Genomic DNA, 112,488 nt, shown 5'->3' with positions numbered 1-112,488 from the left:
CGATCATGAATTCGGGTGCCGAGCGCGACAGGATGATCGGCGCGCCGCGCAGCGTCAGGTCGACCTCCATGATCATGGCCCGCACGCGGTCGCCGTTGCGCAGGTTTTCCTTGGCGATCATCTCGCTGCGGCGCAGGCGCCCTTCGACGCGGCCGGCTTCCACGATGATGTCGCCCTTGTCCAGGCGCTTGACGGTGCCCACGAAGATCTTGTCGCCGCGCGACATGAAGTCGTTGAGCAGCATCTCGCGCTCCGCGTCGCGGATCTTCTGCAGGATCACCTGCTTGGCGGCCATCGCGCCGATGCGGCCGATCGGCACAGATTCCACCGCTTCTTCGATGTACTCGTCGACCTCGATGTCGGGCATTTCTTCCTTGGCTTCGAACAGGAGGATTTCCTGGTCGGGCAGCTGCAGGCCGGCCTCGTCCGGGACGACGTGCCAGCGGCGGAAGGTTTCGTAGACGCCGCTGTCGCGGTCGACCGAGACACGGATGTCCACGTCACCTGCGTGAAGTTTTTTGGTGGCTTGCGCCAAAGCGGATTCGACCGCGCCGAACACCACGTCGCGTTCGACGTTCTTCTCGCGCGAGATCGCATCCACCAACATCAACATTTCGCGATTCATGCCACCTAGCTCCTCAATCAATCCGGCAAACCGGTATCAGCGGTCCTGGCCTTGCGGCCCTTGAAATCCACAATCGGCGCGAGCCGCGCATCGCGCAGCTCGTCCAATGCGAAGCCGAGCGCCTGCAACGGGGCGGGCTCTCGCTTCTTGCTCACTTTTTGTCCTGGCTTGGGTGCGGGGGCATCGCTCCAGACGATCTGCCATCCACCCGACTCGGCACGCTCCAGCGTGCCGCGAAACTTCTTGCGGGTGGCCGACACCAGCGTCCCCGCAGCGGCACCCATCGGCGCCTTGAGCGTCAGGTCGATCACCTCGCCGACGAAACGCTCGAAATCCTTCTCGTGCCGCAGCGGGCGGTCGATGCCCGGCGACGAAACTTCCAGCCGCTTGTATTCGGCGCCGTCGACCTCCAGCGCAAATTGCAGCTGCCGCGTGACCTTTTCGCAGTCCTCGACCGTCACGAACGGTTCGGGCGCGCCGGCCACAGCTCCCGAATTGGGGCCGTTCCAAGGCAAATCAATCGTGACGCGCAGCAATCCCCCGGCCGATCTTTCGATCTCGACCAGGTCGTAGCCGAGACCGGCCACGGTTTGTTCCACTGTCTGCTGCAATGCCACGTGTTTGAAAAAGCCCCATCAGAAATGCATAGACCAAAAAAAACGGGCGGTTGGTACCCGCCCGTTTGGTCGTGAGCCTCGGATTATATGCTTTTCCTGTGACAAATAAAGGGTTTACCTGCTCTCAGGCCGCCGCGGGACGCCGCGATCGGGCCCAGACCACGGCAAACAGCGCCGAGCCGAGCGCCAGCGCGGCCGCAGCGACCAGCAATGCGATCCCGAACGAGCCGGTGCGCTGGGCCAGCGGTGCGGCAAACAGCGGCCCGAGGATCTGGCCCACGCCGTACGACGCGGTGGCGTAGCCGATCAGCCCGGCCGCCGCATTGCCGCGCAGCCGGCGGGCTTCGCGCACCGCGAACAGGGTGATGGCGGTGAACGGCATGCCGAGCAACAGGCTGCCGATCGCAAAACCGGTGATCGTGGGCCAGACCACCGACAGCACCACGCCCAGCGCCTGCAGTGCGTAGGCGGCGGCCAGCAGCAGTCGGTTGTCCCAATGGCCGGGGGCGCGCGCACCGATCAGCGCGCCCGGAATGATCGCCGCGCCGAACAGCGGCCAGAAAAAGTCCGGCCAGGGCGAGCCCGGCAGCGCCTGCCGCGCGATCACCGGCAAAAAGGTCGCGGTGATGATGTAACCAAAGCCGGCCAGCCCATAGAGCACCACCAGCCAGATCGCATCGTGGCGGGCCGAGCCTGATGCGGCCGCGCCCGGTACTGCCGCAGCCGCCGGTGCGACGGTGCCGGCGGGCGCCGCACCGTCGTCGAACACCCGCCAGATCACCGCAATCAGCACCAGCGCGACGATGCCGAAACCGATCCAGCCCGCGCTCGATCCCCAGCGGCCGACCGCGCCGCCCAGCAGGCCCGTGACCGCAATGCCGATGCCGGGCCCGGTGTAAATGACGCCACCCAGCGCCGGTGAATGGGTTTCGGCGAGCCGCCGCAGGCCCCAGCCCGACGCGAACACGAACACCCAGGCGCTCATCACGCCGGCCGCCGCGCGCAGCATGCCCCAGGCAGTGAAGCCGCTCAGCAGGCCCATGCCGAGCAACAGAGCCGCGGTGGCGATCAGCCCACCGCGCACCATGGTCGGCGCCTTGACCCGGATCGCCGCGCAACTGACCGCGCCGAGGAAATAGCCGAGGTAGTTCAGCGAAGCCAGCAGGCCACCGCCCTGCAGGTCGAGCTTGCCCTCGTGCAGCATGATCGGCAGCATCGGCGTGAAGGCGAAGCGGCCGAGCCCCATCGCCACGGCCAGGGTGACCATGCAGGCGAGCGCTGCGCGCCAGGCACCGCGCCGCCGGGCAGCTTCAGGGGTCGTCATCGTGTTCAATCGGCAAGAGCGGCTGCGACGAGCTTCTGCGTGTAGGGATGCTGCGGCGCGTCGAGCACCTGCTGCACCGGGCCGGCCTCCAGAATGGCGCCGTCTTTCATCACGATCACCTGGTGCGCCATGGCGCGGATCACCTCGACGTCGTGCGTGATCAGCAAGTAGCTCAGCCCGCGCTCGCGCTGGAGGCGCTGCAGCAGGCCCAGCACCTGCTTCTGGATCGTTACGTCGAGCGCGCTGGTCGGCTCGTCGAGCACCAGCAATTGCGGATCGACGATCAGCGCCCGCGCAATCGCCAGGCGCTGGCGTTGGCCGCCGGAAAACTCGTGCGGATAGCGGTCGAGCAGCGCCGGGAACTGCGCCTCGGTCAGGCCCACGTCGTTCAGCGCCGCCAGGCTGCGCACGCGCCGCGCCGCCGTGTCGAGCCCGGGCTCGTGCACCTGCAGGCCTTCACCGACGATCTGCTCGACCGTCAGGCGCGGCGACAGCGACGAGAACGGATCCTGAAAGACAACCTGCATCACGCGCCGCAGCGCGCGGTCGGCGATGCCGGCGCCAGCCCACTGCCGGCCGTCGATGCGCAAGGCGCCCTGGTGTCGCAACAGGCCGAGCGCCGCGAGCGCCAGCGTCGATTTGCCGGAGCCCGATTCGCCGACCACGCCCAGCGTCTGGCCTGGCGCGAGCGCGAAATCCACGCCCTGCACCGCCACGAAAGCGCCCTTGCGGAACCAGCCGCGCAGGCCCGGCTGGGCGACCGGGTAGCTCACGCGCAGCGCTTTGGCCTCCAGCACCGGCGCAGCGCCCTGCTCGCCCGTGGCGGGCACTACATTGCGCTCGGGGCGGCTGTCGATCAGCTTGCGGGTGTAGGCATGCTGCGGTGCCTCGAACACGGCCTGCACCGGTCCGTGCTCCACGATGTGGCCGTTCTCCATCACGGCCACGCGATCGGCGAAGCGCCGAACCAGGTTGAGGTCGTGCGTGATCAGAAGCACCGCCATGCCGTGCTTGCGCTGCAAGTCGTCGAGCAGCGCGAGGATCTGCGCGCGCACCGTCACGTCAAGCGCGGTGGTCGGCTCGTCGGCCAGCAGCAGGCGCGGTTTGCAGGCCAGCGCCATCGCAATCATGGCGCGCTGGCGCTGGCCGCCCGACAACTGGTGCGGAAACGACTGCGCACGCCGCTCGGGCTCGGGAATGCCGGTTTCGGCCAGCAACTGCACGGCGGCCGCCTGCGCCTGGCGCTTCGACAGGCCCTCGTGCAGTTCCAGCACCTCGGCGATCTGGTCGCCGACCGGGTACAGCGCGTTGAGCGCGGTCATCGGCTCCTGGAAGATCATCGCGATCTCCTTGCCGCGGATGCCGCGCAGTTGTCGCTCCGGAATGGCGAGCAGGTCGCGCCCCTCCGCCGGCCCCTCCGCCGGACCCTCCGGGCCGAAAAGGCTGGCAGCGCCGGAGAGCTCGGCGTTTTGCACGAGGCGCAGCAGGCCGAGCGCCGTGACCGTCTTGCCCGAGCCCGACTCACCCACCAGCGCCAGCTTTTCGCCTGCCGCGATCCGGAAGTCGATGCCGTGCACCACCGCCTTGCCGCCGAACGCCACGCGCAGGCCCTTCACATCGAGCAGCGGTGTTGTCGTCACTTGTCCATCTTTCTGGGATCGAGCGCATCGCGCAACGCGTCGCCCATGAAGGTCAGCAGCATCAGCGTCACCACGAGCACGCCGAAGGTGGACAACGAGATCCACCACGCGTCGATGTTGGCCTTGCCCTGGCTCAACAGCTCGCCAAGCGACGGCGTGCCGGGCGGCACGCCGAGGCCCAGGAAGTCGAGCGACGTCAGCGCCAGGATCGCCGCGCTCATGCGGAACGGCAGGAAGGTCACCACCGGCGTCATGCTGTTGGGCAGGATGTGCCGCCACATGATCTGCAGGTTGCCGACACCCAGCGCGCGCGCGGCCCGAACGTAGTCCATCTGCCGGTTGCGCAGGAACTCGGCGCGCACGTAGTCCGACAGGCCCATCCACCCGAACAGGCTCAGCAGGATCAGCAGCAACGACAGGCTGGGCGCAAAGATGGCGCTGAAGATGATCAGCAGGTACAGCTCCGGCATCGCCCCCCAGATCTCGATGAAACGTTGGAACGCGAGGTCTGTCTTGCCGCCGAAGAAGCCCTGGATCGCGCCGGTGATGACGCCCAGCACCACGCCGATGAAGGTCAGCGCCAGCGCGAACAGCACGCTCATGCGAAAGCCGTAGATCAATTGCGCCAGCAGATCGCGCCCGCGGTCGTCGCTGCCGAAAAAGTTCTGGCCGGACGGCGCCGCCGGATTGGGCGACTTCGCGAAGTAGTTGAGCGTCTTCGGGCCGTAGGGGTTCGGCGCGTAGATCGCCCAGTTGGCACCCTGCGTGATGCGCTCGCGGATGAAGGGGTCGAGGTAGTCGGCCGGTGTCTCGAAGTCGCCGCCGAAGGTCTTCTCGGAGTAGTCGCGCAGCACCGGGAAGTAGGTCGTGCCCTCGTAGCGCACCACCAGCGGCTTGTCGGTGGAGAGCACCTCGGCAAAAAGGCTCAGCACCACGAGCACGCTGAAGACCGCAAGGCTCCAGAAGCCGAGCCGGTTGCGCTTGAAGCGCAGCCAGGCGCGACGGCCGGGACTCAGCGAAACGGTCGGCGCGCTGCTAGTCAAACTTCACCCTTGGATCCACCCAGACGTAGCAGAGGTCAGATATCAACTTGGTCACCAGCCCGATCAGCGTGAACAGGTACAGCGTGCCCAGCACCACGGGATAGTCGCGCCGGATCACGCTCTCGTAGCTCAACAGGCCCAGCCCGTCGAGCGAGAACAGTGTTTCGATCAACAGCGACCCGGTGAAGAAGGCACCGATGAAGGCCGCCGGAAAGCCGGTGATGATCGGAATCAGCGCGTTGCGGAACACATGCTTCCACAGCACCTGCCGCTCGGCCAAGCCCTTGGCGCGCGCGGTCAGCACATACTGCTTGCGGATTTCCTCGAGGAACGAGTTCTTGGTCAGCATCGCCGTCACCGCAAAGCTGCCGAGCACCATGGCCGTGATCGGCAAGGCGATGTGCCACAGGTAGTCGACCACCTTGGCACCCCAGCTCAGCGTGTCCCAGTTGGACGAGGTCAGCCCGCGCAACGGAAACCACTGCAGCTGCCCGCCGAAGATCACGAGCAGCGCCACGCCCAGCACGAAGCCGGGGATCGCGTAGCCGACCAGAACGAACAGCGTCGTCAGAAAGTCGAAGCGCGAACCGGCGCGCACCGCTTTCGCGACCCCGAGCGGTACCGCGATCAGGTAGCTGATGAAGAAGGTCCAGAGGCCGAGGCTGACGGAGACCGGCAGCTTGTCCTTGATCAGCGTCCACACATCCCGGCTCTGGAAAAAACTCTTGCCGAGATCGAAACGCGCAAACTGGCCCAGCATCTGCCAGAAGCGCTCGGGCGCCGGTTTGTCGAAGCCGTAGAGCGCCTTGATTTCGGCGACCTGCTTCGCATCCAGGGTGCGGCCGGTCGGGCCGCCCGAAATACGGTTCTCCTTGTTGGTCAGTTGCGAAAGCAACTGCTCCGCCGGCCCGCCGGGCACGAACTGGATGATGGCGAAATTGACCACCAGCACCCCCAGCAAGGTGGGGACGATGAGGAGCAGTCGTCGAAGCAGGTAGGCGAGCATATGTTGCGTGGGTGGCTACTTCGGGTCGATCCACCACATCGTCAGCAGCCACGAGCCTGCCAGCAGGCGTTGTGGCAATGCAGCGGCCGGATGGCGCAGGCGCTGCTTATGGGCGACGAAGTATTGCTTGCCGTAGTACATGGGAACCACATAGTGCTGGTGCAGCAAGTAGCGATCCAGCAGGCGGGCGCCCGCTGCCAGCGTTTTGCGATCGGGGCTGTCGACGATCTCCTCGATGATGTCGTCCACCACCGGGTCGCTGATGCCGCTCAGGTTCTGGCTGCCTTTTTCGGCGGCCGACTTCGACCCGAGGTCGTCGTACAGCTCGTTGCCCGGGCTCGACGAGCCACCCAGGATGTTGATGGCCATGTCGAAGTCGAACTCGTCCTGCTTCTTCTTGATCAAGCTGGCGTCACGCAGACGGTATTGGAGCGCGACGCCAAGCTTGGCCAGGTTTCTGGCATACGGCGCCAGTACGGCCTCGGACGCGCGATCCGCAATGTCAAGGTTGATCACGAAGGCATCACCGGCACCGTTGCGCAGCGCGCCGTCGCGATACGTCCAGCCCGCCTCCCTGAACAAGGCCTGGGCCTGGACGAGGTTGCGCCGCAATCCGTCGGCCGTATCGCCGGTGGCAGCAGGACGCGGCAGCTCACCGCGGACATTGGCCAGATAGAGCGCCTTGTGCTTCAGGCGCTCCATCAGCGCGGTCTCTTCGGCGCTGATCTCGGGCCGTGCCATGAGATCGTCGCTGTTCTGGAAATAGCTCTGGGTGCGTGCCCTGCGGTTGTGGAAGAGATGCTGGTTGAGCCAGTCGAAGTCGAAGGCCAGCGCCAGGGCCCTGCGCACGCGGATGTCGGCAAAGCGGGGCTGTCGCAGGTTCATCACCAGGCCCTGCATGCCGGTGAAGCGCCGGTGCGAGATTTCCTCCTTGACCAGCTCGCCGGAATCGAAGCGGCGGCCCTTGTAGCGCCGGATCCAGGCATTGAGCGACGCTTCTTCCAGCGCGTCGAGCGCACCGGCCTTGAGGGATTCTTCCTCCCCCAGCTTGTCCTTGAAGTACTGGTAGGACACTTCGCCGAAATTGAACATGCCCTTGCGCACCGGAAGATCGACGGCCCAGTAGTCGGGCCGCCGCCGGTAGGAGATCGACTTGCCGAAATCCACCTTGTCCATGACATAGGGGCCGCTCGCGATGGGCGGCTCGGTGGTGAGCTGGTCGAAGGGCTTGCCCTTGCCCCACGCCCGCGAGAACACCGGGAGCTGGCCGATGATCATGTGCAGCTCGGAATTGCGGCGCCGAAAATCGAAGCGGATGGTGCGCTCGCCAACCACCACGGCCTCCTTGATGTCCACCCAGTACGAGCGGAAAGTGGGCGCAGCCTGCTTGCTCATGAGCGTGTCGAACGAGTACTTCACGTCCGCTGCGAGTACCGGCGTACCGTCGGAGAAGCGCGCCTTGGGGTTGAGGCGGAAGGTGACGCTCAGACGGTCGGCCGCGAGGTCGATGTCCTCGGCCAGCAGGCCGTAGTTCGAGAACGGTTCGTCCTCGCTGTGCGTCATCAACGAATCGAAGATCAGTCCGTACTCCGCAAAGACAAAGCCGTTGCTGCTGTACCCCATGCCCACCGCAGGCGTTCCCTTGAGCGTGAACGGGTTGAGCTTGTCGAAGCTCCCGCTGGCCGACAGCGTCAGGCTGCCGCCCTTCGGCGCATCCGGGTTCACGTAGTCGAAATTCCGGAACGAAGCGCCGTACTTCGGCTCGTAGCCCATGCCAAGCCCCGGCGCTGCCCAGGACGGCATCGCCAGCAAAACCAACACCGTGAGCAGCCAACCTCGCATGCGAGAATTCTGCCCAAGATTTCTAAGAGGCAACTTCATGGGCTTTCTCACCGGCAAAAAACTCCTGATCACCGGCGTATTGAGCAATCGCTCGATCGCCTACGGCATTGCCAAGGCATGTCATGCGCAGGGCGCCGAGCTTGCATTCAGCTATGTCGGCGAACGATTCAAGGACCGTATCACCGAATTCGCCGCCGACTTCGACTCGAAGCTGATTTTCGATTGCGATGTGGGCGACGACGCACAGATCGACAAACTCTTTGCCGACATCGCGCAAACCTGGCCGAAGTTCGACGGCTTCGTGCACAGCATCGGTTTCGCCCCGCGCGAGGCCATTGCGGGCGACTTTCTCGATGGGCTCTCGCGCGAAGGCTTCCGCATTGCGCACGACATCAGCGCCTACAGCTTCCCGGCCATGGCCAAGGCGGCCCTGCCCTATCTCAACGACAAGTCGGCCCTGCTGACGCTGACCTACCTCGGCGCCATCCGCGCCCTGCCCAACTACAACACCATGGGCCTGGCCAAGGCCAGCCTCGAAGCCTCGGTGCGCTACCTGGCCGGCTCGCTCGGCCCCAAGGGCATGCGCGTCAACGGCATCAGCGCCGGACCGATCAAGACGCTGGCGGCCAGCGGGATCAAAGGCTTCGGCAAGATCCTTTCGGCCGTGGCGGAGGTCTCGCCGATCCGCCGCAACATCACGATCGAGGAAGTGGGCAATGTCGCCGCCTTCCTTTTGAGCGACCTGGCCAGCGGCGTCACGGCCGAAATCACCTACGTCGACGGCGGCTTCAGCCAGGTGGTCGGCGGGATCGACGAGCCTGCCGAAGCCTGAAACCCGGGCGGGCAGCCATTCGTTTCACCGCATCTTGCTGAAGCGCCGAAGTTTTCTTGCCGCGAGCCTGCTGGCCTCCTGCGTGGCTGCGCCCGCCCGCGCGGCCGCGCCCGGGCTGATGCTGGCCGAGGTGTACCGGCGCGGCATGCCGATCGAAGGCTACTGGGTCAGCGAGAAGTACGACGGCGTGCGCGGCTATTGGGACGGCCGGCAGCTGTGGACGCGTGGCGGCGAGCGCGTGATCGCACCGCCCTGGTTCACCGCGCCGTTGCCGGCCACGCCACTCGATGGCGAACTGTGGGCCGGCCGTGGCCGCTTCAACCTGGCGGTGTCGACCGTGCGCAGCCAGACGCCGAACGACGCGGCCTGGCGCGAGATGCGCTTCATGGTGTTCGACCTGCCCGCCCAAGCCGGCGACTTCGATACCCGGCTGACGGCACTCAAGAAGCTGCTGCCGATCACGCAGGCGCCCTGGGTGCTGCCGGTGGCACAGCAACACGCCACCACGCATGCCGATCTGCAGGCGCTGCTCGACAAGACGATCAAGCTCGGCGGCGAAGGGCTGATGCTGCACCGTGGCGGATCGCTCTACCGCGGCGAGCGCAACGCCGATCTGCTCAAGTTCAAGCCGTTCGACGACGCGGAGGCGCGGGTGGTCGGCCACGTGTCCGGCAAGGGCAGGCATGCGGGGCGGCTCGGCGCGCTGCTGGTCGAGACGCCCGAAGGCCGGCGCTTCAAGCTGGGCAGCGGTTTCACCGACGCACAGCGCGAAGATCCGCCGCCGGTCGGCGCCTGGGTGACCTATCGCTACAACGGCCAAAACCCCGGCGGCGTGCCGAGGTTCGCGCGCTTCATGCGCGTGCGGGAAGAAGGTCGAAGCTAGCAAGCCCCCGCCCCCCGACCCGGTGGCCGGCCTACTTGGGCAGCAGCACCTTGTCGACCACATGGATCACGCCGTTCGACTGGTACACATCGGCAATGGTCACCGTCGCGCTACCGCCCTTCTCGTCGGTGATCATGACCTTGCCGCCCATGGCCTTGGCCGTGAGCGTGCCGCCCGATGCGGTCTTCAACGTGGCCATGCCCTTGCCGTCCATGATCTGCTTCGTCAGCGCGGCCGCATCGAGCTTGCCGGGCACCACGTGGTAGGTCAGGATCGTGGTCAGTGTGCCCTTGTTCTCGGGTTTGAGCAGCGTGTCGACCGTGCCGGCCGGCAGCGCCGCAAACGCGTCGTTGGTCGGTGCGAACACGGTGAACGGGCCCGGGCCCTTGAGCGTGTCGACCAGGCCGGCGGCCTTCACTGCGGCCACCAGCGTGGTGTGATCCTTCGAGTTGACGGCGTTGTCGATGATGTCCTTGGTGGCCAGCATCGGTGCGCCGCCGACCATCACCTGCGCGGTGGCAGCAACCGCGCCAGCGGCCAGGGCCACGGCGAGCGTGATGGAAGCGAGGCGGTGAAATTTGCGGGAAGTAGACATGGAAGGCTCCTGTAGTGGATGAAACCCTGCGAAATGCGCAGTGGTGCCTTCAATACGGGTGCCTTGCTGGCGCAGATTCGTGCGCCGACCGCAATGCTGTGTTTCAGCTCAGGGCTTCAAGCCTTTGGCGAGCCTGGCCTCGATGTCGTCAAGCACCGGCAGCAGATCGGCCACGCTGTCGATCACATAGTGGGCGCCGGCTGCCTTGAGCTTGGCCGTGGCGATCTGCCGCAGTGCTTCCTGCTTCGCGGGATCGAGTGCTGCCCATTGCGCGAGCGGCAGGCCCACGGCGTTGCCGCTGATCGCCAGGCCCACCGTCCAGGTGCCCGCGTTCAGGCCCTCTTCGATGCCCACGCCGGTATCGTCGACCTTGACCACGCTCGAAGGTGGCCAGACGCCGATGTCGGCGAAGGTGCGGTACATCATCAGCGGCGAGGGCCGCCCCGCCACCAGATCGCCCGCACAAACGAGGTTGTCGGGCACGTAGCCGCCAGCCGCGGCGATCGGCGTGACGACCTCCATGATGGGTCGGTTGTAGCCCGTGGTGGAGCCGATCTTCAGGCCCCGCGCGCGCAGCGTGTCCACCATCTCCACGGCGCCCGGAATGAAGTCCGCGAAGTCGGCCACCACCGCCGCGTTCATCGGCGTGAAGACTTCGTAGAGATGGTCGACATCGGCATCGCTGAACGGCTTGCCATGCACGCGCTCCCATTGCGCCGCGATGCGCGGCAGGTTGCCGAGCACCTGGATGTGATCCCACTTGGCCATGCCCATCGGGCCGCGGGCCTCGTCGATGGTGAGGTCGACGCCGAATTTCTCGAACAGGCGCACAAATGCGCCCATCGGCGCGCAGGAGCCGAAGTCGAGGATGGTGCCGGCCCAGTCGAAGACGACGGCGCTGAGGTGTACGGGTTGTTGAGGCATGTCTGTGTGTTTCTGAAAAGGGTTTACCAGCCAGCGAACACGTCTTCGGCGATTCCGAAGGCCGTGCTGGCGCCCGTGCCGCTGGTGACGAGCACGAGCCGGGTTGCCTCGTCGGGCGCGTCGATCAGGCAGTCGGTGCTGGCCGACGAGGGATAGATGCCGACCCAGCGCTCGGTGACGCCGCATTGCTGCAACTTGAGCGTCTTGTGCAGGTGTTCGAGGATCAGTTCGTCGACGCGCTGGTCGGCGAAGGGCTCGGGCGCATCGCCGTAGAGGTGCGAGTCGCCCACCACCAGCGAGCCGTCGGCGCTCTGCACCACGATCAGGTGGATGCCGTTGTCGAGCGACTCGCCCTCCTCCCGGCGCATCTGTTCCAGCAGCGGCACGGCCGCGGGCAGCTTGCTGTAGCCGTGGTAGCGCACCAGGCTCAGGTCGGCCATCACCGAACCCGGCAGCTTGAAGCCCGGCTCCGGCTGCACGCGCAGCATCTGCAGCAGGCACAGCCGCAGCTTGTGCGGGCTCAGGCGCTCGGCGAAAAGGCCGTTCAAATCGGTGTTGGTGCAGACCGCCACGCGTTCGCCATGCAGCACGCCGCGCGAGGTGCGCACCCGTGGCGTCACCACCTCGAGCACCGCCTCGCTGAAGCGGAACACCACACCCATCGCATCCGACAGCCAGCGTGCGAGCAGGGCGATGGCCGTGCGCGATTCGACCCGCATCTCGTGCGGACTGTAGAGCACCGCCTGTGCGCCGTCGAGTTGCAGCACCGGAGCGCGCTGGGCCGCCTCGGCCGTGTCGATCAGTTCGCAGCCCGCGCCCATCTCTGTGGCCATGAACTCCTCCAGGACCTTCAAGGCCTGGGGACGAAAGGCGGTGAGGTACAGGCCGTGGTGCACCGCCGCGATGCCGGCGCGTGGCGCCACCTCGCCCCAGACCTCGCGCGCCCGTCTGGCGCGGCGCCAGGTGTCGCCAGCGCCCTGGCCGGTGACGGTGATGAAGCCGAAGTTACGGATCGAGGCGCCAAGGCAGGCCGCATCGCGCTCGACCACGCACACGCGCAGGCCGCGTTTGGCGGCGGTGTATGCATGCGCCAGGCCGACAATGCCGGCGCCGACAACGATGAGGTCGAAGTTCGTGGGGTTCGTGATGCTCATGGTGTGAAGAAAAGTGGTGGCCCTGCCAGCAGGTACTCGACCCGGAGCACCTCGCTGTCGCCGGTGAGCAAGGTGTTGTCGAGATCGGACAGCGCCAATGTCATCAGGGCACCCTTGCGCTTCGCGTGGGACCGCCAGGCGGGAGCGAACGCACCTTCGGGGGGCCGTGCGGGGCGTTCATCGCCCCGGCGCCCGCCAGCGCTGCGTGTGGCGGTCAACCCATTTGCCGAGCGCCAAGTAGAGCAAGGTGACCACGGCCGAGGTGGCGGCGATCAGCACGGCCATGGCTGCGGCCGGGCCGGTGTCGCCGGCTTCGTCGAGGTTCAGGATCGCGACCGACGCGAGCTTGGTGTCCGGCGAATAGAGAAACACCACGGCCGAAATCGTGGTCATCGCGTTGATGAAGAAGTAGCGCGACACGTCCAGCAGGGTCGGCAGGCAGATCGGCAGCGTGACGCGCCAGAAGGTCGTGTAGAACGGCACCTTGAGCGAGGCCGACACGGCTTCGAATTCCGCGTCGATCGACTTCAGCGCCGTCACCATCGTGAGGTGGCCGGTGGTGTAGAAATGGATGATCGTGCACAGCACCAGCAGCGGCAGCGTCTGGTACATCACGTTCAGCGGGTTCGACGGCGCGTTGAAGAAGAATATGTAGCCCAGGCCCAGCACCAGGCCGGGCACGGCCATCGGCAGCATCGCCATCAGGCGCACCAGCGGCCGCGCCCAATCGAAGCCGCGCGTCTTCTCGAGCAAATAGGCGCCGATGAACACGATCACGGTGCCGATCACAGCGGTGCAAGCCGCGAGTTTCAGGCTGTTGAGCATCGCGTCGCCCAGTTCGGCGTCGACCAGGCCCGACACGTAATGGTTGAAGCTGGGCGCGAGGTTGTAAGGCCAGAGCGTCGCGAACGAGGCGAACACCGCCATGAAGAACATGGCGAGCATCAACGCGACGATGAGCACGCAGTACAAAGTCATCGCTGTGTCGAAAGCTTTGGCCCGCTTCGGCACCAGCGCCACGGCACGGGCTGTGAGCGTCGCAGTCTGCTTGCGCTGCACCAGATAGTCGACGCCGAAGGTCAGCACCGCCGGCGCCAGCAGCAGCAGCGCCACGACCGCCCCGCGCTGGAAGTCCTGCTGGCCGATCACCAGCTTGAACACGTCGGTGGCCAGCACGTTGAAGTTGCCGCCCACCACCTTGGGAATGCCGAAATCGGTGATGACCAGCGTGAAGCACACCATCGCGCCTGAAATCAGGCCGTACTTGGCGCCCGGCAAGGTGATGGTGAAGAACTTGCGCAGGGTGCTGGTGCCGAGGGCATCGGCGGCCTCGTACAACCGCGCATCGGCCAGCGTGAGCGCGGTCACGAGGATCATCAGCACATGCGGAAAGGCCGCGAAGCATTCGGCCAGCACGATGCCCGGCGCGCCGTAGATGCCCGTGAAACCGAGCGCCAGCCAGAAGTCTTTTGCGATGCCCTGGTTGCCGAACCAGTAGATCAGCGAGATCGCCGACAGCAACGAAGGTGCGAGCAGCGGCAGCAGCGTGATGGTGCGAAACAGCGGCTTGAACGGCATGCAGCTGCGCGTGAGCGCATAGGCGAAGGTGAAGGCCAGCGGCACCACGATCACCGTGACCAGCACCGACACCCAGACGCTATGCCAGAGGCTTTGCAGCAGCGCCGGCGAGGCCAGGTAGGCGCCGAAGGCGCCGAGGCCCGAAACAGCATCGCCCTCGGGAGCGTCGAGCGCTTTCGACAGGATCAGCAGCAACGGCGCGATCAGGCCGATGCAGAGCAGCGCGACGGTGCCGAGCAGCATCAGATTGCCGACCCGATCCGTCCAGTGCACCTGCTGGCGCAGCGGCGGCACCAGCACCACAGCCGTCGTGGGCGCCATGTCAGGCAGCGGCAACGGGAAACACCCGCAGCCGGTCGGCCCGCAGCGCAAAGCGCACGCTGGCGCCCTCGCGCACGTCGAACTCGTCCATCTGGTTGAGCGAGTACTGCAACTGCAAGGGCTGGCCCGGAATGCCCTCGACATCGACCTCGGCCAGGCAGTTGCCGCCAAGAAACTCGATGTGGCGCACCGTGCCGGCGCAGCGCATCGGGTCGTCGTCGCGCACGTTGCCGACGACACGGTCTTCGGGCCGCAGGTAGAGCGCGACCTCGCGGCCGGGCCGGAAGTCCGAACCGTGGCCTGGCGTGGTTTGCAGCCGCATGTTGCCGCAGCGGAACCAGTGATCGCCCTCGGCCACGGCCTCGAGCCGGTTGACCTTCCCAACGAAGTCGGCCACGAACGGCGACGCCGGCTCGCGGTAAACCTCCAGCGGCGTGCCGACCTGCTCGATCACGCCATGGTTCATGACCACGATTCGATCGGCCACCGACAGGGCCTCCTCCTGGTCGTGCGTGACCATCACGGTCGTGACGCCGAGCTTGCGTTGCAGGTCGCGGATCTCGTTGCGCAAGTGCACGCGCACGATCGCGTCGAGCGCCGACAGCGGCTCGTCGAGCAGCAACAGCCCGGGCGAGGTCGCGAGCGCACGGGCGAGCGCGATGCGCTGCTGCTGCCCACCCGACATCTGCGCCGGGTACTTGGCGCCGCTTCCGGGCAGGCCGACCAGCGCCAGCAATTCTTCGACGCGCGGCGTGATCTGCGCGCGTGTCTGCTTGCGGTTGACAAGACCGTAGCCCACGTTCTGCGCCACCGTGAGGTTGGGAAACAGCGCATACGACTGGAACATGATTCCGTAGTCGCGCCCGGCCGGCGGCAGCACCGAGATGTCGCGCCCGTCCTGCAGGATGTGCCCGGCCGTCTGCGTCTCCAGCCCGGCGATGATGCGCAACAGGGTCGTCTTGCCGCATCCGGAGGGCCCGAGGAAGCACACGAACTCGCCGCGCCGGATCGACAGGTCGATGTTGTCCAGTGCGGTGAAGCTGCCAAAGCGCTTCTGGATGCCGCGCAGTTCGAGGTAGGCGTCGGTCACGCGAGGCCCCGGCTCACTTCTTGGGTTCGCTCTTGGCGTCGTAGCGTTTCGACCACTCGACCAGCGTGCGTTCGCGACCGGCAGCGGCCTTGTCGAAATCGAGCTTGATCAGGCGCGACTCGTAGTCGGCCGGGATGCTGGCCAGCTTGGGGGCGACGCCGGGCTGCGCGGTGATCGCGAAATTCTTGCCGTACAGGATCATCGCGTCCTTGGACGAGGCCCAGTCGGCCAGCTTTTTCGCCGCGTCCAGCTTCTTGGTGCCCTTGTAGATGGCAAAGCCTTCCAGATCCCAGCCCAGTCCCTCCTTCGGGAACACCAACTCGATGGGTGCGCCCTTGGCTTTGTTGGTATGGCCGCGGTATTCGAACGACACGCCCGCCACGTACTCGCCGGCTGCAGCCATGTTGCAGGGCTTGGAGCCCGAATGGGTGTACTGGCCGATGTTCTCGTGCAGCGCATCCATGTACTTCCAGCCGCCGCCCTTGCCGGCGTCGTCGCCCCACAGCTGCAGCCAGGACACCACGTCCAGGTAGCCAGTGCCAGACGACGCCGGATTCGGCATCACGACCTGGCCCTTGAACTCGGGCTTGGTCAGGTCTTTCCAGGTGGTCGGGATCGCGATGTTCTTCTTCTTCGCCTCGACCGTGTTGAAGCACACCACGGCGCCGAACACGTCCATGCCGAACCAGGCCGGCGGCGACTTCTTGTCGCGGTAGGCCGGCATGATGGCGTCGAGGTTCAAGGGTGCGTAAGCCTCAAGCATGCCGTTGCGCTCGAACAGCGCCAGGCTGGTGGCCGCCACGCCCATGATCACGTCGGCCTGCGGATTGCCTTTCTCGGCCAGCAGCTTGGCGGTGACGACGCCAGTGGAATCGCGCACCCACTTGATTTCGATGTTGGGCTCGACCTTGTTGAAAGCCTCCTGGTACGCCTTGAGCTGGTCGGTTTCCAGCGCGGTGTAGACGATGAGCTGGGTTTTCTGCGCAAGCGCACCGGTAGCGAAAGCCATGCCGAGCAGGCCGGCGATAAGGGATTTGGCGAGATGCATGGGGTGCTCCTTGTCGAAAAAGAAAGGACTGTGCCGGCACGAAACGACATGTTCGTGACACATGCGTCAAGCAAAATCGGGGCCTGATTCGCCAAGTTGTCTATTGTTTTTTGTAAATTGTAGACAATCCAGAATGCGGCGCTTAGTATTCGGCATGGCCTCCAGGATCTCCAGCAACCCTGCCATCGCGCAACTCCAGTCGCATTCGCTCGCCGATCTGGTGCAAGCCGAGATCGAACGCATGATCCTGGACGGCGTGCTCCCCTCCGGTGCCAAACTGACCGAAGCCACGCTGGCCGAGCAGATCGGCGTGTCGCGCGGCCCGGTGCGCGAAGCGTTCCGCATGCTCGAGGAAGCCGGGCTGGTGCGCACCGAAAAGAACCGCGGCGTGTTCGTGCGGCATGTGCCGATCGAGGAAGCCCTCGAGATCTTCGAAGTGCGTGCCGTGATGGATCTCTACGTGGGCCGCAAGCTGGCCCAGGGCCTCCGCACCGCAGAGGTTCGCGAGCTGCGCCAGCTGGCCGACGCGATGGATCAGGCCGTCAAAGCCGACAACGCCAACGACTACCACCGCTTCAACCTCCAGTTTCACGATCGGTTGCTCGAACTCGCCGGCAACGCCAAGCTCACTGCCACCTACCGCAAGCTGGTGAACGAACTCTCGCTGTTCCGGCGCCAGAACCTGACCAGCGAGTCGATGGCCGTCTACTCGCGCGAGCATCGCCAGATCGTCAAGGCGATCGCAGGCGGCGACCCCGATGCGGCTGGCCAGGCGATGTACCAGCATGTGATGAACAGCCGCGAACGCACACTGCGCAACTACGAACTGAAGCAGGTCGCGAGCGCCGGTGTGGCACGGCCCGCGACCGCGGTGGAGGCCTGAGCCATGGCGCTCACCCTTGCCGACATCGAAACGCTGTTTGCGCGCCACGGCGGCGCCCGGTACAGCGGCGAGCCCGTCACTCAGCTCGAGCACGCGTTGCAAACGGCGTACCTGGCCGAACAGGCCGGGGCCGACGACGAACTCGTCACTGCGGCGCTGCTGCACGACCTTGGCCACCTGCTCAACGACCAGGGCGAATCGCCCACCTTGCGCGGTGTCGACGACGTGCACCAATACTTCGCCCTGCCCTTTCTTCGCCACGTATTCAGCGACCGCGTGCTCGACGCGATCAAGTGGCATGTCGATGCCAAGCGCTACCTGTGCGCAACGCGGCCCGACTACTGGCAAGGCCTGTCGGCCGACTCGAAACGCAGCCTTGACTTGCAGGGCGGCGTTTTCGCAGCAGACGCTGCCGATCGTTTCATCGCGCAGCCCAATGCCGCCAAAGCCGTGCAGTTGCGCTTGTGGGACGACCAGGCAAAGTCACCTCATCTCGCGACGCCGCCGCTCTCGCACTACCTGACGCGCGCACAACGCTGCATGCTGACGTCCGCGTGACGCTGACTGGTCCGATCGTCCTGGCGGTACTGATCGCGCTGCGCTTTGGCTGAAGAAGCTCAGCTGGCGCGCACGCAGTCTGCGTAGTAGCGCTTCTTGCCCGTCTCGTCGATCTTGGCCACAAGGCCGTGGATGTCGGTCTCGAAGCCCGGGCAATCGGTGTTGAACTCGCGCGCGAACTTCAGGTAGTCGACGATCTTCTTGTTGAACACCTCGCCCGGGATCAGGAGCGGAATGCCGGGCGGATACGGCGTGATCAGGCTGGTGGTGATGCGGCCTTCGAGCTGGTCGATCTCCACGCGCTCGGTCTTGCGGTGGGCGATGTGCGCGTAGGCGTCGCTGGGCTTCATCGCGGGCGTCAGGTCGCTCAGGTACATCTCGGTGGTCAGGCGCGCCACGTCGTAGCGCGCGTAGAGCCTGTGGATGTGCTGGCACAGGTCGCGCAGGCCGAGCTTTTCGTAGCCGGGATGCTGCTGGCAGAACTCGGGCAGGATGCGCCACATCGGCTGGTTGCGCGCATAGTCGTCCTTGAACTGCTGCAGCGCCGTCAACAGCGTGTTCCAGCGGCCCTTGGTGATGCCGATGGTGAACATGATGAAGAAGCTGTAGAGCCCGGTCTTCTCCACGATCACGCCGTGCTCGGCCAGGAACTTGGTGACCACGCTGGCCGGGATGCCGGTGTCGGCAAACTTGCCCTGCAGGTCGAGGCCCGGCGTGACGATGGTCGACTTGATCGGATCGAGCATGTTGAAGCCGTCGGCCAGCTTGCCGAAGCCATGCCAGTTGCGCGCCGAGCTCTTGGTCTTCTTGTCGCTGCTGCCCTCGCCCTTCATGATCCAGTCGTCGGCCCGCCCGATGCCTTCCTCGACCAGCTTCTCGGGCCCCCAGACCTTGAACCACCATTCGTCCTTGCCGAACTCTTCTTCGACCTTGCGCATGGCGCGCCGGAAGTCGAGCGCTTCGAGGATGCTTTCTTCCACCAGCGCGGTGCCGCCGGGCGGCTCCATCATGGCGGCGGCGACGTCGCAGCTCGCGATGATGGCGTACTGCGGGCTGGTCGACGAGTGCATCAGGTAGGCCTCGTTGAACAGGTCGCGGTCGAGCGCGCGGTTCTGCGAGTCCTGCACCAGCACATGGCTGGCCTGGCTGATGCCGGCCAGCAGCTTGTGGGTCGACTGGGTCGCGAACACCAGCGACTCCTTCGGCCGCACCCGGCGCTTACCCATGGCGTGGTAGGCGCCGTAGAAGGGGTGGAAGGCGGCATGCGGCAGCCACGCCTCGTCGAAGTGCAGCGTATCGACGTAGCCGTCGAGCATGTTCTTGATGGTCTCGGTGTTGTAGATCACGCCGTCGTAGGTCGACTGCGTGAGCGTCATCACTCGCGGCTTGATCTTGTCGTGATCGACACCCGCCAGCAGCGGATTGGCCTTGATCTTGGCCTTGATCGCGCTCTGCTCGAACTCGCTCTTGGGGATCGGGCCGATGATGCCGAAGTGGTTGCGCGTGGGCTTCATGAAGACCGGAATCGCGCCGGTCATGATGATCGCGTGCAGGATCGACTTGTGGCAGTTGCGGTCGACCACCACCACGTCGTCCGGCGCCACCGTGTGGTGCCACACCATCTTGTTGGACGTGCTGGTGCCGTTGGTGACGAAGAAGCAATGGTCGGCATTGAAGATGCGCGCCGCATTGCGCTCGCTGGCCGCCACCGGGCCGGTGTGGTCGAGCAACTGGCCGAGTTCCTCGACCGCGTTGCAGACGTCGGCGCGCAGCATGTTCTCGCCGAAGAACTGATGGAACATCTGGCCGACCGGGCTCTTCAGAAACGCCACGCCACCCGAGTGGCCCGGGCAGTGCCAGGAGTACGAGCCGTCTTCGGCGTAGTCGATCAGCGCCTTGAAGAACGGCGGCTGCACGCCTTCGAGGTAGCTCTTGCACTCTCGGATGATGTGGCGCGCCACGAACTCCGGCGTGTCCTCGAACATGTGGATGAAGCCGTGCAGCTCGCGCAGGATGTCGTTCGGGATGTGGCGCGAGGTGCGCGTCTCGCCGTAGATGTAGATCGGTACCTCGGCATTCTTGCGGCGCACCTGCTCGATGAAGCTGCGCAGGTTGAGCACGGCGGGGTCGAGGTCGGGACCGGGCGTGAACTCCTCGTCGTCGATCGAGAGGATGAACGCACTGGCGCGGCTTTGCTGCTGCGCGAACTGGCTCAGGTCGCCGTAGCTCGTCACGCCGAGCACCTCGAAGCCCTCGCTCTCTATGGCCTGCGCCAGCGCGCGGATGCCGAGCCCCGAGGTGTTCTCGGCGCGGAAGTCCTCGTCGATGATGACGATGGGAAAGCGGAATTTCATGGGCAGGGCTCCGGACAGGGCAAATAGCCGCGCAGTGTACGGAATTCACATGAAGGTCACCGGCGCGGTTTGACCCAAAATGCAGGACTGACGACCAACGAGGAGTAGACATGGCAAGTTCCACCATCTGGTGGCTGATCGCGGCGGGGGCCGTCGTGCTGGAATTGCTGTCCGGCACGGTGTACCTGCTGCTTCTGGGCGTGGGGTTCGTGGCCGCGGCGCTGGCGGCCCACATGGGCGCAGGCCTGACCGTGCAGCTCCTGTGTGCGGCAGTCGTCGGCGTGGGGGCCATGCTGGCCTGGTATCTCGTGCGGCGTTCCCGGCCGGCGGAACCACCCTCGCAGGCGAACCGCGACGTCAACCTGGATATCGGCGAGACGGTTCAGGTCGACGCCTGGAACGCCGACGGCACCGCCAGCGTGCGCTATCGCGGCGCCCAATGGACCGTGGTGCCACGCGCTGGTGCAACGCCCTCCGTCGGCGCGCACCGCGTGGCCGAAGTCACCGGCAGCCGCCTGGTGGTCGACAAGATCTGAACAACCGTACCGCAACAGGATCCCATCATGGAAATCGCAGCCGCCATCCTCGTCATCGCCGTCATCTTCGTGTGGCTCACGATCAAGATCGTGCCGCAACAACACGCCTGGGTGCGCGAGCGCCTCGGCAAGTACAACGGCACGATGACGCCGGGCGCCAACTTCCTCATCCCCTTCGTCGACCGCGTTGCCTACAAGCACAGCCTGAAGGAAATCCCGCTCGACGTGCCGAGCCAGATCTGCATCACGCGCGACAACACGCAGTTGCAGGTCGACGGCATTCTCTATTTCCAGGTGACTGATCCGATGCGCGCGAGCTACGGCTCGTCGAACTACATCGTGGCCGTGACGCAGCTCGCGCAGACCTCGCTGCGCAGCGTGATCGGCAAGCTCGAGCTCGACAAGACCTTCGAGGAGCGCGACATCATCAACGCGCAGGTGGTCGCGGCCATCGACGAAGCCGCGCTGAACTGGGGCGTGAAAGTGTTGCGCTACGAAATCAAGGACTTGACCCCGCCAAAGGAAATTCTGCAGGCGATGCAGCGCCAGATCACGGCAGAGCGCGAGAAGCGCGCGCTGATCGCCGCGTCGGAAGGACGCCGCCAGGAGCAGATCAACATCGCCACCGGCGAACGCGAGGCCTTCATCGCGCGCTCCGAAGGCGAGAAGCAGGCGCAGATCAACAACGCCCAGGGCGAAGCCGCCGCCATCACCGCGGTGGCCGATGCGACCGCCGGCGCCATCTCGCGGGTGGCAGCCGCCATTCGCGAGCCGGGCGGCGAACAGGCCGTGCAGCTGAAGGTGGCCGAACGCGCGGTCGATGCCTACGGCAAGGTGGCGGCCGACGCCACCACCACCCTGATCGTCCCCAGCAACATGACCGAGACCGCGGCCCTCATCGCCTCTGCCATGCGCATGGTGCAGGCCGGCAAAACCGGCCCCGCAGCCGGTTAGAATCGCGGGCTTCGGAGCGGTGGATGAGTGGTTTAAGTCGCACGCCTGGAAAGCGTGTGAGGGTTAATAGCCCTCCGCGGGTTCGAATCCCGCCTGCTCCGCCAACCATCAGTAAAACGGGCCCCTCGGGGCCCGTTTTTGTTTTGTGCGGCGCATTCCTTGCCCGGACAAAAAGAGGCCTGCCGTGAAGCAGGCCTAAGGATCTTTGGTTAGGAGACCCATGGAGAAACCACTATCGGTATCGACAATGAGCCTAAAAACCTGAATTTGCAAGTGGTGTGTGCAAAGAAAAAGGGCCCGAAGGCCCTTTTTTAATTCAAACTGATTAACGAAGAACCAGTTCAGCGCACCACGGCGAGTTGCTCGCGCTTGCCGGCCTTGTAGGTGTACAGGGTCAGCGCGCCGTTCTTGATGTCGCCCTTTTCGTCGAATGCGATCGGGCCGGTCAGACCCTTGTATTGGATCTTGCCGATTTCAGGCAGGTACTTGACGGGATCCGAAGAGCCTGCCTTTTCCATCGCAGCGACCATCACGTTCACGGCGTCATAGACGTACGGTGCATAGATCTGCACTTCGACGCCGTTCTTTTCCTTGAACTTGGTCTTCCAGGCTTCGAGCGGTGCCTTGAAGTCACCGTCAACGCCGCCGGCTTCGGCACAAACGACCATTTCTTCGCCCACGGCATCGCCGGCCAGCTTGGCCAGTTCGCCGGTGCACATGCCGTCGCCGCCCATGAACTTGACGCTCATGCCCAGCTGCTTGACCTGCTTGAGCATCGGGCCGGCAACGGCGTCCATGCCACCGAAGAACAGCACGTCGGGCTTGGCGCCCTTGAGCTTGGTCAGGATGGCGTTGAAGTCGGTGGCCTTGTCGGTCGTGAACTCGTGGCCGACGATGGTGGCGCCGGCAGCCTTGGCGGCCTTCTCGAATTCTTCGGCAACGCCCTGGCCGTAGGCCGTGCGGTCGTCGATCACGGCAATGTTCTTGCCCTTCAGCGTTTCGACGGCGTACTTGCCCAGCGTGCCGCCGAGTTGCGTGTCGTCAGCCACCACGCGGAACGTGGTCTTGAAGCCTTGGCGCGTGTACTTGGGATTGGTGGCCGAAGGCGAAATCTGGGGGATGCCAGCGTCGCTGTACAGCTTGGAAGCCGGGATGGTGGTGCCGGAGTTCAGGTGACCGACCACGCCGTTGACCTTGCTGTCGACCAGCTTCTGGGCCACAGCGGTGCCTTGCTTCGGGTCGCCGGCGTCGTCTTCAGCCAGCAGTTCGAACTTGGCAACCTTGTCGCCGATCTTCACGCCCTTGGCGTTCAGGTCTTCGATGGCCATCTTGGCGCCGAGTTCGTTGTCCTTGCCCAGGTGGGCGATGGCGCCGCTGGTGGGGCCCACGTGACCGATCTTGACGACGATTGCATCGGCAGGAGGTGCGGCGGGCGCGGGTGCAGCAGCAGTTGGCGCCGGCGTGGCAGCAGGGGCGGCAGCTTCTTCTTTTTTGCCGCAAGCCACAAGCGTGAGAGCAGCCAAAGCGACCGCAGTCCATTTCAATTGCATGGGAACCTCCAGAACATGGATGAATTAGATAAACAACAAAAACCGGTCGGTTGATCCGGGCAAGACAACAGAGCAAATTCCGCGCCGTGCCACGCATCGCCGCGCCCTCGCGCATCGACCCGGCGCGGAGTTTAGCCGAAGGATTCAGGGCCCAATCCTGTCGCAGACCCTGTGTTTTCGGAAAGTTCATGGGCCAATGCTTCGACCACGAGCTCCCGCAAAATCGTTTCGATTTCAGCGCGCAGGCGCGGCAGCATGCTGTCGAGTTGCTGCTGGACAGCGGCCGACACGGTGTCGGTCATGCGGGCTTCGAGGGAAAGGTCGACCCGCTGCAACACACGGTGAACCAGGCCCTCCTCGAAGCGGAACGCCTCGGCATCCGACAGTGTCAGCCCGGGCGCCATGGCGGCCTTCTCTTCCTCGGGGCTGTGGAAAGCCGCCTGCGACACGACGGCTTCTGTTTCGGCCACGGCCTCGGGCGTCTCGGCCGGCGGCACGGGCAACTCGACCACGGCAGTGAGCGTGGGGACAAAACGGGGCGGCGTGCGCAGCGTGCTCACCATCAGGCGCCACCTCCGGACAGGTCATGGCGCTTCAGTGCGTAGCCGCGTTCGGCATAGTGACGCCAACGCGCCCGGCCCGCCATGCGGTCGGCCTCCTCCCCCGTGACGACCTCGATCAGTCGCTCGAAGCGCTCGAAACCGGCCGGCACGGCCTCGCCCAGGTTCACCAGCACCTGCTGGTGCGGCAACCCGACCGCGTCCGAAGCGGCCAGCACCACCGGCGACCGCGCAAGCATCTGCGGCTCGCCGTCGCTGCGGCAATGGCCGATGAAGTCGGTGGCCGAAAACTGCCAGAGCGCGGCGTCGACGGCATCGAGCGTCGCGGCATCGGCCGTGACCACGACGCGCGCGCCGCTGACCACCACCGCCTTGCGCAACAGCCTGCAGGTGTGGCTCACCTTGTCGGCGGCGTTGAAGTGGAAGTCGATCTCGGTCATGGGACGGCCAGCCGGCCTACCGGGTCTTGCGCCTGGCGGACTTGGCGGGCGCTGCGGCTGAGCCAGTTGCGGCGCGCGCCATCAGATACGACAGCAGCAGGCCCACCGGCCGCCCGGTCGAGCCCTTGGCCGCCCCGCTCTTCCAGGCCGTGCCGGCAATGTCCAGATGCGCCCACGGGAAGTCACCCGCAAAACGCTGCAGGAACTTGGCTGCGGTGATTGCGCCGCCAGCCCGGCCCGCGATGTTGGCCACGTCGGCGAAATGCGTCTTGAGGCCTTCTGCATAGTCGTCGTCGAGCGGCATGCGCCAGCAGCGGTCTTGCGATTGCTCGCCCGCCGTCTCCAGCGCCGCGGCCAGCGCATCGTCGCTCGAGAACAAACCGCTGCGCACGCCACCCAGTGCCACCACACAGGCGCCAGTCAGCGTCGCGATGTCGATCACTGCGGCCGGCGCGAAGCGCTTGGCGTAGGTCAGTGCATCGCACAGGATCAGGCGGCCTTCTGCATCGGTGTTGAGCACCTCGATGGTCTGGCCGCTCATGCTGGTGACGACGTCGCCCGGCTTGAGCGCAGCACCGTCGTTCATGTTCTCGCACGAGGGAATCAGGCCGACCACGTTGATCGCGGGTCTGCAGTCGCCGAGGGCGCGGAAGACGCCCAGCACGCTGGCCGCGCCGCACATGTCGAACTTCATCTCGTCCATTTCGGCCGCCGGTTTCAGCGACACCCCCCCGGTATCGAAGGTGATGCCCTTGCCGACCAGCACAACGGGCGGCTCGTCCTTGGCGCCGCCCTGGTAGCGCAGCACGATGAAGCGCAGCGGCTCGGACGATCCCTGCGCCACGGCGGCGAAAGAGCCCATGCCAAGCTTGGCCACTTCCTTGGGGCCCAGCACCTCGCACTTGATGTGCGGCACTTCGGCAAGACTTTTCGCGGCTTCGGCCAGCAAGGTGGGCGTGGCGTGGTTGGCGGGGCGATTGCCCCATTCCTTGGCGAACTCGATGCCGGCCACCGTGGCCTTGGCCTCCTGGAAAGCCGGGTTCAGCGTGGCCGCGTCGGGCACGCCCAGCGTGACATGGCGAACCGTGCGTGCCTCCGCCTTGGGCTTGGTCGTCGTGTACACATACGTGGTGTCTGCCGCGGCAAGCACGGCGAGGCGCAACGCGGCCGCGTCGGCGGACTGCGCGAACACGATGGCAAGTCGCTTCGGATTGCTGCCCTTGACGGCCTGAACGCCGGCGCCGACCGCGGTACGCACCGCACTTGCCGCTCCGTCGCCGATCGAAACCAGCACCACGCGCGGCGCGGCGATACCCGCCGGACGATAAAGCTGCAACAGCTTGCCGGCCTTGTCCGGAAGGTCGCCGGCGTTGCGGGCCTGGGCGATCAGTTCGGCCAGCGGGCCGCCTGCCTTGTTGTCAGCGGAGCCCGCAAGCACGATCAGTGCGTCGGTCTTTTCGGTCGCGGCCTGGGCCAGGGAGAGGGTCTTGAGTTGAAAGTCCATAATCCTTCTTTTCCCCGACGATGTTATTCCATTCCTCCCTACGCAAGGAGCTGTCCCGCAGCTTCGGAGCCACCCTGGTGGTTCTGGTCACGATCGTGATGACGATGATGCTGATCCGCACCCTGGGCCTGGCGGCCAAGGGTAGCGTCGATCCGGCTGAAGTGTTTCTCGTGATGACCTATACGGTGCTCGGCTACATGCCGACCATCCTGAGCCTGAGCCTGTTCGTCTCCATCGTCGGCACCCTGTCGCGCATGTACCGCGACAGCGAAATGATCATCTGGTTCTCCAGCGGTCGCGGCTTGACCGATTTCATCCAGCCGTTGTTCCGCTTTGCCTGGCCGGTGCTGCTGCTGATCGCGGTGTTGTCGCTGGTGGGCTGGCCGTGGGCCAACTCGCAGACGCAGGGCATGCGCGACCAGTACGAGCGGCGCGGCGACATCGACCGCGTGGCGCCCGGCGAGTTCCAGGAGTCGTCCGGCCGCAACCGGGTGTTCTTCATCGACAAGGACACGGCCAACGGAACCGTTGCGTCGAACGTGTTCATTTCTTCGATCGAACGCAACCGCCAGATCATCACATCGGCCCGCAGCGGCAAGGTTGAATCGATCAACGACACCCGCTACCTGATGCTGAGCAACGGCCAGCGGCTCGAGCGCCCGCTCGACAAGACCGGACTGAAGATCAGCGAGTTCGACACCTACGGCGCCAAGACCGGCAGCAACGTGGCAGCCTCGGCCGACAACACGCCGGCGCGCGCGCGCACCACGATGGCGCTGCTGGCCAACCCGACGCCGGTCTTTCGCGCCGAACTCGCCTGGCGCATTGGCATGCTGCTGGCGGCCATCAACTTCGTGCTGCTGGCGCTCGGCGTGTCGAGCGTCAACCCGCGTGTCGGTCGCAGCGGCAACCTGCTGTTTGCGTTGTTCGCGTTCGTCATCTACTACAACATGCTCAATCTCGGCCAGGGCTGGGTCGGGTCGGGCCGCGTCAGCGCCAGCATCTTCCTGCTGATGCTGCACGGCGGCGTGTTCGTGCTGGCGCTGCTCTGGCTTGCCAAACGCCACAACAACTGGGGTCTGAGGGCGCCGCGCCCTGCCCCCGCATCCATACCGACCGCGTGAAAACCATTCGACGACTGATCTATGGCGAAGTGCTGAGGTCCGTGGCCTTCGTGACCCTCGGCTTTCTGTGCTTGTTCTTCTTTTTCGACTTTGTGGACGAACTGCAGGCAATCAACAAGCCCAACGCGCTCGGCTACGGACTGCCGCAGGCACTGCTCTATGTGACCATGCTGGTGCCCAGCCACATGTACGAGTTGCTGCCCATCGCAGTGCTCATCGGCACCATCTTCGTGATGGCGCGGCTCGCACAGAGCTCCGAATACACCATCCTGCGCACCAGTGGGCTCGGGCCCTGGCGCGCGCTGCGCACGCTGCTGCTGCTGGGAGCCGGCTTCGTGGTGCTCACGTTCGCGGTCGGAGACTACCTGGCGCCCTTCAGCGACCGCACCGCGCAATTGCTCAAGGCGCGTTACCAGGGTGTCTACGCCATGGGCGGCAACACCGGAGCCTGGCTGCGCGAGAAACAGGGCGACAACTCCTATGCGGTGAATGTGGTGTCGATGGATCGCGACGGAACGCTCAAACATCCGCGCATCTTCGAATTCGACGACAAGGGCTTCCTCGCCTCGCAAACCTCGGCCGAGTTCGCGGTGATCGAAGGCAGTGGCACGTGGATGCTCTATGGGGTCGAACGCCAGCAATACGAAACCCGCAATGCCGACAAGGCGCATGTGCAGACCACGACGATTGCCGGGCTGCGCTGGCCCAGTTCGCTGACCGGCGAAATGGTGTCGGTTGCGTTGCTGAAACCCGACCGCATGAGCACCTTCGACCTGTTCGACTACATCCGCCACCTCGATGCCAACGGCCAGAAGGCCCAGCGCTACGAAATCGAGTTCTGGCGCAAGGTGTTCTACCCGCTCTCCTGCCTGGTGATGGTGGTGCTCGCCCTGCCTTTCGCCTACCTGCACTTTCGGCAGGCCGGCATCACCAGCTATGTGTTCGGCGGCGTGTTGATCGGCATCAGCTTCTTCCTGCTCAACAACGTGTTCGGCTACATCGGCAACCTGCGCACCTGGTCGCCGTGGATCACGGCGGCGGCGCCGGGGATGATCTATTCGGTGATGTCGCTGGCAGCCTTCAGCTGGCTGGTGTTGAGACGCTAGCGATGGGGGGCGAGCGCGGCATCCTGCTGTTTGCGCACGGCTCGCGCGACGTGCGCTGGCGCGAGCCGGTCGAAGCCGTCGCGCGCAGGATTGGCGAGCGCGACCCGGCAGCCCAGGTGGCCTGCGCCTACCTCGAGCTGGTCGAGCCCGACCTGCCGACGGCCGCTGCACAGATGGTGGCCGGCGGCGCACGCAGCGTGCGCGTGGTGCCGCTGTTTCTCGGCATGGGCAAGCATCTGCGCGAAGACCTGCCGCTGTTGCTGGAGCAGCTTCGCACTGCACACCCGGCGGTCGATTTCTCGCTGCGCAAGGCGGTGGGCGAAGAGCCGGAACTGATCGATCTGATGGCCCGGATTGCGCTCGCGCAAGGATGATCCGCCGACATCGATAGATTCAGAAGGCATAATGAATCCCGTAAAAGGACGGAATTTGTTATGAATCTGCACCAATTCAAATTTGTGCAGGAAGCGGTGCGCCGCAACCTGAATCTGACCGAGGCGGCCAAGGCGCTGCACACCTCGCAACCCGGCGTCTCCAAGGCCATCATCGAGCTCGAGGAAGAACTCGGCGTCGAGATCTTCGCGCGCCACGGCAAGCGCCTGAAGCGCGTGACCGAGCCGGGCCAGCACGTGATTGCGAGCATCGAACTGATCATGCGCGAGGTCGGCAACCTCAAGCGCATCGGCGAGCAGTTCAGCGCGCAAGACAGCGGCACGCTCTCGATCGCCACCACCCATACGCAGGCGCGCTATGTGCTGCCGGTGCCGGTGGCGAAGCTGCGCGAGGCCTACCCCAAGGTCAATGTGAGCCTGCACCAGGGGTCGCCGGACCAGGTGGCGCGCATGGTGATCGACGAGATCGCCGAGATCGGCATCGCGACCGAATCGCTCGATGGCTACGCCGAACTCGTGACGCTGCCCTGCTACGAGTGGCAGCACGTGCTGGTGCTGCCGAAAGACCATCCGCTGGCGGACAAGGAGCGCGTCTCGCTCGAAGACATCGCGCACGAGCCGATCATCACCTACCACCCGTCGTTCACCGGGCGCACGCGCATCGACCATGCCTTTGCGCAGAAGAAGCTCACGCCGCGCATCGCGCTCGAAGCGATCGACTCCGACGTGATCAAGACCTATGTGCGGCTCGGCCTCGGCGTCGGCATCGTGGCCGAGATGGCGGTGCGCGACGACTCCAACGCCGACCTCGTGGTGCGCCCGATGGGCCATCTCTTCGGCACCAACATCGCACGCGTCGCCTTCAAGCGCAGCGCCTACCTGCGCAACTTCGTCTTCAAGTTCGCCGAGTTGCTGAGCGACCGGCTCGACCGCAATCTCATCGCCAAGGCCCTTGCCGGCCACAACCAGGACTACCAGCTGTGAGCGCCGTACTTTCATCTTCTGCCGCTGCCGGCACCGCGCCGCGTACGCCGGCATTGACCACCAAGCTGCCGGCCGTCGGCACCACCATCTTCACCGTGATGTCGGCGCTCGCCGCCGAGAAAAATGCGGTCAATCTCGGCCAGGGCTTTCCGGACTTCGGCTGCGATCCAGCGCTGCTGCAGGCCGTCACGGACGCCATGGCCGCGGGCCACAACCAGTACCCGCCGATGCCCGGCATCCTGCCGCTGCGCAACGCGATCGTGTCGAAGATCGAGGCGCTCTACGGTCACCGCTACAGCGCCGCCGACGAGATCACCATCACCGCCGGCGCCACCCAGGCCATCATCACCGCCGTCCTGGCCGTGGTGCGCCCGGGCGACGAGGTGATCGTGCTGGAGCCTTGCTACGACAGCTACGTGCCCAACATCGAGCTGGCCGGCGGCACCGTGGTGCGCGTGCCGCTCACGCCGGGTACGTTCCGGCCCGACTTCGACAAGATCGCTGCCGCGCTCACGCCGAAAACACGCGCGATCATCGTCAACACCCCGCACAACCCGAGCGCCACCGTATGGACGGATGCGGAGATGCGCCGGCTCGACGACCTGCTGGCGCCCACCGAGGTGCTGGTGATTGCCGACGAGGTCTACGAGCACATGGTCTACGCGCCGCAACGCCACGAAAGCGCCGCGCGCTACCCGGGCCTGGCTGCACGCAGCTTCATCGTCAGCAGCTTCGGCAAGACCTACCACGTGACCGGCTGGAAGGTCGGCTACGTGGCCGCGCCGGCGCCGCTCACCGCCGAGTTCCGCAAGGTGCACCAGTTCAACGTGTTCACCGTCAACACACCGATGCAGCATGCGCTGGCGCAGTTCATGGCGGACCCGGCGCCCTACCTCGAGTTGCCGGCCTTCTACCAGCACAAACGCGACCTGTTTGCAGCCGGCCTGGCGAAAACGCGCCTGAAACTGCTGCCGAGCGAAGGCACCTACTTCCAGTGCGTGGACATCTCGGCCGTGAGCAGCCTGTCGGAATCCGAGTTTTGCCTGTGGCTCACCGGCGAGGTCGGCGTGGCGGCGATTCCGCTTTCGGCTTTCTATGGCGATGGTTTCGACCAGCGCGTGGTGCGCTTCTGCTTTGCCAAGAAGGACGAAACGCTCAACGCCGCACTGGAACGACTCGCCCGGCTCTGACACCGGTCGTAGGTGCTTCCTGACCACCGAAGGGGCTGCTTTCCCTAGGCGATTGGCCTGCCGGAGCCGACCATGGACTCCTTTGCAATGCCTTTAGGAGAAGTCCATGTCGCTTTCGTTGATCCTGCTGATCGTCGTGGTCCTGTTGCTGATCGGCGCGCTGCCGAGTTGGGGCTACAGCCGCAGTTGGGGCTACGGCCCGAGCGGCGGCCTTGGCCTGGTGCTGCTGGTGGTGATCGTGCTGCTGCTGATGGGCCGCATATAGCGCCCGGCCGAAACCCCTCGAAAGCCCGCTTCGGCGGGCTTTTTCATGCGTCGAGCTGCGCCCAGGCCTTGTCGAGCCGCTTGACGCTCACCGGCTGCGGCGTACGCAGTTCCTGCGCGAAGAAGCTCACGCGCAGTTCCTCCAGCAACCACCGGAACTCCAGCATGCGGTCGTCGACCGCGCCCTTGCGTTCGGCCACCAGGCGCCAGTAGCGCTGCTCCTGCGGACGCAGTTCGGCCAGCTTGGCCGTATCGCGCGCGGCATCGGCGCGCAGCTTGTCGAGCCGCAGCACGATGGCCTTGAGATAGCGCGCGAAGTGCTGCAGCTGCGGCCAGGGCGTTTCGGCGATAAAACGCTTGCCGACCAACCGCTGCAATTGCTGCGAGGCGTCCTGCACCGATTCCGGCTGCAGCCTGGTGTCCTTGATCTTGCGCACCGCGGCCGCGTAGTCGACGAGGATCACGCTGGCCAGCCGCGCGACCTCGTTGGCGATCAGCGTGAGCCGGCCGCGCCCTTCCTCGATGCGGCGCTTGAATGCGAACTCGTCGGTGGGCAACGGCTCCTGCAGGAACGCCCGGTCCAGCGCCACATCGATGATCTGCGCGCGCAGCTCTTCCACCGTGCCGAGCGGCATGAAGGCCACGGCCATCTTCTGCAGGTCGGGGATGTTCTTCTCGAGGTACTTGAGCGCATCCTTGAGCTGCAGCGCGACCAGACGACGCAGCCCGGCGCGGTGCTTGGCCGCCGCGACGGCCGGCTCGTCGAACACCTCGATGGTCACGCCATCGGGATGCCCGTCGTTCACCAGTGCGGGAAAGCCGACCAGCGACTGCGCGCCGCGCCGCACTTCCATCAGCTCCGGCAGCTCGCCGAAGGTCCAGGCCACGTAGCGTTGCCCGGCCGGCAACGAGGGCTCCGCCGCCGCGTTCTTGACAGCAGCCTGCGCGCGTCCTGCGGGCGCAGCGGCCGCTTTCTGTTCCGGATCCGGGGTCTTCTTGACATTGAGCCCCGCCAGCGCCTGGAACGCGCCGCGCGCCTGCGCCCCGAGTTCGGCCTTGAGTGCACCGAGGTTGCGCCCCATCCCGAGTTGGCGGCCATGCTCGTCGACCACGCGCAGGTTCATGAACAGATGCGGCGGCAGCATGTCGAGCTTGAAGTCGGCACGCTTCACATCGAGGCTCGTGAGGTCGCGCACGCGCTTGAGCAGCGCGTCCGTCAGCGATCCGGCGCCGAAAGCCTCGGGCGTCGACATCGCCTCGGCCAGCTTCGAGGCCGACTCCGGCAACGGCACCAGACGCGAGCGCGGCCGCTGCGGCAGGCTCTTGAGCAGCGCCTGCAACTTGTCCTTGAGCATGCCGGTGACCAACCACTCGCTGCGCTCCTCGCTGACCTGGTTCAGCACGAACAGCGGCACTGTCACCGTCAGGCCATCGCGCGCGTCGCCAGGCTCGTGCAGATAGGTCGCCGCGCAATCGACGCCACCCAGGCGGAGGGTCGGCGGGAACGAATCGGTCGTGATGCCGGCGGCCTGGTGCCGCATGAGCTCATCGCGCGTCAGGAACAGCAGGCGCGGCTCGGTATGCGAACGCTCCTTGTACCAATGCTCGAACGATGCACCGCTGGCCACATCTGGCGGGAGTTGCGCGTCGTAGAACGCATAGATCAGCTCGTCGTCGACCAGCACGTCCTGCCGGCGCGACTTGTGCTCGAGGCCCTCCACCTCCTTCACCAGCTTGCGGTTGGCGGCCAGGAACGGGTACTTGCTGTCCCACTGCCCACCCACCAGCGCTTCGCGAATGAAGATCTCGCGCGCCGCGACCGGGTCGACCCGGGTGAAGTCGACACGCCGCCCGCTGTAGACCACCAGGCCATACAAGGTGGCGCGCTCCAGCGCCGTGACCTGCGCGCCCTTCTTCTCCCAGTGCGGATCGAGCAGCTGCTTCTTGAGCAGATGGCCCGCCACCTGCTCGAGCCACTGCGGCTCGATGTTGGCGATGCCGCGGCCGAACAGGCGCGTGGTCTCGACCAGCTCGGCCACCACGATCCAGCGGCCCGGCTTCTTCTTCAGGTGCGCGCCCGGATGGCGGTAGAACTTGATGCCGCGCGCGCCGAGATAAGCTTCGTCATCCTCCAGTTTCCAGCCGATGTTGCCGAGCAGGCCGGCCAGCATCGACAGATGCAGCTGCTCGTAGTTCGCGGGCTGCGTATTGATCTTCCACTTGTGCTCTGTCACGACCGTGAGCAGTTGCGAATGGATGTCGCGCCATTCGCGCACGCGGCGGATGTTGACGAAGTTCTGGCGCAGCAACTGCTCATATTGCCGGTTGGTGAGCTTGTGCGTGTCGCCATGGCCGCCGCGCGCGGCATGGATCCACTTCCAGAGTTGCAGGTAGCCGCTGAACTCGCTCTTCTCGTCGTCGAACCTGGCATGCGCCTGGTCGGCCTGTTGCTGCGCGTCCATCGGGCGGTCGCGCACGTCCTGCACGCTGAGTGCCGACGCAATCACCAGCACCTCTTCGAGCGCGCTGCGCGACCGCGCCTCCAGGATCATGCGACCCACGCGCGGGTCGAGCGGCAGCCGCGCGAGTTCGCCGCCGATGGCCGTGAGCTCGTTCGCGTCGTCGACCGCGCCCAATTCGTTGAGCAACTGGTAGCCGTCGGCAATGGCGCGCGGCGACGGCGCCTCGAGGAACGGAAAACGCGACACGTCGCCCAGGCGCAGCGACTTCATGCGCAGGATCACGCCGGCGAGCGACGAGCGCAGGATCTCGGGGTCGGTAAAGCGTGGTCGCCCCGCAAAGTCTTTTTCGTCGTAGAGCCGGATGCAGATGCCGTTGGCCACGCGGCCACAGCGGCCGGCGCGCTGGTTCGCCGCCGCCTGGCTGATCGGCTCGACCAGCAACTGCTCGACCTTGCTGCGGAAGCTGTAGCGCTTGACCCGTGCCGTGCCGGCATCGATCACATAGCGCGTGCCGGGCACGGTGAGCGAGGTTTCGGCCACGTTGGTGGCCAGCACGATGCGGCGACCGGTATGGCCTTCGAAGATGCGATCCTGCTCGGCCGGCGACAGCCTTGCGAACAGCGGCAACACTTCGGCGCCGCGGTACAGCGGCTGGTGCGCAAGGTGCTTGCGCAGGTGGTCGGCCGCCTCGCGGATCTCCCGCTCGCCGGGCAGAAACACCAGGATGTCGCCCGCGTTGTGCGGATCGCGCCAGAGTTCGTCGACACCGTCGGCGATCGCATTGTTGAGGTCGTATTCGCGCGATTCCTCGAACGGCCGCCAGCGCTGTTCCACCGGGAAGGTGCGGCCCGACACGTAGATGATCGGCGCAGGACCGCTCCTCGATGCGAAATGCGTCGCAAAGCGGTCGGCATCGATGGTCGCCGAGGTCACGATCACCTTCAGGTCCGGCCGGCGCGGCAGGATCTCTCGCAGGTAGCCCAGCAGGAAGTCGATGTTCAGCGAGCGCTCGTGGGCCTCGTCGATGATGAGGGTGTCGTAGGCCTTGAGCAGCGGGTCGGTCTGCGTCTCGGCCAGCAGGATGCCGTCGGTCATGAGCTTGACCGAGGCGTCGCGGCCGAGGCGATCCTGGAAGCGCACCTTGAAGCCGACCACCTCGCCGAGCGGCGTCTTCAGCTCCTCGGCAATGCGCTTGGCCACCGAGCTCGCGGCGATGCGGCGCGGCTGGGTGTGGCCGATCAGCTTGCCCTTGCCGAGTTCGGCATTGAGCTTGCCGCGCCCTAGCTGCAGCACGATCTTCGGCAACTGCGTGGTCTTGCCCGAGCCGGTTTCGCCGCACACGATCACCACCTGGTTGTTCGCGATGGCGGTGGCGATCTCGTCGCGCCGGGCCGACACCGGCAGGGCTTCTGGGAACTCGATTCGAAGGGGGGACAAGGACAAGGCCGTCAGTTCAGGGAAAATCGTCGATTATCTTGCGCCCGACATCCCTGCCCTCCTCACCCCTGCCAATGTCCACCGTCTTCAATTTCACCTTCGTCCCCTGGTTCCGCTCGGTGGCGCCCTACATCCACACGCACCGGGGCAAGACTTTCGTGGTCGGGCTGGCGGGCGAGGCGATCGCCGCCGGCAAGTTGCAGAACATCGCGCAGGATCTGGCGCTGATCCAGTCGATGGGCGTGAAGATCGTCCTGGTGCATGGCTTTCGCCCGCAGGTCAACGAGCAGTTGCGCGCCAAGGGCCACGAGGCGCGCTATTCGCACGGGATGCGCATCACCGACGAGGTTGCGCTCGATTCGGCCCAGGAAGCCGCGGGCCAGCTGCGCTACGAGATCGAGGCCGCGTTCAGCCAGGGCCTGCCGAACACGCCGATGGCCGGCTCCACGGTGCGCATCATCTCGGGCAACTTCATCACGGCACGGCCAGTGGGCGTGCTCGACGGGGTCGACTTCAAGCATTCGGGGCTGGTGCGCAAGGTCGACAGCGCAGGCATCCGCCGCACGCTCGACTTCGGCGCGATGGTGCTGATTTCGCCGTTCGGCTTCTCCCCCACCGGCGAGGCCTTCAACCTCACGATGGAAGAGGTGGCCACCAGCGTCGCGATCTCGATCCAGGCCGACAAGCTGCTCTTCCTGACCGAGATCCCCGGCATTCCGCTCGACACCAGCCTGCCGGTGAGCGAAGACAACCCGATCGACACCGAACTGCCGCTGGCTGCCGCCGAGAAATTGCTGGCCAAGCTGGCACCGGCGCAACGCCCGACCGACAGCGCCTTTTACCTGCAGCACTGCGTCAAGGCCTGCAAGGGCGGCGTCGAACGCAACCACATCCTGCCGTTCGCGGTCGACGGCGCGCTGCTGCTCGAGGTGTACGTGCACGACGGCATCGGCACCATGGTGATCGACGAAAAGCTCGAGTCGCTGCGCGAAGCCACGGCCGACGACATCGGCGGCATCCTGCAACTGATCGAGCCTTTCGAGCGCGACGGCACGCTGGTCAAGCGCGACCGCACCGAGATCGAGCGCGACGTCGGCCACTACACGGTCATCGAGCACGACGGCGTGATCTTCGGCTGTGCCGCGCTCTATCCCTACCCCGAGGCGCGCACCGCCGAGATGGCGGCCCTGACGGTGTCGCCCAACGTGCAGTCGCAGGGCGACGGCGAGCGCATCCTCAAGCGCGTCGAGCAGCGCGCAAAGGGGATGGGCCTCGAGAGCATCTTCGTGCTGACAACGCGCACCATGCACTGGTTCATCAAGCGCGGCTTCGTGCAGGTGGATCCAGAATGGCTGCCCGAGGCGCGCAAGCGCAAGTACAACTGGGACCGCAAAAGCCAGGTTCTCGTCAAGAAACTCTGATCCGCACGAAAGGCCGGTGCCCATGACGTTCACGACCGCCCTCCTGTTCTCGATCGTCGCGCTGGCCGCCATCGCCACGCCCGGGCCGACCGTGCTGCTGGCCCTGAGCAACGGCTCGCGCCACGGCGTGCGCGGCGCGCTGCCGGGCATGCTGGGCGCGGCGCTGTCTGATTTCGTGCTGGTCGGCGCGGTGGCGCTCGGCCTGGGCGCATTGCTCGCGGCGTCGGAGTTCTGGTTCTCGATGCTCAAGTGGGCGGGTGCTCTCTACCTTGCATGGCTCGGCATCCGGATGCTGCGCTCGCGCGGCGGTTTCGATGTGCCTGTGGCGGGCCCGGGCGGCGGTGGACGACGTACCGGCCGGCAGGTCTTTTTCAAGTCCTTCCTGGTCGCGGTGACCAACCCGAAGGGCTATCTGTTCTGCTCGGCACTGCTGCCGCAGTTCATCGATCCGGCAGTGGCGCAGACGCCGCAGTACATCGCCATCGCGTTGTTGTTCGCGTCACTGGACGTGGCCGTGATGTGCATCTACGCATTTGTCGGCGCCCGCGCCATGCGCCTGCTCACCGCATCGGCCACGCGCTGGCTCGATCGCACCTGCGGCGCCATGCTGCTGGCGCTGGCCGCATCGCTGGCCTTCTATCGCCGCGGCAACGCCTGAACGGGCGCGCGAGCGCTTCGGCCCTGCGGGCCGTCCCCGATAATCGCGGGCATGAATCCCCTGCTCGCCAGACTGCAGCCCTACCCGTTCGAGCGGCTCAAGCAGCTTTTTGCAGGCGTCACACCGGACGCCGCGTTCCCGCCCATCAGCCTTGGCATCGGCGAACCCAAGCACCCCACGCCGCAGTTCATCAAGGATGCGCTCACCGAAGGCCTTGGTGCGCTGGCCATGTACCCCGCAACGGCAGGCACCCCCGCATTGCGCGCCGCCTTCACCGGGTGGCTGCAGCGACGCTATGGACTGGCGCTGGATCCGGCGACCCAGGTGCTGCCGGTCAATGGCTCGCGCGAGGCGCTGTTTGCATTGGCCCAAACGGTGGTGGACGCGAGCGCCAGGCCTGGCCCGGTGGTCGTCTCGCCCAATCCGTTCTATCAAATCTACGAGGGCGCGGCGCTGCTGGCCGGCGCCGAAGTGCACTACGCGCCCAGCCTGGCCGAGCGCAACTTCGCGGTAGATTGGGACAGCGTGCCGGAAGAGGTCTGGGCCCGCACCCAACTCGTGTTCGTCTGCTCGCCCGGCAACCCGACCGGCGCGGTGATGCCGCTGGACGAGTGGCGCAAGCTGTTCGCGCTGTCGGATCGGCACGGCTTCGTGATCGCGGCCGACGAGTGCTACAGCGAGATCTATTTCCGCGACGAGCCGCCGCTCGGCGGCCTCGAAGCGGCCGACAAACTGGGGCGCCACGACTTCAGGAACCTGATCGCCCTGACATCTTTGTCAAAGCGCAGCAACGTGCCGGGGCTGCGCAGCGGCTTCGTCGCGGGGGATGCGGCCATCATCAAGCGCTTTCTGCTCTACCGCACCTACCACGGCAGTGCCATGAGCGGCAGCGTGGCGGCCGCCAGCATCGCGGCCTGGAACGATGAAGCCCATGTCGTGGAGAACCGCGCGCTGTACCGGGCCAAGTTCGCCGCGGTCACGCCGATGCTCGAGGCCGTGCTGGACGTGGCCCTGCCCGACGCCAGCTTCTACCTGTGGGCCGGCATTCCAGCCGCCTGGAACGGGGACGACGAGGCTTTCGCCCGCGCCCTGTACGCTCAATACAATGTGACGGTTTTGCCCGGAAGCTACCTGGCACGCGATTCGCAAGGTCGCAACCCGGGCCGTGGGCGGATTCGCATGGCCCTGGTGGCCGACACCGCCGAGTGCGTCGAGGCCGCCGGGCGCATCGTTCAGTTTATCCAAAGAGACCTTTCTTCATGACCCAACAACTCCAGCAGACCATCGACGCCGCGTGGGAAGACCGCGCCAACCTTTCCGCCACCCAGGCGCCCAAGGAAGTGCTCGAAGCTGTCGAACACGTCATCGCCGAGCTCAACAACGGCCACCTGCGCGTGGCCACGCGCGAGAGCGTCGGCCAGTGGACGGTGCACCAGTGGATCAAGAAGGCCGTGCTGCTGTCGTTCCGCCTGAAGGACAACGAGCAGATGCAGGCCGGCTCGCTCGGCTTCTACGACAAGGTGCCGACCAAGTTCTCGCACCTGTCGGCCAGCGAGCTCAAGGAAGCCGGCGTGCGCATCGTGCCGCCCGCCGTGGCGCGCCGCGGCAGCTACATCGCCAAGGGCGCGATCCTGATGCCCAGCTACGTGAACATCGGCGCCTACGTCGGCGAAGGCACCATGGTCGACACCTGGGCCACGGTGGGCTCGTGCGCGCAGATCGGCGCCAATGTGCACCTTTCGGGCGGCGTCGGCATCGGCGGCGTGCTGGAGCCGCTGCAGGCCGGCCCGACCATCATCGAGGACAACTGCTTCATCGGCGCGCGCTCCGAAGTGGTCGAAGGCGTGGTCGTCGAAGAGAACTCGGTGCTGTCGATGGGCGTGTTCATCGGCCAGAGCACCCCTATCTACGACCGTGCCACCGACAGCGTGAGCTACGGCCGCGTGCCCGCCGGCTCGGTGGTGGTGAGCGGCAGCCTGCCGAAGCCCGGCGGCAAGTACAACATGTACGCTGCGATCATCGTCAAGAAGGTCGACGCCAAGACGCGCTCGACCACCTCGCTGAACGACCTGCTGCGCGACTGATCCTTTTCTTTTCTACAACCCGCCGGAGGAGTCCCGATGACCGGAACGATGGAGCGAATTCTTCGCCTGATGGCCGAACGCAAAGCGTCGGACATCTACCTCTCGGCGCACTCGCCGGCCCTGATCCGCATCAACGGGACCTGCCTGCCGATCAACGCGCAGATCCTGCCACCCGATGCGCCGCTGCACCTGCTGGCGGAGGTGGTGCATGAGAGCCGCATCGCCGAGCTCGAACGCATGGGCGAGCTCAACATGGCCATTGCGCTCGAAGGCGCGGGCAACTACCGGATCAGCGCGATGCGCCAGCGCGGCACCTACGCCGTGGTGGTGCGCCACATTGCGTCGGTGATCCCGACCTTTGACGACCTGAACCTGCCCGAGATCCTGAAGACGCTGATCATGGAAAAGCGCGGGCTGATCCTGATGGTGGGCGCCACCGGTGCTGGCAAGACCACCACGCTGGCCTCGATGCTCGACTACCGCAACGAAAACGCCAGCGGCCACATCCTGACGGTCGAGGAGCCGATCGAGTTCACCTACACCAACAAGAAATCGATGGTGAACCAGCGCGACGTGGGCAGCGACACGCAATCGCTGCAGATTGCGCTGAAGAACGCGTTGCGCCAGGCACCCGACGTGATCCAGATCGGCGAAATCCGCGACCGCGAGACCATGACGGCCGCCATCGCCTACGCGCAATCGGGCCACCTCTGCGTGGCCACGCTGCATGCCAACAACAGCCACCGTGCGCTGAACCGCATCTTGAGCTTCTACCCGGTCGAGGTGCGCGCCACGCTGCTGGGCGACCTCGGCAGCGCGTTGCGAGCGATCGTGGCGCAGCGCCTGCTGCGCACGCCGACCGGCAACCGGGTGCCCGCGCTCGAAGTCCTGCTGAACACCGCGCTCGTGGCCGAGTTCATCGAAAAGGGTGACTTCTCGGCAGTAAAGGAAGCCATGGAGCAGTCGATGGCCGAAGGCTCGCAGACCTTCGAGGAAGACATCGCACGCCTGATCAACGACGACGTGGTCACGCGGGCCGAAGGCCTGCTGCAAGCCGACTCGCCGACCAACCTGATGTGGCGCCTGCAGAACCGCAACAAGCCCGCGGCGAAAGCGGAAGAGCGCAGCCTGATGGACCAGGTCGAAGAGCCGACCTTCACCGACATCACACTGGATGTGAAGTTCTAAGCCCCTCGCCTCCCTCATGTCCCGAACGCTGCATCTTGCCGAACAACTGATCTCGCGCCCCTCTGTCACACCCGACGACGGGGGCTGCCAGCAGATTCTCGGCGAGCGGCTGGCACGGCTGGGCTTCGCACTGGAAACCATCGAAAGCGGGCCGGCCGATTTCCGGGTCACGAACCTCTGGGCCAAACGGGCTGCGGCGACCGCGCATGGCGCCACCCGAACCATCGCGTTCGCCGGCCACACGGACGTGGTGCCTACCGGCCCCCTCGCGCAATGGACGAGCCATCCGTTCACGCCCACCCACCGCGGCGGCCTGCTCTATGGCCGGGGCGCCTGCGACATGAAGACCTCGCTTGCCGCCTTCGTCGTGGCCATCGAGGAGTTCCTGGCCGCCACGCCCGACCCGCGCCTGTCGATCGCGCTGCTGCTCACGAGCGACGAAGAGGGCCCGGGTATCGACGGCACCGTCGTGGTCTGCAACACGCTGGCCGCACGCGGCGACGTGGTCGACTTCTGCATCGTGGGTGAACCGACCTCGGTCGAACGCTGCGGCGACATGATCAAGAACGGGCGCCGCGGCACCATGAGCGGAAAGCTCACGATGAACGGCGTGCAGGGCCACATCGCCTACCCGCACCTTGCGAAGAACCCGGTGCACGCGTTCGCGCCGGCGTTGGCCGAGCTGGTGGCGATCAACGCAGCCGGCGGCTGGGACGCCGGCAACGCGTACTTCCAGCCGACCAGCTGGCAGATCAGCAACTTCCACGCGGGCACCGGCGCCAGCAACGTGATTCCGGGTGCTGCGGTGATCGACTTCAACTTCCGCTTTTCGACCGAATCGACGCCCGAGTCGCTACAGCAGCGCGTGCAGGCCGTGCTCGATGCCCATGGCCTCGACTACACGCTCGCCTGGACGGTCGGTGGCCTGCCCTTTCTGACCCCGCCCGGCGAGCTGGTGGCGGCCGTTCAGGCCGCGATCCACGACGAGACCGGCATCACCACCGAACTCTCGACCAGCGGCGGCACCAGCGACGCACGCTTCATCGCGAAAATCTGCAAGCAGGTGGTCGAACTGGGCCCGGTCAACGCGAGCATCCACAAGATCGACGAGCACATCGCCGTCGATGCGATCGAGCCGCTCAAGAACATCTACCGCCGCACGCTGGAACGACTCGAGCGGTCGCTGGCCTGATGGGCACCGTCATCGAATTGATCGAGGCCGGCGCGAAGCAGCTGGCCGAGGCCGGCGTGGCCTTCGGGCACGGCACCGACAACGCCTTCGACGAGGCAGCGTGGCTCGTGCTGTGGCAGCTCAAGCTGCCCGTCGATGACCTGGACTCGGTGGCCGAGCGGGTGGTGGCGCCTGCCGATGCCGCGCGGGTCGCCACACTTTTGACGGCACGCATCGAAACCCGCAAGCCCGCGGCCTACCTCACCAAGGAGGCCTGGCTGCAGGGCGTTCCCTTCTACGTCGACGAGCGCGCGATCGTGCCGCGCAGCTTCATCGCCGAGTTGCTGGTCGATGGCAGCATCGACTACTGGCTCGGCGAGCACACACAGCAGGTGCTCGATCTCTGCACCGGCAACGGCAGCCTCGCGGTGCTGGCGGCGATGACCTACCCGGACGTTCGCGTGACGGCGGCGGACATCTCCACGTCGGCGCTCGAGGTCGCGGCCATCAACGTCACGCGGCATGGGCTCGACGCGCGCATCACGCTGGTCGAATCCGATGGCCTCGCTGCACTGCCGGGCCCATACGACCTGATCCTGTGCAATCCGCCCTACGTCAATGCAGGCAGCATGGCCGCCTTGCCAGCCGAATACCGCGCCGAGCCCGAACTGGCGCTGGCCGGAGGCACTGACGGCATGGACTTCATCCGCGCCCTGCTCGCGGCGGCGCCTGCAACCATGAGCGAGCGCGCGGTGCTGGTGCTCGAGATCGGCAACGAACGGGAGCATTTCGAATCGGCCTTCCCAAGTCTCGAAGCCGTCTGGCTCGAAACATCGGCCGGCGACGACCAGGTGCTGCTGCTGACGCGCGAGACGCTGATGCGGGACTTGCACTAGCCACGGCCCCAGGCACCCCGCGCGGGCAGCGAACCCTCCTGACGACCCATGCGCCCCCTCCTCGACCTCTCATTGCCGCGCACGCTGGACGCGTGGGTGGACGAGTTGCGGGCGGCGCAAGCGCCCGGCGTCGTGGTCGACGGTTGGCTGTTCGAGGGGCTTGCCGCGCGCCGCGCCGCCGAGCAGCGTCTGCGCGCGACGGGCGTCGAGGCAAGTTTGCACAGCGCCTACAAGCCGCTGGTGCATCACTTTCTGGAACAGGTCGACACTGCCGGGCTGGCGCAGGTGACGGTGCACTACCCGGTGCATCCGCATGCATCGCCGCGCCGCTTCGCGCTCGAGGCCTATCCGCTGGTGTCGATGGTCGGTGGCGCCGCGCTGGTGCTGGCGCCGAAGCCGGTGGACGACGCGCCGCCCTGCTACCAGGTCGACCTGCGTTGGCACGACGGGCGGCTGCGTACCGACGCGGTGTTCGCGCCGAACCGCGTGCACACCGACCACCTCGGCGAAACGCTGCTGTCCCCGACCGGCTGGTTGCGCGTGCGCAAGGGCAATGACGTCGTGGCCGATGGCGCGCGCGAGTCCGACTATGAAGCGCTGTTCCGGCATGCGATGGCCTTCCTTCAGAGCCATCCCTGGCCCGACACCGAGCCCTACTTCGAGCGGCTCGACATCCGCGTCGACTTTCCCGGCATCGCATTGGAATCACCACTCGAAGCCGGATGGATCAACAGCCACGAGGCGCTGCACGAAGACCTTTACTTCTCGCTGCTCGAGGTGTTCCAGCGCCGCAGCGGCCGGGCCACCGGCGACCGCCGCCTCCAACCGGGACAGATCGTGCCGGATGTGCGGCCCAGCGAAGGTGCGGTGCGTCTGCGCATCGCGCTCACCCCCCATGGTTCGCCAACCCGCTGCGACCCCGCGCCTGCCGACAACGGGCCACTGGCCCTGGCCGGTGCGCCGCTCTCCCTCGCACGCACGGCGAGCGAACTGGCGCGCATTCCCGGCCAGCGCTTCGAAACCGCGACCCGGCAGGGTCGTGTGGTGCGCGGTGTCTACCATCCCGGCGACGGGCCGGCACTGCTGATCAGCGGCGCGCAGCACGCGAACGAAACCTCGGGCGTGGTTGGCGCGCTGCGCGCCGCGCAGCAGCTCGCACAGCGACCCGGCGCGCACTTCGCGTTGATCCCGCTCGAGAACCCCGACGGCTATGCGCTGCACCGCGAGTTGTGCGCCCACGCACCGTGCCACATGCACCATGCGGCGCGCTACACCGCGCTCGGCGACGATCTCGAGTACCGCGACCAGCCGCCGTACTACGAACGCGAGGCGCGCCAACAGGCGCTGGCGCTCTCGGGCGCGCAACTGCACGTCAACCTGCATGGCTATCCGGCACATGAGTGGACACGGCCACTGACCGGCTACATTCCGCGCGGATTTGAACTCTGGACGGTGCCCAAGGGCTTTTTTCTGATCGTCCGGTACCACACAGGCTGGGAGGCACGCGCCAGCATGTTGGCCGAGCATGTCTGCCGGCAACTGGCTCTGCGGCCGGCCCTGATGGCCTTCAACGCCGCACAGCGTGCAAGTTACAATGCCCACGCCGGCGATCTTCCGTTCGAAGTCATCCATGGCACGGCCTGCATGATCAGCGAGGTCAACCGTCCGGGCTCTCCCGCCCTGACCTTGATCACCGAGTTTCCTGACGAAACGATCTACGGCGACCCCTTCATTCTTGCCCACGACACCCAGGCCGCGACGGTACTGGCCGCAGTCGAAGCCCTGGGCCTTATTGCGCCGAGTCCATGATCACTCTCAAAAATGTCGTCCTGCGTCGCAGCGCCAAGAAGCTGCTCGACGGCGCGACCGTCACCCTCAACCCCGGTGAAAAAGTCGGCCTGGTCGGGCGCAACGGCGCCGGCAAGTCGACCCTGTTCGCGCTCTTCAACGGCACGCTGCACGAAGACGGCGGCGACTTCTACATCCCCAAGCAGTGGCGCATGGCGCAGGTGGCGCAGGACATGCCCGAGACCGAAGAATCGGCCACCGACTTCGTGGTGGGCGGAGACACCCGGCTGGTCGGCTTGCGCACCACGCTCGCCGCCATCGAAGCCGCGTACGAAGCCGATCCCGAGGACGCCGACATCGGCATGGAGCTGGCCCACGCCTACACCGACCTGGCCGATGCCGGCGAGCACGACGCGGTGCCGCGCGCGCAGGCGCTGATTCTGGGCCTCGGCTTCAAGTCGCACGAGCTCGACGGGCCGGTCAACAGTTTTTCCGGCGGCTGGCGCATGCGCCTGCAACTGGCCCGAGCGCTGATGTGCCCGAGCGACCTCCTGCTGCTCGACGAACCCACCAACCATCTGGACCTGGACGCGCTGGTCTGGCTCGAAGCTTGGCTTCAGAAGTACGCCGGCACCATGATCGTGATCAGCCATGACCGCGAGTTCCTGGACGCGGTGACCGACGTCACGCTGCACATCGCGAACGCGCAGCTCACGCGCTACGGCGGCAACTACAGCGCCTTCGAAACGCTGCGCGCCGAGCAGATGGCACTGCAGCAAACGGCCTTCGCCAAGCAGCAAGACAAGATCGCCCACCTGCAGAAATTCATCGACCGCTTCAAGGCCAAGGCCAGCAAGGCCAAACAGGCGCAAAGCCGTGTCAAGGCGCTGGAGCGCATGGAAAAGGTCGCGCCGCTGCTGGCCGAGGCCGACTTCACCTTCGAATTCAAGGAGCCCGGCAACATCCCGAATCCGATGCTGTCGATCACCGGCGCGAGCTTCGGCTACCAGGTCGAAGACGAGGCACCCAAGACTATCCTGACCGGCGTGAGCCGCTCGGTGCAGGGTGGCCAGCGCATCGGGATCCTGGGCGCCAACGGCCAGGGCAAGTCGACGCTGGTGAAGACCATCGCGCGCGAGATGGGCGCGCTGGCCGGCACCGTGACCGAGGGCAAGGGCCTCAACATCGGCTACTTTGCGCAGCAGGAGCTCGACGTGCTGCGCCCGCAGGACAACCCCCTGGAGCACATGGTGCGCATGGCGCGCGAACTGGGCAGCGCCGTCAAGGAAAGCACCGGCGAGCAGGCGCTGCGCGGTTTCCTGGGCAGCTTCAATTTCAGCGGCGACATGGTCAAGCAACCGGTCGGCACCATGAGCGGCGGCGAGAAGGCGCGGCTGGTGCTGGCCATGATGGTCTGGCAGCGCCCCAACCTGCTGCTGCTCGACGAACCCACCAACCATCTGGATCTGGCAACGCGCGAAGCGCTGGCCGTGGCACTCAACGAGTTCGAGGGCACGCTGATGCTGGTGAGCCATGACCGCGCGCTGCTGCGCTCGGTGTGCGACGAGTTCTGGCTTGTCGGCCGCGGCGTGGTCACCGATTTCGACGGTGACCTCGACGACTACCAGCGCTACCTGCTGGACGAGGCCAAGCGGATGCGCGAGGAGGCGAAGGAAGCCTCCCGCTCGGCCGCAGCGGTTGCGGCGGCGCCGGCCGCGCCTGCAGCCCGATCGGATGTGCAGCAGCGCGGCGAACAGCAAAAACCGCTGAAACGCGAGATCGCGCAGATCGATGCGCGCCTTGCAGCGGCCAGCGCCGACAAGACCGCGCTCGAGGCCCGCCTGGCCGGGTCGCTGGCACCCGCCGAGATGGCCGAGGCCGGCAAGCGGCTCAAGGCGCTCAACGCCGAGATCGCCACGCTGGAAGAGCGCTGGCTGGCGCTGTCGGATCAACTCGAAGCGCTCGCCAGCTGAGCCTGCTACGCTGGCGGCATGCCTTCCGCCATCGAGCTTGCCCAGGGCGATCCACGCCTGATTGCTGCAATCCAGCGCAGCCGACGCCTGCTCGGGCGCAAGGCGCTGATCGGTGCGGCCGCCAGCGCGATGCCGATCCCAGGGCTGGATTGGGCAGCCGATGCCGCGCTGCTGTCGCGGCTGGTGCCGCAGATCAGCGCCGAGTTCGGCCTCTCGTTGACGCAACTCGACCGACTCGGCCCGCAGCGCCGGGAAGGCGTGCAAAAAGCGGCCGCCGCCGTGGGCGCCCTGCTGGTCGGCAAGCTCGTCACCCGCGAACTGCTGATCACGCTGGCAAAGCATGCCGGCATCCGCCTGACGGCCAAGCAGGCGACCAAATACGTGCCGCTGGCCGGCCAGGCCATCTCGGCCGTGCTGGGCTATGCGGCGCTGCGCACCCTGGGCGAACAGCACATCAAGGACTGCGTGCGCGTTGCCAAAGCAGCGCAGCACCTGCTTCCGGCCCCTCCTGCCACAGGCGCCGCACCCCTGCGAAAGCTGGAAACGCCTGCGCCCGCCGGGCGCTCACGGCTGCGCGGCGTGGTGCAGCAACTGTTGCGGCGGTGACAAAAATGTACAAATGGTGACGCGCCATGTCCGGGGAAGCTTCTGACTTCCCGTCAGGCTTCGGTATAGTGAATCGAAAGATATTGGTGTTACCGATAACGCAATTTCGCGCCAAATCGAATACCCTCTTGCATGTGGGTTTCGCCGAAAAGGATCACACTGAGAGAGGGCCAGCCTGATTCAGCTGGCGCCGTGCAGGGAGGTCAAGAAACAGCGCCGACGCAGGCGCGTTTCTCCCGAGAGGATGAGGATGAACGAGACAGACCTTGCGGCGGCCATAGAGCGCCTGATGGGACGGGTTGATTATTACCTTCATTGCGAACTGGATGAAGAGTACGAACACGACCGCCCCGATGCCGCTCGCCACCAGCTCGAGGCTGCCCTGCGAGCCGAATTGCTGCGCGCCACTGCGGTTGGCCTGGTTTCGACTGGCGCAGCCGAATCTGTTTTGCGCAACGGCAAGCACATGGCCTGATTTTCGCTCTGTTCGCTTGCTCTGTACGCCGCCGTACAGAGCTCCCGGAGTGCCTGAGATATGGTCGGGATCCCAGCTTTGACCGGGGAACGCCTATGACCACGCCTGCCAAGGCATTCACAGTCGACTTGCGCGGCAGCATCGCAGCACAGCCCCTGCGCGCGCCGCCATGAACATCTATGTCGTCGACGATCACGCCATGATGCGCGACGCCATCGCCATGGTGATGCGCCGACTGCACCCCCATCGGAAGGTGGTCGAACTCGGATGCCTGGCCGAACTCATGCCGAGCGTGGATTTGACGGGATCTCCCGGCCTGATCCTCCTGGATCTGAACCTGCCCGACGCGAGGGGCTGCTCCGGGGTCAAGAAGGTCAAGCGGCATTTTCCCGGCGTGCCCCTGGCGGTTTATTCGGCATCGCCCGCAGCTGACGTTGCCGACGAATGCATCGATGCCGGCGCCGACATCTACATCGAAAAGACGGCAGGCTCCCGCGAACTCTTCGCCGCGCTTCGCAGCCTGCTTTTGGTTTTTGACCTCCCGCTCCCGAACCTGCGAGCCACTCGCGATCAGGGGCGATACCCAATTGGTTTGATCAGGGAAGCCATGGAACCGCGTGGTTCCAATCCCGCTGCCTGTTGACGGGCAACAATCAAGCAACGCAGCGGAAAAGCAAAAAGCCTGCTATCTTTTCGATAGCAGGCTTTTTATATTCCACGCGGGTTCGGTGGTAGGACGTACAAGATTCGAACTTGTGACCAACGGATTAAAAGTCCGCTGCTCTACCAACTGAGCTAACGTCCCACTCTGATCTCATCTCGCCAGGCAGCTAGCCCGGCAAAGCCAATGATTATAGCGTGCCGGCCCGTGCAATCTGGTCGAGAACCCAGCCTGCGGCGCATTGTCCGAAGGTGGCGGTGACGCTGACGACCGAGCCGTAGCCATGGCAGTTCAGGCTGCCGTCGCCCTCGTCGATGGCGCAGCTCGCATCGGGCGGCGCCACGGCCTCTCGGCTGAACACGCCGGGCACGCCTATCTTCTTGCCCTCGCGCGGGGCGCCATGCAGCTTGCGCAGGCGGTTGCGCATCTGCGCCAGCAACGGGTCGTGCGTCGCCAGCGCGATGTCGTCGATCTCGACCTGGTGCGCGAGCCGCTTGCCGCCCGCAGCGCCCACCGTGATGAAGCGGCTGCGGCTCGCGCGCGCCCAGACCGCCATCGAGAGCTTGGCGCGCCCGTCGTCGCATGCGTCGATCACGGCACTCAACGGCCCGTGTGCGTCGACCGCCGCCTGCACCAATGCAGGCCAGTTGTCGGGCTCGACGAATTCGTCGATGGCCAGCACGCGGCAGTCGGGGTTGATATGGGCAATGCGCGCCGCCATGGCCTCGACCTTGGCCTGGCCGACCGTGTTGTCGAGCGCGTGGATCTGGCGATTGATGTTCGACTCGGCGATATGGTCGAGGTCGATCAGCGTCAGCCTCCCCACACCGCTGCGGGCGAGCGCCTCGACGGCCCACGACCCTACCCCACCGATGCCGGCGACAAGCACGTGCGCGTTGCGGATGCTGTTGGCCCCCGGCACGCCGTAAAGGCGCTCCAGTCCACCGAAGCGCCGCGCGAGGTCGGCTTCTTCGGGGAGCGGTGCGGCAGGCAACGCGAGAGCGTCCACCGCGACGCCTGCTACTTCAGACGGGAGAGGCGCTCGCGACCTGCCTGGGCCGCTTCGGACTGCGGGTAGGCCTTGACTAGGTCTTCCAGCGTGCGGCGCGCAGCGCGCGTGTCCTTCAGCTCGATCTGGCAGTTCGCAATCGACAGCACTGCTTCGGGCGCCTTTGCATGGTCCGGCGCAAGCGACAGCATCGAACGGAAATTGGCGATCGCCTCGTTGTAGTTGCGCGTCGCGTACTGCGCGTTGCCCAACCAGAACAAGGCCGACGGGTTGTAGCCGCTCTGTGGATAACGTTTGACGAACTCGGCAAACGCGGTTTGCGCCTGCGCGAACTGGCCGGCGCGGAACACGCCCAGCGCTGCATCGAAGTCGGACTTCTCGCGCGGGTCGGCCGTGAACTCGCGGCCATCGACCGCGACCTGCGAGGGCTCGCTCTTCTTCAACCGATCGTCCACGGTCGACTGACGTTGCTGCAGATCCGACACGGTCTTGGCCAGCTGTTCGTTCTGGCCCGTCATGCGGGCCAGATCCGCCCGCAGTGCTTCGATCTGCGACTGCAGTTCGAGCACCGAGCGCGCGTTCTGTTCGCTGGCCCGCTGCGCGGCGCCTTCCGACTGCACCCGCATGGTCTCGACGCGTTGACGCAGGTCGAGGATGGCGCGGCGCGCCTCGTCATCCTCGAACAAGGCCGCGTTCGCGCCCATCGAGACACACAGCACGGCGGCGGCGCAGGCCGCACGCCGCAGGCTCAGCCTGGCCATCATCATCAACGGTAGGAAATCTCGGCGCGACGGTTCTGTGCCCACGCCGCTTCACCGCCGCCCTGCACTGCCGGCTTTTCCTTGCCGAAGCTCACAGCTTCGACCTGGCTGTCGCCGACGCCGAGCAGCGCGAGTGCGCGGCGCACGGCTTCAGAACGCTTCTGGCCGAGTGCCAGGTTGTATTCGCGGCCGCCACGTTCGTCGGTATGGCCTTCGATCGAAACACGACGTGCAGGATTCGTCTTGAGGAAACGTGCGTGCGCATCGATCAGCGACTGGAACTCGGGCTTGACCGTGTAGCTGTCGTAGTCGAAATACACGATGCGGGCGACGCCCACCGGGCCTTGCGCATTCAGCGCGCTCTGGTCGATGGTGACAGGAGCCACACCGCTTTGCGCGCCCTGGCCCATGCCGCCAGCGCGGCCGTCTGTGACCGGCGTGTCGTTCAGCTTGGTGCCCGACGAGCAACCGGCAATCAGCGCCACGATGGCGAGCGAATAAATCGTACGTTTCAACATTCTCGAACTCCTCAAGTTAATCATTGCTTTTGAAACGGACCCCAGTCCGGTTCCCGTATGTCGCCTGCCTGCCCCGCCAGCCGTGCCTTGATTTTTCCATCGAGCGTGGTCGTCATCAGCGCTTCCCTGCCTTGCAGCTGGGTGGCGTAGACGATCAGCTTGCTGTTCGGTGCAAAACTCGGATTTTCATCGGCGCTGGTGTCGGTGATGGCCGTCACATTGCCGGTGGCCAACTCCATCACGTGGAGTTTGAAGGCTCCGCCCACCCGCGAGATGTAGGCCAACCACCGGCCATCTCCGCTGATTGACGGCGAAATGTTGTAGGTGCCGCTGAAGGTGACCCGCGTCGGGTTGCCGCCGCTGGCGCCCATTTTGTAGATTTGCGGCGCACCACCGCGGTCGCTCACGAAGTAGATGGTGCTGCCATCAGCCGAAAACACCGGCTCGGTGTCGATGCTGTTGCTTTGCGTAAGCCGCCGCGGTTCGCCGCCCGCAGCCGGGATCGTGTAGAGCTGCGAACCACCGTCGCGGCTCAGCGTCACCGCCAGCGAATTGCCATCGGGCGCCCAGGCCGGCGCGCTGTTGGAGCCGCGGAAGTTGGCCAGCAGGCGCCGCTGTCCGTTGGCCACGTTGTGCACGTAGACCACGGGCTTGCGCGACTCGAACGACACATAGGCCAGTTGCGATCCATTGGACGACCACACCGGAGAGATGATGGGCTCCGGGCTCGCGAGCGCAGCCTGCGCGTTCTCGCCATCGGCATCGGCGACCCAGAGGGAATAACGGCTGCCGGCCTTGGTCACATAGGCAATGCGGGTTGAGAAGATGCCTTTTTCGCCAGTCAGCTTTTCGTAGACGAAGTCGGCGATGCGGTGCGATGCCAAGCGCAGGTCGCCCTGCGGCACGGTGTAGCTCTGGCCGCCCAGATCCTGGCCACGCACCACGTCCCACAATCGGAACAGCACCGTGTAGCGGCCGTCGGCAAGGCGCGTGACGCTGCCTGCCACCACCGAATCGGCAGTGCGCTGGCGCCAAAGCGTGAGATCGGGACGCGAGGTTTCATCGAGCGCCTGGCCCGATGCATCGACGCCGCGGAACTGGCCGCTGCGTTCAAGATCGGCCTGCACGATGGCAGAAATCTTTTGGGGCGACGCGTCCTGCCCCTTGAACGGGACGAGCGCGATCGGCAACTGCGTGAGCCCCACGCCCGACACCTCGACCCGGAACTGGGCCAGTGCAGGGATCACGGGGGAGGCAGCGAGAGCCGCGACAAGGCCGCGGCGGGTGAAAAACGATGAAGAAGGAGTTGGGAAAGAAACGGGCAACGGCTTGTTCATGCAGATCGGAGATGTTTCCGGGAAGAAAGTTTCTGGCCCGGGCGTAACGAGGCTACATGGTACACATTGCGCCGCAGGCAACGTCACAAACTGTGTATGGCCTTCCGGTGCAAGGGCCTGGTGCAAGTGCCACCCGTAGAATGCGCCGCCATGCAGTCTTCCCCCGCCGACGCGAGCGCGCGCCCTCCCCTGATGCGCCGGCTGGCAAGGCTGATGACATGGTTCGGCGGCTCCCGCCGGTGGTGGACGCTCGGCATCGCGACCGCGATGATCGCCGCGCTCACCGAACCACTGATGCCCGCGCTGCTCAAGCCGCTGCTCGACCGCGGCTTCACGCGCGGACAGCTCGCGCTGTGGACGGTGCCTGCCGCCATCATCCTTTTGTTTGCAGTTCGGGGCGTCGCGCAATTCATTTCGCAGTACGCGCTGGCACGCATTGCCAACGAGGGCATGCAGCGGTTGCGTCGCGTACTGTTCGAGCGGCTGCTCGCCGCGGAACTGGCATTGTTCTCGCGCCAGTCGGCCAGTGCGCTGTCGAACACCGTGGTCTACGAGGTGCAGACAGGCGCCATGCTGCTGGTGCAGGCGCTGCTTGGGTTGTCGCGCGACGGCTTCACGCTGATCGCACTGCTCGCCTATCTGATCTACCTGAACTGGAAACTCACACTGATCGTCGGCGTGCTGGTGCCGGGCGTGGCCTGGATCATGAAGGTGCTGTCGAAGCGGCTGTACCACCTCACGCGCCTCGGCCAGAAGGCCACCGACGACCTCGCCTACGTGGTCGAAGAGAACGTGCTGGCGCACCGCATGGTGCGGCTGCATGGTGCCGAAACCGGCCAGCTCGCCCGCTTCGAGCAGTTGAGCCAGAGCCTGAACCGGCTCGCCGTCAAATCAACCATTGCTTCGGCCGCCATGACGCCGCTCACGCAGTTGCTGGCCGCCGTGGCGCTGTCGGTGGTGGTGATGATCGCGCTCTGGCAAAGCGGCGAACAGGGCCTGACGGTAGGCGGCTTCGTGGCCTACATCACGGCCATGCTGATGTTGATCGCACCGATCCGGCGGCTGGCCGACATGGCCAACCCGATCACGCGCGGCCTCGCAGCGCTCGAGCGCGGACTGGTGCTCATCGACGATGTCGGCGCCGAACCGCAAGGCGGTTTCGAGGCCGCCCGCGCGGCCGGCCACATCGAACTGCGCAACGTCCAAGTGAACTATCGCGGCGCCGACGAAGCCCGGGCGCTGGACGGCGTGAACCTGACGATCGAGCCCGGCGAAGTGATTGCCTTCGTGGGGCCCTCCGGCTCCGGCAAGACCACGCTGGTCAACCTGCTGCCGCGCTTCGTGCTCCCGAGCGGCGGCGCCGTGCTGCTCGACGGCCATGCAATCGACCAATGGAAACTGGCCAGCCTGCGTGCCCAGTTCGCGATGGTGAGCCAGGACGTCGTCATGCTGAACGACACGCTCGCGGCCAACGTGGCACTCGGTGCCACGATCGACCGTGCGCGCGTGATCGCCTCCGTGGAAGCCGCCAACCTCACGATGCATGTGCAGAGCCTGCCGCAGGGCATCGACACCGTGCTCGGCCACAACGCGACCGAACTTTCAGGCGGCCAGCGGCAGCGCCTCGCCATCGCCCGCGCACTCTACAAGGACGCACCGATCCTGTTGCTCGACGAAGCAACCTCGGCACTCGACACCGAATCCGAACGGCTGGTGCAGGAAGCGCTGAACCGCCTGATGCAGGGCCGCACCACGCTCATCGTGGCGCACCGGCTCTCAACCATCCAGCATGCGGATCGGATCGTGGTGATGGAGCATGGCCGCATCGCCGAGCTCGGCAGCCACGACCAGCTGATGGCGCTCGACGGCCTCTATGCGCGCTTGCAGACGCATGCCGTGCGCACCGCTCCGGCGGGCCAGGATCCGACCCTCTGAGCGGTTAGAGCAGCACTATGTCGTATTGCCCTTGGCCCATCGACGCCTCGGATTGGAGCGAAATCGGCTTGCCGATGAAGTCGCTCAGCCCCGCCAGGTGCTGGCTTTCCTCGTCGAGGAACAACTCGATCACCTGCGGCGACGAGACGATGCGGAACTCGCGCGGCGTGAACTGGCGCGCCTCGCGCAGGATCTCGCGCAGCACGTCGTAGGCCACGCTGCGCGCGGTCTTCACGATGCCCTGCCCGCCGCAGGCCGCACAGGGCTCGCACAACATGTGGGCCAGCGACTCGCGGGTGCGCTTGCGCGTCATCTCCACCAGACCGAGCTGCGAGAAGCTGCCGGCCGTGGTCTTGACCCGATCCCGCGCGAGTTGCTTGCGGAACTCGGCCAGCACCTGCTCGCGATGGTCGTCGCGCACCATGTCGATGAAGTCGACGATGATGATGCCGCCCAGGTTGCGCAGCCGCAGTTGCCGCGCGATCGCCTGGGCCGCTTCGAGATTCGTCTTGAAGATGGTGTCGTCGAAGTTGCGTGCGCCCACGAAGCCGCCGGTGTTCACGTCGACCGTGGTCAGCGCCTCGGTCTGGTCGACCACCAGGTAGCCGCCGGACTTGAGCTCGACCCGCCGCCCCAGCGCACGCGCGATCTCTTCGTCGACCGCGCATAGATCGAAGATCGGCCGTTCGCCCTTGTAGAGCTGCAGCTTGTCGACCGCTTGCGGCATGAACTCGCGGCCGAACTTCACCAATGCATCGAACTGCTCGCGCGAGTCGATCCGGATCGCCTGCGTGTCTTCGCTGGTCAGGTCGCGCAGCACCCGCTGCAGCAGACTCAAATCCTGATGCAGCAGCGACATCGGCGGCAGCCGCGTCGACAGCTCGCGGATGCGCGACCAGGTCTTGCGCAGGTAAGCGATGTCTTCGGCCAGTTCGGCATCGCTCGAATCCTCGCCATTGGTGCGCAGGATGAAGCCGCCGGTGCTGGCGGGCACCACCCCGCCGCTGTCGGCGGCTGCTGCGGCTTCGATCAACGCCTGCATGCGTGCGCGCAACGCGTCGCGCAGGTCGGACGGAATCTTCTGCGACACGCCGATGTGGTTGTCCTGCGGCAGGAACACGAGCAGCCGGCCCGCGATGCTGATCTGCGTGGACAGCCGCGCGCCCTTGCTGCCGATCGGATCCTTGATCACCTGCACCAGCAGCGACTGGCCTTCGAACACCTGCTTCTCGATCGGGACGATCGCGCTGCCATTGCCGCCGCGGTGGTCGCGCTCGGGCGACGCCGTCATCGGCCGCGAGCCCGGCGTGAACGGCGCGACGATATCGGCCACATGCAGGAACGCGGTGCGCTCCAGCCCGATGTCGATGAAGGCAGACTGCATGCCCGGCAACACACGCGAGACCTTGCCGAGGTAGACATTGCCGACCAGGCCGCGCTCGAGCGTGCGCTCCACGTGCAGTTCCTGCACCGAGCCGTATTCGACCAGCGCGACGCGGGTCTCCTGGGGTGACCAGTTGATCAGGATGTCTTGCATGGGGGTGTGGCCTGGCGCTTGAATCCGGCCGACTTCAGCAGCGCGTTTGTCTCGTACATGGGAAGGCCCATGATGCCCGAATACGAACCGGTCATGTGCGCGATGAAGGCGGCAGCGCGGCCTTGCACCGCATAGGCGCCGGCCTTGCCGAGCGACTCGCCGCTGTCCACGTAGTCGGCGATTTCGCTGCGGCCGATCGGCCCGAAGGTCACGCGCGAGACGCTGAGCGCGGCCCACCGGCGCTTGCCGTTCTGCAGCGCCACGGCTGTCAGCACGCGGTGGGTGTGGCCCGACAGCAGCGCGAGCATGCGCCGTGCGTCGCGCGCGTCCTCCGGCTTGCCGAGGATGGCGCGGCCCAGCGCCACCGTGGTGTCAGCGCAGAGGACCGGTGCCGGCGGCAAGCCCAGCCGTGCATGGCGCGCCACGGCCGCATCGAGCTTGAGCGCAGTCACTCGCTGCACGTACGCGCTCGGCGACTCGCCGCCGTGCACCGCCTCGAGCGCCTCGGCATCCTCGTCGGGTGCGGGCAGCAGCAGTTCATGGTGCACGCCGAGCTGCCCGAGCAGTTGCGCACGACGAGGACTCTGCGAAGCCAGATAGATGAAGGAAGGCGAGGCAGAAGAAGTCATTCGCGGTGATACGGATGGCCCGCGTTGACCGACCAGGCGCGGTACAACTGCTCGACCAGCAGCACCCGCGCCATCGCGTGGGGCAGCGTCAGATCCGACAGGCGAATGCGTTCGTGCGCGGCCGCCTTGAACGCCGGGTCGAGCCCGTCAGGCCCGCCGATCACCAGCGCCACGTCGTCGCCCTCGCCCTGCCAGGCCTGCAGCCTGGCCGCCAACGCCTTGGTCGTGAGCGCCGTGCCGCGCTCGTCGAGTGCGACGATGCGCATGCCCTTGGCAATCGCGCCCTCGATGCGCTCGCGTTCGGCCGCATAGAGGGTCTCGAGGGTCTTGGAGCCGCGTGGCTCGGTCTTGACCGCGCGCAGTTCGAGTTTCAGTTCGGGCGGGAAGCGCTTGGCATAGTCGTCCCAGGCGGTCTGCGCCCAGTCGGGCATGCGTTGCCCGACTGCGACCACCAGCAGCTTCATTTGCTGCGCGACGAGGTGGTGGTCTTGCGCGCGGCTTTCTTCTTCGCGGCAGGCTTGCCGGCCACCACGGTCTTGATGGGTGTTTTGCTGGCGGTTGTCTTCTTCGCAGGCGCGGCGGTCTTCTTCGCCGCCGGCCTTCTGGACGACGAGGGCTTCGCCGCCTTGGCCGCCTGCTCGATCTCGCGGATCGCGGTCTTGGAGGCGCTGGAACGGCGCAGCGTGGTCGCCGCCTTCTTCGCGGCGGGTGCCGGAGCAGCCGCGGCCGATGCAGCCGCCGGCTTGGCGGCGCCGAACTTCAGGCGCACCGGCTTCTCGCCCCAGATCTCTTCGAGGTGGTAGTACTGGCGGATCGCCGGCTGCATGATGTGCGCGACCGCAGCGCCGCAGTCCACGATGATCCACTCGCCGTTGTCCTCGCCCTCGATGCGCGGCTTGCCGAAACCGGCCTCGCGCACGGCGTCGCGAACGCTGGCGGCGAGCGCCTTGGTCTGGCGGTTGGAGGTGCCCGAGGCAACGATCACGCGCTCGAACAGCGGGGAGAGATGCTCTGTATCGAAAACCTGGATGTCCTGCGCCTTGACGTCTTCGAGCCCATCGATGATGGCCCGCTGGAGTTTCTGGGTGTCTTTCTTGGCGGCGGCTTCAGTGGTCATCAGGCAGGTGAGTAGAGGTGGTGTCGGTCAATATAGCGTGCAACGGCAGGGGGAACCAGACCGGAGATGTCCGCCCCACGGGCGGCGCGGCTCCGGATCTCGGTGGCGCTGATGTCCATCGGCGCCAGCTCGAGCTGTTCGAAGCGCGCACCGGCTGGCAACGGCGCCAGCGTTTGAGGGTCGAATCGGATCGCAGCGCCCGTGGGGTCTGCGCGATGTGCTATCGAAATAATAGCAATCGAGAGAATCTCCTCAAACCCGTGCCAGCTGCGCAAGGCAGCGGCCTGGTCGGCGCCGATCAGCAACACGGGTTGCATGTCCGGGCGCTCATTTTTGAGTTCGCGCAGGGTGTCGAGTGTATAGGTCGGGCCGGCCCGGCGGATTTCGCGGGTATCGACCACCGCATCGGCCACGCCGCCGAAGGCCAGCCGGGCCATCGCGAGCCGGTGTTCGGCGCTGCTCAACGCACGCGCCTTGTGCCAGGCCTGGCCGGTCGGAAAGATGCGCAACTCGGCCAGGCCCAGCTGGGCAAGCGCGGCCTGCACCAGCGCCACGTGTGCATTGTGGGGCGGGTCGAAGGCGCCACCGAATACACCGACGCGCGGCATCGCTTTGCTCAGACCCACTCGCGCCGCACCAGGAAATCGCGCGTCAGCGCCGCCTCGGGCGTGCCAGCCTCGGGCTCGCGCCGGTAGGCCCAGCTTGCCAGCGGCGGCATCGACAGCAGGATCGATTCGGTGCGCCCACCCGACTGCAGCCCGAAATGCGTGCCGCGATCCCACACCAGGTTGAACTCCACGTAGCGGCCGCGCCGGTAGAGCTGGAAGGCGCGCTCGCGCTCCCCATATGCGATGTCGCGTCGGCGTTCGACGATCGGCAGATAGGCCGGCAGGAAGGCATCGCCGACCGACCGCAGCATGGCAAAGCTCTGCTCGAAGCCCGGTTCGGCGAAATCGTCGAAGAAGATGCCGCCCACACCGCGCGGCTCGTTGCGGTGCTTCAGGAAAAAGTAGTCGTCGCACCAGGTCTTGAAGCGCGGGTACTTGTCGTCGCCGAACGGCGCCAGCGCTGCGCGGCAAGTCTGGTGGAAATGGCGCGCATCGTCTTCGAAGCCGTAGTACGGCGTCAGATCCATGCCGCCGCCGAACCAGCAGACCGGCTCGCCGCCCGCGGGCAAGGCGGCCAGCATGCGCACGTTCATGTGCACGGTCGGCACGTACGGGTTGCGCGGATGGAACACCAGCGACACGCCCATTGCCTCGAACGGCGCGCCGGCCAGTTCGGGGCGGTGCTGGGTGGCCGAGGGCGGCAGCTTCGGGCCACTCACCTGCGAGAAGCCACAGCCGGCGCGCTCGAACAGCGCACCGCCTTCCAGGATGCAGGTGAGCCCGCTGCCCTGCAGCGGCTCGCCGGGTGCTTTCTGCCAAGAATCGCGAAGCGCCGCGCTGCCATCCGCCTGCTCGACCGCATCGACGATGCGCTGCTGCAGCCCGCGCAGGTATGCGCCCACCGCCTCGGGCGTCGAGACGCTCATCAGCCGGCCTGGTCGCGCAGCGGCAGCGCCCGGAAGCCGATGTCGCGCCGGTACTGGGCGCCGTCGAAATGGATGCGCGCTGCCACTTCGTAGGCGCGGTGCTGAGCCTGCTTGACGCTGTCGGCCAGCACGGTGACGCAAAGCACGCGGCCGCCGCTGGTGCGAATCTCGCCGTCCTCCATCGCCGTGCCGGCGTGGAATACCACTGCATCGGGCGCTTCCGGCGGCAGGCCGTTGATGAGGTCTCCCTTGCGCGGCGACAACGGATAGCCGTGCGCGGCCATCACCACGCCCAGCGCGGTACGCCGATCCCATTCCAGCTCGACCTGGTCGAGCGTGCCGTCGGTCGCGTGCCACAGCACCTCGAACAGATCGGACTTCAGCCGCATCATGATCGGCTGGGTTTCAGGGTCGCCCATGCGGCAGTTGAATTCCAGCGTCTTGAGCTGCCCCTGCGGGTCGATCATGAGGCCGGCGTACAGAAAGCCGGTGTAGAGGATGCCGTCGCGCTCCATGCCACGAATGGTTGGCAGGATGATCTCGCGCATCGCACGCGCATGCACGGTGGCGGTGACCACAGGCGCCGGCGAATAGGCGCCCATGCCGCCCGTGTTGGGGCCCTGGTCGCCGTCCTGCAGACGTTTGTGATCCTGGCTGGTGGCCAACGCCGTCACGTTGCGGCCGTCGCACAGCACGATGAAGCTGGCTTCCTCGCCCTGCAGGAATTCCTCGATCACCACGCGCGCCCCGCCCTCGTTGTGGGTCACGCCGAACTTGTTGCCTTCGAGCATGAAATCGACTGCCTCGTGCGCTTCGGCCGCGGTCATCGCCACCACCACGCCCTTGCCGGCGGCCAGGCCATCGGCCTTGACCACGATCGGCGCGCCCTTCGCATCGATGTACGCATGCGCCGCCACCGGGTCGGTGAAGCTTTCGTACTCGGCCGTCGGGATCTTGTGCCGCTTCATGAAGGCCTTGGAGAAGGCCTTCGAGCTTTCGAGCTGGGCCGCCGCCTTGGTCGGGCCGAAGATGCGCAGGCCATGCGCGCGAAACTCGTCGACCATGCCGGCCGCCAGCGGCGCCTCGGGGCCGACCACGGTCAGCGCGATCTTTTCAGCCGCGGCCCAGGCACGCAACGCAGCCGGCTCGCTGATCGCCACGCCCTCGAAGCGCGGATCGAGCGCGGTGCCGCCGTTGCCCGGCGCCACATAGATCTTCGACACGCGCTGCGACTGCGCGAGCCGCCAAGCGAGCGCATGTTCGCGTCCACCACCACCGATGACGAGCACTTTCATTCGGACAACTCGGCGTTGTGATAAACCTCTTGCACGTCGTCCAGATCTTCCAGGACATCGAGCAGCTTTTGCATCTTCGCGGCGTCTTCGCCGGTGACCTCGACCGGGTTCTCGGCGCGCATCGTAACTTCGGCGACTTCGGGCTGCAGGCCGGCGGCCTCCAGCGCGTTCTTGACGGTTTCGAAGTCGGCGTAGGCCGTGAGCACTTCGATCGCGCCGTCATCGTGCGTGATCACGTCCTCGGCGCCGGCTTCGAGAGCGACCTCCATGACCTTGTCCTCGCTGGTGCCGGGCGCAAAGATGAACTGCCCGCAATGCTTGAACTGGAACGCGACCGAGCCTTCGGTGCCCATGTTGCCGCCGTACTTGCTGAACGCATGCCGCACCTCGGCCACGGTGCGCACGCGGTTGTCGGTCATGGTGTCGACGATGATGGCGGCGCCGCCGATGCCGTAGCCTTCATAGCGGATTTCCTCGTAGCTCACGCCTTCGAGGTTGCCCGTGGCCTTGTCGATGTTGCGCTTGACGGTATCGATCGGCAAATTGACGGCCTTGGCCTTTTCCACCGCGAGCCGCAGCCGGGGGTTGATGCCCAGATCACCGCCCCCGAGGCGCGCCGCCACCATGATTTCGCGGATCACCCGGGTCCAGGCCTTGCCACGCTTCTCGTCCTGCCGGCCTTTTCTGTGTTGAATGTTCGCCCATTTGCTGTGTCCGGCCATAGCTCTATATCTCGCGATCTCGTGTTTGCAAAGCAGACAGCGAGTTTACTGTCCGGCGCACACAACGCCCGCGCCGGAACTACGACCTGCCAAATGTGTTTGGGGATAATCACCCGATGACACAGATGCCTTCCGCCCTGACCGCTCCCCGGCCGACGCGCCCGCAAAGCCACGATGCGCTGGCGGCCGCCAACGTCGCCGAGGCCAAGTGACGCTCGCTGCCGCGGCAGAAGCGCCGTCCCTGCGCGTCGAGCGTCTGACTTTGGGCCAGGGCCTGGCTCGCGCGGCGGGCGGTGCCAAGCCGTTCGCTGCCTTGAGCTATGGCGTCGGCGGCGACAACGCCTGGATCACCGGCGTCTCGGCTCGGGTGCTGCTCAACAGCGAGCCGATGGTCGACCTCTGGCATGCCGGTGCCGCCGTGCAGTCGGGCACCACCGGCGTGGTGCGCTGGCGCAGCGACGGCCACTGGCTGCTCGGTGTGGTCGATCTCGACGAGAACGACCACGGCGAAGACTTGACCGCGCTGTCTCAGCGCGCCTACCGCAACCTGTTCGAGGCGATGAAGCAGGCCGGTTGCCCGCATCTGCTGCGGATCTGGAACTATCTGCCGCGCATCAACGACGACGGCGGCGGCATGGAACGCTACCGGCAGTTCAACGCAGGGCGCCAGCAGGCGTTTCTCGAGGCCGGCCAGGCCGCCTTCGAAGGCGCGCCCGCGGCCTGTGCGCTGGGCGTGCACGAAGGCGCGCTCTGCATCCGGTTTCTTGCCGGCCGCGTGCCGCCGCTGCCGGTGGAAAACCCGCGCCAGGTGTCGGCTTACCACTACCCCTCCGACTACGGGCCGCGTTCCCCCACCTTTTCGCGCGCAGCGCTGGCACCGCTCGGCGGCGGCCAGGTCGCGTTGTTCATTTCGGGCACGGCCAGCATCGTTGGGCACCAAACGGTACACGTTGGCGACGTGCGGGCGCAGTTGGACGAAACGCTTCTGAATCTGCGCGCGGTGATCGCCGCCGCCAACGAGCGCTCAAGTGCCATCTTCACGCTGGAGCGCAGCGACCCGGTGGTCTATGTGCGCCATCCGGCCGACGCGCCCGGCATCCGCCGGCAACTCGAGCACGCGCTCGGCGCCGGTTCGCGCTTTATGCGGCACGCGGTGTTTCTCCAGGCCGACATTTGCCGCAGCGAACTGCTGGTCGAGATCGAGGCGCATGCCACCGAACCGGGCGAACTGCGCGGCTGAGCCTTCGATGATGCGGCTTTTCTCACTGCTGAAGACGGCCCTGCTGGCCGTGCCGCTCTACGCGTTGCTGTTGCTGCTCGGCACCATCTCGCTGGCGTGGAACATGGTCGCGATGCTGCTTCAGCCGGTGCTGCCGGCCCGCCTGGCACGTCCGCTCGGGCGCGCGACCATTGCGCTGGCGTACCGTTGGTTCTGGGCCACCGCATCGCTGACCGGCATGATGCGCATCGACGCCGAATGCCTGGACGCGCTGCGCGACGAGCGCGGCCTGATCTTCGTGGCGAATCACCCGACCATGCTCGATGCGCTACTGCTGGTTGCGCGGCTGCCGCGCAGCGCCTGCATCATGAAGGCCGACCTGATGAAGAACATCTTCCTCGGCGCCGGTGCGCGGCTGGCACACTACATCCGCAACGACTCGGCCCGCGCCATGGTGCGGCTGGCGGTTGACGATCTGCGTGCCGGCGGCCAGCTGGTGCTGTTTCCCGAAGGCACGCGCACGGTCGAACCCCCGGTCAACAGTTTTCGCCCCGGCGTCACGTTGATCGCCAAGCTCGCACAGGCGCCGATCCAGACTGTTTTCATCGATACCGATTCGCCGTACCTCGGCAAGGGCTGGCCGCTGTGGAGGGTGCCGCCGTTGCCGGTCGTGTTCAAACTGCGGCTGGGCCAGCGCTTCGCCCCGGAGCAGGACAGCAATGCCCTGCTGAAACAACTCGAACAATACTTTCGCCAAAACATGGAACAGCGCGCCACAGACGCGCAGCCCGCATGCCCATCGACGCCTCGCGCACACACCTCGTTCTGATCCCGAGCTACAACACGGGTGAGCGCCTTTTTTCCACCGTCAGCGCGGCCCGTGCGCAATGGAACCCGGTCTGGGTGGTGATCGACGGCAGCACCGACGGCACCGGTGAGCGCCTCGCACAGATCGCCACCGACGACCCCGGCCTGAAGGTGGTGCTGCTGCCCCGGAACCAGGGCAAGGGCGCTGCCGTGTTGCACGGGCTGCGCATGGCGCAGGAGGCCGGCTTTACCCACGCATTGACGATGGACTCCGACGGCCAGCATCCGGCCGACCTGATCCCGACGTTCATGCAGGCCTCGGTCGCGCGACCCGACACGATGGTGCTGGGCCGCCCGGTGTTCGATGCCAGCGCCCCGCTGCTGCGCGTGCGCGGGCGACGCGTGTCGAATGGATGGACGCAGCTCGAGACCCTGTTCGCGGGCGTCGGCGATTCGCTCTATGGTTTTCGCGTCTACCCGGTCGCCTCGCTGATCCGCGTGATGGCGCGCCAGCCCTGGATGCGCCGCTTCGACTTCGACACCGAGGCCGTGGTGCGTCTGGCCTGGCGCGGCGTGAAGCCGATCAACATCGACGCGCCGGTGAAGTACCTCACTGCGGCCGAGGGCGGTGTGTCGCACTTTCGGTACGTGCGCGACAACGTTCTGCTGACGTGGATGCACACACGGCTGATGGTGGAGTTCGTGCTGCGGCTGCCCTGGTTGATTGCAAAGCGGGTTTTGCGGTTGCCGCCGTTTCAGGACTGAACCTTTCTCCCCTTGCTTAGAGCGCCCGGTGTGCGGTACGGGCTGTCTGGATGCAACCCCTTCCTGTCCACGTCGGTCGCCCCAGCGCATACCGCCCGCCGACGCACCCCCGCACATCCCGGTGCCCCAGGATGCCGCCTAAATCATCCCGCCATTGATGGAAATAACCTGCCCCGTGATGTAAGCCGCTTCATGGCTGGCGAGAAACCCCGCCAGCGCAGCCACCTCATCCGGCGTACCGGCCCGCTTCACCGGCACCATCTGCTGGATCATGGCCGGGTCGAACGCCGCATCGGCCATCGGCGAGGCGATGATGCCCGGCGCGATCGCGTTGACCGTGACACCGCGCGCGGCAACCTCGAGCGACAGCGCCTTGGTCGCGCTGTTGAGCGCGCCCTTGGCCGCGGCGTAATTGACCTGGCCCTTGTTGCCCATCAACGACGCGACCGACGAAATATTCAGGATCCGGCCCCAGCGCGTTCGCAACATCGGCAACAGCAGCGGCTGCGTGACGCGGAAAAAGCCGTTGAGCGACACGTCTATCACCTTGTGCCACTGCTCGGCTCGCATGCCCGGCAACACCGCGTCGTCGTGCACGCCGGCGTTGTTGACGATGATCTGAACCGGCCCGCCCTGCAGCATCGCAGCGCAACCGGCGGCCGTGGCCTCGTCGCTACGCAGGTCGAACACATGGCACTCGGCGCTGCCGCCTGCCGCCCGGATGACAGTGGCGAGTTGCTCGACCGCGTCGGGCCGGGAGCTGGCGTGCAGCAGTACCGTGGCGCCGTCGCGCGCGAGGCGTTGCGCGATCGCGGCGCCGAGCGAACCGCTGGCGCCGGTGATCAGCGCACGCTTGCCCGAAAGGTTTGTGATTGCTGCAGTCGTCATGTCACGGCAAAGGGGTGTTGAGCACGACCACCGCGCGGCCATCGGCCAGCGTGGCGCCGTTCACGTCGGTCAGGTTGAACTCGTAGAGCACCTGGCGCGCGTCGCCCGACAAGCGCCTGGCACGCACCTGCAGCGTGCCCTGCACTTCGTCGAGCCGGGAGATGGCGAAGCGCACGTTGCGCGCCGTGGCCAGGAATCCGGCCGAGGGCGGCGCGCCTGGCGCAGCGAGCAACCCGCCATGCAGCGCCATGGCTTGCGCGGCGTACTCGATCGCGTTCGGTGCCATCAGGCCGCCGGCCGTGCGCAGCGGGTTGTCCGGCTGCAGGTGGCTCGTGGTGGTGCAGTGGATCGTGTCGGCGTCCCAGCTTTCGAGCCGCTCCAGCAGGCACATGGTGCCGCTGTGCGGAATGCGCGCAGCGATGCCCTCCCGATCCATGGTTTGCGGCGCGGCCACTGGCGCGCTCATGGCTTGCGATCCGCGACCAGCAGCACGTTGGCGAACGGCGTGCCTTTGCTCATCGGGATGCTCTGCACGGTGAAGCCAAGCCGCTGCAACAGCGCAATCCAATCCTGCAAGGTGCGGCCCCAGGTCGGCGACACCTTGTGGCCGCGGATGCGCGTGACGGTGCGATCCACCCACTGGCTGATCGCGAAGCCGCGCCGGCTGGCCGCATCGCCCACGCGCAGCAGCATGCGGCCGCTGCCGGGCGTCAATGCGTCGCGAACCCGGCGCAGCACGCCTTCCTGTGCATCGAGATCGACGTAGTGCAACACGTCGAGGATCACCACCAGGTCGCTGGCCGGCAGCGCCGCCTTGCACATGTCGGCGCAGACAAAGCGCGGCGTGGGCTGCAAGTGGCCGATGGACGACTCGGCACGCGCCACGTCGCGCGGCATCAGTTCGATGCCGGTGTAGTCGGCCACCGGCGGCGTCGCGGCCCAACCGGCGGGCCATTGCCCCTTCACCTGCATCGCGGCCATCGACGAGAGCAGGCTGGCAAACAGCCCCTGGCCGCAGCCGATATCGACCACCCTGCGCCGGTCGGCGCCGATCAGCCCGCGCTCGACCAGACCGCGAAACACCGGATCGCGCCCGAGCTTGCCGCGCGCGAAGTGGTAGGTGAACTGGCCGGCCTTCTGGTACGGCGCCGAGGCCGCGTCATGAAGCTGCCGCCAGGCGGCATCGGTGTGGGTTGCAGCGCTCATGCTGCGAGGCCTTCGGGCAAGGTGACGGCACGCAGATTCGCTCGTTCGATTTGCTGCAACAGCAGCGGCAGCACTTCGAGCACCACGGGTTTTCCGCCCGCCGTGCGTGCCGCGTTGCCGTCATGCAGCAGCAGGATGTCGCCAGCGGCAAGCCCCTGCGCGAGCCGCGCAAGCACCTTGGCCGGCTCGCGCTCGCGCGTGTCGAAGCCGCGCCGCGTCCAGCTCACGAGCGTGAGCCCGAGCCGGTGCAGCACCGGCGCGAGGAACGGGTTGCGCAGGCCGGCCGGCGCGCGAAAGCAACTCGGACGCGTCCCCGTGATGTCGGTGAGCATGTCCTGCGCGCGCGCGATCTCGGCCGCATAGCCGCGTGGCCCCAGAAACGAAAAATTGTGGCGGTGCTTCGCCGTGTGGTTCTGGATGCTGTGGCCGCGCGCGACGATGGCGCGCGCCAGCGCGGGATGGGCCGCCACCCGTTCGGCAATGCAGAAAAAAGTGGCGCGCTGGCCGGCGGCATCAAGCAGGTCGAGCACCCGGGGCGTCACCTCCGGATCGGGGCCGTCGTCGATGGTCAGCGCGACTTCGCGGCGGTCGATGGCCGACTGCGGCAGGCGCGTGACGTTCGGCCCGAGCAAATGGCTGCGCGGTGTCAGCCCGGCACCGGTGATGAGCGCATGGTTGAGCACCACCGCGCCGATGGCCCATGGCACGGCGCCTGGGATCAGCAACGCGGCACCCAGTGCGGCCAGATGCAGGCCAACGCTGGCTCGCACGATCGGTGGCATCGGCCAGGTGGTCGGCATCGCGGGAGCGGAAGGAACAGTGGAAGACATCGATCGCTATTTTGCTTGCAACTCAGCCGACTTTGCGCGCACGAAAGCGGCCGACAGCAGCAGCGCCAGCAGAGCGCCCGGCGCCACCACGCGGCCGATCGCCGACAGCGCCGGAATGTCCGAAATCGCAATCAACCCGAACGACACCACGGTCGTGAGGTTGGCCAGCATCAGCGAGGCCAGCGTGTCCTCGTCGGCCCGGCCGGTTTCCTGCAGCTGGTCGAAGAACAGCGCGTAGTTGGAACCGACCGCCACGATCAGCAGCAAGCCGACCAGGTGCAGGATGCCGAGCGGCACGTTCAGCAGCGCCATGCCGCCGAGCGTGAGCAGCACCGCCAGCGCCAGCGGCTGGCACACCGCCAGCAAGCGGCGCCCCGAGCGCAGGTAGAGGCCCAGCAGCATCACCACCGCCAGCGCACCCAGCATCACCTGCACGAAGGCCTCGTGCAGGTAGCGCGTGTAGAGGCTGTCGAGTTCGTGCTTGACGTCGACCACCTGCACCTCGGGCATCGGCGACAAGGCCGCTGCGAGCCGCACCGGATCGAACTTGTCGCCGGTGTGCAGCGCGATCAGGGCCGACCAGCCGCCACCCGGCCGCTCGTACATCAGCGCATTGATCACGGCGCCGAGCGGGCCGTCGGCCAGGTCTGCGCGCGTGATCGGTTGCAGCGTGCGCGCTTTTTCCACGTCGGCGATGAAGGGTTCAAGCCGCGCCGCCGGCAACGGCCCGCCCGCGGTGGCTTCGGCCAACCGGGTGCGCAGGGTGGCCGCGTCGGGCAGGCTGGCGATGCGCTGGCGCTGCGCCTCGATGCTCGGCAGCATGCGCGTCACGGTTTCGTAGCCGGTCAGTTCGCCGCGTTCGACCAGCGCCTCGAGCCGCGCGCCGGCAGCCTCGGTGGCGCGCAGCACGGCCTGCTCGTCCGGCGCCTGGATCACCACCAGCGTGCGGCCATCGCTGGCGCCGATGTCGTCACGCAGCTTGGCGTCGAGGTCGCTCGCCGCCTGCTTGATCGGGCTCATGGCCGACAGGTTGGCGCGCCAGAGCGTGCCGCCCTGCCAGGCCACCAGCCCGGCCGCGCCGAGGCCCAGCACCACGAACACCCAGCGCAGCCGCGGCAGGCCGCGCACGATGGCTCCGGCAGCCTTGGCCATCAGGCCCCGCATGCCCATGCCGGTGGCACCGTCCGGCGCCAGCACCGGCAATCCGTAGCGCGTGGCCACAGCGGCCGCGACCAGCCCTGCGATCGAGAACACGCCGAGCTGCGCCAGCCCCGGAAAACCCGAGAACACCAATGCCGCGAAGCCGCACACCGAAGTCAGCAGACCGAGCCGCACCGTCGGCCAGTTGAGGTCGCGCCATCGCTGCCAGCCGGTGCCGGGCACCGCGGCGCCGCGTGCCTGGATAAGGTAGTAGATGGCGTAGTCGACGGTTTCGCCGATCAACGTGCTGCCGAAGCCCATGGTGAGCCCATGCACCTCGCCGAACACCAGCGCCACTGCGGTCGTGCCGCCCACCACGCCGGTGGCCACCGGCAGCACGGCGATGACCAGCGCACGCGGCGAAGCGAAGGCCAGCAGCAGCAGGCCGCTCATCACGATGCCGCCGATGGTCGCAAGCTGGATGGCCTCGCCCTTGATCTGGTCACGGCTCGTCACCGAGAACACAGGCGCGCCGCTCATCAGCAGTTTGGGTGCGTCAGCACCGAGCGCCTGGGTGGCCTTGGCGAACTCGGCCTGCACGCGCGCAATCGCAATGGCCTGCGCATCGAGGTCGCTGCCCGACGCCTTGGTGCCGGCAAGCAGCATCGCGCGCGGCGCATCGCGCGACACCCAGACGCCCTGCTCCGTGCGCGGCGAACTGGCCGGGATCAACCCTTCGGCGATGCGCTGCGTTTCGCCCGTCGGGTCGCGCTCAAGCAGTGGCTTGACGATATTGCCGGCCGGTGTGCCGAGCATCGAGAGCGTGTCGCCGATGGCATCGCGCAAGCCCTGCACGGTGAAGCGCTCGGGGGTGATGTCTGGCGCGAGCTGGTAACGATGGTCGAGCACGAAGCTGCCAGCCTCCTGCCAGTCGCTGTTGTCGCCGTTCTGCACCTGGTCGAAGAGGCCACTCGCCCGCATCGCCTTGCCGAGCGCGCGCGACACGTCGGCACGCTGCGCGGCGTCCTTGCCGCCTTCAATGCCGATCATCAGCGTGCGCGAAGCCACGCCGGTCTGCAGCTGCTCGATCAGCACGCGCTGGCGTGCGTCCGGGCTGGCCGGCAGAAAGGCAGTGAGGTCGGCGCTGAAATGGGTGCGCGAGATGACGGCGATGCCAGCCAGCAGCGCAGCCAGCCAGACCAGCAACACCAGCGCCCGGCGCGAGCGAGGTGGGCCAGTTCTCATGAGCGTCCACCCCTTCGCAGGGGCCGCCGCGCCCGGCCGCCCGAAGCGGCCGGCCCGCCCCCGGCAGGGGGTTGGCGGACGGACACGAAGTGCCGGTAGCCTGGGGGGGAGCTCATTTACCCGGCACGATGGTCATCACCGAGCGGTCGCCGCCTCGGAACTCCATCTCGACGCCAAGCACTTCGCCAGCGCGGCCGCTCAGACGCATCGAGGTGACCTGGGCGGCCAGCCGCTCGTCGACCGGTTGCAGGTCGAGCGTCCAGTTGTCCTTGCTGCCGCTGAGCGTGCTGCGGAAATAGCGCTGCAGCATCGGGCCGTTGCCGCTGAGCGTGCCGCGCATCGCCTCCACCATGCCGAGCAGCTCAGGCATGCTGTCGAGCGTCATGTTGCGGCTGCGGCCGCCGCGCGTCAGCGTGAGATTGTTGCCGTCGACCACCATCGACTCGGGCCGCGGCGACAGAGTGCGGCGCGTCATCTGATCCGGCGCGGTGAAGCTCAGCGTGCCGCTCGCGTACAGCGGGCCATCGAGGCCGCGCACGAAGCGTTGTTCGGTGAAGGTGCCCTCGCCCTGCTTCTGCTTCGCCAACAGGCCCATGAGCTCGCCCAGATCGAAGGCCCAGGCCGGCGCGGCCGCGCACAGCAGCGCCAGCAACAACGGGCGCAGCAAACGGTCAATGCACATCTTCAAGCCAGAAATCATGGAAATTGAACCAGTTGTAAGGGTACTTGCGGCACAGCGCTTCGAGCCGTGCCACGTAGTCTTCGACCGCTGTACGGATGCGTCGTTCCCGCTCGGCCGGATCGCCGATGCGATCGGTGAAGTCGGCCAGCGGCTCGAACAGCACGTCGTAGCGGGCGCCGCCCACATAGAGGCCGGCCATGAAGAACACCCGGCGGCGCAGCAGCGCGGCAAGGCGGAACGGGCCGTCGTTGAAAGTGGCCGGGTGCCCCAGAAACGGCAGCTCGAGCGAATTGCCGCGCTGGCCGGCGGCTTCGCTCTCCTGCCCGGGCAGCGTGCGGTCGACCAGCAGGCCGGCCATGCCGCCGGTGTCGAGCCAGTCGCGCAATGCGAGCATCGAATGCGAACGGCCCAGCGCGATCACGTGCGGACGCCGCTCGGGCAGGCTGATGGCGTCGAGCACCGCGTTGATCTGGCGCGCGTTGTCCGGGAACATCAGCATCGCGGCACGCAGCTTCGGATGGTCGGGGCTCTGGAATTTGCAGGCACCCAGCGCCTCGAAACTGCCCATGTGCGCGCCCAGCAGGAAGGCGCCGCGCCCGCTCAACGCCTCGGCCTCCACCGCCTCGTTGCCGACCACCCGCACATCGAACATGTCGAGCCGGCCGCGCAGCAAGTACACGCGGTCGAGCACCGTGGAAGCGAAGGCATGCAGCAGGCGGTAGCCATCGCCCCAACCGGCCCCGGGGCCGATGGCGCGGAACAGGTAGCGCTTGATGTTGCGCCGCGGGGTCGGCGAAAACAGCAGGAAGTAGAGGCTGATCGGATGCAGGATCAGGCGCGCGACGCGACGTCCGCACTTGATCGCGATCCAGCAGATCACGCGCAATGCAGCCATGTTGCTGCGCTCGGGTGTATGCGACCAGTCGGCCGGACGCTTGGCCGCATCGTCGAGCGCGCGCGTTTCGGGTTGGCTGTGGTTCATGCGCCCCCCTCCGCGCCTGCTGTCCAGCGTCCGCTGACGGCCACCTGTTCGCCGCATCGCACCTCGAAGCGCACACCGCGTGCAGCGCCGGTCTCGGGTTGCAGCTCGATCATCAGTGTGCTGCCGGGCCGCACCGGCGCGAGGAACTTGGCCGCCCCGAGCGTGGGACGGGCACCGAGGCGCGTGACCAGTGCCGGTACACCCTGCATAGCTTCGAGCACTTCGGACAGCAACAGCGCGCCGGGCACCAGTGGTTGACCAGGGAAATGGCCGGCGAACGAAGGATGGTCGCGCGGCACCTCGCGCGTGACCTGCACCACGGTGCCGTCGACCGCGAGCTGCGCCAGCGCGAACTCGCGCAACGCGCGCACCGTGAGCTTGCCGGTGCCTTCGCGTGGCAGCGCGGCCACCTGCACCACGCGGCGCGGCACGAACACCGGCTCCAACCGCTGGCGCAAGGCCGCAATGATGTCGCTGGAGCCGAGCGAAGGGGCGACCACGAAGGCCACCGGCCGCACCACGCCGTCGGTCACGTCGTCGGGCAACCAGAACGCGCCATCGAGCACACCGGCGACGCTGTTGAGGTGATAGTTGAGATGCCCGAGCGAGCTGCGCCGTCCGGCCACGTGAATCAGGTCGTTGGCCCGCCCGAACAGGCGGAAATGCCGGGCGTCGATGAGCTCCAGCACATCGGCCATCGGCGTCGGCTGCGGCACGAAATCGCCGCTGAACACAAAGCGCTCTTCGCCACCGGCGTCGCGCTCGGCCACCACCTGCACATCACCGAAGGTTTGCCAGACCTCGCTGGCCGTGGTGTGGCGCGAAGCGACCTGGCCCGACTCGGTGCTGCCGTAGATTTCGAGCAGCACCGCGCCCATGGCCTGCTCGGCCTGCGCGGCGAGCTGCGGCGACAGCGGCGCCGTCGCCGAAAGGATCAGATCCACCGGCGGCAATGCAATGCCCGCGAGCATCAGGTTCTTCAGATGGAACGGCGTGGTGACAAGTGCACGCGGGCGCGGCACGGCGGCCAGCGCCGCGGCCACGTCGGCCGGAAAGAACGGGCGCCCGCTGTCGAATGCCGCGCCACCCAGAAGCGCCAGCAGCACCGACGATTCGAGCCCGTAGCTGTGCTGCACCGGCACGGTGGTCACCAGGTTCAGCCCGGCCAGCGACGGCAATTGCATCACCTCGGCCAGGCGCGGCACTGCGGCCGCGACATCGCCGACCAGCGTCTGCCAGGTCTTGGCATGGGGCTGCGGCAAGCCGGTCGAGCCCGAGGTCAGCAGGCTCACTGCATGCGCGGCGGCGTCGACATCGGGCATGCCTGCGGCATCGACCAGGTCGGCATGCTGGCGTGGATCGATCCATACCACCGGCATGCCATGCGATTGAAATTGCCGGTCGTCGGCTACCGCAAACACATCGGGGTTGCCTTCGCGCAGCCGTGCCAGCGTGTCGGGGCGTGCATCGGGCGGCAACAGGCTGGGCAAGCCCCTCGCCAACGCGGCGCCCAGGCCCACCGCGAAGGCATAGCGGTCGACGCAGAGATTGAGCACCGGGCCGGCCGCCGGCAACCGGGTTGCAAGCAGCGCCACATCGGCCAGATACTGCCGCGCCGAAATGGCGGTGCCAGCCTGCCAGGCCAATGGTGCATCGAGGTCGCGCGCACCCAGCAGCGGCAGCACAGGGGCGGATTGGTGGTTCAGCCTTGCGTTCATCACCGGGCGCTGCGATCGATCGGCGCGCCGGAAAAGGCGCGCACCGCGTCGATCATGCGCACGCGCTCGAACTCGGGGTGCAGGCGGTAGCGCATGAAGTGCTCGCCGACGAACAGCGCCGTGACGCCGATCGGCGTCACGACGTTGGACAGCAGCGACCAGGCCGCGAACGGCAAGGTGAGGTAGACCACGATCGAGGCGACAACGACCACTGCGAAGTACAGCGTCCAGGCCAGCGTCACCTGGTGCGTGTAGCGCCGCTGGCCGGGCCCGATGGCGTGCACGCGCTCGGCGAACTGGCCGATCAGCGAGAGCCCGTTGCCTCGCAAGGTGCTGCCGAACCAGCCGCACAGCAACGCATTGATGCCCACGTGCTGCAGCACGTAGAGCCGGTTCGGGTCACCGGCCTCGCCCCGCATCACCAGCCACAGCAGGCCAAATCCCGCGGCCGCCACGATCAGCAAAGCCCAGCGGCCGAAACGCGCGCCGGCCAGGCCGAGCGCGGTGAGCCAGAGCGGCACCAGCAGGACAGCCACGGCCCAGGGTTCGGTCGCATGGAACAACATCATCCAGTGCGAAAGCCCTGCATACGCAGCGCCTCCGAGCAGCATGATCACCAGGCGCCATCGCGTCATGCGGGAGCGGCTCAGACAGCGCCGCGGTTCTGGGCGACGTGGGTCGCGAGACTGCGCAGCGATTCGAAGATCTGCTGGTTGCGCTCGTCGTCCGAGCGCAACTGGAAGCCATAGGCGCGCGACACTTCGAGCGCGACTTCGAGGATGTCGATCGAGTCGAGCCCCAGGCCTTCGCCATACAGCGGCGCCGCGGGATCGATGTCCGCCGGAGCGATCTCGAGGTTGAGGGCCTGAACCAGCAGCACCGCCAACTCGGTTTCGAGCGGGGTTTGCATGGACGGATCGCCGGTGGCGGGAATGGAAGACGAGGCGGTCGATGACAAAGCAAACTCCGGGAACGATTTCGGGGACTTTTCGAGAGGCGAGGTCAATTATAGGAGGGCAGCTTGGATAGACTGCCGCATCCAAATGCCCCCGGAGCACCCATGGCCGACCCCCTGCTGATTGCACGACACGACACCACCGAATGCTTCTTGCTGCCGGGCCTGACCAACCGCCACGGCCTGATCACCGGCGCCACCGGTACCGGCAAGACCGTGAGCCTGCAGACCCTCGCCGAGAAGCTGTCGAGCATCGGCGTGCCGGTGTTCCTGGCCGACGTGAAAGGCGACCTCACCGGCATCAGCCAGACCGGCAGCATCGGCAACAAGATGGCCGCGGTGCTCAAGGAGCGCGGCATCGAGGCCCCTGCCCCGCTGGCCTGCCCGGTCACGCTGTGGGACGTGTTCGGCGAACAGGGGCACCCGGTGCGGGCCACCGTTTCCGACATGGGCCCGCTGCTGCTGGGCCGCATGCTGGATCTGAATGAGACGCAGGCCGGCGTGCTGAACATCGTGTTCAAGATCGCCGACGACAACGGCCTGCTGCTGCTTGACCTGAAAGACCTGCGCGCGATGCTGCAGTACGTAGGCGAGAACGGCAGCCAGTTCACCACGCAGTACGGCAACATCAGCGCGGCCAGCGTGGGAGCGATCCAGCGCGGGCTGCTGCAGATCGAAACCCAGGGCGGCGACAAGTTCTTCGGCGAGCCGATGCTGAACATCGCCGACTTCATGCAGACCGTGGGCGGCAAGGGCGTTATCAATATCCTGACCGCCGACAAGCTCATGAACTCGCCGCGCCTCTACGCGACCTTCCTGCTCTGGCTGCTGTCGGAGCTGTTCGAGCAATTGCCCGAAATCGGCGACCCCGAGCAGCCCAAGCTCGTGTTCTTCTTCGACGAGGCCCACCTGCTGTTCAACGAGGCGCCCAAGGCGCTGGTCGAGCGCATCGAACTCGTGGTGCGGCTGGTGCGCTCCAAGGGCGTGGGCGTGTATTTCGTGACGCAGAACCCGCTCGACATTCCCGACACGGTGCTGGCCCAGCTCGGCAACCGCGTGCAGCATGCGCTGCGCGCCTTCACGCCGCGCGACCAGAAGGCGGTCAAGGCGACCGCCACCACCATGCGCCCCAAACCCGGACTCGACATCGAGGCCGCCATCACCGAACTGGCCGTCGGCGAGGCGCTGGTCAGCCTGCTGGATGCCAAGGGCCGCCCAAGCGTGACCGAGCGCGTATTCGTGGTGCCGCCGGGCAGCCAGATCGGGCCGATCACGCCGGCCCAGCGCCAGGCGCTGATCGCCAACTCGCTGGTGGCAGGCGTCTACGAAAAGGCAGTGGATCGCGAATCGGCCTACGAGAAGCTCAAGGGCCGCGCCGAGTCCGCACCCGGCGCGCCGCCGGTGGTTGCAGGCGGCAAGCCCGGTGCGGCACCAGCCGAAGCGTCGGGCGGGATGATGGGCGGCCTGAACGACCTGCTGTTCGGCACCACCGGCCCGCGCGGCGGCAAGCGCGACGGCCTGGTGCAAACCATGGCCAAGTCGGCCGTGCGCACGGTGGGCACCAGCGTGGGCAAGGAGATCCTGCGCGGCGTGCTGGGCGGGATCTTCGGCTCGAAGAAGCGCTGAGAGCTGAGGGCGCCGGCATGGCGCCCGTCGATCGGTGAATCGTCAAGGCGGCGGCGAAGCTTGGCGCCGGCACCAACATCCGGTTACGATTGGCGAAAATCACAATTTGGAGGGAGCGGAAATGGCAGTTCGTGTCATGCTGGTTGCGGCTGCCATGACGGCGCTCGCAGCCTGTGGTGGGGGCGGTGACGGTGCGGGGACAGCACCCTCGACAGCCGCTACGTCTGCCGGTGGCGTCACCGCAACTACAACGGCTTCCGAAGTTTCGGCGAAGATCATCAATGCAAGCAGCGCCGCCGACGAGTCGGGGCCGGCATTGCGCCCCCTGGCATTGAGCCCGCGGGGGTCGCGCATCACAACGGTCACGCCGAATTCGGTCACCTTGCAAAGTGATCCAGGCGACTACATTGGTAGAGGCAAGAACTACACCTATTCCAATGCCAACGCATCCTTTTCCGTCACCACGAACCGGGGCAAACTCTCGTTTGTCGTGACTGGCGACCAGAACTGGCGCGGTGATTTCGCGCTGCCCAGCACGCTGCTGAAGCTGCAGCCGGGCACCTACGGCAACCTGACCCGCTTCGGGTTCCACGTGCCGACGGCGGGCGGGCTCAATTGGTCCGGCGAAGGACGTGGTTGCAACACGCTGACCGGATCGCTCACCATCGACAGTGTCTCTTTCCGCGTCGGCTCCGATGCACTCGAGGCCATCGACCTTAGCTTCGAACAACATTGCGAAGGCGATAGCGTCGCGCTGCGAGGGCAGATCCATTGGTCGGCCGACGACAGGTCCTCCGCCTCGGGGCCGGTCAACCCACCTCCCGCTGGATTGTGGGCGCCGGCTCCCGGCGTGACGCCGGCGAGCGGGAGCTATGTCTACCTGGTGAGCGATACAGGGGACTTTGTCGGCCAGGGCAGGAGCTACACCTACTCACGCGCCAACGCTTCGCTGGTCGTCACCGCCAATGGCGGCGGCCTCGCGTTGAACGTCACCGGTGACCAGAACTGGCGTGGCGATTTCATCGCGATGAACACGGTGCCCCAGCTTCGACCGGGCTACTACGGCAACCTCCAGCGCTTTCCCTTCCACAACCCGAGCAAAGGGGGGCTCAACTGGTCCGGCGACGGACGCGGTTGCAACACGCTCCAAGGTTGGTTTGTCGTCGATGCGGTCGTCTATAGCGGTAGCCAGTTGAAATCGATCGACCTCCGGTTCGAACAACACTGCGAAGGAGGCGCACCGGCGCTACGCGGCCAGATCCATTGGACTCTCGACGACGAAAACACCGTCGTGCCAGGCCCCGTGAACCCACCTCCGACCGGCCTGTGGGCACCGCCGGACGGCGAAACGCCAGCGAGCGGGAGCTATGTCTATCTGGTCAGCGACGCCGCGGACTTCGTCGGTCGAGGAAGGAAGTACGTGTATACGCGCACCAATGCTTCGCTGGCAGTGACCGCGAACGGCGGTACTCTTTCCGTGAATGTGGCCGGCGACCAGAATTGGAATGGAGGGTTCGCCGCGATGAGCACGGTCGCGCCACTCCAGCCCGGCTATTACGGCGACCTCCAGCGGTACCCCTTCCACAACCCGATCAAGGGCGGACTGAGTTGGTCCGGCGACGGGCGCGGATGCAACACGCTCAAGGGATGGTTTGTCGTAGACGCGGTCAGCTACAGCGGCACCCAACTGAGGTCGATCGACCTGCGGTTCGAACAACACTGCGAAGGCGACGCGTCGGCATTGCGCGGCAAGATTCACTGGATCGCCGATGACACCTCCACTGCGCCAGGCCCGATCAACCCGCCGCCAGCTGGCCTGTGGGCCCCTGCAGCTGGCGCGACGCCGTCCTCCGGGAGCTATGTCTACCTGGTCAGCGAGCCCGGGGACTTCGTCGGCGAGGGCAAGAGCTACACCTACTCTGGTGCCAACGCGTCGCTGGGGGTGACGACGAACGGCGGCAAGCTTTCGCTCAACGTGACTGGCGATCAGAACTGGCGTGGCGATTTCGCCGCCATGAACACATTGACGCTGCTCCAGCCAGGCTACTACGGCGACCTCCAGCGCTATCCGTTCCACAACGCCGTAAAGGGGGGGCTGAGTTGGTCCGGCGAAGGGCGCGGATGCAACACGCTAAAGGGATGGTTCGTCGTGGACGCAATCACCTACACCGGCAGTCAGTTGAGGTCGGTCGATCTGCGTTTCGAACAACACTGTGAAGGCGAAATCCCCGCCCTGCGCGGGCAGATTCATTGGACGGCGGACGACAACACCACTCCCCCGGGCCCGGTCAACCCGCCTCCGGCCAACTTGTGGGCGCCCGCCGCCGGTGCGACGCCGTCCACCGGCAACTTCATCTACCTGGCCAGCGACTCGGGCGACTGGGTCGGTGGCGGCCAGAGCGCGCTGTACACGCCGGCCAGTTCCACCGTGACGGTGAACGCGAACGGCGGTCATCTATGGGTGACCGTCGGCGACGTCGGCGGCTGGCGAGGTGACTTCGTCACGATGAACTCGTTGACCCAACTCCAGCCTGGATACTACGGTGACCTCCAGCGGTATCCGTTCCACAACCCCGTGAAGGGGGGGCTGAGCTGGTATGGCAATGGTCGCGGCTGCAACACGCTTCGAGGATGGTTTGCCGTGGATGCGGTCACATATGTCGGCAGCGAGCTGAAATCGATCGACCTTCGGTTCGAACAACATTGCGAAGGTGGAAGCGCCGCACTGCGCGGCAGGATTCGCTGGGGCTTCTGAGCGAGAACTTCAAACCCCGTCATTGCGGCGATGCAGGACCGCAATGGCAGCTTGCCTCCGGCAGCACCACCGTGGCCCATGCCTACGATGCCAATGGTGACCTGATGGCGGGGATCGACCTACCAGCGCAGCAGCCGCCAGCCGATCGCAGCCCCCGCCACCACCGGTACTGCAATCCCCCCCACATACCAAACCGCAAGAAACGGTGCCGCCAGCTCGGGACAGTGCAAGGCATAGACCGTAGCGCCCGCACCGCCTGCGAGCGCGCCCGCGGCTGCACCGGCCCAGGCGGGCCGCGTGGTCGCCAGGCTGCGCAGCGCGACCAGCGCCGCCACGAACACCGGCAAGGCAATGAGACCGATGCTTTCGATGCATGAGCGCCAGGTCTGCCCCATGAGCAGGTGCATGCGCGCATCGGCCGGTGCGCCGAACCACGCCACCGCCGCCAGCACCCACACCAGCACCACCGGCAGCACGGCCCCGATCCACGACTGGCGCATCGGCACGCCCGGCCGCGCCAGCCGCTGCAGCATTACCAAGCCGGCGACCGCGATGCAGGCCGGGAACAGCAGCTTGACCCAGAACATGGGCCAGAACATGACTTGCAGCAGGTCGCGCCGGACGCCGTAGCCGAGCATCATGATCGCGACCGAAACCGGCAGGCTTACCGCGAGCGCCAACGCAATGCGCCGCGTAGCCGCGCGGCGCGGCGCGCGGACCACACCGGTGGCCAGCATCGCGACGAGATCATCGGTCTTCATGCGGAGCCTCCCTTCAGTCGCGCGGCCAGCGCCTTGAGCCCGCGGTGGATGCCGACCTTGACCGCCGACTCCGACATGCCCGTCACCGACGCCGTCTCGGCCACCGACAGGCCTTGCAGCTTGACGTGCACGATCGGCAGGCGTTGGCGATCGGGCAGGGTTTCGAGCAGGCCCGCGAGGTCACGCTTCGCATCGCTGGCGTCGGTGTCGGACTCGGCGAACACGGCCAGGTCATCCTCGAGCGGGTCGTGCAGCGCCTCGCGCACCGACTTCGAACGCAGCAGGTCGATCATCTTGTAGCGCGCAATCGCCTGCACCCAGGCCGTCAACGGCTGGTCGGGCTGATAAGTGTGGCGCTGGTTGTGCATGGCGAGCAAACATTCCTGAACGAGGTCTTCCACTTCATCGGGCCAGCCGAACAGACGCTTGCCCAAAAAGGCGCGCAGGTGTGCGCTGAGCTTCTGCAGGAACTGGTGGTACGCCGCGGCATCGCCGTCGAGGCCGCGCAAGAACAAGCCGCGCAACATGGCTTCGGCATCGTTGCCTTGCATCGGGCTCCCTGCTGTTATTCGTGCCATCGGGTCGAGCGGTTACAGCCTTGTTGAGAAAAAGAAATCCGGCGGATTGTGCAGTGTGCTGTAGCAAGCACGGTTTCTCGCGCAGCCATCCAGTCCGATGCTGGCTTGCCAGCAGGGAGGTCGGTCGCTACATTGCTGTTTTTGAGGGACTGCAATGTCTGTTGACACCGTTTCGACTTCTTCGCCCGCCACCCCTGCCCAGCCCGCTGCCCCCACGCCCCCGCCTGCGCCCACCGAAGCCGTCGTGGTGGCCGATCTGGTGTCGATCCCCCCGGTCTATCCTCCTGCCGTCGCTGCGGCGCCGCGCCACATCCGGCTGACCTCGCATGCGGGTGGCTTTGGCGCGCTGCCGATCCACTGGGGCGCAGCCACCGCCACCGAGCGCGGCCCCGTGATCGGCACCACCACCAAGCGCGCACACCGCAACGTGATCGGCACGCACAGCGGCTCGTACAGCGTGTACCGCGCGCTCGCCGTCGCGGCCGGTGCGCTCGATCCGCAGCACAAGGCCGACCTCACCAACACCTCCCCGACTGACATCATCGGCCCGTACCCGCAGTGGAGCGAGCCAGGCAAGATCGTGTCGCTCGACCCGTGGGGCGCGACCATCGCCAACGTGTTCGCGAACGAACTCGCGGCCGGCTACGACATCCGCCCGACCATTGCCGTCACCAAGGCCCACGTGATCCTGCCCGAGGTGATCGAAGCGCTGCAGTCGGGCCGGCTCAAGGCCGACGGCAAGTTCCTGACCGCCAACGGCGCAGCGGTCGTGACCAAGGCGGCGCTCGAACCCGTGTGGTACCTGCCCGAGGTGGCCCGGCGCTTCAAGTGCTCCGAGACCGACCTGCGGCGCGTGCTGTTCGAGGAAACCGGCGGCATGTACCCCGAATTGGTCACGCGCTCCGACCTTGAAGTTTTTCTGCCGCCGATCGGCGGGCAGACCGTCTACATCTTCGGCAACCCGGCCGACCTGGCGAACCCCGAGGTCGAACTCACCGCGCGCATCCACGACGAGTGCAACGGCTCCGACGTGTTCGGCTCCGACATCTGCACCTGCCGTCCCTATCTCACGCACGCCATCGAGGAATGCATCATGGGCGCGCAGCGCGGCGGCGTCGGACTGGTGGCCTACTCGCGCAAGGAAGGTCGCGCGCTGGGCGAGGTCACCAAGTTCCTGGTCTACAACGCACGCAAGCGGCAGGTCGGCGGCGACACTGCCGACCAGTACTTCGCACGCACCGAGTGCGTAGCCGGCGTGCAGGACATGCGCTTTCAGGAACTGATGCCCGACGTGTTCCACTGGCTCGGCATCCGCAAGATCCACCGCCTGGTGTCGATGAGCAATCTCAAGTACGACGCCATCACAGGCTCCGGCATCGAGATTGGCGAGCGCGTGAACATCCCCGACGACCTGATTCCGGCCGACGCGCGCGTCGAGATGGACGCCAAGATGGCAGCCGGCTACTTCACGCCGGGCCTCGTGCCCGATGCCGAAGAGCTCAAGAAGGCAAAGGGACGGGGCCTCGCGGAATGAATGCAAGCAGCCATCGCGACATCGACCCGGCCATCGAGCTGGTCGCCGACACCGCCCATCCGGCGGGCGCTGCCGCCGTCTTGCGCACCACCGCCGAGGTGCGTGCGCGGGCCCATGCGCTGCTCGCGCGGGCGCGCCGCGGCGAATCGAAATGGTTCACCATCGGCGCCGACGCGGCGCTCGAGGACACGGCGCGCACCGTGGCCGAGATCACGAGCGACCGCTACACCTGGGGGCCGATTCCGTACCACAGCCGCTGGCGCCACTTCGAGGCCGGCGGCATCGACCGCCGCAAGCAGCTCGACGCGCTGCTCGGCAGCGAAATCCATGAGCGCGAACGCGCCCGCGCGCGCATCGACCTGGTGCTGGTCAGCGTGCTGCTCGACGCCGGGGCCGGCCCTGACTGGCACTACTTCGAATCGGCCAGCGGCCAGCGCTTCACCCGCTCCGAGGGCTTGGGCGTGGCGAGCTTCCATGCGTTCACCAGCGGGCTGTTTTCGTCGGACCCGAACCATCCGCTGCGCGTCGACGCGGCCGGGCTGCGTGGCCTCATCACCGACCGGCTCGGCGATGCGTTCCAGGTCAGCGAGAGCAACCCGCTCGTCGGCCTGGCCGGCCGCGCCATGCTGCTGCGCCGGCTCGGCGAAGCCATGGCCGACCAGCCCGAGGTGTTCGGCGAAACCGGTGCCGGCCGGCCCGGCGGCGTTTTCGATGCGCTGGTCGGGCCGTACGGGCCCGCTGCACCGCCCACGGCGGAAGTCACGGCGCACCAGATCCTGTCGCTGCTGCTCGATTCGCTCTCGCGCATCTGGCCTGCGGCCAACGCGGTCGACAGCATCGCGGCCGATGGCAGCGACATGCCCGGCGGGATCGCCTCCAGCGACCCGGCCTTTGCGCTCGGCGACTGCTGGCGCCACAGCGCCGTGCCGGGGCCGGGCCTCACCAACGGCTGGATGCCGTTCCACAAGCTCTCCCAGTGGCTCACCTATTCGTTGCTGGAGCCCTTCGAATGGGCCGGCGTGCGCGTGAGCGGGCTCGACGAACTCACCGGCCTGCCCGAGTACCGCAACGGCGGCCTGTTCATCGACAGCGGCGTGATCGTGCCGAGAGACGCCGCACTGGTGGCGCGCAGCTGGAAGGCCAGCGACGAGTTCATCGTCGAATGGCGCGCCCTCACGGTTGCGCTGCTCGACGAAATCGCACCGCGCGTGCGCAAGGTGCTCAATCGCAGCGCCGAAGACATGCCGCTGGCCTGCGTGCTCGAAGGCGGCACCTGGGCCGCCGGGCGGGCACTGGCACAGCGCTTGCGTGACGGTTCGCCACCGCTGCGCATCGAAAGCGACGGCACTGTCTTCTAGGCTAGGCTTCACGTATCCATAACGACAAAGACTTCCCGAAATGAGCAACGTCCACCTGGTCGACCATCCGCTGGTTCAGCACAAACTCACCCTGATGCGGCGCAAGGATGCGTCGACCAACAGCTTCCGCCGCCTGCTCAACGAGCTCAGCATGCTGATGGCCTACGAGGTCACGCGCGACATGCCGATGCAGGACATCGAGATCGAGACCCCGCTCGAAACCATGACCAGCCGCGTGATCGATGGCAAGAAGCTGGTGCTGGTGTCGATCCTGCGCGCGGGCAACGGCATCCTCGAAGGCATGCTTTCGGTGGTGCCGGGCGCGCGCGTCGGCCACATCGGCCTGTACCGCGACCCGAAGACACTGACCGCAGTCGAGTACTACTTCAAGATGCCCGGCGAAATGCAGGATCGCGACATCATCGTGGTCGACCCGATGCTGGCCACCGGCAATTCGGCCGTGGCAGCGGTCGAGCGCCTGAAGGAGCTGGCACCGAAGTCGATCAAGTTCGTCTGCCTGCTGGCCTGCCCCGAAGGCATCAAGACACTGCAGACTGCGCACCCCGACGTGCCGATCTACACCGCCGCGATCGACCGCGAACTCAACAGTCACGGCTACATCCTGCCCGGTCTCGGCGATGCGGGCGACCGCATCTTCGGAACCAAGTAAGCGATGACGAGGCCGATCGAAGCGCGCGGCGGTATCGGCAACTGTGTCAATGCCGCCTGGGCCGCGCAGGTGTCGGGCCGGCCGCTGCGCTGGCGCGCCACGGGCGCGCTGCGGCCGGACGACTTGTTCCTCAATCCCGAAGCGCTCCAACTCACCGATGCGGAGGGCGAATACATCTGGCTGTTTCCGAACATCCAGCCGGCGCTGCTCGGCACGGCCGGCCATCACCCTCAGCATGAGGGCGTGGCCGAGCACGAGTTGCTGGCCTGGCATTGGCACTGGAGCGGAACTGTCGTGCAGGGCAACCAGCCTTCGCGGCTGCAACTGCGCGAAGGCGGCCAGCCGCTGCCGCCCGGCACGATCGGCGTGCACGTCCGCACGCACCATCCGGAGATCGAGTGCGACCTGATGCTGGCAACAATGGCCGTCAACACGCTGACCGAAACCGCCACCGTGTTCCTGGCCAGCGACACCGAATTGCCCGGGCTCTCGTCGGCCGTGATCCGCAGCGCGCTGCAACGCCCCGAGCACGACGACGACCGGGCCCGGCCCGCTATCGAATCGGCGCTGCACGACTGGTTCACGCTGGGCCGCTGCGCAGAGATCCACCGCATCCATGCATCCAGCACCTTCGTCGACCACTGGTGCTTCGCGCACGGCATCCCGATGAAGCGCCTGCTGTCCGCGGCGGTCTGCGACGCCTGACCGTCCGCCCGAAAGTCCGGCCGAAATCCAACACCACCGACTTCAACGAGGAGAACCCACCGTGTCCCAGCAACGCCGCCAACTGATCGTCCGCTCCGTCGCCATCGCGGCCGCCCTGACCGCCTCGGCCCTGCCCGGCTTTGCGCTGGCACAGGCGGCCAAGCTCAAGGTGGCGGGTGTCTACACCGTGCCCTTCGAGCAGCAATGGGTCAGCCGCCTGCACAAGGCATTGAAGGCGGCCGAGGCGCGCGGCGAGATCGAGTACAAGGCCAGCGAGAACGTCACCAACGCCGACTACGAACGCGTGATGCGCGAGTACGCGACCGGCGGCAGCCAGCTCATCGTGGGCGAGGCCTTCGCGGTCGAAGCGGCGGCGCGCAAGGTGGCGAAGGATTTCCCCAAGACCTCGTTCCTGCTCGGCTCGTCGGGCAAGCCGCAGGCGCCGAACCTCAGCGTGTTCGACAACTACATCCAGGAGCCCGCCTACCTGAGCGGCATGATCGCCGGCGGCATGACCAAGACCAACCGGATCGGCATGGTCGGCGGCTTCCCGATTCCCGAAGTGAACCGCCTCATGAACGCCTTCATGGCCGGCGCGAAAGAGACCAACCCCAAGGTCGAGTTCAGCGTGAGCTTCATCAACAGCTGGTTCGACCCGCCGAAGGCCAAGGAAGCCGCCTTCGCCATGATCGACAAGGGCGCCGACGTGATGTACGCCGAGCGTTTCGGCGTGAGCGATGCGGCCAAGGAAAAGGGCAAGCTTGCGATCGGCAACGTGATCAACACGCAGGCCCAGTACCCCGACACGGTGGTGGCCTCGGCTCTCTGGAACTTCGAGCCCTCGGCCGACCGCGCCATCAAGCTCGCCAGGGAAGGCAAGTTCACCGCCGAGGACTACGGCCCGTATTCGATGATGAAGCACAAGGGCTCGGAACTGGCCCCGCTCGGCACCTTCGAGGCCAAGGTGCCGGCACCGATCGTCGCCAAGGTCAAGGCCAAGGAAGCCGACATCCTGAGCGGCAAGGTCGCGGTCAAGGTCGACGACAGCCAACCGAAGTCGACCGCGAAATGATGCGCTGGCGCTCCCTCCTCGCGGCCTGCGCGCTGGCCGCCGGCCTCGCCGGGTGTGCGGGCCTGCCCGCTCCGAGCGGCGCCGTGCGGCTCGACGAGACGCCGCGCATCGCCGTGATCTCGGCTTTCCAACCCGAGATCGTGCTGCTGTCGTCGAAGCTGCTGGACGCGCGCAAGTACAGCGTCAACGGCAACGAGTTCACCACCGGCACGCTCGCGGGCAAACCGGTCGTGCTGTTCCTTTCGGGCATCAGCATGACCAATGCGACGATGAACACGCAACTGGCGCTCGACCGCTTCAAGGTCAGCCACATCGTGTTCAGCGGCATCGCCGGCGGCGTCAACCCAAATTTGCATGTGGGCGACGTGACGGTGCCGGCCCAGTGGGGCCAGTACCTCGAGGTGCTGATGGCGCGCGAAACCGCACCGGGCCGCTACACCGCGCCGCCCTTCATCAAGGATGCGACGCTGCCCGCGTTCGGCATGATGCATCCGAGGCCGGTCGAGGTGCGCTCGGCTGCCAATCCGCAGATCACGCGCAAGTTCTGGTTCGAGGCCGACCCGAAGATGCTCGACCTGGCGCGCAGCATCCGCAACGTCGATCTCGCCAACTGCAGTGCCGGGAAGTGCCTGCCGCGCAAGCCGCAACTGGTGATCGGCGGCAATGGCGTGTCGGGCCAGGCCTTCATGGACAACAAGACGTTCCGCGAATACACCTTCAAGACCTTCCAGGCCAACGTGCTCGACATGGAAACCGCCGCGGTCGGCATGGTCGCCTACAGCAACGGCGTGCCGTACATCGCGTTCCGCTCGCTCAGCGACCTCGCCGGCGGTGGCGACGGCGAGAACGAGATGGGCACCTTCATGGGCATCGCGGCGGATAACTCGGCGAAGGTGCTGCTGGCCTTCCTTTCGGCCTGGAAATGACATCGGCCGAAGCCCCGGTGCTGCGCCTCCACGGCATCACCAAGCGCTTCGGCCCCCTCGTCGCCAACGACGCGATTTCATTGACCCTCGCGCGCGGCGAGGTGCTGGCCCTGCTCGGCGAAAACGGCGCCGGCAAATCGACGCTGATGTCAATCCTGTTCGGCCACTACCGCGCCGACGAGGGACACATCGAGGTCTTCGGCGCGCCGCTCGCGCCTGGCAACCCCAAGGCCGCATTGGCTGCGGGCATCGGCATGGTGCACCAGCACTTCACACTGGCCGACAACCTCACGGTGCTCGACAACGTGATGATGGGCAGCGAGCCGCTGTGGCAACCGTTCACGCGGCGCACCGAGGCGCGCAGCAAGCTGCTCGAGGTGGCGCAACGCTTCGGCCTGCCGGTGGTGCCGGAGGCCGGCGTCGGCACGCTCTCGGTCGGTGAACGGCAGCGCGTCGAGATCCTCAAGGCGCTGTACCGCGGCGCCCGGATCCTGATCCTCGACGAGCCGACCGCGGTGCTGACGCCGCAGGAAAGCGAGGCGCTGTTCGACACGCTGGCGCAGATGGTGCGCGCAGGCCTGTCGATCATCTTCATCAGCCACAAGCTCGGCGAGGTGTTGCGCGTGTCGCACCGCATCGCCGTGCTGCGCGGCGGCAGGCTGGTGGCCGAAGTGCCGGCGGCCGGCACCACGCAGGCGCAACTGGCGAATGCAATGGTCGGCCATGCGGTGAAGCCACCCGAGCGGCATCCGGCGCAACGCGTCGGTGCGGCGGTCTGCGTGCTGGACGACGTGCGAACTGAAGGCGATTCGCGCGATGCGCTGCGCGGCGTGTCGCTCGCACTCAACGCCGGAGAAATCGTTGCGATTGCGGGCGTGTCGGGCAATGGCCAGGTGGCGCTGGCCGAGCTGCTGTGCGGCACCCGCCGTGCCACGGCCGGCACGGTGCGGCTGCTCGGCGCGCCGCTGCACGCGTCGCCGGCCTGGCTGGTGCAGCAAGGCGTGGCGCGCATCCCTGAAGACCGGCACGCGGTCGGCGTGGTGGGCGATCTCCCGCTCTGGGAGAACGCCGTGTCGGAGCGGTTGCGCGGCGCCGCGTTCCGCTTCGGCCCGCTGGTTCGGCGTGCCGCCGCGCGGGTGCAGGCGCAGCGCATCGTGAAGGCTTTCGATGTGCGCGGCGGCGGTCTCGATGCCACGGCGCGCTCGCTGTCGGGCGGCAACATGCAGAAGCTGATCCTGGGCCGCGCGCTGCTCGCACCCGATGGCACGGCCGCGACGCCGCGACTCATCGTGGCGCACCAGCCGACCTGGGGCCTCGACATAGGTGCCGTGGCCTACGTGCAGCAACAGCTGATCGCGGCGCGCGACGCCGGCGCGGCGGTGCTGCTCATTTCGGACGATCTCGACGAAGTGATGGTGCTGGGCGACCGCATCGCCGTGATGCATGAGGGACAGCTTGGCGACGCCCGCGCGGCCACCGGGTGGACGCGCGAGACGATCGGCCTGGCCATGGCCGGCGTGAAGGACGAGGCCACGGCATGAGGCTCGAAAAACGCCCTGCGGTCTCACGCGCCGCCCTGGTGTTCGCGCCTTTCGGCGCGGTGCTGTTCACGCTGGCGATCACCGCGCTGCTGGTGCTCTGGGCCGGGCAGCCGGTGGCGCAGACCTATGGCCTGCTGCTCAAGGGCGGATTCGGCTCGGTGTTTGCGCTCAGCGAGACGCTCACGCGCGCCATTCCGCTCACGCTCACCGGATTGTCGGCGGCCGTGGCTTTCAGGGCGCGGCTTTTCAACATCGGTGCCGAAGGCCAGCTCTACGCCGGCGCGCTGGCGGCGATCGCGGTCGGCGGCATGCACGGCGGCACGGGCCTCGCGCTTTCGCCATGGCTGCTTTTCCCGCTGATGATGGCCGCCGCCGCACTGGCCGGCGCGCTGCTGCTGCTCGGCCCGGCGTTGATGAAGGCGAGGCTGGGCGTCGACGAGGTCGTGACCACACTGCTGTTCAACTTCATTGTGCTGCTGGGCGTCGGCGCGCTGCTCGACGGGCCGATGAAAGACCCGTCCGCCCTGGGCTGGCCGCAAAGCGTGGCGCTCCAGGGCGACCTGGAGCTCGGCAAGCTCGTCGCGCAGACCCGCGTGCACACGGGTCTGCTGTGGGCCATGGTGTTGTCGGCCGGCGTGTGGGCACTGCTCAAGCACACGGTGCTGGGCTTCGACATCCGCGCCGTCGGTGCCAACCCCCGCGCCGCGGCCTTTGCCGGCGTTGGTACCACGCGCACGGTGGTCGCGGTTGCACTGCTGTCGGGCGCGCTCGCCGGCCTGGCCGGTGCGATCGAGGTGGCGGGCCGCACCAGCTACGTGACGCTCGACATGTCGCCCGGCTATGGGTACAGCGGCATCGTGATCGCGATGCTCGCCGGCCTGCATCCGCTCGGCGTGTTGGCTGCGAGCGTGTTCGTGGCGGGCGTGCTGGTGGGGGCCGACAGCATGAGCCGCGCCGTCAGCGTGCCGACCTACATCGCCGACGTGATCGTCGCGACCTCACTGCTCTCCGTGCTGGTGGCCATGCTGCTGGCCCAGTACCGGGTAAGGTGGAAATGAGCGACCTACTCGACATCCTCGCCAATCCGGCCTTCTGGGTCGCGGTGCTGCGCATCGCCACGCCGCTGATCTTCGGCACGCTCGGCGTGTTGCTGTGCGAACGCGCGGGCGTGCTGAACCTCGGCATCGAAGGCATCATGGTCGCGGGCGCCTTCACCGGCTGGCTGACGGTGTATGCCGGCGCACCGCTCTGGGCGGGCGTTGGCGTGGCGGCGCTCACCGGTGCCGCATTCGGGCTGCTCCATGCCTGGCTCACGGCCGGGCTCGCGCTCTCGCAGCATGTGTCGGGGCTCGGCATCACGCTGCTGGCAACCTCGCTGAGCTACTACGGCTATCGCGTGAGCTTTCCGAAGGTCAACACGCCGCCGACCATCACGCCGTTCGCGCCGATGGACTGGCTGCCGATCCCGGTGCTCAACGCGCAGACCGCGCTCACGCTGCTCGCCCTGCTGCTGGTTCCCCTGATCGGATGGGTGCTGTACCGCACGCCGCTCGGCCTGGCGGTGCGCATGGTCGGCGAGAACCCGCAGGCGGCCGAAGGCCAGGGCGTGTCGGTGGTCGGCACGCGCACCGGTGCAATCGTGGCCGGCTCGGCGCTGATGGGCGTGGCGGGTTCGTTTCTCACGCTCTCGGCCTTCAACGCCTTCTTCTTCAACATGGTCAACGGCCGTGGCTGGATCTGCGTGGCGCTGGTGGTGTTCGCGTCCTGGCGGCCCGGCAAGGCGCTGCTGGGCGCGCTGCTGTTCGCGTTTTTCGACGCGCTGCAATTGCGTCTGCAACAATCGGGCGACGCCCTGCTGCCCTACCAGATCTACCTGATGCTGCCCTACCTGCTGTCGATCCTGGCGCTGGTGCTGGTGGCGCGCAAGGCGGCCTATCCGCAGGCACTGATGAAGCCCTACCGCAAGGGCGAGCGCTGAGGCGCGGCTCGCACGGCTTTTGCATGCCCACTGTGTCACCACCGATCCGGGGAACATCATGAGAAGGCTCTGCTACGTGTTGTCGATCGCCGCGCTGCTGGCCTTGCAGGGCTGCGGTGTCCTCGGGCAGAGCGCCAGCGACTGCGCGAGCAGCGCTGCCAATGCGAGCTACGCCGGGCCCTACAGAGGCGCGGAAAACAACCTCAGCGCCCAAGACCTGGCGCGCGACGTCGCCTGCGCCTATCGCTTCAAGGCCGAGAAATATCCGCGCGGCTTCGTTGTCATCTACGGCAGCAGCCGCATCGGCGAGAACAACACCACGCAGGCCGATCCCGCCGTGCGAGCGGCCAACAACCAGCTCTACCAAGGCGTTCGGCAATTCGCCAGTCGCTGGACGCGGTTGTATGGTGGCAAGTACCCCATCATGACCGGCGCTGGCCCCGGCCTCATGGAAGCAGGCAGCCGCGGCGCCACCGAGGCCGGCGGACCCAGCATCGGTTACACCACCTACTACGGGCCCTCGCGCGACAAGGGCGGCGACGCGCGCCTGGCCTTCCAGCAGTACAAGGACAAGGACGGCAAGCTCAACGACATCGTCAGCGACGGCCTGATCTTCAGCAGCGTGGCGGTGCGCGAGTCGATGATGATCGCGCACTCGGCGGCCATCGTCATCGCGCCAGGCGGCAGCGGCACCGAATGGGAGATCTTTCAGATCCTGGAGTCGATGAAGAGCCAACAGCTCAACCCGGTGCCGATCTTCCTGGTGGGCAACAAGGAGCGCTACTGGAGGAGCTTCGAGCAGCGCCTGCGCGAGATGGCCGCCGTCGGCACGCTGCGCATGAACGAGGTGACCGACCTTTTCGTCTACGTCGAAAACCCCGAAGACGTCCTTGAGATGCTGCAGCGCAAGATGAGCCTGAACTGAAGCGGCACACCACCATGCTCGACCTCCTCCTCACCCATGCCACCCTGCCCGACGGCCGCAGCGACATGTCGATCGCGGTGCAGGACGGCCGCATCATCGAAGTCGCCGCGGGCCTGGCCGCACCCGCGCACGAAACGCTGGACGCCGGCGGCCTGCTGGTGTCGCCGCATTTCGTCGATCCGCACTTCCACATGGACGCGACGCTGAGCTACGGCCTGCCGCGTGTCAACGAAAGCGGCACCCTGCTCGAAGGCATTGCGCTCTGGGGCGAGCTCAAGCCGCTGCTGAAAGCCGAAGCACTGATCGAGCGCGCACTGGCGTATTGCGACTGGGCGGTGGCCAAGGGCTTGCTGGCGATCCGCTCGCATGTCGACACCAGCGATGCGAGCCTGCTCGCCGTCGATGCGTTGCTCGAAGTCAAGCGCCTGGTCGCGCCCTACCTGGATCTGCAGCTCGTGGCCTTTCCGCAGGACGGCGTGCTGCGTTCGCCGGGCGGCGTCGACAACCTGAAGCGCGCACTCGACAAGGGCGTGGACGTGGTCGGCGGCATTCCGCACTTCGAACGCACCATGGCCGACGGCGCCGCGAGCGTGAAGCTGCTCTGCGAGATCGCGGCCGAACGCGGGAAGCTGGTCGACATGCACTGCGACGAGTCTGACGACCCGCTTTCGCGCCACATTGAAACGCTGGCCTTCGAAGCGCAACGCCTCGGCCTGCACGGCCGCGTGACCGGCTCGCACTGCACCTCCATGCACAGCATGGACAACTACTACGTGAGCAAGCTGCTGCCGCTGATCGCGCAAAGCGGCGTCAGCGTGATCGCCAATCCGCTCATCAACATCACGCTGCAGGGCCGCCACGACACCTACCCCAAACGGCGCGGCATGACGCGCGTGCCCGAGCTGATGGCCGCGGGCGTGAACGTTGCCTTCGGCCACGACTGCGTGATGGATCCCTGGTACGGCATGGGCTCGGGCGACATGCTCGAAGTGGCGCACATGGGCCTGCACGTGGCACAGATGACCAGCCAGGCCGGCATTCGCAGTTGCTTCGACGCGGTGACGGCCAACGCGGCGAAAGTCATGCATCTGGATGGCTACGGGCTCGAGCCGGGTTGCGACGCGAGCTTCGTGCTGCTGCAGGCGCGCGATCCGGTCGAAGCGATCCGGCTGCGGGCCACGCGGCTGAAGGTTTTTCGCCTGGGCAAGGTGGTGGCAGAAACGCCAGCAGCGACGGCCGCGCTGCATTTGCCAGGGCGGGCACCAGCGACTTCCTTCATGCCGGTGCGCGCGGGAAAGTGATGCGACAGGCCACGGCGGCGGGCCTGTGCGCCGGCTGCCTAGAATGCCGCGATGGACACTCGGCAGATGCGCTGCGTCATCGCGATCGCGGATTCCGGCAGTCTGACGCGGGCTGCAGAGCAGCTCGGACTGGCGCAACCCGCACTCACGCAGACCATCAATCGCCTCGAGGCGGAACTCGGGGTCAAGCTGTTCGTGCGCAGCCGGCGCGGCGCGGAAATGACGGACGCCGGCCTCGCGATCGTCGATGACCTGCGCGCGAGCCTGGCGCATGGCGACGCTGCGGCCGACCGGGCGCGCGCCATGGGCGCCGGGCGCGCGGGGCGCCTGACCATCGGCTTCGTCACCCATGCGGTTTATGCGGTGCTGCCGCTCGCGCTGCGCCGCCTCCATGCCGAACATCCGCAGGTCGATGTGGTGCTGCGGGAAATGAGCAACGCGGAACAGGTGGAGGCGCTGGAAGGTGGTCGCATCGACATCGCACTGCTGCATCCGCCGGTTTCGGTCAATGCCCGCGTGCACGAGCTGCGGCTCGGCGAAGAGCCGATGATCGCCGCGCTCCCGAGTTCGCACCCGCGCGCGGCGGACGGGCAGGTTTCGCTGGCCGAGGTCGCGCAGCACGGCTTGATCTGGTTTCCGGAACGGCAGATGCCGGCGCTTCGCAACCGGATGCTGGGCGCGATACGCAGCGCGGGGCACGAGGTGCAGGTGATCCAGGAAGCGAATCGCACGCTCACCGTGCTGGCCTGCGTGGCCGCAGGACTCGGATGGTCGCTGCTGCCGCGCTCGGTGCGTGCGCTGCGGCACGAGGGGGTCAGCTACGCCGAGGTGTCCGACGGAGCCGGCCTGCCGCCCTTCGAGCTCGCCGCCATGTGGCTGGCGCGTTCGCGCCCCACCTTTGCGGATGCCTTCGCCGCCCTGTTGAAGGCGTAGCGGCGCGTTCAGTCGAGCTGGATCCGGTTCTCCTTGGCGACCTTGCTCCACTTGGCCATTTCGGCCTTGCGGAACGCGTCCAGCTCGGCCGGCGTAGAGCCGATCACTTCGGCGCCGATGGCTTCGAGCCGTGCGTGCACGTCCGGATCCTTGAGCACCGCGGCCAGTTCCCGGGACAGCCGGTCGACGATCGGTGCCGGCGTGCCGCTCGGCACGAACACGCCATTCCATTCGTAGACCTCGTAGCCGGGCAAGCCGGATTCCGCGACGGTCGGCAACTGGGGCAGCACGGGGGTGCGCGATTTGCCGGTGACGGCCAGCGCGCGGAGCTTGCCGCTCTGGATGTACGGAAGCCCCGAGGCCACGCTGGCAAAAAACACCGGCACCTGTCCGGCCATCACATCGGTGAGCGCGGGCCCGCCGCCCTTGTAGGCCACGTGCGTCATGCGCACGCCCGCCATCGACGAGAACAGTTCGGCCGCCAGGTGCTGCGCCGAGCCGTTGCCCGACGACGCATAGTTGACCTCGCCGGGCTTGGCTTTCGCGAGGGCGACCAGTTCCTTGACGCCGGCGATGGGTGCACCCGGATTCACCACCAGCACATTGGGCACCTTGACCAGCAACGAGACAGGCGCCAGGTCGCGCATCGTGTCGAAAGGCATCTTCGTGCGAAGTGCCGGGTTCTGCGCGTGGTTGGAGGCGTCCAGCATGACGGTGTAGCCATCCGGGGCGCTCTTGGCCACCAGATCGCCACCGATCGCGCCGCCCGCGCCGGCCCGGTTGTCGATCACCACCGGCTGGCCGAGCCGCAGGGAGAGCTTCGGCGCGATCACGCGGGCCACTGCGTCGACCGTTCCGCCCGGCGGGTAGGTCACGACCCACCGGATCGGCTTGGCGGGCCAGGCCTGTGCGTGAACCAGCACCGGGGCCGACAACAGCGCGCACACGGCGGCGGCATGGGTCAGCCATCGGCGGCGGCTTGAAGAATCATTGATCATGGTGTTTGTCTCCAGTTTCGAAGTCATAAAAATCTGCCGGCGTCTCGACCAGGATGCGATGGCGCGCCGAGGGATCCGGCACCCACTCGGTGAGCGCCGCCTTTGTGTTGCCGTAGCTCGCGGCATCGCGATGCTCCGTGTGCGGCCAGTCGCTACCCCACATCAGCCGCTGGGCGCCGAAACGCTCCAGCAACAGCCCGGCAGCGTCGGTCGCCTGCGATGACGAAGCACCGGGCCAGTTCCGGTATGCCGCCGACAACTTGACCCAGGTTCGACCGCCTCCAGCGGCGTCGAGCAGCCATGCCCGGCCCACATCGGGGACAGCGCCGGGCCGTCCGAAATGGTCGACCACAAGCCTGCAGCCCGCATCGAGCACGGCTTGGCCGGCGAATGGCAAATACCGCGATTCGACATGCAATTCCACATGCCAGCCGAGCGCCCGCACGCGGGCGAACCAGCTGCGCCAGACGGGTTGCCCGAAATCGGGCATCGGGAGCCCGAGCAGGTTGAGGCGAACGCCGCAGACGCCCGCCTCGCGCAGGGCAAGCAGTTCGCCTTCCCCGGCGTCCGGAGCGGTCACCGCGACGCCGCGCAGGCGGGTCGGGCATGCGCGCAGCGCGGCGAGCATGAAGCTGTTGTCGGTGCCGAGAAAGCTGGGCTGCACCAGCACGCCGTGCGAGATGCCGTGCGTGTCGAGCAGCGCCAGGTAGCTGTCGAGGCTGGCGTCGTAGTCCGGCGCGTGGCGCCGCTGCGCCGCCAGCGGAAGGCCGCGCACGAACACATGCGCGTGGGTGTCGATGCCGCTGACGGCCAGCCCCGGCTCAGCCGTAGCGGCGATCGAGTGCATCGAACTCGTCCTTGCGCACCAGCGCCTGGCGCTGCGCAAAGGTCGTGATCAGGCCGCTGCTCTCGTCGAGGCGGCCGTTGTCGCGCAGGCTCGTCAGTGCCATCGTCATTCCGTGCACCGCGCCCTGCAGCGCGGCGTTGGCATAGAGCACGAGGCCGAAGCCCATGGCGCCGAAGTCGGCCGCGGGCAGCGTCGGCGTCTTTCCGCCGATGACGATGTTGACCACCTGCGGGCAGGCAATCTCGCGCGGGATGCGATGCAATGCCTCGAGCGATGACGGTGCCTCCACGAAGGTGATGTCCGCGCCGGCTTGGGCATAGGCGGCTGCGCGGGCGATCGCGTCGTCGATGCCTGCCACGGCAGCCGCATCGGTGCGGGCGATCACCAGCATGTCGGCATGGATGCGCGCGTCGACCGCGGCCTTGATCTTGCCGACCATTTCCTGTTGCGTGACCACCGCCTTGCCTTCGAAGTGGCCACACTTCTTCGGCATTACCTGATCCTCGAACTGGATCGCGTTGGCGCCGGCGCGCTCCAGCGTGCGTACGCAGTGCCGCACGTTCAGTGCGTTGCCGAAGCCGGTGTCGGCGTCGACCACGATCGGCAACGCGACCGCGTCGCGGATCGCGGCAGTGTGCTGCGCGATGTCCGCCAGGCTGACGAAGCCCAGGTCAGGCAGGCCGTAGAACGTGTTGGTGAGGCCTGCGCCGCTCAGGTAGACCGCCTCGAAGCCGAGCTGCTCGATCACGCGGGCCGCCAGCGCATTCGCTGCGCCCGGCATCAGCAGCCCACGCCGGGCCTCGACCTTTTGCCGCAGCAGCGTGCCGGCGTGGACGGTCGTCATCTCACTCGTCCTTCATGCCGGTGGCCTTGACCACGGCGCCGAGACGCGCGCGCTCTTCATCCACGAACTTGTTGAAGGACGCGCGCGTTCCGCCGATGGGCTCGATGCCCATGCCCTTGAGGCGATCGGCGATCGCGGGCATCTTCATTGCCGCATCGATCGCCGCGGCCATCTTGTCCATGATGGCGGGTGGGGTGCCGTGCGGCGCATGCACGCCGGCCCAGTGCGCGATGCGCAGTTCGCCGAAGCCCTGCTCCGTCGCGGTGGAGAGTTCGGGATAGGCCGAGATGCGCGACGTCCAGGTATCGGCCAGGGCCTTCAGCTTGCCGCTTTTCAGGTAGGGCAATGCCACGATGCTGGCCTCGGAGGTGGCCTCGACCTGCTTGCCGAGCACCGCGGTGATCGATTCGGAGCCGCTCTTGTAGGGAACGATGTCGAGCTTGGCGTTGTACTTCGTCTGCAGCACGCCTGACACGAAGTGCGGCGTGCTGCCGGTACCGGCGGTGGCCCAGTGGAAGCCTTCGCCTTTGCTGGACGCAGCAATGAACTCCTTGAGATCCTTGTAGGGCGCGTCCGCCGGCACCAGGATCACAGAAGGCGCCAAACCGATCATGGCGACCGGCGTGAGGTCGGAGTCCTTGTACGGCATGGACTTCTTGATCAGGCTGTTGGAGATCACACCCGCTGCACTGATCAGGAAGGTGTAGCCATCGGGCGCCGACTTGGACACCAGGTCGGCGCCCAGCGTGGTGCCGCCGCCCGGCTTGTTCTCGACCACGATTGGCTGGCCCAGCGACCTGGAAGCGCCTTCCGCGGCAGCACGTGCCATCAGGTCGTTGGCACCGCCGGCCGAGAAAGGAACGACCAGCCGGATCGGCTTGGTGGGCCACGCGGGCGCCGTCTGGGCGGCGGCCTGGCCGCTGAAACCGAGCGCGATCGCTGCCGCAAGGCCGAGGCTGAAAAGCTTTTGCATGGTGTCTCCTGGCATTTGTTGCCGCCGTCATGCGGCGGAGGCGCCAAGTATCTGCAGGAGCTGCACAAAGCGGAACGGCAGGACGGGTTACGTTTTCATAAGCGGTGCTTATGCCGAAGACTCGGCCTCGCGGATTCGCGACCTGATCGCCGCGGCGACACGTGGCGCCTCCAGCGCGATCTCGCGCAGCGCGCCGGTGGGCGGATTCCGGAATCCCACGAAGAACAAACCGGAGATGGCGGTCTCCTGCCCGAAGCAGTGGGGTCGCCCGCGTGCATCGGCAATGGCGTCGAAGCCCCCGACGATGCGCTCCAGGCCCGGCCTGTAGCCGGTGGCCAGGATGATGGCCTCGAACGGGTGCGTGGCGCCGCCGGCGAAGCGCACGCCGTCTTCCAGCACCTGCTCGACGGCGGGCAACACGCGGATGCGCCCGGCCTTGATTGCGGCAACGGTTCCGATGTCGAGGATGGGCACGCGCCCGACGGTCTCGATCATCCGGTTGAGCCCGATGTCGGGCCGCACGATGCCCCATCGCGAGAGGTCTCCAACCGCGAAGCGCATTGCCGCGGCGGCGATCGCATCGCGCAACCCCAGCGGCAAGCGTGCCAGCATCACGCCCACCTGCTGGCTCGGCATTCCGAAGAGATCACGCGGCACCACATGCACCGGCCCGCGCACCACCATCGCCACGTCGACGCCCTGCTCCGCCAGGTCGAGCGCGATCTCGGCGCCCGAGTTGCCACAGCCCACCACCAGCGTGCGCAGGCCGACGTAGGGCGCCGGGTTCCGGTAGGCACTGGCGTGCACCACGCTGCCCGTGAATCCTTCGAGGCCGGCAAGCGCGGGCCGGTTGACGACGCCGTTGTAGCCCGTCGCAACCACCACGAAGCGCGGCGTCAGCGGCCCGCTGCTGGTGTCGACCGCGAAGCGTTCGCCCCGGCGCTTCACTTGCTGCACGTCGACACCGAAGCGCGGCGCAACCGCGCGCTCCGAGGCATAGCGCGAGAGGTAGTCGAACACCTGCGCGCGCGACGGATAGCGCGGTGCTTCGTCCGGCCACGGCGCCAGCGGCAGCCCGGAGAAGCGCTTGGCGGTGTGCAGATGCAGCCGGTCGTAGTGGTGCCGCCACACCGGCGCCGCTTCTGCTTCGCGCTCCAGCAGCGCGTGGGGCAGTCCCTGTTCGCGCAGGCAGGCGGAAACCGCCAGGCCTGCAGGGCCGGCGCCGATCACCACGATGTCGTCGCTGTTCATCCTGGACGTCTCCTGCGAAAGGATCGTACGCCGCAGTGCTCAGATGCGGTGCGGCTCCGAGGGCGCTGGCCAGCGGCGGCCCGCCAGTTCCGCCAGTGCCTCACCCACCGGCCGTTCGACCTTGAGCGCCAGCAGTTCATCCGCCCGCGTCCGCCCGAGATTCACCGCAGCGACCGGCTTGCCCGCCTGCGCCGCCGCCTGCACGAACCGATAGCCCGAATACACCATCAACGACGAGCCGACAACCAGCACCGCGTCCGCCGCCTCCAGCGCTGCAAACGATGCAGCAACACGCTCCTTCGGCACGCTCTCGCCGAAGAACACCACATCGGGCTTGAGCATGCCGCCGCAACGCGGGCAATCGGGCACATCGAAACTGGCGAAGTCGCGGCCGTCGAGGTCGGCATCGCCGTCCGGTGCGGCGCGGGCTTCCAGTTCGGCCCAGCGCGGATTGCGGCGGCGCAGCTCGACCTGCAGCTCGGCGCGCGGCGTGCGCGTGTCGCAGGCCATGCAGCGCACGGTGTCGATGCGGCCATGCAGGTCGACGGTCGACCGGCTGCCGGCAGCGTCATGGAGCCCGTCGACATTCTGGGTCAGCAGCAGGCCGATGCGACCTGCTGCCTCCAGTTGCGCCAGCGCGCGGTGCGCTGCGCCGGGCCGTGCATTGGCCATCGTCGGCCAGCCGATCAGGCTGCGCGCCCAGTAGCGGCGGCGCGTGGTTTCTTCGCCGGTGAAGGCCTGGTAGGTGACCGGCGACGGACGTTTCCACTCGCCGTTGGTGTCGCGGTAGTCCGGGATGCCCGAATCAGTGCTGCAGCCCGCACCGGTCAGTACAAAGAGCCTGGGGTGGCGCTGGACGAAATCGGCGAGCGCAGTGGAAGTGGCATCCATGCGCCAAGCATACGGCGCCTGCAAATTCAAGGCATCAGAGGGCCGCGGGCGACACCGCTTCGGCGTTGTAGATCTGGATCGTGGGCGGTTCGGCGGCGAGTGCGCCGGCGGTCTTGGCAAAGCCGCGCGACGCCGGCACCCCGAAGTGCGCTTTCAACGCGGCGGCGTCGGCCCACTGCTCGATGAACACGAGCCGCAGCGGGTGCTCGGCATCGCGGTGTACTGCGTGCGAGATGCAACCGGGTTCCGAGCGCGAACGGTGGACATGCTCGACGCTGAGCGCGAGGATCTCGTCGAACGCGTCGGCGGTGGCGACGATGGTGCCGGTGACAAGAATCATGGCTGTCTCTCCTGGGTTGTGATCAGGGCAATGACGCGGGGGCCTTGCTCAGCCTTCGGGCGCAATCGCCTCGGCGTATTCGTAGAGCGCGCCGAGGATGGTCTCGGCCCGCTCGTCGGCGGTTTCGGCCAGCGTGTCGATCTCGGCGAAGAACTGGTCGACGTTGACCACCCCGCCCTCGCCTTCGAGCAGCCGCGCGGCACGGTGCGCTTCCCAGCGCGCGGCCTCTTCGGCGCTCAGCGTGTCGACGAAGTTGCGCGCGCGGTAGCGGAACAGCAGCTCTTCGAGCCGGCCGTCGTCGAAGCCGCTGCGCGCATGGGCAAGCTCGGCGCCCGAAAGGCCGCGCAGGTGATTGAGCCGCCGCCGATCGGCATTGCCGACAAAGCCGCCGTACAGGTCTTCATCGACATCGGGCTTGCCTTCGGCCGGACGTTTGAAAACCTCGGGCCAGATGGCGCTCATGTCGGGCAGGCCCGCCGCAATGCCGGCATGGCGCAGCGCCGTTTCCAGATCGATCTGCCAGCGTTCCTGCATTGCGGGCACCAGTGTCTTGAGGTTACCCACCACCATCGGCGACTTGTTGAGGTGGATCGATTTGACGGGCAGGCGCGCCATGCCTTCGGGCAGATCGGCGGTCTTGGTGAAAAGGCGGGTGCGCAGCGTTGCCACATCGATCAGCGGAAGCTCGCTCGGGTCGTGCGCCAGATCCCAGGCGATCAGCTCGTTCTTGTTGGTCGGGTGGGTGGCCAGCGGCCACATCACGGCCAGGCAGCCGCGCTCCACCGGGAACATGCCCGAGACGTGCAGAAAGGGCTTGGCAGTCACCCGCGTGGCCGGCAAGCCGAGTTCGGCAGCGACCTGGTCTTTCTTGTGCAGCCGCAGCGCGAAGTCGAACAGGCGCGGCTGCCGGGTGCGGATCAGGCGCGCCAGCGCGATGGTGGCGCGCACGTCCGACAGCGCATCGTGCGCGGCTTCGTGCAGCAGGCCGTTGGCGCGCGCCAGGTCTTCGAGCTTGAAGCTGGGCCGGCCGTCGTCCTTCTTCGGCCATTCGATGCCTTCGGGCCGCAACGCGTAGGTGAGGCGCACCACATCGAGCAGATCCCAGCGGCCGCAATCGTTTTGCCATTCGCGCGCGTACGGATCGATCAGGTTGCGCCAGAACATGAAGCGCGTGATTTCGTCGTCGAAGCGGATGGTGTTGTAGCCCACTCCGATGGTGCCGGGCTGAGAGAAAACCTGTTCGATCTGCGCCGCAAATTCGTGCTCGGGGATGCCGCGCTCGAGGCAGAGCTGCGGCGTGATGCCGGTGATCAGGCAGGCCTCGGGGCTCGGCAGAAAGTCGGGCGCGGGCTTGCAGTACAGCATCAGCGGCTCGCCGATCTCGTTGAGTTCCGCATCCGTCCGGATGCCGGCGAACTGGGCCGGCCGATCGCGCCGCACATTGGCCCCGAAGGTTTCGTAGTCGTGCCAGAGAAAGGTGTGGGTCATGTCAAAGCAAGGGGGAAAAGAGGCGTGCGGTGGCGTCGGCCAACCGCTGCAGAAAGCGCTGCGGCCGGTGCGCGCGCACCGCGGCCGAACTGTGCAGGTCGGTTTCGAACTGGGACGCCAGCGGCTTCGCAAGTGCCGGGCCGTACACCACCGCCATCACCTCGTAATTGAGGCGAAAGCTGCGGTTGTCGAAGTTGGCGGTGCCGATCATCGCGCAGTTGTCGTCGACCACCAGCGTCTTGGAATGCAGCATGCGCGCCTTGTATTCCCAGACCTTGACGCCCGCGGCGATGAGTTCGTCGAAGTAGGACCTGGCCGCCGCGCTCACGATGAGCGAGTCGCTGCGGCGCGGCACGAGCAAACGCACGTCGACACCGCGCAACGCCGCGCTGGTCAGCGCCATCAGGGCCGGCTCGCCGGGCACGAAGTACGGTGTGGTGAGCCAGGCGCGATCGGTCGACGAATTGATGGCCGACACATGCATGCGGTGGATCGCCTCGAGTGGGCTGTCGGGCCCGCTGGTGACGATCTGCACCGGGATGTCGCCCGCCTCCATGGGCGGGAGCAGCTTCGGCAGCGTCGGATCCATCTCGCGCGGGTTCTCGCCGGTGGCGTAGGTCCAGTCTTCGAGAAAGGTGGTCTGCAGCCAGCGCACCGCGCTGCCTTCGATGCGCACATGCACGTCGTGGTAGGCGTCAGGGCGGGTGCGCTTGTCTTCCTCGTCGGTGATGTTGACGCCGCCGGTGAAGCCGATGCGCCCGTCGCAGACGACGATCTTGCGGTGGGTGCGGTAGTTGGTCACCGGGCGCAGCCGCCGGCCGATGCGCGTGTCGTGGAACAGCGCAACCTTCACACCCGCGGCGTGCAGCGGCGCCATGAACCTGCGGCCGATGCGTTTGGAGCCCAGCGCGTCGAGCAGCAACCGCACCGCCACGCCCTGCTGTGCCTTCTGAACCAGCAGATCGCGCAGCGCAGTGCCGATCCGGTCGGGTTCGAAGATGTAGTACTCGACGTGCACGTGGTCGCGCGCATCGCGAATGGCCTCGAAGATGGCGTCGAACGTGCGCGCCCCGCCGGAGAGCAGTTCCACGCTGAGCGCGCTCGACACCGGCAGTCCGCAGGCGGCCGCGCCGAGCCCCGCCATCTGCCGCAACGCCGTCGGCGCGTCTTCGGCCACCTGCCGCAGCAGCGCCAGGTCGGCCGGCGCGTGCGCGCTGGCACGGCTGCGCAGCCGCTTGAGCCGCTGCTTCTTCATGCGTTGCGGCCCGAGGAAGTAGTAGATGACGAAGCCGGCGAACGGCAGCAGCGCGAGCGACAGGATCCAGCTCATCGTCGACACCGGCGCCCGCTTCTGCATCACGATCCAGACCGACAGCACCGCGATGTAGCCGCTCCAGGCCAGCGACAGCCCGGTTTTCCATTCGTGGCTGAGTTCGGGGAGGATCAAGGGGAACGTCAAAAAAGAAAAAGGCCGGCAGCGTGATGCTACCGGCCTTTGCACGGGGCTTGAACAAATCAGCCTGTGGCGGCTTCCTCGGCTTCGGGCTTGGAGCGCCCTTCCTTCTTCTGCAACGGCTGGATGTCGAGCAGCACTTCGCCCTTGTCGTCGACATCGACCGACAGGCGGCCACCGTCGATCAGGCGCCCGAACAGCAACTCGTCGGCCAGCGCACGACGGATCGTGTCCTGGATCAGGCGCTGCATCGGCCGCGCGCCCATCAACGGATCGAAGCCCGTCTTGGCGAGGTGCTTGCGCAGCGTATCGCTGAACGTGACGTCGACCTTCTTCTCCGTCAGTTGCTGCTCGAGTTGCAGCAGGAACTTGTCGACCACGCGCAGGATGACCACTTCGTCGAGCGCCTTGAAGCTCACGGTCGCGTCGAGGCGGTTGCGGAACTCCGGCGTGAACAGGCGCTTGATGTCGGCCATCTCGTCGCCCGCCTGACGCGGGTTGGTAAAGCCGATGGTCGCCTTGTTCATGGTTTCGGCGCCCGCGTTGGTGGTCATGACGATGATCACGTTGCGGAAGTCGGCCTTGCGTCCGTTGTTGTCGGTCAGGGTGCCATGGTCCATCACCTGCAGCAGCACGTTGAAGATGTCCGGATGCGCCTTCTCGATCTCGTCGAGCAGCAACACCGCGTGCGGCTTCTTCGTGACGGCTTCGGTCAGCAGGCCGCCCTGGTCGAAGCCGACGTAGCCCGGAGGCGCGCCGATCAGGCGGCTCACCGCATGGCGCTCCATGTACTCCGACATGTCGAAGCGGATCAGCTCGATGCCCATGATGTAGGCCAGTTGCTTCGCCGCTTCGGTCTTGCCGACGCCGGTGGGGCCGCTGAACAGGAACGAGCCGATCGGCTTGTCGGCACGGCCCAGGCCCGAGCGCGCCATCTTGACCGCGGAGGCCAGCACTTCGAGTGCCTTGTCCTGGCCGAACACCACGCTCTTCAGGTCGCGTTCAATGGTCTGCAGCTTGCCGCGGTCATCGTTGCTGACGTTGGCCGGGGGAATGCGCGCGATCTTCGCGACGATGTCCTCGACCTCGGTCTTGCTGATGGTCTTCTTGCGCTTGCTCGGCGGCAGGATCCGCTGGGCGGCGCCGGCCTCGTCGATCACGTCGATCGCCTTGTCGGGCAGATGGCGGTCGTTGATGTACTTGGCGCTCAGTTCGGCCGCGGCCTGCAGGGCCGCCACCGCGTACTTGACGCCATGGTGTTCCTCGAAGCGCGACTTCAGACCCTTGAGGATCTCAACCGTTTCCTGCACGGTCGGCTCGACCACGTCGACCTTCTGGAAACGACGCGACAGGGCCGCATCCTTCTCGAAGATGCCGCGGTATTCGGTGAACGTGGTGGCGCCGATGCACTTGAGCTGGCCGCTCGAGAGCGCCGGCTTCAGCAGGTTCGATGCATCCAGCGTGCCGCCCGAGGCCGCGCCGGCGCCGATCAGCGTATGGATTTCGTCGATGAACAGAATGGCGTTCGGCTTGTCCTTGAGCGACTTGAGCACACCCTTCAGGCGCTGCTCGAAATCGCCGCGGTACTTGGTGCCGGCCAGCAGCGCACCCATGTCGAGCGAGTAGACACTCGACTCGGCCAGGATCTCGGGCACATCACCCTGCGTGATGCGCCAGGCCAGGCCCTCGGCGATCGCGGTCTTGCCGACGCCGGCCTCGCCGACCAGCAGCGGGTTGTTCTTGCGCCGGCGGCAAAGGATCTGGATCACGCGCTCGACCTCGTACTCGCGGCCGATCAGCGGATCGATCTTGCCTTCCCTGGCGGCCTGGTTGAGGTTTTGCGTGAACTGCTCGAGCGGCGAAGCCTTCTCGTTCTTTTCGCCGCCGCCCTCATCGCCTTCGCTCGACGACGACTCGCTGCTGCCCTTGGCGGCTTCCGGCGGATCGCTTTTCTTGATGCCGTGGGCGATGAAGTTGACCACGTCGAGCCGGGTCACGCCCTGCTGGTGCAGGTAGTAGACCGCGTGCGAATCCTTTTCGCCGAAGATCGCGACCAGCACGTTGGCGCCGGTGACTTCCTTCTTGCCGTTGCCGGTGGACTGCACATGCATGATGGCGCGCTGGATGACGCGCTGGAAACCCAGCGTCGGCTGGGTGTCTACATCGTCGGTACCCGCCACCTGGGGCGTGTTGTCCTTGATGAAGTTGGTGAGCGACGCCCGCAGGTCGTCGACGTTGGCCGAGCAGGCGCGCAGAACCTCTGCGGCGCTCGGGTTGTCCAGCAAAGCGAGCAGCAGATGCTCCACGGTGATGAACTCGTGGCGCTGCTGCCGGGCCTCGACGAAGGCCATGTGCAAGCTGACTTCCAGTTCCTGGGCAATCATGTGATTTCCTTTTTGCCTTGCTGTAAATATGTTGCAGATGGGTTGGAGTGCGCTTTATTCAACGGGTTCACTGACGCACTGCAACGGGTGGCCCGCCTGGGCCGCCGCTTCCATCACCTGATTGACCTTGGTGGCCGCCAGATCGCGCGAGAAAACGCCGCAGACACCCCGGCCGTCGAGGTGGATCTTGAGCATGATCTGGGTCGCGGTCTCACGGTCCTTGTTGAAAAATTCCTGGATGACGACGATCACGAACTCCATCGGCGTGTAGTCGTCGTTCAGCATCACGACCTGGTACATCTGCGGGGGCGCTGTTTTCTGGGGGCGCCGCTCCAGGACGACCGCGTCGCCGTCATCCCGCGCCGGCTTGCGGACCGGCGGCGTTTTCGGGGTCGTTGGGATTCTCGTTGCCATGAAAATCATTCTATAGATCGAGCAAGCGCCATGCCGGCGCCAAAGGATTTGGTGGCGGGTTCCAGACAAAACAAGTGGACACCCGTGAAAGACGGCACACGGCGCGCAACAAAAAACCCCGGCGCCTTGTGGTCACCGGGGCTGGAGCGATGCCGCCGGCACTCGGCCGGCCTGCCAGATCACATCTGGTCGATCATCACCTGGCCGAAGCCCGAGCAGCTCACCTGCGTGGCGCCGTCCATCAGGCGCGCGAAGTCGTAAGTGACCTTCTTGCTGGCGATCGACTTTTCGATCGAGCTGATGATCAGGTCGGCGGCTTCTTTCCAGCCCATGTGGCGCAGCATCATTTCGGCCGAGAGGATTTCGGAACCGGGGTTCACGTAGTCCTTGCCGGCGTACTTGGGAGCCGTACCGTGGGTGGCTTCGAACATCGCGACGGTGTCGCTGAGGTTCGCGCCCGGCGCGATGCCGATGCCACCGACCTGGGCGGCCAGCGCGTCCGAGATGTAGTCGCCGTTCAGGTTCAGCGTTGCAACCACCGAGTACTCGGCGGGGCGCAACAGGATCTGCTGCAGGAACGCGTCGGCGATGCTGTCCTTGACAGTGATTTCCTTGCCTGTGCGTGGGTTCTTGAACTTCATCCACGGGCCGCCGTCGATCAGCTCGGCGCCGAATTCCTTGGCCGCCAGGCCATAGGCCCAGTCACGGAAGCCACCTTCGGTGAACTTCATGATGTTGCCCTTGTGCACGATGGTGACGCTGGGCTTGTCATTGTCGATCGCGTACTGGATCGCCTTGCGCACCAGGCGCTCGGTGCCTTCGCGCGAGACCGGCTTGATGCCGATGCCCGAGGTGTTGGGGAAGCGGATCTTCTTGACGCCGAACTCGTCCTGCAGGATCTTGATGAGTTTCTTGGCCTTTTCGCTTTCGGCTTCGAACTCGATGCCGGCGTAGATGTCTTCCGAGTTCTCGCGGAAGATCACCATGTTGGTCTTCTCGGGTTCCTTGACCGGGGAAGGAACGCCCTTGAAGTACTGGATCGGGCGCAGGCAGACGTACAGGTCGAGCTCCTGGCGCAGCGCCACGTTGAGCGAGCGGATGCCGCCGCCCACCGGCGTGGTCAGTGGGCCCTTGATGGAGACCACATAGTCGCGCACGGCGTGCAGGGTTTCCTCGGGGAGCCAGACGTCCGGGCCGTAGACCTTGGTCGACTTCTCGCCGGCGTACACCTCCATCCAGTGGATCTTCTTCTTGCCGCCGTAGGCCTTGGCCACGGCCGCATCGACCACCTTGATCATCACCGGCGTGATGTCGAGGCCGGTGCCGTCACCCTCAATGAAGGGGATGATCGGCTGGTCGGGCACATTCAACGAGTTGTCGGCATTGACCGTGATCTTTTGGCCTTCGGTCGGGACTTTGATGTGCTGGTAGCTGGGCATGGGGGCTGGGGGCTCCGGGAGTGGGAAGTGGTGGCAAGGAGACAATGTGTATCTTGCCGGCTGAATAGCCTTAGAATTTTAGACGCAACCGGAGAAGGCGAAGGATCTGTCAACCGCAGACGCCGGGCCTTCGTTGTTGGCAGACCTTCTGCTGGCCGGGAGGCGTTTTCAATCCATTCTCCACAGAGGAATCCGTAATGAGCAAAGTTCTCGCAGTCATGATCGCCGGCCTGTTCGCAGCTGGTGCCTACGCACAGACCAAGCCGGGCGAGGTGGACCCCACGGGTCAGGGCAAGCCGGCTGCCAAGGCCGAAGCCAAGGTTGCGGCCAAGCCTGCTGGCCAAGTCAAGGCGCCCGCTGGCGACATCGCCAAGACGCCCGAAGGCGGCGCCATCGGCACCGACAAGGCTGCTGCGTCCGGCGAGAAGCGTGCTGAAACGCGCGATGCCCGCCGCCGCAACAAGGATGGCAGCCTGAAGCGCCGCAGCACGCAAGGCGGCACGCCGCAGTAAACCTTCGGCTCACGCCGCTTGGTCGAAGCGCCCTCCGGGGCGCTTTTCTTTTTTCCGAGTTCCTCGAAGCACTGTCAACCACCGGGAAGCACTGCCGTTGAATGCTGGCCTTTCCAGTTCATTGGGGGGTTTCAGATTTATAACCAAAGAGGAATCTTCATGAAAAAGCTTTTCGCAGTCCTGGTTTCCGGTTTCTTCGCCGCTGGCGCGTTCGCCCAGGCTCCTGCAGCGGTCGTCGTGCCGACGCACTCGGTCCATTCGGTCAAGCATGTGGTGAAGCATCACCCCAAGCACATCAAGCGCGTGGTTCATCGCCCCGTTCATCACAAGGCGCCGCTGCGCCACAAGATGTAAGCTTCGCGGCTTGCAGGAATGCCCGCTTCTGCGGGCATTTTTCATTGGCCTCACGGCCGCCTTCTTTCCCCAAGAGTTGCTCATGTTCAAGCGTCTGGTCGCCCTGCTTTCCTTCTGTCTGATGGGCCTGTCGCCCGCCTGGTCGCAAGATGCGCAGATGGATCTGCAGCGCGTGCCGCTCGGCGCGGGCATGTACAAGATCGATGCGCAGGTCGCGCTCGCGCCGCGCGAACGCGAGATCGGACTGATGTACCGCAAGGAAATGCCCCAGCAGGAGGGCATGCTGTTCGTGTTCGAGGAGCCGGCCACGCAGTGCTTCTGGATGAAGAACACGATACTGCCGCTCACGGCTGCGTTCGTGGCCGACGACGGCCGCATCGTGAATCTGGTCGACATGCAGCCGCAGACCACCAATTCGCATTGCTCCGAAGAACCGGTGCGCTACGTGCTCGAAATGAACCAGGGCTGGTTCGCCAAGAAGAACATCAAGAAGGGCCTCAAGCTCACCGGCACGCCTTTCGCAGCGCGTCGCTGAAGAGCGAGCGAAGGCGCCACGAAAAAGCCGACCCGCGGGTCGGCTTTTTCGTGGCAAGTACGACGTATCAGCCGAAATTCTTCGCAGCGAAGTCCCAGTTGACCAGCTTGGCCAGGAAGGTCTCGACGTACTTCGGGCGCAGGTTGCGGTAGTCGATGTAATAGGCGTGCTCCCAGACATCGACGGTCAGCAGCGCGGTGTCGGCAGTCGTCAGCGGCGTACCCGCAGCGCCGGTATTGACGATGTCGACCGAGCCGTCGGCCTTCTTCACCAGCCACGTCCAGCCCGAACCGAAATTGCCCACGGCTGACTTGGTGAAGGCTTCCTTGAAGGCGTCATAGCTGCCCCACTTGGCATCGATCGCCTTGGCCAGTGCACCGGTCGGAGCGCCGCCGCCTTGCGGCTTCATGCAGTTCCAGAAAAAGGTGTGATTCCAGATCTGCGCCGAATTGTTGTAGATGCCACCGCTGGATTTCTTGACGATTTCCTCGAGCGTCATGGCTTCGAACTCGGTGCCTTTCTGGAGGTTGTTCAGGTTCACGACGTAGGCGTTATGGTGCTTGCCATAGTGGTATTCAAGGGTTTCCTTCGAATACTCGGGCGCCAGCGCATCCAATGCATACGGCAGGGGAGGAAGAACGTGTTCCATGTTTTTGACTCGCGGGTTGGTTGTGGGACGGAGCATTCTAGAAAGGATTCGAATGCCGCACGTCGGACGCGGGCGCTTCCGCCTCAGCCCCGATCGACCGTCATGTCGACCGCGCCATCAGCCAGCCGCGCGCGCACCGCATCGCCCGGCGCAAGCTGGCGCGCGCTGGTGATGGCGCGCCCGGCCGGGTCGGCCAGCCACGCATAGCCGCGCTGCAGCACCAGGGCGGGGTCAAGCAGTTGCAGGCGCATGGCAACGCGTTCGAGCCGCTCGCTCCGCTGCGCCAGAGAACGCCCCAGTTTCAATGGCAAATCGGTCTGCAGAACCAGCCGGGCCTGCGAGAGACGCTCGGTTTTCGATAGCACCGCGTAGTGCAGACGCTGCGCCTGATGCGCCAGTCCGAGCCGTTGGCGCGCGACCATTCCGGAAGGCCGCCCGAGCCGGCCGGCCGCGAGGTCGAGCCGTTGGCCGAGCACATCGAGCCGCGCGCCGAGCGCATCGTTCAGGCGCTCGCCGATCAGACCGAGCGCTTCGAGCCAGAGCGCCTGCGGCGCTGCCACCAGTTCCGCCGCCGCGGTCGGTGTCGGTGCGCGCAAATCGGCGCAGAAGTCCGCGATCGTGAAGTCGGTTTCGTGGCCGACGCCGCTGACCACCGGCACCGGACTCTGCGCGATCGTGCGCGCCAGGGTTTCGTCGTTGAAGGCCCAGAGGTCTTCGATCGAGCCGCCGCCACGCACCAGCAGGATCGCATCGGGCACCGGCTGCAGCACATACAGCGCGCGCAGCGCCGCAACCAGCTCGGCCGGCGCCTGCGCGCCCTGCACGGCTGCCGGCGCGAGCACCACCTCCACATGGGGCGCGCGCCGGCGCAGCGCGGTGACGACATCGTGCAGTGCGGCTGCACCGAGCGATGTCACCAAGCCGATGCGTCGCGGCATCGACGGCAGCGCACGCTTGCGCGACGGATCGAACAGGCCCTCCGCCTCGAGCCGGGCCTTGCGCTGCAGGAACTGCTCGAACAACGCGCCCTGCCCCGCGCGCCGCAGGCTTTCGACCACCAGTTGCAGGTCGCCTCGCGGCTCGTACACCGCAAGGCGACCGCGCACCTCGACCTGGTCGCCATCGCGCGGGCTGAAATCCAGCAGGCTCGCGGCGCGGCGGAACATGGCGCAGCGGAGCTGGCCGGCTTCGTCTTTCAACGAGAAATAGCAATGCCCGCTGGCAGCGCGCGAGAAGCCCGAAATCTCGCCGCGCACCGTGACCGGATTGAAGCGTGCATCAAGCGCATCGCCCACCGCGCGGCACAGCGCGCCGACTGGCCAGACGCGCGGCCCTGAAGCCGCTGGTGCCAGAAATTCGCTCATACCGCACTCATGGGAGCGGATGCTCCGACGCCGATTCGTCCACAGCCAAATGCACCAAGGCGGGGCTTAACGTCGAACCACCCCTGCACGCGCAGGCTGTCGTGCAAGTTGTTGATTTGATAGGGAAAACTGCTGCTCAAAATTCGATCGATCCAACCGGACGCCCAGCCCATGCGGCTTCTGGCAACTTGCCAACGCGGTTAATCACAAAGTTATCCACAGAAACTGTGGGCCGTGTCCGACAGCGCAAGACGTGCGGCATGACGGGTATTGCTCGGAGATAATCGCGCCGCATTTGCACAGTCCACACGGCCGGAGAATCATTTGTTATCGATCATAGTTGCTGCGGGTTGGCCGATCTGGCCGCTGCTCGCCTGTTCGGTGCTGGCGCTTGCGCTGGTGATCGAGCGTTTCGTCAGCCTCAAGACCGTGCGCGTGCTGCCGCCGAAACTGCTCGACGAGGCCATCACCGTTTCCCATGCCGCGATCCCGGGGCCCGATGTGGTGACCAAGCTCGAGCAGAACTCCGCGCTCGGCCAGGTGCTGGCCTCCGGTTTTCGGGCGCTCAACGCCAACCCGCGCTGCACCGAGGATGACTTGCGTGCCGCAATGGAAGCGGCCGGCCGCACCGTGGCACACCAGCTTGAGCGCTGGCTCCCGGCATTGGCGACCATCGCATCGGCCGCCCCGTTGCTGGGACTGCTGGGCACGGTGATCGGCATGATCGAGATCTTCGGCTCGCAATCGCCCGCCAGCGGCGCTGCAGGCTCCGGCAACCCGGCGCAGCTGGCGCACGGCATCTCGATCGCGCTCTACAACACGGCCTTCGGACTGATCGTCGCGATCCCGACGCTGATCTTCTGGCGCTACTTCCGCACCCGCGTCGACGAGTACCTGCTGAATCTCGAACTCGCCGGCGAACGCTTCGCCCGCCATCTCAACGCGTTGCGCAGATGACAAGAGGCCGCATGCACTTCCGCCACGGCGCGCGCGACGAGCCGGAGATCAACCTGATCCCGTTCATAGACGTGCTGCTGGTGGTGCTGATCTTCCTGATGCTGTCGACCACCTACAGCAAGTTCACCGAGATGCAGTTGCGCCTGCCGGTGGCCGATACGGATGCGCAGCGCGACTACCCGAAGGAAGTGATCGCAGCCGTTTCCGCTGATGGCCGCTACTCGATCAACAAGACCCTCCTGCCCGACCGCAGCGTCGAGACCGTGGCCGCCGCACTGGCCGCCGCGGCCAGCGGCGGCAAGGACACGGTGGTGGTGATCAGTGCCGACGCGAACTCGCCGCACCAGTCCGTCATCACCGTGATGGAGGGCGCCCGCCGCGCGGGCTTGATGCAGATCACCTTCGCCACGCAGTCGGCTGCGCAGGCCGGGCGCTGACTTGTCGTTGCAGCGGGCCTGGCTGGGACGCGGGCCGCTGGCGCGGCTGCTGTGGCCGATCTCGCTGCTCTATGGCGCACTGACGCTGCTGCGGCGCGGGCTCTACCGGGCCGGTGTCTTCAAGACCGAGCGAGTCGGCGTGCCGGTGCTCGTGGTCGGCAACGTGATCGCGGGCGGCGCCGGCAAGACGCCGGTGGTGATGGCGCTGGTTCAGCACCTGCGCGCACGCGGCTTGCAGGTTGGCGTGATTTCGCGCGGCTACGGTCGCCGCACCCGCGACTGCCGCGAAGTGCTCCCCGCCGCCGACACTCGCGATGTCGGCGACGAGCCGGCCCTGATTGCCCGCGCGACCGGTGCGCCCGTGTTCGTGGCGGCGCGCCGCGTCGAAGCCACGCGCGCCCTCCTCGCGCGCCATCCGCAAACCCACGTCATCGTGAGCGACGATGGGCTCCAGCACCTGGCGCTCGCGCGCGACATCGAACTGTGCGTGTTCGACGACCGCGGCATCGGCAACGGCTGGCTGTTGCCGGCCGGCCCGCTGCGCGAGCGCTGGCCGCGTCGCTGCGACCTGGTGCTGCACACCGGCGCCAACCCCGCGTTCGGCGGCTATCGCGCACAACGCACGCTGGCCGACCACGCATTGCGCAGCGATGGCCGCCGCGTGCCGCTGGCGGAACTGGCAGACCAGCCGGTGATCGCGCTGGCCGCGATTGCCCGACCCGAAGCTTTTTTCGACATGCTGCGCGCTCGGGGGGTCACGCCGGAACGCTGTATCGCACTGCCCGATCACTATGATTTCGATAGCTGGAAACGCCCGCCCGACGGGCGCTACAGCCTTGTTTGCACCGAAAAGGATGCAGTCAAGCTGTGGCGCATTGCACCCGATGCGCTGGCGGTGCCGCTGGTGTTCACGCCCGAGCCGGCGTTCTTCGCAGCGCTGGACGCAAAGCTATCATCGGTCGATGGACACCAAGCTGCTTGAATTGCTGGTCTGCCCCGTGACCAAGGGGCCGCTGACCTGGAACCCGGAGAAGCAGGAGCTCTCCTCCCGCTCCGCGCGTCTCGCCTATCCGGTGCGCGACGGCATCCCGGTGCTGCTCGAGAACGAGGCGCGCACGCTGTCTGACGAAGAGCTGGGGCTTTGAGCTTCACTGTCTTGATACCGGCGAGGCTGGCGTCGACGCGCCTGCCGGACAAGCCGCTTGCCGATCTGTGCGGTGTGCCGATGGTGGTGCGCGTGGCGCAACGCGCCCAGTTGTCGGGCGCGGTGCGCGTCGTGGTCGCGGGCGATCACGCGCGCATCGTCGACGCCTGCAAGGCCCATGGCATCGAGGCGCTCCTGACCCGCACCGACCACCTGAGCGGCAGCGACCGTCTGGCCGAAGCCTGCACGCTGCTCGGCCTGGCGGACGATGCGATCGTGGTCAATGTGCAGGGCGACGAGCCGCTGATCGACCCGTCGCTGATCGACGCCGTCGCGACGACGCTTGCGAACGAGCCCGAAGCCTCGATGAGCACCGCGGTGCACGCCATCGACTCGACCGAAGATTTTCTCAATCCGAACGTGGTGAAAGCCGTACTCGACGCACGCGGCTACGCGCTCTACTTCAGCCGCGCGCCGATCCCCTGGTGGCGCGACGGCTTCGCAGCGCAAGGCATGGGCGCGCTGCCCTCTCCCGCGCCATTGCGCCACATCGGCATCTATGGCTACCGGGCCGGCTTCGTGCGGCAGTTCCCCCGGTTGCCGGCAGCGCCGGTCGAAGCGATCGAGGCACTCGAACAGTTGCGCGCCATGTGGCACGGCCACCGCATCGCGGTGCATGTGAGTGCGCATGCACCGGGCCCGGGCGTCGACACGCCGGACGACCTGGTGCGCGTGCGCGCGCGCATCGCCGGAATGCTTTCGGAAGACCCGCTTTCCGAGTGAGCGCGGGCAAAAGCCCATGCTATCCTCGAAGCAGCTTCGCGCTGTCCGGCCCTCGCGGCATGCATGGCGCGTCAAGAAATCCAAGAACCTTCCGAGGACACCATGAGACTGATTTTGTTGGGCGCCCCCGGGGCAGGCAAAGGCACGCAAGCCACTTTCCTGTGCAAGAAGTACGGCATCCCGCAGATCTCGACGGGTGACATGCTGCGCGCCGCCGTCAAGGCCGGCACGCCGCTCGGCCTGCAAGCCAAGGCCATCATGGAATCGGGCGCGCTGGTGAGCGACGATCTGATCATCAATCTGGTGAAGGAGCGCATTGCGCTGCCCGACTGCGCCAACGGGTTTCTGTTCGACGGATTTCCGCGCACCATTCCGCAAGCCGATGCGATGAAGGCGGCGGGCGTCAAGATCGACTACGTGCTTGAGATCGACGTGCCGTTCTCCGACATCATCGAGCGCATGAGCGGTCGCCGCTCGCACCCGGCATCCGGGCGCACCTACCACGTCAAGTTCAACCCGCCGAAAGTCGAAGGCATCGACGACATCACGGGCGAACCGCTGATCCAGCGCGATGACGACAAGGAAGACACCGTGCGCAAGCGGCTCGAGGTGTACGGCCAGCAAACGCGTCCGCTGGTCGAGTATTACGCCAGTTGGGCCAAAGCCGACCCGGCTGCAGCACCGAAGTACCGTGCCATCGCAGGTGTCGGCAGCGTCGACGAAATCACCCAGCGCGCGCTCGCGGCGCTGAACGACTGACCCTCGTCGGCCGTCAGGCCGGACTTGAACGCAGTCCGTAGGTCTTGCCGCCGACGAACAGGTATTCGACGCGCATCACGGCCTCGCCCTTCTCGTCCTTGAAGGTGAAGCCGATGGCCGACAGCGTGGTGCCGGGCTTGATCTCTTCCACGCTCCACGCCGACATGCGCGTGAGCGGCGCGAGCTCCAGTTCCCATCGACGATCCTTGCGCGTCGGCACCACGGCCCTGGCCAGCAGCGCCTTGCCATCGACCGCAGCGCTCTGCGCGGGCAGCGCACGTTGTGCCAGGTCGGCTGGCACCTTGAGGTCGGCCGGCAACTCGATCACGAGTTCGGCATGCGGGTTCTGCCAGCGCGAACTGAGCACCTTGCCCTCGAGATAGATCGGCCGTTCGGCGTCGAAACTGCTCCAGCCGTGGTGCGCCCGGACGCCGGGC

109 protein-coding genes and 2 tRNA genes (2 of these 111 cut by a window edge) are annotated in these 112,488 nt (G+C 66.5%); 52 read left to right on the top strand and 59 right to left on the bottom strand.

Features of this window, described 5'->3' with window-relative positions:
- The 7 genes from nusA to QTI05_RS18630 all read right to left on the bottom strand — a co-directional run.
- Positions 1–625, bottom strand: the 5' portion of a protein-coding gene (nusA, locus tag QTI05_RS18660) for a transcription termination factor NusA (protein WP_286543963.1). The gene continues 860 nt to the left of window position 1, outside the view; 625 of the gene's 1,485 nt are visible here — the first part of the coding sequence; it begins with the start codon at positions 623–625; its stop codon lies off the left edge, out of view.
- A 17-nt stretch (positions 626–642) separates the two neighbouring features.
- Positions 643–1,242 (bottom strand): ribosome maturation factor RimP, encoded by a 600-nt coding sequence (gene rimP / locus QTI05_RS18655; protein WP_286543961.1) that lies wholly within the window; start codon positions 1,240–1,242, stop codon positions 643–645.
- A gap of 124 nt (positions 1,243–1,366) precedes the next feature.
- Positions 1,367–2,566, bottom strand: a complete 1,200-nt coding sequence (locus tag QTI05_RS18650; RefSeq protein ID WP_286620191.1) for a YbfB/YjiJ family MFS transporter — start codon at positions 2,564–2,566, stop codon at positions 1,367–1,369.
- A gap of 5 nt (positions 2,567–2,571) precedes the next feature.
- On the bottom strand, positions 2,572–4,206 hold the full coding sequence (locus tag QTI05_RS18645) for an ABC transporter ATP-binding protein (RefSeq protein ID WP_286620189.1): 1,635 nt from the start codon (positions 4,204–4,206) through the stop codon (positions 2,572–2,574).
- The gene (locus QTI05_RS18640) at positions 4,203–5,249 is read right to left on the bottom strand and encodes an ABC transporter permease (RefSeq protein ID WP_286620187.1); all 1,047 of its coding nucleotides are present in this window, start codon (positions 5,247–5,249) and stop codon (positions 4,203–4,205) included. The genes QTI05_RS18645 and QTI05_RS18640 overlap by 4 nt, the downstream gene beginning before the upstream one ends.
- Positions 5,242–6,255 carry a microcin C ABC transporter permease YejB gene (locus QTI05_RS18635; protein ID WP_286543952.1) on the bottom strand — a complete coding sequence of 338 codons (1,014 nt, stop codon included), beginning with the start codon at positions 6,253–6,255 and terminating at the stop codon, positions 5,242–5,244. Before QTI05_RS18635 ends, QTI05_RS18640 begins: the two co-directional genes overlap by 8 nt.
- Positions 6,256–6,270: 15 nt before the next feature.
- Entirely contained in the window at positions 6,271–8,097 is a 1,827-nt protein-coding gene (locus tag QTI05_RS18630; protein ID WP_286620185.1) for an extracellular solute-binding protein, read from the bottom strand.
- Between the two features lie 37 nt (positions 8,098–8,134).
- On the opposite strand from QTI05_RS18630, the gene fabI reads away from it, so the two are divergent.
- A complete protein-coding gene (fabI, locus tag QTI05_RS18625) occupies positions 8,135–8,929 on the top strand; it encodes an enoyl-ACP reductase FabI (protein WP_286620183.1) in 795 nt (264 codons plus the stop codon).
- A 34-nt stretch (positions 8,930–8,963) separates the two neighbouring features.
- Entirely contained in the window at positions 8,964–9,812 is an 849-nt protein-coding gene (locus QTI05_RS18620; protein ID WP_286620181.1) for a DNA ligase, read from the top strand.
- Positions 9,813–9,843: 31 nt separating this feature from the next.
- On the opposite strand, the gene QTI05_RS18615 is transcribed toward QTI05_RS18620, so the two are convergent.
- The 6 genes from QTI05_RS18615 to QTI05_RS18590 all read right to left on the bottom strand — a co-directional run bounded on the left by QTI05_RS18615 (position 9,844) and on the right by QTI05_RS18590 (position 16,522).
- Positions 9,844–10,407, bottom strand: a complete 564-nt coding sequence (locus tag QTI05_RS18615) for a fasciclin domain-containing protein (protein WP_286620179.1) — start codon at positions 10,405–10,407, stop codon at positions 9,844–9,846.
- A gap of 108 nt (positions 10,408–10,515) precedes the next feature.
- Positions 10,516–11,331 carry a phosphonoacetaldehyde hydrolase gene (gene phnX, locus QTI05_RS18610; protein ID WP_286620177.1) on the bottom strand — a complete coding sequence of 272 codons (816 nt, stop codon included), beginning with the start codon at positions 11,329–11,331 and terminating at the stop codon, positions 10,516–10,518.
- A gap of 23 nt (positions 11,332–11,354) precedes the next feature.
- Positions 11,355–12,485, bottom strand: coding sequence for a TIGR03364 family FAD-dependent oxidoreductase (locus QTI05_RS18605; protein WP_286620175.1), 1,131 nt, complete (start codon positions 12,483–12,485; stop codon positions 11,355–11,357).
- Positions 12,486–12,662: 177 nt separating this feature from the next.
- Positions 12,663–14,384, bottom strand: coding sequence for a putative 2-aminoethylphosphonate ABC transporter permease subunit (locus tag QTI05_RS18600; RefSeq protein WP_286620173.1), 1,722 nt, complete (start codon positions 14,382–14,384; stop codon positions 12,663–12,665).
- Between the two features lies 1 nt (position 14,385).
- Complete coding sequence (locus tag QTI05_RS18595) at positions 14,386–15,474, bottom strand: putative 2-aminoethylphosphonate ABC transporter ATP-binding protein (protein ID WP_286620171.1); 1,089 nt, start codon at positions 15,472–15,474, stop codon at positions 14,386–14,388.
- 13 nt (positions 15,475–15,487) lie between these two features.
- Positions 15,488–16,522, bottom strand: coding sequence for a putative 2-aminoethylphosphonate ABC transporter substrate-binding protein (locus QTI05_RS18590; RefSeq protein ID WP_286620169.1), 1,035 nt, complete (start codon positions 16,520–16,522; stop codon positions 15,488–15,490).
- Between the two features lie 154 nt (positions 16,523–16,676).
- On the opposite strand from QTI05_RS18590, the gene QTI05_RS18585 reads away from it, so the two are divergent.
- Together QTI05_RS18585 and QTI05_RS18580 are read left to right on the top strand one after the other, a co-directional pair.
- Positions 16,677–17,405: a phosphonate utilization associated transcriptional regulator gene (locus QTI05_RS18585; protein ID WP_286657836.1), complete on the top strand. Its 729-nt coding sequence runs from the start codon at positions 16,677–16,679 to the stop codon at positions 17,403–17,405.
- Positions 17,406–17,408: 3 nt separating this feature from the next.
- On the top strand, positions 17,409–17,963 hold the full coding sequence (locus QTI05_RS18580; protein ID WP_286620165.1) for a phosphonate degradation HD-domain oxygenase: 555 nt from the start codon (positions 17,409–17,411) through the stop codon (positions 17,961–17,963).
- Positions 17,964–18,022: 59 nt separating this feature from the next.
- On the opposite strand, the gene QTI05_RS18575 is transcribed toward QTI05_RS18580, so the two are convergent.
- On the bottom strand, positions 18,023–20,317 hold the full coding sequence (locus tag QTI05_RS18575; protein ID WP_286620163.1) for an arginine/lysine/ornithine decarboxylase: 2,295 nt from the start codon (positions 20,315–20,317) through the stop codon (positions 18,023–18,025).
- Between the two features lie 110 nt (positions 20,318–20,427).
- Between QTI05_RS18575 and QTI05_RS18570 the strand changes: the two genes are divergently transcribed.
- The 3 genes from QTI05_RS18570 to QTI05_RS18560 all read left to right on the top strand — a co-directional run bounded on the left by QTI05_RS18570 (position 20,428) and on the right by QTI05_RS18560 (position 21,911).
- Positions 20,428–20,853: an NfeD family protein gene (locus QTI05_RS18570; protein ID WP_286543943.1), complete on the top strand. Its 426-nt coding sequence runs from the start codon at positions 20,428–20,430 to the stop codon at positions 20,851–20,853.
- Between the two features lie 27 nt (positions 20,854–20,880).
- Entirely contained in the window at positions 20,881–21,807 is a 927-nt protein-coding gene (locus tag QTI05_RS18565; protein ID WP_286543941.1) for an SPFH domain-containing protein, read from the top strand.
- Positions 21,808–21,820: 13 nt separating this feature from the next.
- A tRNA-Ser gene (locus QTI05_RS18560) sits at positions 21,821–21,911 on the top strand.
- Between the two features lie 237 nt (positions 21,912–22,148).
- Here QTI05_RS18560 and QTI05_RS18555 read toward each other — a convergent pair.
- The 4 genes from QTI05_RS18555 to QTI05_RS18540 form a co-directional block, all read right to left on the bottom strand.
- Positions 22,149–23,357, bottom strand: a complete 1,209-nt coding sequence (locus tag QTI05_RS18555; protein WP_286543938.1) for a branched-chain amino acid ABC transporter substrate-binding protein — start codon at positions 23,355–23,357, stop codon at positions 22,149–22,151.
- A 131-nt stretch (positions 23,358–23,488) separates the two neighbouring features.
- Positions 23,489–23,920 (bottom strand): hypothetical protein, encoded by a 432-nt coding sequence (locus QTI05_RS18550; protein ID WP_286543936.1) that lies wholly within the window; start codon positions 23,918–23,920, stop codon positions 23,489–23,491.
- A complete protein-coding gene (locus tag QTI05_RS18545) occupies positions 23,920–24,357 on the bottom strand; it encodes a DNA polymerase III subunit chi (protein ID WP_286543934.1) in 438 nt (145 codons plus the stop codon). Before QTI05_RS18545 ends, QTI05_RS18550 begins: the two co-directional genes overlap by 1 nt.
- A 16-nt stretch (positions 24,358–24,373) precedes the next feature.
- Positions 24,374–25,861 (bottom strand): leucyl aminopeptidase, encoded by a 1,488-nt coding sequence (locus tag QTI05_RS18540; RefSeq protein ID WP_286620161.1) that lies wholly within the window; start codon positions 25,859–25,861, stop codon positions 24,374–24,376.
- Positions 25,862–25,881: 20 nt separating this feature from the next.
- Here QTI05_RS18540 and lptF point away from each other — a divergent pair, with 20 nt between their 5' ends.
- The 6 genes from lptF to QTI05_RS18510 all read left to right on the top strand — a co-directional run bounded on the left by lptF (position 25,882) and on the right by QTI05_RS18510 (position 30,922).
- Positions 25,882–26,985 carry an LPS export ABC transporter permease LptF gene (gene lptF, locus QTI05_RS18535; protein WP_286620159.1) on the top strand — a complete coding sequence of 368 codons (1,104 nt, stop codon included), beginning with the start codon at positions 25,882–25,884 and terminating at the stop codon, positions 26,983–26,985.
- Entirely contained in the window at positions 26,982–28,091 is a 1,110-nt protein-coding gene (gene lptG, locus QTI05_RS18530) for an LPS export ABC transporter permease LptG (RefSeq protein WP_286543929.1), read from the top strand. Before lptF ends, lptG begins: the two co-directional genes overlap by 4 nt.
- Before the next feature lie 2 nt (positions 28,092–28,093).
- Positions 28,094–28,465 (top strand): sirohydrochlorin chelatase, encoded by a 372-nt coding sequence (locus QTI05_RS18525; protein ID WP_286620157.1) that lies wholly within the window; start codon positions 28,094–28,096, stop codon positions 28,463–28,465.
- 60 nt (positions 28,466–28,525) lie between these two features.
- Positions 28,526–29,467 carry a CysB family HTH-type transcriptional regulator gene (locus QTI05_RS18520; RefSeq protein WP_286543925.1) on the top strand — a complete coding sequence of 314 codons (942 nt, stop codon included), beginning with the start codon at positions 28,526–28,528 and terminating at the stop codon, positions 29,465–29,467.
- Positions 29,464–30,657 (top strand): pyridoxal phosphate-dependent aminotransferase, encoded by a 1,194-nt coding sequence (locus QTI05_RS18515; protein WP_444812938.1) that lies wholly within the window; start codon positions 29,464–29,466, stop codon positions 30,655–30,657. Before QTI05_RS18520 ends, QTI05_RS18515 begins: the two co-directional genes overlap by 4 nt.
- A gap of 106 nt (positions 30,658–30,763) precedes the next feature.
- On the top strand, positions 30,764–30,922 hold the full coding sequence (locus QTI05_RS18510) for a DUF3309 family protein (RefSeq protein ID WP_286543923.1): 159 nt from the start codon (positions 30,764–30,766) through the stop codon (positions 30,920–30,922).
- A gap of 43 nt (positions 30,923–30,965) precedes the next feature.
- On the opposite strand, the gene hrpA is transcribed toward QTI05_RS18510, so the two are convergent.
- Positions 30,966–34,826, bottom strand: coding sequence for an ATP-dependent RNA helicase HrpA (gene hrpA, locus QTI05_RS18505; protein ID WP_286620154.1), 3,861 nt, complete (start codon positions 34,824–34,826; stop codon positions 30,966–30,968).
- A 68-nt stretch (positions 34,827–34,894) separates the two neighbouring features.
- On the opposite strand from hrpA, the gene argA reads away from it, so the two are divergent.
- The 12 genes from argA to QTI05_RS18445 all read left to right on the top strand — a co-directional run bounded on the left by argA (position 34,895) and on the right by QTI05_RS18445 (position 47,723).
- Entirely contained in the window at positions 34,895–36,241 is a 1,347-nt protein-coding gene (gene argA, locus QTI05_RS18500) for an amino-acid N-acetyltransferase (RefSeq protein WP_286620153.1), read from the top strand.
- A 22-nt stretch (positions 36,242–36,263) separates the two neighbouring features.
- Complete coding sequence (locus QTI05_RS18495; protein WP_286620152.1) at positions 36,264–36,899, top strand: LysE family translocator; 636 nt, start codon at positions 36,264–36,266, stop codon at positions 36,897–36,899.
- A 51-nt stretch (positions 36,900–36,950) separates the two neighbouring features.
- The gene (gene dapC, locus QTI05_RS18490) at positions 36,951–38,162 is read left to right on the top strand and encodes a succinyldiaminopimelate transaminase (RefSeq protein WP_286620151.1); all 1,212 of its coding nucleotides are present in this window, start codon (positions 36,951–36,953) and stop codon (positions 38,160–38,162) included.
- Entirely contained in the window at positions 38,159–38,983 is an 825-nt protein-coding gene (gene dapD / locus QTI05_RS18485) for a 2,3,4,5-tetrahydropyridine-2,6-dicarboxylate N-succinyltransferase (RefSeq protein ID WP_286543912.1), read from the top strand. Before dapC ends, dapD begins: the two co-directional genes overlap by 4 nt.
- A gap of 36 nt (positions 38,984–39,019) precedes the next feature.
- Entirely contained in the window at positions 39,020–40,171 is a 1,152-nt protein-coding gene (locus QTI05_RS18480) for a PilT/PilU family type 4a pilus ATPase (RefSeq protein ID WP_286620149.1), read from the top strand.
- A gap of 16 nt (positions 40,172–40,187) precedes the next feature.
- Entirely contained in the window at positions 40,188–41,363 is a 1,176-nt protein-coding gene (dapE, locus tag QTI05_RS18475) for a succinyl-diaminopimelate desuccinylase (protein WP_286620147.1), read from the top strand.
- Positions 41,363–42,238: a 50S ribosomal protein L3 N(5)-glutamine methyltransferase gene (gene prmB, locus QTI05_RS18470; protein WP_286620145.1), complete on the top strand. Its 876-nt coding sequence runs from the start codon at positions 41,363–41,365 to the stop codon at positions 42,236–42,238. Before dapE ends, prmB begins: the two co-directional genes overlap by 1 nt.
- Positions 42,239–42,286: 48 nt before the next feature.
- Positions 42,287–44,047, top strand: a complete 1,761-nt coding sequence (locus tag QTI05_RS18465; protein ID WP_286620143.1) for a M14 family metallopeptidase — start codon at positions 42,287–42,289, stop codon at positions 44,045–44,047.
- Positions 44,044–45,999, top strand: a complete 1,956-nt coding sequence (locus QTI05_RS18460; RefSeq protein WP_286620141.1) for an ABC-F family ATP-binding cassette domain-containing protein — start codon at positions 44,044–44,046, stop codon at positions 45,997–45,999. Before QTI05_RS18465 ends, QTI05_RS18460 begins: the two co-directional genes overlap by 4 nt.
- An 18-nt stretch (positions 46,000–46,017) precedes the next feature.
- Positions 46,018–46,605, top strand: a complete 588-nt coding sequence (locus tag QTI05_RS18455; protein WP_286620140.1) for a hypothetical protein — start codon at positions 46,018–46,020, stop codon at positions 46,603–46,605.
- 250 nt (positions 46,606–46,855) lie between these two features.
- Complete coding sequence (locus tag QTI05_RS18450; protein WP_286543894.1) at positions 46,856–47,080, top strand: hypothetical protein; 225 nt, start codon at positions 46,856–46,858, stop codon at positions 47,078–47,080.
- Positions 47,081–47,249: 169 nt separating this feature from the next.
- Positions 47,250–47,723 (top strand): response regulator, encoded by a 474-nt coding sequence (locus QTI05_RS18445; protein WP_286620138.1) that lies wholly within the window; start codon positions 47,250–47,252, stop codon positions 47,721–47,723.
- A gap of 86 nt (positions 47,724–47,809) precedes the next feature.
- Here the strand turns inward: QTI05_RS18445 and QTI05_RS18440 are convergent.
- The 5 genes from QTI05_RS18440 to tolB form a co-directional block, all read right to left on the bottom strand.
- Positions 47,810–47,885, bottom strand: a tRNA-Lys gene (locus tag QTI05_RS18440).
- A 46-nt stretch (positions 47,886–47,931) separates the two neighbouring features.
- Positions 47,932–48,750, bottom strand: coding sequence for a tRNA threonylcarbamoyladenosine dehydratase (locus tag QTI05_RS18435; RefSeq protein WP_286620136.1), 819 nt, complete (start codon positions 48,748–48,750; stop codon positions 47,932–47,934).
- An 11-nt stretch (positions 48,751–48,761) separates the two neighbouring features.
- Positions 48,762–49,511 (bottom strand): tol-pal system protein YbgF, encoded by a 750-nt coding sequence (gene ybgF, locus QTI05_RS18430; protein ID WP_286545415.1) that lies wholly within the window; start codon positions 49,509–49,511, stop codon positions 48,762–48,764.
- 5 nt (positions 49,512–49,516) lie between these two features.
- Entirely contained in the window at positions 49,517–50,029 is a 513-nt protein-coding gene (gene pal / locus QTI05_RS18425) for a peptidoglycan-associated lipoprotein Pal (protein ID WP_286543885.1), read from the bottom strand.
- A 20-nt stretch (positions 50,030–50,049) separates the two neighbouring features.
- Positions 50,050–51,366, bottom strand: a complete 1,317-nt coding sequence (gene tolB, locus QTI05_RS18420) for a Tol-Pal system beta propeller repeat protein TolB (RefSeq protein ID WP_444812937.1) — start codon at positions 51,364–51,366, stop codon at positions 50,050–50,052.
- Between the two features lie 150 nt (positions 51,367–51,516).
- Here tolB and msbA point away from each other — a divergent pair, with 150 nt between their 5' ends.
- Complete coding sequence (gene msbA, locus QTI05_RS18415; protein ID WP_286620134.1) at positions 51,517–53,301, top strand: lipid A export permease/ATP-binding protein MsbA; 1,785 nt, start codon at positions 51,517–51,519, stop codon at positions 53,299–53,301.
- Between the two features lie 4 nt (positions 53,302–53,305).
- Here the strand turns inward: msbA and rng are convergent, their stop codons facing one another.
- From rng to QTI05_RS18375, 8 genes are read right to left on the bottom strand one after another with little or no spacing between them, the layout of a single operon-like run.
- Positions 53,306–54,838, bottom strand: coding sequence for a ribonuclease G (rng, locus tag QTI05_RS18410; RefSeq protein WP_286543879.1), 1,533 nt, complete (start codon positions 54,836–54,838; stop codon positions 53,306–53,308).
- Complete coding sequence (locus QTI05_RS18405; protein WP_286543877.1) at positions 54,823–55,467, bottom strand: Maf family protein; 645 nt, start codon at positions 55,465–55,467, stop codon at positions 54,823–54,825. Before QTI05_RS18405 ends, rng begins: the two co-directional genes overlap by 16 nt.
- A complete protein-coding gene (gene rlmH, locus QTI05_RS18400; protein WP_286367719.1) occupies positions 55,464–55,931 on the bottom strand; it encodes a 23S rRNA (pseudouridine(1915)-N(3))-methyltransferase RlmH in 468 nt (155 codons plus the stop codon). The genes QTI05_RS18405 and rlmH overlap by 4 nt, the downstream gene beginning before the upstream one ends.
- A complete protein-coding gene (gene rsfS, locus QTI05_RS18395; RefSeq protein ID WP_286620132.1) occupies positions 55,928–56,584 on the bottom strand; it encodes a ribosome silencing factor in 657 nt (218 codons plus the stop codon). Before rsfS ends, rlmH begins: the two co-directional genes overlap by 4 nt.
- Complete coding sequence (nadD, locus tag QTI05_RS18390) at positions 56,584–57,192, bottom strand: nicotinate (nicotinamide) nucleotide adenylyltransferase (RefSeq protein ID WP_286620131.1); 609 nt, start codon at positions 57,190–57,192, stop codon at positions 56,584–56,586. Before nadD ends, rsfS begins: the two co-directional genes overlap by 1 nt.
- Positions 57,193–57,200: 8 nt before the next feature.
- Positions 57,201–58,118: an oxygen-dependent coproporphyrinogen oxidase gene (gene hemF / locus QTI05_RS18385; protein WP_286620129.1), complete on the bottom strand. Its 918-nt coding sequence runs from the start codon at positions 58,116–58,118 to the stop codon at positions 57,201–57,203.
- Positions 58,118–59,413, bottom strand: a complete 1,296-nt coding sequence (gene purD, locus QTI05_RS18380; protein ID WP_286543865.1) for a phosphoribosylamine--glycine ligase — start codon at positions 59,411–59,413, stop codon at positions 58,118–58,120. Before purD ends, hemF begins: the two co-directional genes overlap by 1 nt.
- Positions 59,410–60,135 carry a YebC/PmpR family DNA-binding transcriptional regulator gene (locus tag QTI05_RS18375; protein ID WP_286620128.1) on the bottom strand — a complete coding sequence of 242 codons (726 nt, stop codon included), beginning with the start codon at positions 60,133–60,135 and terminating at the stop codon, positions 59,410–59,412. The genes purD and QTI05_RS18375 overlap by 4 nt, the downstream gene beginning before the upstream one ends.
- 208 nt (positions 60,136–60,343) lie before the next feature.
- On the opposite strand from QTI05_RS18375, the gene QTI05_RS18370 reads away from it, so the two are divergent.
- Genes QTI05_RS18370 through QTI05_RS18360 form a run of 3 tightly spaced genes read left to right on the top strand, consistent with a single transcriptional unit; the run spans position 60,344 to position 62,926 of the window.
- Complete coding sequence (locus tag QTI05_RS18370) at positions 60,344–61,375, top strand: chorismate transformation FkbO/Hyg5 family protein (RefSeq protein WP_286543861.1); 1,032 nt, start codon at positions 60,344–60,346, stop codon at positions 61,373–61,375.
- A 7-nt stretch (positions 61,376–61,382) separates the two neighbouring features.
- Positions 61,383–62,183 carry a lysophospholipid acyltransferase family protein gene (locus QTI05_RS18365; protein ID WP_286543859.1) on the top strand — a complete coding sequence of 267 codons (801 nt, stop codon included), beginning with the start codon at positions 61,383–61,385 and terminating at the stop codon, positions 62,181–62,183.
- The gene (locus tag QTI05_RS18360) at positions 62,147–62,926 is read left to right on the top strand and encodes a glycosyltransferase family 2 protein (RefSeq protein WP_286543856.1); all 780 of its coding nucleotides are present in this window, start codon (positions 62,147–62,149) and stop codon (positions 62,924–62,926) included. The genes QTI05_RS18365 and QTI05_RS18360 overlap by 37 nt, the downstream gene beginning before the upstream one ends.
- A gap of 138 nt (positions 62,927–63,064) precedes the next feature.
- Here the strand turns inward: QTI05_RS18360 and fabG are convergent, their stop codons facing one another.
- The 10 genes from fabG to QTI05_RS18310 all read right to left on the bottom strand — a co-directional run bounded on the left by fabG (position 63,065) and on the right by QTI05_RS18310 (position 72,575).
- Positions 63,065–63,814, bottom strand: coding sequence for a 3-oxoacyl-ACP reductase FabG (fabG, locus tag QTI05_RS18355; RefSeq protein ID WP_286543854.1), 750 nt, complete (start codon positions 63,812–63,814; stop codon positions 63,065–63,067).
- Between the two features lies 1 nt (position 63,815).
- Positions 63,816–64,280: a hotdog family protein gene (locus tag QTI05_RS18350; RefSeq protein ID WP_286620126.1), complete on the bottom strand. Its 465-nt coding sequence runs from the start codon at positions 64,278–64,280 to the stop codon at positions 63,816–63,818.
- Positions 64,277–65,020 (bottom strand): class I SAM-dependent methyltransferase, encoded by a 744-nt coding sequence (locus QTI05_RS18345; protein ID WP_286620125.1) that lies wholly within the window; start codon positions 65,018–65,020, stop codon positions 64,277–64,279. The genes QTI05_RS18350 and QTI05_RS18345 overlap by 4 nt, the downstream gene beginning before the upstream one ends.
- Complete coding sequence (locus QTI05_RS18340; RefSeq protein WP_286620123.1) at positions 65,017–65,820, bottom strand: polysaccharide deacetylase family protein; 804 nt, start codon at positions 65,818–65,820, stop codon at positions 65,017–65,019. Before QTI05_RS18340 ends, QTI05_RS18345 begins: the two co-directional genes overlap by 4 nt.
- A gap of 36 nt (positions 65,821–65,856) precedes the next feature.
- On the bottom strand, positions 65,857–68,235 hold the full coding sequence (locus QTI05_RS18335) for an MMPL family transporter (protein ID WP_286620121.1): 2,379 nt from the start codon (positions 68,233–68,235) through the stop codon (positions 65,857–65,859).
- 112 nt (positions 68,236–68,347) lie between these two features.
- Positions 68,348–68,917: a LolA-related protein gene (locus QTI05_RS18330; RefSeq protein WP_286543841.1), complete on the bottom strand. Its 570-nt coding sequence runs from the start codon at positions 68,915–68,917 to the stop codon at positions 68,348–68,350.
- Complete coding sequence (locus tag QTI05_RS18325; RefSeq protein ID WP_286620120.1) at positions 68,907–69,899, bottom strand: lysophospholipid acyltransferase family protein; 993 nt, start codon at positions 69,897–69,899, stop codon at positions 68,907–68,909. Before QTI05_RS18325 ends, QTI05_RS18330 begins: the two co-directional genes overlap by 11 nt.
- Positions 69,896–71,617 (bottom strand): AMP-binding protein, encoded by a 1,722-nt coding sequence (locus QTI05_RS18320; protein ID WP_444812936.1) that lies wholly within the window; start codon positions 71,615–71,617, stop codon positions 69,896–69,898. The genes QTI05_RS18325 and QTI05_RS18320 overlap by 4 nt, the downstream gene beginning before the upstream one ends.
- Positions 71,617–72,252 (bottom strand): COG4648 family protein, encoded by a 636-nt coding sequence (locus QTI05_RS18315; RefSeq protein ID WP_286620116.1) that lies wholly within the window; start codon positions 72,250–72,252, stop codon positions 71,617–71,619. Before QTI05_RS18315 ends, QTI05_RS18320 begins: the two co-directional genes overlap by 1 nt.
- 11 nt (positions 72,253–72,263) lie before the next feature.
- Entirely contained in the window at positions 72,264–72,575 is a 312-nt protein-coding gene (locus tag QTI05_RS18310; RefSeq protein WP_286620113.1) for a phosphopantetheine-binding protein, read from the bottom strand.
- 102 nt (positions 72,576–72,677) lie between these two features.
- Between QTI05_RS18310 and QTI05_RS18305 the strand changes: the two genes are divergently transcribed.
- Positions 72,678–74,198, top strand: coding sequence for a helicase HerA-like domain-containing protein (locus tag QTI05_RS18305; RefSeq protein ID WP_286620112.1), 1,521 nt, complete (start codon positions 72,678–72,680; stop codon positions 74,196–74,198).
- Between the two features lie 121 nt (positions 74,199–74,319).
- Complete coding sequence (locus tag QTI05_RS18300; RefSeq protein ID WP_286620111.1) at positions 74,320–76,953, top strand: hypothetical protein; 2,634 nt, start codon at positions 74,320–74,322, stop codon at positions 76,951–76,953.
- Positions 76,954–77,072: 119 nt separating this feature from the next.
- On the opposite strand, the gene QTI05_RS18295 is transcribed toward QTI05_RS18300, so the two are convergent.
- Together QTI05_RS18295 and QTI05_RS18290 are read right to left on the bottom strand one after the other, a co-directional pair.
- On the bottom strand, positions 77,073–77,714 hold the full coding sequence (locus tag QTI05_RS18295; protein WP_286543821.1) for an NrsF family protein: 642 nt from the start codon (positions 77,712–77,714) through the stop codon (positions 77,073–77,075).
- The gene (locus tag QTI05_RS18290) at positions 77,711–78,265 is read right to left on the bottom strand and encodes a sigma-70 family RNA polymerase sigma factor (protein ID WP_286543818.1); all 555 of its coding nucleotides are present in this window, start codon (positions 78,263–78,265) and stop codon (positions 77,711–77,713) included. Before QTI05_RS18290 ends, QTI05_RS18295 begins: the two co-directional genes overlap by 4 nt.
- Positions 78,266–78,446: 181 nt before the next feature.
- Here QTI05_RS18290 and QTI05_RS18285 point away from each other — a divergent pair, with 181 nt between their 5' ends.
- The 12 genes from QTI05_RS18285 (at position 78,447) to QTI05_RS18230 (ending at position 91,235) form a co-directional block, all read left to right on the top strand.
- The gene (locus tag QTI05_RS18285; RefSeq protein ID WP_286543815.1) at positions 78,447–79,826 is read left to right on the top strand and encodes a GTP cyclohydrolase II; all 1,380 of its coding nucleotides are present in this window, start codon (positions 78,447–78,449) and stop codon (positions 79,824–79,826) included.
- Positions 79,823–81,184, top strand: coding sequence for a URC4/urg3 family protein (locus QTI05_RS18280; protein ID WP_286543813.1), 1,362 nt, complete (start codon positions 79,823–79,825; stop codon positions 81,182–81,184). The genes QTI05_RS18285 and QTI05_RS18280 overlap by 4 nt, the downstream gene beginning before the upstream one ends.
- A gap of 40 nt (positions 81,185–81,224) precedes the next feature.
- Positions 81,225–81,854, top strand: a complete 630-nt coding sequence (gene upp / locus QTI05_RS18275; protein WP_286543811.1) for a uracil phosphoribosyltransferase — start codon at positions 81,225–81,227, stop codon at positions 81,852–81,854.
- 3 nt (positions 81,855–81,857) lie between these two features.
- The gene (locus tag QTI05_RS18270) at positions 81,858–82,559 is read left to right on the top strand and encodes an O-fucosyltransferase family protein (protein ID WP_286543809.1); all 702 of its coding nucleotides are present in this window, start codon (positions 81,858–81,860) and stop codon (positions 82,557–82,559) included.
- Between the two features lie 82 nt (positions 82,560–82,641).
- Positions 82,642–83,631: a BMP family protein gene (locus tag QTI05_RS18265; RefSeq protein ID WP_444812946.1), complete on the top strand. Its 990-nt coding sequence runs from the start codon at positions 82,642–82,644 to the stop codon at positions 83,629–83,631.
- Positions 83,628–84,557 (top strand): 5'-methylthioadenosine/S-adenosylhomocysteine nucleosidase, encoded by a 930-nt coding sequence (locus QTI05_RS18260; protein ID WP_286620109.1) that lies wholly within the window; start codon positions 83,628–83,630, stop codon positions 84,555–84,557. Before QTI05_RS18265 ends, QTI05_RS18260 begins: the two co-directional genes overlap by 4 nt.
- A complete protein-coding gene (locus QTI05_RS18255; RefSeq protein WP_286620108.1) occupies positions 84,554–86,098 on the top strand; it encodes an ABC transporter ATP-binding protein in 1,545 nt (514 codons plus the stop codon). The genes QTI05_RS18260 and QTI05_RS18255 overlap by 4 nt, the downstream gene beginning before the upstream one ends.
- On the top strand, positions 86,095–87,156 hold the full coding sequence (locus QTI05_RS18250; RefSeq protein WP_286620106.1) for an ABC transporter permease: 1,062 nt from the start codon (positions 86,095–86,097) through the stop codon (positions 87,154–87,156). The genes QTI05_RS18255 and QTI05_RS18250 overlap by 4 nt, the downstream gene beginning before the upstream one ends.
- Positions 87,153–88,076, top strand: coding sequence for an ABC transporter permease (locus tag QTI05_RS18245; protein ID WP_286620104.1), 924 nt, complete (start codon positions 87,153–87,155; stop codon positions 88,074–88,076). The genes QTI05_RS18250 and QTI05_RS18245 overlap by 4 nt, the downstream gene beginning before the upstream one ends.
- A gap of 58 nt (positions 88,077–88,134) precedes the next feature.
- Positions 88,135–89,001 (top strand): LOG family protein, encoded by an 867-nt coding sequence (locus tag QTI05_RS18240; protein ID WP_286620102.1) that lies wholly within the window; start codon positions 88,135–88,137, stop codon positions 88,999–89,001.
- Between the two features lie 14 nt (positions 89,002–89,015).
- Positions 89,016–90,302, top strand: coding sequence for an amidohydrolase family protein (locus tag QTI05_RS18235; RefSeq protein WP_286620100.1), 1,287 nt, complete (start codon positions 89,016–89,018; stop codon positions 90,300–90,302).
- 51 nt (positions 90,303–90,353) lie between these two features.
- The gene (locus QTI05_RS18230) at positions 90,354–91,235 is read left to right on the top strand and encodes a LysR family transcriptional regulator (protein WP_286543793.1); all 882 of its coding nucleotides are present in this window, start codon (positions 90,354–90,356) and stop codon (positions 91,233–91,235) included.
- An 8-nt stretch (positions 91,236–91,243) separates the two neighbouring features.
- Here the strand turns inward: QTI05_RS18230 and QTI05_RS18225 are convergent, their stop codons facing one another.
- From QTI05_RS18225 to icd, 12 genes are all read right to left on the bottom strand, one after another.
- Positions 91,244–92,233 (bottom strand): tripartite tricarboxylate transporter substrate binding protein, encoded by a 990-nt coding sequence (locus tag QTI05_RS18225; protein WP_286620098.1) that lies wholly within the window; start codon positions 92,231–92,233, stop codon positions 91,244–91,246.
- Positions 92,223–93,080, bottom strand: coding sequence for an amidohydrolase family protein (locus tag QTI05_RS18220; protein WP_286620097.1), 858 nt, complete (start codon positions 93,078–93,080; stop codon positions 92,223–92,225). The genes QTI05_RS18225 and QTI05_RS18220 overlap by 11 nt, the downstream gene beginning before the upstream one ends.
- Complete coding sequence (locus tag QTI05_RS18215) at positions 93,055–93,924, bottom strand: isocitrate lyase/PEP mutase family protein (RefSeq protein WP_286620096.1); 870 nt, start codon at positions 93,922–93,924, stop codon at positions 93,055–93,057. Before QTI05_RS18215 ends, QTI05_RS18220 begins: the two co-directional genes overlap by 26 nt.
- Position 93,925: 1 nt before the next feature.
- Entirely contained in the window at positions 93,926–94,897 is a 972-nt protein-coding gene (locus QTI05_RS18210) for a Bug family tripartite tricarboxylate transporter substrate binding protein (protein WP_286620094.1), read from the bottom strand.
- 108 nt (positions 94,898–95,005) lie between these two features.
- The gene (locus tag QTI05_RS18205; RefSeq protein ID WP_286620093.1) at positions 95,006–96,148 is read right to left on the bottom strand and encodes a flavin-containing monooxygenase; all 1,143 of its coding nucleotides are present in this window, start codon (positions 96,146–96,148) and stop codon (positions 95,006–95,008) included.
- Positions 96,149–96,187: 39 nt separating this feature from the next.
- Positions 96,188–97,039 carry an NAD-dependent protein deacetylase gene (locus QTI05_RS18200; protein WP_286620091.1) on the bottom strand — a complete coding sequence of 284 codons (852 nt, stop codon included), beginning with the start codon at positions 97,037–97,039 and terminating at the stop codon, positions 96,188–96,190.
- 34 nt (positions 97,040–97,073) lie between these two features.
- Positions 97,074–97,379: a putative quinol monooxygenase gene (locus QTI05_RS18195; RefSeq protein WP_286543777.1), complete on the bottom strand. Its 306-nt coding sequence runs from the start codon at positions 97,377–97,379 to the stop codon at positions 97,074–97,076.
- A 48-nt stretch (positions 97,380–97,427) separates the two neighbouring features.
- Positions 97,428–98,867: an exodeoxyribonuclease I gene (sbcB, locus tag QTI05_RS18190; protein ID WP_286620089.1), complete on the bottom strand. Its 1,440-nt coding sequence runs from the start codon at positions 98,865–98,867 to the stop codon at positions 97,428–97,430.
- Between the two features lies 1 nt (position 98,868).
- Positions 98,869–100,314: a cardiolipin synthase gene (cls, locus tag QTI05_RS18185; RefSeq protein ID WP_286620088.1), complete on the bottom strand. Its 1,446-nt coding sequence runs from the start codon at positions 100,312–100,314 to the stop codon at positions 98,869–98,871.
- 68 nt (positions 100,315–100,382) lie between these two features.
- Positions 100,383–102,704 (bottom strand): ATP-dependent Clp protease ATP-binding subunit ClpA, encoded by a 2,322-nt coding sequence (clpA, locus tag QTI05_RS18180; RefSeq protein WP_286543763.1) that lies wholly within the window; start codon positions 102,702–102,704, stop codon positions 100,383–100,385.
- Between the two features lie 54 nt (positions 102,705–102,758).
- Positions 102,759–103,118: an ATP-dependent Clp protease adapter ClpS gene (gene clpS / locus QTI05_RS18175; RefSeq protein ID WP_286543761.1), complete on the bottom strand. Its 360-nt coding sequence runs from the start codon at positions 103,116–103,118 to the stop codon at positions 102,759–102,761.
- Positions 103,119–103,297: 179 nt separating this feature from the next.
- The gene (icd, locus tag QTI05_RS18170; RefSeq protein WP_286543759.1) at positions 103,298–104,557 is read right to left on the bottom strand and encodes an NADP-dependent isocitrate dehydrogenase; all 1,260 of its coding nucleotides are present in this window, start codon (positions 104,555–104,557) and stop codon (positions 103,298–103,300) included.
- Positions 104,558–104,754: 197 nt separating this feature from the next.
- On the opposite strand from icd, the gene QTI05_RS18165 reads away from it, so the two are divergent.
- The 3 genes from QTI05_RS18165 (at position 104,755) to QTI05_RS18155 (ending at position 105,958) form a co-directional block, all read left to right on the top strand.
- The gene (locus tag QTI05_RS18165; protein ID WP_286543757.1) at positions 104,755–105,069 is read left to right on the top strand and encodes a cell envelope biogenesis protein TolA; all 315 of its coding nucleotides are present in this window, start codon (positions 104,755–104,757) and stop codon (positions 105,067–105,069) included.
- Between the two features lie 159 nt (positions 105,070–105,228).
- Entirely contained in the window at positions 105,229–105,423 is a 195-nt protein-coding gene (locus QTI05_RS18160; RefSeq protein ID WP_286543756.1) for a hypothetical protein, read from the top strand.
- 82 nt (positions 105,424–105,505) lie between these two features.
- On the top strand, positions 105,506–105,958 hold the full coding sequence (locus QTI05_RS18155) for a DUF192 domain-containing protein (protein ID WP_286543753.1): 453 nt from the start codon (positions 105,506–105,508) through the stop codon (positions 105,956–105,958).
- Between the two features lie 67 nt (positions 105,959–106,025).
- Here the strand turns inward: QTI05_RS18155 and QTI05_RS18150 are convergent, their stop codons facing one another.
- Complete coding sequence (locus QTI05_RS18150) at positions 106,026–106,607, bottom strand: superoxide dismutase (RefSeq protein WP_286543751.1); 582 nt, start codon at positions 106,605–106,607, stop codon at positions 106,026–106,028.
- An 83-nt stretch (positions 106,608–106,690) separates the two neighbouring features.
- Entirely contained in the window at positions 106,691–107,971 is a 1,281-nt protein-coding gene (gene xseA, locus QTI05_RS18145) for an exodeoxyribonuclease VII large subunit (protein ID WP_286620087.1), read from the bottom strand.
- A gap of 324 nt (positions 107,972–108,295) precedes the next feature.
- Here xseA and QTI05_RS18140 point away from each other — a divergent pair, with 324 nt between their 5' ends.
- The 6 genes from QTI05_RS18140 (at position 108,296) to adk (ending at position 112,051) form a co-directional block, all read left to right on the top strand.
- Positions 108,296–108,928 (top strand): MotA/TolQ/ExbB proton channel family protein, encoded by a 633-nt coding sequence (locus tag QTI05_RS18140; RefSeq protein WP_286543716.1) that lies wholly within the window; start codon positions 108,296–108,298, stop codon positions 108,926–108,928.
- Positions 108,929–108,939: 11 nt separating this feature from the next.
- Positions 108,940–109,365 (top strand): ExbD/TolR family protein, encoded by a 426-nt coding sequence (locus QTI05_RS18135; RefSeq protein WP_286543715.1) that lies wholly within the window; start codon positions 108,940–108,942, stop codon positions 109,363–109,365.
- Position 109,366: 1 nt separating this feature from the next.
- Positions 109,367–110,347: a tetraacyldisaccharide 4'-kinase gene (lpxK, locus tag QTI05_RS18130; RefSeq protein WP_286620084.1), complete on the top strand. Its 981-nt coding sequence runs from the start codon at positions 109,367–109,369 to the stop codon at positions 110,345–110,347.
- Positions 110,328–110,510, top strand: a complete 183-nt coding sequence (locus QTI05_RS18125; protein ID WP_286620083.1) for a Trm112 family protein — start codon at positions 110,328–110,330, stop codon at positions 110,508–110,510. Before lpxK ends, QTI05_RS18125 begins: the two co-directional genes overlap by 20 nt.
- Positions 110,507–111,292: a 3-deoxy-manno-octulosonate cytidylyltransferase gene (gene kdsB / locus QTI05_RS18120; RefSeq protein ID WP_286543710.1), complete on the top strand. Its 786-nt coding sequence runs from the start codon at positions 110,507–110,509 to the stop codon at positions 111,290–111,292. The genes QTI05_RS18125 and kdsB overlap by 4 nt, the downstream gene beginning before the upstream one ends.
- Before the next feature lie 102 nt (positions 111,293–111,394).
- Positions 111,395–112,051, top strand: a complete 657-nt coding sequence (gene adk, locus QTI05_RS18115; RefSeq protein WP_286543707.1) for an adenylate kinase — start codon at positions 111,395–111,397, stop codon at positions 112,049–112,051.
- Positions 112,052–112,064: 13 nt separating this feature from the next.
- Here adk and QTI05_RS18110 read toward each other — a convergent pair whose 3' ends face one another.
- Positions 112,065–112,488 carry the 3' portion of a DUF6152 family protein gene (locus QTI05_RS18110; RefSeq protein ID WP_286543705.1) on the bottom strand. Its footprint extends 47 nt past the window's final position, so the window shows 424 of its 471 coding nt (coding positions 48–471); the start codon falls outside the window, past its right edge; the stop codon is at positions 112,065–112,067.

Origin of the sequence: Variovorax fucosicus, from assembly GCF_030316825.1 — a bacterium.
GTDB classification, from domain to species: Bacteria; Pseudomonadota; Gammaproteobacteria; order Burkholderiales; family Burkholderiaceae_C; genus Variovorax; species Variovorax fucosicus.
This window is presented reverse-complemented; position numbering and strand designations above follow the sequence as displayed.

Bases quoted from the DNA above. Each gene is read 5' to 3' on its own strand.
- QTI05_RS18650 (WP_286620191.1), bottom strand. From the start codon at position 2,566: ATGACGACCCCTGAAGCTGCCCGGCGGCGCGGTGCCTGGCGCGCAGCG.
- QTI05_RS18635 (WP_286543952.1), bottom strand. From the start codon at position 6,255: ATGCTCGCCTACCTGCTTCGACGACTGCTCCTCATCGTCCCCACCTTG.
- QTI05_RS18630 (WP_286620185.1), bottom strand. From the start codon at position 8,097: ATGCGAGGTTGGCTGCTCACGGTGTTGGTTTTGCTGGCGATGCCGTCC.
- fabI (WP_286620183.1), top strand. From the start codon at position 8,135: ATGGGCTTTCTCACCGGCAAAAAACTCCTGATCACCGGCGTATTGAGC.
- QTI05_RS18615 (WP_286620179.1), bottom strand. From the start codon at position 10,407: ATGTCTACTTCCCGCAAATTTCACCGCCTCGCTTCCATCACGCTCGCC.
- phnX (WP_286620177.1), bottom strand. From the start codon at position 11,331: ATGCCTCAACAACCCGTACACCTCAGCGCCGTCGTCTTCGACTGGGCC.
- QTI05_RS18605 (WP_286620175.1), bottom strand. From the start codon at position 12,485: ATGAGCATCACGAACCCCACGAACTTCGACCTCATCGTTGTCGGCGCC.
- QTI05_RS18600 (WP_286620173.1), bottom strand. From the start codon at position 14,384: ATGGCGCCCACGACGGCTGTGGTGCTGGTGCCGCCGCTGCGCCAGCAG.
- QTI05_RS18590 (WP_286620169.1), bottom strand. From the start codon at position 16,522: ATGCATCTCGCCAAATCCCTTATCGCCGGCCTGCTCGGCATGGCTTTC.
- QTI05_RS18585 (WP_286657836.1), top strand. From the start codon at position 16,677: ATGGCCTCCAGGATCTCCAGCAACCCTGCCATCGCGCAACTCCAGTCG.
- QTI05_RS18580 (WP_286620165.1), top strand. From the start codon at position 17,409: ATGGCGCTCACCCTTGCCGACATCGAAACGCTGTTTGCGCGCCACGGC.
- QTI05_RS18575 (WP_286620163.1), bottom strand. From the start codon at position 20,317: ATGAAATTCCGCTTTCCCATCGTCATCATCGACGAGGACTTCCGCGCC.
- QTI05_RS18570 (WP_286543943.1), top strand. From the start codon at position 20,428: ATGGCAAGTTCCACCATCTGGTGGCTGATCGCGGCGGGGGCCGTCGTG.
- QTI05_RS18565 (WP_286543941.1), top strand. From the start codon at position 20,881: ATGGAAATCGCAGCCGCCATCCTCGTCATCGCCGTCATCTTCGTGTGG.
- QTI05_RS18555 (WP_286543938.1), bottom strand. From the start codon at position 23,357: ATGCAATTGAAATGGACTGCGGTCGCTTTGGCTGCTCTCACGCTTGTG.
- QTI05_RS18550 (WP_286543936.1), bottom strand. From the start codon at position 23,920: ATGGTGAGCACGCTGCGCACGCCGCCCCGTTTTGTCCCCACGCTCACT.
- QTI05_RS18545 (WP_286543934.1), bottom strand. From the start codon at position 24,357: ATGACCGAGATCGACTTCCACTTCAACGCCGCCGACAAGGTGAGCCAC.
- QTI05_RS18540 (WP_286620161.1), bottom strand. From the start codon at position 25,861: ATGGACTTTCAACTCAAGACCCTCTCCCTGGCCCAGGCCGCGACCGAA.
- lptF (WP_286620159.1), top strand. From the start codon at position 25,882: ATGTTATTCCATTCCTCCCTACGCAAGGAGCTGTCCCGCAGCTTCGGA.
- QTI05_RS18525 (WP_286620157.1), top strand. From the start codon at position 28,094: ATGGGGGGCGAGCGCGGCATCCTGCTGTTTGCGCACGGCTCGCGCGAC.
- QTI05_RS18520 (WP_286543925.1), top strand. From the start codon at position 28,526: ATGAATCTGCACCAATTCAAATTTGTGCAGGAAGCGGTGCGCCGCAAC.
- QTI05_RS18510 (WP_286543923.1), top strand. From the start codon at position 30,764: ATGTCGCTTTCGTTGATCCTGCTGATCGTCGTGGTCCTGTTGCTGATC.
- argA (WP_286620153.1), top strand. From the start codon at position 34,895: ATGTCCACCGTCTTCAATTTCACCTTCGTCCCCTGGTTCCGCTCGGTG.
- QTI05_RS18495 (WP_286620152.1), top strand. From the start codon at position 36,264: ATGACGTTCACGACCGCCCTCCTGTTCTCGATCGTCGCGCTGGCCGCC.
- dapC (WP_286620151.1), top strand. From the start codon at position 36,951: ATGAATCCCCTGCTCGCCAGACTGCAGCCCTACCCGTTCGAGCGGCTC.
- dapD (WP_286543912.1), top strand. From the start codon at position 38,159: ATGACCCAACAACTCCAGCAGACCATCGACGCCGCGTGGGAAGACCGC.
- QTI05_RS18480 (WP_286620149.1), top strand. From the start codon at position 39,020: ATGACCGGAACGATGGAGCGAATTCTTCGCCTGATGGCCGAACGCAAA.
- dapE (WP_286620147.1), top strand. From the start codon at position 40,188: ATGTCCCGAACGCTGCATCTTGCCGAACAACTGATCTCGCGCCCCTCT.
- prmB (WP_286620145.1), top strand. From the start codon at position 41,363: ATGGGCACCGTCATCGAATTGATCGAGGCCGGCGCGAAGCAGCTGGCC.
- QTI05_RS18465 (WP_286620143.1), top strand. From the start codon at position 42,287: ATGCGCCCCCTCCTCGACCTCTCATTGCCGCGCACGCTGGACGCGTGG.
- QTI05_RS18460 (WP_286620141.1), top strand. From the start codon at position 44,044: ATGATCACTCTCAAAAATGTCGTCCTGCGTCGCAGCGCCAAGAAGCTG.
- QTI05_RS18455 (WP_286620140.1), top strand. From the start codon at position 46,018: ATGCCTTCCGCCATCGAGCTTGCCCAGGGCGATCCACGCCTGATTGCT.
- QTI05_RS18450 (WP_286543894.1), top strand. From the start codon at position 46,856: ATGAACGAGACAGACCTTGCGGCGGCCATAGAGCGCCTGATGGGACGG.
- QTI05_RS18445 (WP_286620138.1), top strand. From the start codon at position 47,250: ATGAACATCTATGTCGTCGACGATCACGCCATGATGCGCGACGCCATC.
- ybgF (WP_286545415.1), bottom strand. From the start codon at position 49,511: ATGGCCAGGCTGAGCCTGCGGCGTGCGGCCTGCGCCGCCGCCGTGCTG.
- pal (WP_286543885.1), bottom strand. From the start codon at position 50,029: ATGTTGAAACGTACGATTTATTCGCTCGCCATCGTGGCGCTGATTGCC.
- tolB (WP_444812937.1), bottom strand. From the start codon at position 51,366: ATGAACAAGCCGTTGCCCGTTTCTTTCCCAACTCCTTCTTCATCGTTT.
- msbA (WP_286620134.1), top strand. From the start codon at position 51,517: ATGCAGTCTTCCCCCGCCGACGCGAGCGCGCGCCCTCCCCTGATGCGC.
- rng (WP_286543879.1), bottom strand. From the start codon at position 54,838: ATGCAAGACATCCTGATCAACTGGTCACCCCAGGAGACCCGCGTCGCG.
- QTI05_RS18405 (WP_286543877.1), bottom strand. From the start codon at position 55,467: ATGACTTCTTCTGCCTCGCCTTCCTTCATCTATCTGGCTTCGCAGAGT.
- rlmH (WP_286367719.1), bottom strand. From the start codon at position 55,931: ATGAAGCTGCTGGTGGTCGCAGTCGGGCAACGCATGCCCGACTGGGCG.
- rsfS (WP_286620132.1), bottom strand. From the start codon at position 56,584: ATGACCACTGAAGCCGCCGCCAAGAAAGACACCCAGAAACTCCAGCGG.
- nadD (WP_286620131.1), bottom strand. From the start codon at position 57,192: ATGCCGCGCGTCGGTGTATTCGGTGGCGCCTTCGACCCGCCCCACAAT.
- hemF (WP_286620129.1), bottom strand. From the start codon at position 58,118: ATGAGCGTCTCGACGCCCGAGGCGGTGGGCGCATACCTGCGCGGGCTG.
- purD (WP_286543865.1), bottom strand. From the start codon at position 59,413: ATGAAAGTGCTCGTCATCGGTGGTGGTGGACGCGAACATGCGCTCGCT.
- QTI05_RS18375 (WP_286620128.1), bottom strand. From the start codon at position 60,135: ATGGCCGGACACAGCAAATGGGCGAACATTCAACACAGAAAAGGCCGG.
- QTI05_RS18365 (WP_286543859.1), top strand. From the start codon at position 61,383: ATGATGCGGCTTTTCTCACTGCTGAAGACGGCCCTGCTGGCCGTGCCG.
- QTI05_RS18360 (WP_286543856.1), top strand. From the start codon at position 62,147: ATGCCCATCGACGCCTCGCGCACACACCTCGTTCTGATCCCGAGCTAC.
- fabG (WP_286543854.1), bottom strand. From the start codon at position 63,814: ATGACGACTGCAGCAATCACAAACCTTTCGGGCAAGCGTGCGCTGATC.
- QTI05_RS18350 (WP_286620126.1), bottom strand. From the start codon at position 64,280: ATGAGCGCGCCAGTGGCCGCGCCGCAAACCATGGATCGGGAGGGCATC.
- QTI05_RS18345 (WP_286620125.1), bottom strand. From the start codon at position 65,020: ATGAGCGCTGCAACCCACACCGATGCCGCCTGGCGGCAGCTTCATGAC.
- QTI05_RS18340 (WP_286620123.1), bottom strand. From the start codon at position 65,820: ATGCCGACCACCTGGCCGATGCCACCGATCGTGCGAGCCAGCGTTGGC.
- QTI05_RS18335 (WP_286620121.1), bottom strand. From the start codon at position 68,235: ATGAGAACTGGCCCACCTCGCTCGCGCCGGGCGCTGGTGTTGCTGGTC.
- QTI05_RS18330 (WP_286543841.1), bottom strand. From the start codon at position 68,917: ATGTGCATTGACCGTTTGCTGCGCCCGTTGTTGCTGGCGCTGCTGTGC.
- QTI05_RS18325 (WP_286620120.1), bottom strand. From the start codon at position 69,899: ATGAACCACAGCCAACCCGAAACGCGCGCGCTCGACGATGCGGCCAAG.
- QTI05_RS18320 (WP_444812936.1), bottom strand. From the start codon at position 71,617: ATGAACGCAAGGCTGAACCACCAATCCGCCCCTGTGCTGCCGCTGCTG.
- QTI05_RS18315 (WP_286620116.1), bottom strand. From the start codon at position 72,252: ATGACGCGATGGCGCCTGGTGATCATGCTGCTCGGAGGCGCTGCGTAT.
- QTI05_RS18305 (WP_286620112.1), top strand. From the start codon at position 72,678: ATGGCCGACCCCCTGCTGATTGCACGACACGACACCACCGAATGCTTC.
- QTI05_RS18300 (WP_286620111.1), top strand. From the start codon at position 74,320: ATGGCAGTTCGTGTCATGCTGGTTGCGGCTGCCATGACGGCGCTCGCA.
- QTI05_RS18295 (WP_286543821.1), bottom strand. From the start codon at position 77,714: ATGAAGACCGATGATCTCGTCGCGATGCTGGCCACCGGTGTGGTCCGC.
- QTI05_RS18290 (WP_286543818.1), bottom strand. From the start codon at position 78,265: ATGCAAGGCAACGATGCCGAAGCCATGTTGCGCGGCTTGTTCTTGCGC.
- QTI05_RS18285 (WP_286543815.1), top strand. From the start codon at position 78,447: ATGTCTGTTGACACCGTTTCGACTTCTTCGCCCGCCACCCCTGCCCAG.
- QTI05_RS18280 (WP_286543813.1), top strand. From the start codon at position 79,823: ATGAATGCAAGCAGCCATCGCGACATCGACCCGGCCATCGAGCTGGTC.
- upp (WP_286543811.1), top strand. From the start codon at position 81,225: ATGAGCAACGTCCACCTGGTCGACCATCCGCTGGTTCAGCACAAACTC.
- QTI05_RS18270 (WP_286543809.1), top strand. From the start codon at position 81,858: ATGACGAGGCCGATCGAAGCGCGCGGCGGTATCGGCAACTGTGTCAAT.
- QTI05_RS18260 (WP_286620109.1), top strand. From the start codon at position 83,628: ATGATGCGCTGGCGCTCCCTCCTCGCGGCCTGCGCGCTGGCCGCCGGC.
- QTI05_RS18255 (WP_286620108.1), top strand. From the start codon at position 84,554: ATGACATCGGCCGAAGCCCCGGTGCTGCGCCTCCACGGCATCACCAAG.
- QTI05_RS18250 (WP_286620106.1), top strand. From the start codon at position 86,095: ATGAGGCTCGAAAAACGCCCTGCGGTCTCACGCGCCGCCCTGGTGTTC.
- QTI05_RS18245 (WP_286620104.1), top strand. From the start codon at position 87,153: ATGAGCGACCTACTCGACATCCTCGCCAATCCGGCCTTCTGGGTCGCG.
- QTI05_RS18240 (WP_286620102.1), top strand. From the start codon at position 88,135: ATGAGAAGGCTCTGCTACGTGTTGTCGATCGCCGCGCTGCTGGCCTTG.
- QTI05_RS18235 (WP_286620100.1), top strand. From the start codon at position 89,016: ATGCTCGACCTCCTCCTCACCCATGCCACCCTGCCCGACGGCCGCAGC.
- QTI05_RS18230 (WP_286543793.1), top strand. From the start codon at position 90,354: ATGGACACTCGGCAGATGCGCTGCGTCATCGCGATCGCGGATTCCGGC.
- QTI05_RS18225 (WP_286620098.1), bottom strand. From the start codon at position 92,233: ATGATCAATGATTCTTCAAGCCGCCGCCGATGGCTGACCCATGCCGCC.
- QTI05_RS18220 (WP_286620097.1), bottom strand. From the start codon at position 93,080: ATGCACTCGATCGCCGCTACGGCTGAGCCGGGGCTGGCCGTCAGCGGC.
- QTI05_RS18215 (WP_286620096.1), bottom strand. From the start codon at position 93,924: ATGACGACCGTCCACGCCGGCACGCTGCTGCGGCAAAAGGTCGAGGCC.
- QTI05_RS18210 (WP_286620094.1), bottom strand. From the start codon at position 94,897: ATGCAAAAGCTTTTCAGCCTCGGCCTTGCGGCAGCGATCGCGCTCGGT.
- QTI05_RS18205 (WP_286620093.1), bottom strand. From the start codon at position 96,148: ATGAACAGCGACGACATCGTGGTGATCGGCGCCGGCCCTGCAGGCCTG.
- QTI05_RS18200 (WP_286620091.1), bottom strand. From the start codon at position 97,039: ATGGATGCCACTTCCACTGCGCTCGCCGATTTCGTCCAGCGCCACCCC.
- QTI05_RS18195 (WP_286543777.1), bottom strand. From the start codon at position 97,379: ATGATTCTTGTCACCGGCACCATCGTCGCCACCGCCGACGCGTTCGAC.
- sbcB (WP_286620089.1), bottom strand. From the start codon at position 98,867: ATGACCCACACCTTTCTCTGGCACGACTACGAAACCTTCGGGGCCAAT.
- clpA (WP_286543763.1), bottom strand. From the start codon at position 102,704: ATGATTGCCCAGGAACTGGAAGTCAGCTTGCACATGGCCTTCGTCGAG.
- clpS (WP_286543761.1), bottom strand. From the start codon at position 103,118: ATGGCAACGAGAATCCCAACGACCCCGAAAACGCCGCCGGTCCGCAAG.
- icd (WP_286543759.1), bottom strand. From the start codon at position 104,557: ATGCCCAGCTACCAGCACATCAAAGTCCCGACCGAAGGCCAAAAGATC.
- QTI05_RS18165 (WP_286543757.1), top strand. From the start codon at position 104,755: ATGAGCAAAGTTCTCGCAGTCATGATCGCCGGCCTGTTCGCAGCTGGT.
- QTI05_RS18160 (WP_286543756.1), top strand. From the start codon at position 105,229: ATGAAAAAGCTTTTCGCAGTCCTGGTTTCCGGTTTCTTCGCCGCTGGC.
- QTI05_RS18155 (WP_286543753.1), top strand. From the start codon at position 105,506: ATGTTCAAGCGTCTGGTCGCCCTGCTTTCCTTCTGTCTGATGGGCCTG.
- QTI05_RS18150 (WP_286543751.1), bottom strand. From the start codon at position 106,607: ATGGAACACGTTCTTCCTCCCCTGCCGTATGCATTGGATGCGCTGGCG.
- xseA (WP_286620087.1), bottom strand. From the start codon at position 107,971: ATGAGCGAATTTCTGGCACCAGCGGCTTCAGGGCCGCGCGTCTGGCCA.
- QTI05_RS18135 (WP_286543715.1), top strand. From the start codon at position 108,940: ATGCACTTCCGCCACGGCGCGCGCGACGAGCCGGAGATCAACCTGATC.
- QTI05_RS18125 (WP_286620083.1), top strand. From the start codon at position 110,328: ATGGACACCAAGCTGCTTGAATTGCTGGTCTGCCCCGTGACCAAGGGG.
- adk (WP_286543707.1), top strand. From the start codon at position 111,395: ATGAGACTGATTTTGTTGGGCGCCCCCGGGGCAGGCAAAGGCACGCAA.